Source organism: Thiosulfatihalobacter marinus (assembly GCF_016019955.1).
Lineage (GTDB): Bacteria > Pseudomonadota > Alphaproteobacteria > Rhodobacterales > Rhodobacteraceae > Shimia > Shimia marinus_A.
Map to the genome: position 1 here is coordinate 55,611 of NZ_JAECRZ010000005.1, position 109,602 is coordinate 165,212.

116 protein-coding genes, 2 tRNA genes and 1 other RNA gene (2 of these 119 running past the window's edge) are annotated in these 109,602 nt (G+C 63.0%); 64 read left to right on the top strand and 55 right to left on the bottom strand.

Annotated elements, in window-relative coordinates:
* The 5 genes from I3253_RS09275 to I3253_RS09295 form a co-directional block, all read left to right on the top strand.
* On the top strand, nucleotides 1-651 hold the 3' portion of the coding sequence (locus I3253_RS09275) for an ABC transporter substrate-binding protein (RefSeq protein ID WP_197917379.1). The gene continues 627 nt to the left of window position 1, outside the view; the window shows 651 of its 1,278 coding nt (coding positions 628-1,278); its start codon lies off the left edge, out of view; it ends in the stop codon at nucleotides 649-651.
* Between the two features lie 84 nt (nucleotides 652-735).
* Complete coding sequence (locus I3253_RS09280) at nucleotides 736-1,662, top strand: carbohydrate ABC transporter permease (protein ID WP_232237040.1); 927 nt, start codon at nucleotides 736-738, stop codon at nucleotides 1,660-1,662.
* Nucleotides 1,655-2,563 carry a carbohydrate ABC transporter permease gene (locus I3253_RS09285; RefSeq protein ID WP_197917380.1) on the top strand — a complete coding sequence of 303 codons (909 nt, stop codon included), beginning with the start codon at nucleotides 1,655-1,657 and terminating at the stop codon, nucleotides 2,561-2,563. The genes I3253_RS09280 and I3253_RS09285 overlap by 8 nt, the downstream gene beginning before the upstream one ends.
* A 12-nt stretch (nucleotides 2,564-2,575) precedes the next feature.
* Nucleotides 2,576-3,673, top strand: coding sequence for an ABC transporter ATP-binding protein (locus tag I3253_RS09290; protein WP_197917381.1), 1,098 nt, complete (start codon nucleotides 2,576-2,578; stop codon nucleotides 3,671-3,673).
* 86 nt (nucleotides 3,674-3,759) lie between these two features.
* Complete coding sequence (locus I3253_RS09295) at nucleotides 3,760-5,541, top strand: IlvD/Edd family dehydratase (RefSeq protein ID WP_197917382.1); 1,782 nt, start codon at nucleotides 3,760-3,762, stop codon at nucleotides 5,539-5,541.
* 25 nt (nucleotides 5,542-5,566) lie between these two features.
* On the opposite strand, the gene I3253_RS09300 is transcribed toward I3253_RS09295, so the two are convergent.
* A complete protein-coding gene (locus tag I3253_RS09300; RefSeq protein WP_197917383.1) occupies nucleotides 5,567-6,439 on the bottom strand; it encodes a MurR/RpiR family transcriptional regulator in 873 nt (290 codons plus the stop codon).
* A gap of 125 nt (nucleotides 6,440-6,564) precedes the next feature.
* Between I3253_RS09300 and I3253_RS09305 the strand changes: the two genes are divergently transcribed.
* From I3253_RS09305 to I3253_RS09335, 7 genes are all read left to right on the top strand, one after another.
* Nucleotides 6,565-7,326 carry an N-formylglutamate amidohydrolase gene (locus tag I3253_RS09305; RefSeq protein ID WP_197917384.1) on the top strand — a complete coding sequence of 254 codons (762 nt, stop codon included), beginning with the start codon at nucleotides 6,565-6,567 and terminating at the stop codon, nucleotides 7,324-7,326.
* On the top strand, nucleotides 7,326-7,832 hold the full coding sequence (locus I3253_RS09310) for a TRAP transporter small permease subunit (RefSeq protein WP_197917385.1): 507 nt from the start codon (nucleotides 7,326-7,328) through the stop codon (nucleotides 7,830-7,832). Before I3253_RS09305 ends, I3253_RS09310 begins: the two co-directional genes overlap by 1 nt.
* A complete protein-coding gene (locus I3253_RS09315) occupies nucleotides 7,832-9,154 on the top strand; it encodes a TRAP transporter large permease (RefSeq protein WP_197917386.1) in 1,323 nt (440 codons plus the stop codon). Before I3253_RS09310 ends, I3253_RS09315 begins: the two co-directional genes overlap by 1 nt.
* 47 nt (nucleotides 9,155-9,201) lie before the next feature.
* Nucleotides 9,202-10,236 carry a TRAP transporter substrate-binding protein gene (locus I3253_RS09320; protein WP_197917387.1) on the top strand — a complete coding sequence of 345 codons (1,035 nt, stop codon included), beginning with the start codon at nucleotides 9,202-9,204 and terminating at the stop codon, nucleotides 10,234-10,236.
* 102 nt (nucleotides 10,237-10,338) lie between these two features.
* Nucleotides 10,339-11,700 (top strand): glutamine synthetase family protein, encoded by a 1,362-nt coding sequence (locus I3253_RS09325; RefSeq protein WP_197917388.1) that lies wholly within the window; start codon nucleotides 10,339-10,341, stop codon nucleotides 11,698-11,700.
* Nucleotides 11,701-11,790: 90 nt separating this feature from the next.
* Entirely contained in the window at nucleotides 11,791-13,173 is a 1,383-nt protein-coding gene (locus tag I3253_RS09330) for an aldehyde dehydrogenase family protein (protein ID WP_197917389.1), read from the top strand.
* Nucleotides 13,170-14,315, top strand: coding sequence for an iron-containing alcohol dehydrogenase (locus I3253_RS09335; protein ID WP_197917390.1), 1,146 nt, complete (start codon nucleotides 13,170-13,172; stop codon nucleotides 14,313-14,315). The genes I3253_RS09330 and I3253_RS09335 overlap by 4 nt, the downstream gene beginning before the upstream one ends.
* 99 nt (nucleotides 14,316-14,414) lie before the next feature.
* Here the strand turns inward: I3253_RS09335 and I3253_RS09340 are convergent, their stop codons facing one another.
* The 3 genes from I3253_RS09340 to I3253_RS09345 form a co-directional block, all read right to left on the bottom strand.
* Nucleotides 14,415-15,920 carry an aldehyde dehydrogenase (NADP(+)) gene (locus tag I3253_RS09340; protein WP_197917391.1) on the bottom strand — a complete coding sequence of 502 codons (1,506 nt, stop codon included), beginning with the start codon at nucleotides 15,918-15,920 and terminating at the stop codon, nucleotides 14,415-14,417.
* A 2,202-nt stretch (nucleotides 15,921-18,122) separates the two neighbouring features.
* Nucleotides 18,123-18,251, bottom strand: a complete 129-nt coding sequence (locus tag I3253_RS20615; RefSeq protein WP_269648498.1) for a hypothetical protein — start codon at nucleotides 18,249-18,251, stop codon at nucleotides 18,123-18,125.
* The gene (locus I3253_RS09345) at nucleotides 18,251-19,486 is read right to left on the bottom strand and encodes an AIPR family protein (RefSeq protein ID WP_197917392.1); all 1,236 of its coding nucleotides are present in this window, start codon (nucleotides 19,484-19,486) and stop codon (nucleotides 18,251-18,253) included. The genes I3253_RS20615 and I3253_RS09345 overlap by 1 nt, the downstream gene beginning before the upstream one ends.
* A gap of 220 nt (nucleotides 19,487-19,706) precedes the next feature.
* Between I3253_RS09345 and I3253_RS09350 the strand changes: the two genes are divergently transcribed.
* The 5 genes from I3253_RS09350 (at nucleotide 19,707) to I3253_RS09370 (ending at nucleotide 24,346) form a co-directional block, all read left to right on the top strand.
* Nucleotides 19,707-20,645, top strand: coding sequence for a hypothetical protein (locus I3253_RS09350; protein ID WP_197917393.1), 939 nt, complete (start codon nucleotides 19,707-19,709; stop codon nucleotides 20,643-20,645).
* 55 nt (nucleotides 20,646-20,700) lie between these two features.
* Nucleotides 20,701-21,075 carry a hypothetical protein gene (locus tag I3253_RS09355; protein WP_197917394.1) on the top strand — a complete coding sequence of 125 codons (375 nt, stop codon included), beginning with the start codon at nucleotides 20,701-20,703 and terminating at the stop codon, nucleotides 21,073-21,075.
* 2 nt (nucleotides 21,076-21,077) lie between these two features.
* Nucleotides 21,078-22,646, top strand: coding sequence for a phage major capsid protein (locus tag I3253_RS09360; RefSeq protein WP_197917395.1), 1,569 nt, complete (start codon nucleotides 21,078-21,080; stop codon nucleotides 22,644-22,646).
* A complete protein-coding gene (locus I3253_RS20620) occupies nucleotides 22,643-22,945 on the top strand; it encodes a phage major capsid family protein (RefSeq protein WP_197917396.1) in 303 nt (100 codons plus the stop codon). Before I3253_RS09360 ends, I3253_RS20620 begins: the two co-directional genes overlap by 4 nt.
* A 336-nt stretch (nucleotides 22,946-23,281) precedes the next feature.
* A complete protein-coding gene (locus I3253_RS09370) occupies nucleotides 23,282-24,346 on the top strand; it encodes a tyrosine-type recombinase/integrase (RefSeq protein WP_197917397.1) in 1,065 nt (354 codons plus the stop codon).
* Between the two features lie 90 nt (nucleotides 24,347-24,436).
* Here I3253_RS09370 and I3253_RS09375 read toward each other — a convergent pair.
* The 7 genes from I3253_RS09375 to I3253_RS09405 all read right to left on the bottom strand — a co-directional run bounded on the left by I3253_RS09375 (nucleotide 24,437) and on the right by I3253_RS09405 (nucleotide 29,782).
* Nucleotides 24,437-24,511 (bottom strand) — tRNA-Glu (locus I3253_RS09375).
* A 50-nt stretch (nucleotides 24,512-24,561) separates the two neighbouring features.
* A tRNA-Glu gene (locus I3253_RS09380) sits at nucleotides 24,562-24,636 on the bottom strand.
* A gap of 151 nt (nucleotides 24,637-24,787) precedes the next feature.
* The gene (gene recJ / locus I3253_RS09385) at nucleotides 24,788-26,530 is read right to left on the bottom strand and encodes a single-stranded-DNA-specific exonuclease RecJ (RefSeq protein ID WP_197917398.1); all 1,743 of its coding nucleotides are present in this window, start codon (nucleotides 26,528-26,530) and stop codon (nucleotides 24,788-24,790) included.
* Nucleotides 26,527-27,090, bottom strand: a complete 564-nt coding sequence (locus I3253_RS09390) for a cysteine hydrolase family protein (protein ID WP_197917399.1) — start codon at nucleotides 27,088-27,090, stop codon at nucleotides 26,527-26,529. Before I3253_RS09390 ends, recJ begins: the two co-directional genes overlap by 4 nt.
* A complete protein-coding gene (gene glpX / locus I3253_RS09395) occupies nucleotides 27,091-28,059 on the bottom strand; it encodes a class II fructose-bisphosphatase (protein WP_197917400.1) in 969 nt (322 codons plus the stop codon).
* A gap of 110 nt (nucleotides 28,060-28,169) precedes the next feature.
* Entirely contained in the window at nucleotides 28,170-29,456 is a 1,287-nt protein-coding gene (locus tag I3253_RS09400; RefSeq protein WP_197917401.1) for a homoserine dehydrogenase, read from the bottom strand.
* Between the two features lie 86 nt (nucleotides 29,457-29,542).
* Nucleotides 29,543-29,782: a hypothetical protein gene (locus tag I3253_RS09405; protein ID WP_197917402.1), complete on the bottom strand. Its 240-nt coding sequence runs from the start codon at nucleotides 29,780-29,782 to the stop codon at nucleotides 29,543-29,545.
* Between the two features lie 98 nt (nucleotides 29,783-29,880).
* Here I3253_RS09405 and I3253_RS09410 point away from each other — a divergent pair, with 98 nt between their 5' ends.
* The gene (locus I3253_RS09410; protein ID WP_197917403.1) at nucleotides 29,881-30,468 is read left to right on the top strand and encodes a TetR/AcrR family transcriptional regulator; all 588 of its coding nucleotides are present in this window, start codon (nucleotides 29,881-29,883) and stop codon (nucleotides 30,466-30,468) included.
* A gap of 17 nt (nucleotides 30,469-30,485) precedes the next feature.
* On the opposite strand, the gene I3253_RS09415 is transcribed toward I3253_RS09410, so the two are convergent.
* The 4 genes from I3253_RS09415 to I3253_RS09430 form a co-directional block, all read right to left on the bottom strand.
* Nucleotides 30,486-31,562: a 5-(carboxyamino)imidazole ribonucleotide synthase gene (locus I3253_RS09415; RefSeq protein ID WP_197917404.1), complete on the bottom strand. Its 1,077-nt coding sequence runs from the start codon at nucleotides 31,560-31,562 to the stop codon at nucleotides 30,486-30,488.
* The gene (locus tag I3253_RS09420; protein WP_197917405.1) at nucleotides 31,559-32,314 is read right to left on the bottom strand and encodes an NAD(P)-binding domain-containing protein; all 756 of its coding nucleotides are present in this window, start codon (nucleotides 32,312-32,314) and stop codon (nucleotides 31,559-31,561) included. The genes I3253_RS09415 and I3253_RS09420 overlap by 4 nt, the downstream gene beginning before the upstream one ends.
* Complete coding sequence (purE, locus tag I3253_RS09425) at nucleotides 32,311-32,799, bottom strand: 5-(carboxyamino)imidazole ribonucleotide mutase (RefSeq protein WP_197917406.1); 489 nt, start codon at nucleotides 32,797-32,799, stop codon at nucleotides 32,311-32,313. Before purE ends, I3253_RS09420 begins: the two co-directional genes overlap by 4 nt.
* 154 nt (nucleotides 32,800-32,953) lie before the next feature.
* Nucleotides 32,954-33,178, bottom strand: coding sequence for a YdcH family protein (locus I3253_RS09430; protein ID WP_197917407.1), 225 nt, complete (start codon nucleotides 33,176-33,178; stop codon nucleotides 32,954-32,956).
* Nucleotides 33,179-33,379: 201 nt separating this feature from the next.
* Between I3253_RS09430 and I3253_RS09435 the strand changes: the two genes are divergently transcribed.
* Both I3253_RS09435 and I3253_RS09440 read left to right on the top strand, forming a co-directional pair.
* A complete protein-coding gene (locus I3253_RS09435) occupies nucleotides 33,380-33,793 on the top strand; it encodes an Hsp20 family protein (RefSeq protein WP_197917408.1) in 414 nt (137 codons plus the stop codon).
* Between the two features lie 3 nt (nucleotides 33,794-33,796).
* Nucleotides 33,797-34,024 carry a DUF1150 family protein gene (locus I3253_RS09440; protein WP_197917409.1) on the top strand — a complete coding sequence of 76 codons (228 nt, stop codon included), beginning with the start codon at nucleotides 33,797-33,799 and terminating at the stop codon, nucleotides 34,022-34,024.
* Here I3253_RS09440 and I3253_RS09445 read toward each other — a convergent pair.
* The 5 genes from I3253_RS09445 to trxB all read right to left on the bottom strand — a co-directional run bounded on the left by I3253_RS09445 (nucleotide 34,021) and on the right by trxB (nucleotide 39,422).
* On the bottom strand, nucleotides 34,021-34,368 hold the full coding sequence (locus I3253_RS09445) for a hypothetical protein (RefSeq protein ID WP_197917410.1): 348 nt from the start codon (nucleotides 34,366-34,368) through the stop codon (nucleotides 34,021-34,023). The genes I3253_RS09440 and I3253_RS09445 overlap by 4 nt on opposite strands.
* Nucleotides 34,369-34,495: 127 nt before the next feature.
* Nucleotides 34,496-36,571: a bifunctional sulfate adenylyltransferase/adenylylsulfate kinase gene (locus I3253_RS09450; protein WP_197917411.1), complete on the bottom strand. Its 2,076-nt coding sequence runs from the start codon at nucleotides 36,569-36,571 to the stop codon at nucleotides 34,496-34,498.
* A gap of 131 nt (nucleotides 36,572-36,702) precedes the next feature.
* Complete coding sequence (locus tag I3253_RS09455) at nucleotides 36,703-38,172, bottom strand: adenylate/guanylate cyclase domain-containing protein (protein ID WP_332262127.1); 1,470 nt, start codon at nucleotides 38,170-38,172, stop codon at nucleotides 36,703-36,705.
* A complete protein-coding gene (locus I3253_RS20700) occupies nucleotides 38,163-38,426 on the bottom strand; it encodes a hypothetical protein (RefSeq protein WP_332262128.1) in 264 nt (87 codons plus the stop codon). Before I3253_RS20700 ends, I3253_RS09455 begins: the two co-directional genes overlap by 10 nt.
* A gap of 54 nt (nucleotides 38,427-38,480) precedes the next feature.
* Nucleotides 38,481-39,422, bottom strand: a complete 942-nt coding sequence (gene trxB / locus I3253_RS09460) for a thioredoxin-disulfide reductase (protein WP_197917412.1) — start codon at nucleotides 39,420-39,422, stop codon at nucleotides 38,481-38,483.
* Between the two features lie 214 nt (nucleotides 39,423-39,636).
* Here trxB and I3253_RS09465 point away from each other — a divergent pair, with 214 nt between their 5' ends.
* Nucleotides 39,637-40,137, top strand: coding sequence for an Lrp/AsnC family transcriptional regulator (locus I3253_RS09465; protein WP_197917413.1), 501 nt, complete (start codon nucleotides 39,637-39,639; stop codon nucleotides 40,135-40,137).
* Nucleotides 40,138-40,218: 81 nt separating this feature from the next.
* Here I3253_RS09465 and I3253_RS09470 read toward each other — a convergent pair whose 3' ends face one another.
* The 4 genes from I3253_RS09470 to lgt all read right to left on the bottom strand — a co-directional run bounded on the left by I3253_RS09470 (nucleotide 40,219) and on the right by lgt (nucleotide 43,204).
* A complete protein-coding gene (locus I3253_RS09470; RefSeq protein WP_197917414.1) occupies nucleotides 40,219-40,359 on the bottom strand; it encodes a hypothetical protein in 141 nt (46 codons plus the stop codon).
* 153 nt (nucleotides 40,360-40,512) lie between these two features.
* Complete coding sequence (pgeF, locus tag I3253_RS09475) at nucleotides 40,513-41,271, bottom strand: peptidoglycan editing factor PgeF (protein ID WP_197917415.1); 759 nt, start codon at nucleotides 41,269-41,271, stop codon at nucleotides 40,513-40,515.
* A complete protein-coding gene (locus I3253_RS09480; protein WP_197917416.1) occupies nucleotides 41,268-42,329 on the bottom strand; it encodes a class I SAM-dependent methyltransferase in 1,062 nt (353 codons plus the stop codon). Before I3253_RS09480 ends, pgeF begins: the two co-directional genes overlap by 4 nt.
* Nucleotides 42,326-43,204: a prolipoprotein diacylglyceryl transferase gene (gene lgt / locus I3253_RS09485; RefSeq protein ID WP_197917417.1), complete on the bottom strand. Its 879-nt coding sequence runs from the start codon at nucleotides 43,202-43,204 to the stop codon at nucleotides 42,326-42,328. Before lgt ends, I3253_RS09480 begins: the two co-directional genes overlap by 4 nt.
* A 97-nt stretch (nucleotides 43,205-43,301) precedes the next feature.
* On the opposite strand from lgt, the gene I3253_RS09490 reads away from it, so the two are divergent.
* From I3253_RS09490 to I3253_RS09555, 14 genes are all read left to right on the top strand, one after another.
* Nucleotides 43,302-43,541: an accessory factor UbiK family protein gene (locus I3253_RS09490; RefSeq protein WP_197917418.1), complete on the top strand. Its 240-nt coding sequence runs from the start codon at nucleotides 43,302-43,304 to the stop codon at nucleotides 43,539-43,541.
* Between the two features lie 210 nt (nucleotides 43,542-43,751).
* Nucleotides 43,752-44,480 (top strand): ABC transporter ATP-binding protein, encoded by a 729-nt coding sequence (locus I3253_RS09495; RefSeq protein ID WP_197917419.1) that lies wholly within the window; start codon nucleotides 43,752-43,754, stop codon nucleotides 44,478-44,480.
* Between the two features lie 4 nt (nucleotides 44,481-44,484).
* Nucleotides 44,485-46,848 carry an ABC transporter permease gene (locus tag I3253_RS09500; protein WP_197917420.1) on the top strand — a complete coding sequence of 788 codons (2,364 nt, stop codon included), beginning with the start codon at nucleotides 44,485-44,487 and terminating at the stop codon, nucleotides 46,846-46,848.
* Nucleotides 46,849-46,853: 5 nt separating this feature from the next.
* On the top strand, nucleotides 46,854-48,086 hold the full coding sequence (locus tag I3253_RS09505) for an efflux RND transporter periplasmic adaptor subunit (RefSeq protein ID WP_197917598.1): 1,233 nt from the start codon (nucleotides 46,854-46,856) through the stop codon (nucleotides 48,084-48,086).
* A 245-nt stretch (nucleotides 48,087-48,331) separates the two neighbouring features.
* Complete coding sequence (locus tag I3253_RS09510; RefSeq protein ID WP_197917421.1) at nucleotides 48,332-48,832, top strand: type III secretion system chaperone family protein; 501 nt, start codon at nucleotides 48,332-48,334, stop codon at nucleotides 48,830-48,832.
* Nucleotides 48,833-48,863: 31 nt separating this feature from the next.
* A complete protein-coding gene (proC, locus tag I3253_RS09515) occupies nucleotides 48,864-49,679 on the top strand; it encodes a pyrroline-5-carboxylate reductase (protein ID WP_197917422.1) in 816 nt (271 codons plus the stop codon).
* A complete protein-coding gene (locus I3253_RS09520) occupies nucleotides 49,672-50,010 on the top strand; it encodes a tRNA-binding protein (RefSeq protein ID WP_197917423.1) in 339 nt (112 codons plus the stop codon). The genes proC and I3253_RS09520 overlap by 8 nt, the downstream gene beginning before the upstream one ends.
* On the top strand, nucleotides 50,007-50,960 hold the full coding sequence (locus I3253_RS09525) for a 2-hydroxyacid dehydrogenase (RefSeq protein WP_197917424.1): 954 nt from the start codon (nucleotides 50,007-50,009) through the stop codon (nucleotides 50,958-50,960). Before I3253_RS09520 ends, I3253_RS09525 begins: the two co-directional genes overlap by 4 nt.
* 60 nt (nucleotides 50,961-51,020) lie before the next feature.
* Entirely contained in the window at nucleotides 51,021-51,815 is a 795-nt protein-coding gene (locus tag I3253_RS09530; protein ID WP_197917425.1) for a uracil-DNA glycosylase, read from the top strand.
* Entirely contained in the window at nucleotides 51,812-52,426 is a 615-nt protein-coding gene (locus I3253_RS09535; RefSeq protein WP_197917426.1) for a metallophosphoesterase family protein, read from the top strand. Before I3253_RS09530 ends, I3253_RS09535 begins: the two co-directional genes overlap by 4 nt.
* A complete protein-coding gene (moaB, locus tag I3253_RS09540; RefSeq protein ID WP_197917427.1) occupies nucleotides 52,423-52,965 on the top strand; it encodes a molybdenum cofactor biosynthesis protein B in 543 nt (180 codons plus the stop codon). Before I3253_RS09535 ends, moaB begins: the two co-directional genes overlap by 4 nt.
* 158 nt (nucleotides 52,966-53,123) lie before the next feature.
* Nucleotides 53,124-54,584 carry an efflux RND transporter periplasmic adaptor subunit gene (locus I3253_RS09545; RefSeq protein ID WP_197917428.1) on the top strand — a complete coding sequence of 487 codons (1,461 nt, stop codon included), beginning with the start codon at nucleotides 53,124-53,126 and terminating at the stop codon, nucleotides 54,582-54,584.
* 4 nt (nucleotides 54,585-54,588) lie between these two features.
* Nucleotides 54,589-57,999: an efflux RND transporter permease subunit gene (locus I3253_RS09550; protein ID WP_197917429.1), complete on the top strand. Its 3,411-nt coding sequence runs from the start codon at nucleotides 54,589-54,591 to the stop codon at nucleotides 57,997-57,999.
* Nucleotides 58,000-58,103: 104 nt separating this feature from the next.
* Nucleotides 58,104-58,658 carry a YqgE/AlgH family protein gene (locus I3253_RS09555; RefSeq protein ID WP_197917599.1) on the top strand — a complete coding sequence of 185 codons (555 nt, stop codon included), beginning with the start codon at nucleotides 58,104-58,106 and terminating at the stop codon, nucleotides 58,656-58,658.
* A gap of 75 nt (nucleotides 58,659-58,733) precedes the next feature.
* On the opposite strand, the gene I3253_RS09560 is transcribed toward I3253_RS09555, so the two are convergent.
* Nucleotides 58,734-59,678 carry an L-threonylcarbamoyladenylate synthase gene (locus I3253_RS09560; protein WP_197917430.1) on the bottom strand — a complete coding sequence of 315 codons (945 nt, stop codon included), beginning with the start codon at nucleotides 59,676-59,678 and terminating at the stop codon, nucleotides 58,734-58,736.
* Between the two features lie 116 nt (nucleotides 59,679-59,794).
* Here I3253_RS09560 and I3253_RS09565 point away from each other — a divergent pair, with 116 nt between their 5' ends.
* The 5 genes from I3253_RS09565 (at nucleotide 59,795) to I3253_RS09585 (ending at nucleotide 63,898) form a co-directional block, all read left to right on the top strand.
* Nucleotides 59,795-61,516 carry an acyl-CoA dehydrogenase gene (locus I3253_RS09565; RefSeq protein ID WP_197917431.1) on the top strand — a complete coding sequence of 574 codons (1,722 nt, stop codon included), beginning with the start codon at nucleotides 59,795-59,797 and terminating at the stop codon, nucleotides 61,514-61,516.
* Complete coding sequence (locus tag I3253_RS09570) at nucleotides 61,516-62,559, top strand: MBL fold metallo-hydrolase (RefSeq protein WP_197917432.1); 1,044 nt, start codon at nucleotides 61,516-61,518, stop codon at nucleotides 62,557-62,559. Before I3253_RS09565 ends, I3253_RS09570 begins: the two co-directional genes overlap by 1 nt.
* Before the next feature lie 9 nt (nucleotides 62,560-62,568).
* A complete protein-coding gene (locus I3253_RS09575; protein ID WP_197917433.1) occupies nucleotides 62,569-63,018 on the top strand; it encodes a DUF6173 family protein in 450 nt (149 codons plus the stop codon).
* Between the two features lie 81 nt (nucleotides 63,019-63,099).
* On the top strand, nucleotides 63,100-63,234 hold the full coding sequence (locus I3253_RS09580; protein WP_197917434.1) for an aa3-type cytochrome c oxidase subunit IV: 135 nt from the start codon (nucleotides 63,100-63,102) through the stop codon (nucleotides 63,232-63,234).
* A 22-nt stretch (nucleotides 63,235-63,256) separates the two neighbouring features.
* A complete protein-coding gene (locus tag I3253_RS09585) occupies nucleotides 63,257-63,898 on the top strand; it encodes a hypothetical protein (protein ID WP_197917435.1) in 642 nt (213 codons plus the stop codon).
* 8 nt (nucleotides 63,899-63,906) lie between these two features.
* Here I3253_RS09585 and I3253_RS09590 read toward each other — a convergent pair whose 3' ends face one another.
* Nucleotides 63,907-64,233, bottom strand: coding sequence for an AzlD domain-containing protein (locus I3253_RS09590; RefSeq protein WP_197917436.1), 327 nt, complete (start codon nucleotides 64,231-64,233; stop codon nucleotides 63,907-63,909).
* On the bottom strand, nucleotides 64,230-64,943 hold the full coding sequence (locus I3253_RS09595) for an AzlC family ABC transporter permease (protein WP_197917437.1): 714 nt from the start codon (nucleotides 64,941-64,943) through the stop codon (nucleotides 64,230-64,232). The genes I3253_RS09590 and I3253_RS09595 overlap by 4 nt, the downstream gene beginning before the upstream one ends.
* A 185-nt stretch (nucleotides 64,944-65,128) precedes the next feature.
* On the opposite strand from I3253_RS09595, the gene I3253_RS09600 reads away from it, so the two are divergent.
* The 5 genes from I3253_RS09600 (at nucleotide 65,129) to I3253_RS09620 (ending at nucleotide 69,752) form a co-directional block, all read left to right on the top strand.
* Nucleotides 65,129-65,995 carry a formate dehydrogenase accessory sulfurtransferase FdhD gene (locus I3253_RS09600; RefSeq protein ID WP_232237054.1) on the top strand — a complete coding sequence of 289 codons (867 nt, stop codon included), beginning with the start codon at nucleotides 65,129-65,131 and terminating at the stop codon, nucleotides 65,993-65,995.
* The gene (mobA, locus tag I3253_RS09605) at nucleotides 65,992-66,636 is read left to right on the top strand and encodes a molybdenum cofactor guanylyltransferase MobA (protein ID WP_197917439.1); all 645 of its coding nucleotides are present in this window, start codon (nucleotides 65,992-65,994) and stop codon (nucleotides 66,634-66,636) included. The genes I3253_RS09600 and mobA overlap by 4 nt, the downstream gene beginning before the upstream one ends.
* A 4-nt stretch (nucleotides 66,637-66,640) precedes the next feature.
* Nucleotides 66,641-67,141, top strand: a complete 501-nt coding sequence (gene mobB, locus I3253_RS09610) for a molybdopterin-guanine dinucleotide biosynthesis protein B (protein ID WP_197917440.1) — start codon at nucleotides 66,641-66,643, stop codon at nucleotides 67,139-67,141.
* Complete coding sequence (locus I3253_RS09615) at nucleotides 67,134-68,399, top strand: molybdenum cofactor synthesis domain-containing protein (protein ID WP_197917441.1); 1,266 nt, start codon at nucleotides 67,134-67,136, stop codon at nucleotides 68,397-68,399. The genes mobB and I3253_RS09615 overlap by 8 nt, the downstream gene beginning before the upstream one ends.
* A gap of 135 nt (nucleotides 68,400-68,534) precedes the next feature.
* Nucleotides 68,535-69,752: an MFS transporter gene (locus I3253_RS09620; protein WP_197917442.1), complete on the top strand. Its 1,218-nt coding sequence runs from the start codon at nucleotides 68,535-68,537 to the stop codon at nucleotides 69,750-69,752.
* 33 nt (nucleotides 69,753-69,785) lie between these two features.
* Here I3253_RS09620 and I3253_RS09625 read toward each other — a convergent pair whose 3' ends face one another.
* From I3253_RS09625 to rplS, 3 genes are all read right to left on the bottom strand, one after another.
* The gene (locus tag I3253_RS09625) at nucleotides 69,786-71,525 is read right to left on the bottom strand and encodes an adenylate/guanylate cyclase domain-containing protein (RefSeq protein WP_197917443.1); all 1,740 of its coding nucleotides are present in this window, start codon (nucleotides 71,523-71,525) and stop codon (nucleotides 69,786-69,788) included.
* 136 nt (nucleotides 71,526-71,661) lie between these two features.
* On the bottom strand, nucleotides 71,662-71,883 hold the full coding sequence (gene rpmE / locus I3253_RS09630; protein ID WP_197917444.1) for a 50S ribosomal protein L31: 222 nt from the start codon (nucleotides 71,881-71,883) through the stop codon (nucleotides 71,662-71,664).
* Between the two features lie 11 nt (nucleotides 71,884-71,894).
* Nucleotides 71,895-72,269 carry a 50S ribosomal protein L19 gene (gene rplS, locus I3253_RS09635; protein WP_197917445.1) on the bottom strand — a complete coding sequence of 125 codons (375 nt, stop codon included), beginning with the start codon at nucleotides 72,267-72,269 and terminating at the stop codon, nucleotides 71,895-71,897.
* A gap of 489 nt (nucleotides 72,270-72,758) precedes the next feature.
* Between rplS and I3253_RS09640 the strand changes: the two genes are divergently transcribed.
* Nucleotides 72,759-74,057, top strand: a complete 1,299-nt coding sequence (locus tag I3253_RS09640; RefSeq protein WP_197917446.1) for an FAD-dependent oxidoreductase — start codon at nucleotides 72,759-72,761, stop codon at nucleotides 74,055-74,057.
* A gap of 3 nt (nucleotides 74,058-74,060) precedes the next feature.
* On the opposite strand, the gene trmD is transcribed toward I3253_RS09640, so the two are convergent.
* The 11 genes from trmD to I3253_RS09695 all read right to left on the bottom strand — a co-directional run bounded on the left by trmD (nucleotide 74,061) and on the right by I3253_RS09695 (nucleotide 82,675).
* Nucleotides 74,061-74,858, bottom strand: coding sequence for a tRNA (guanosine(37)-N1)-methyltransferase TrmD (gene trmD, locus I3253_RS09645; RefSeq protein ID WP_197917447.1), 798 nt, complete (start codon nucleotides 74,856-74,858; stop codon nucleotides 74,061-74,063).
* Nucleotides 74,851-75,663 carry a sulfotransferase gene (locus tag I3253_RS09650; RefSeq protein WP_197917448.1) on the bottom strand — a complete coding sequence of 271 codons (813 nt, stop codon included), beginning with the start codon at nucleotides 75,661-75,663 and terminating at the stop codon, nucleotides 74,851-74,853. The genes trmD and I3253_RS09650 overlap by 8 nt, the downstream gene beginning before the upstream one ends.
* A 1-nt stretch (nucleotide 75,664) precedes the next feature.
* Nucleotides 75,665-76,468 carry a hypothetical protein gene (locus I3253_RS09655; protein ID WP_197917449.1) on the bottom strand — a complete coding sequence of 268 codons (804 nt, stop codon included), beginning with the start codon at nucleotides 76,466-76,468 and terminating at the stop codon, nucleotides 75,665-75,667.
* A 94-nt stretch (nucleotides 76,469-76,562) separates the two neighbouring features.
* Nucleotides 76,563-77,066, bottom strand: a complete 504-nt coding sequence (gene rimM, locus I3253_RS09660; RefSeq protein WP_197917450.1) for a ribosome maturation factor RimM — start codon at nucleotides 77,064-77,066, stop codon at nucleotides 76,563-76,565.
* 101 nt (nucleotides 77,067-77,167) lie between these two features.
* Complete coding sequence (gene bluB, locus I3253_RS09665) at nucleotides 77,168-77,797, bottom strand: 5,6-dimethylbenzimidazole synthase (protein WP_197917451.1); 630 nt, start codon at nucleotides 77,795-77,797, stop codon at nucleotides 77,168-77,170.
* Between the two features lie 17 nt (nucleotides 77,798-77,814).
* A complete protein-coding gene (rpsP, locus tag I3253_RS09670) occupies nucleotides 77,815-78,183 on the bottom strand; it encodes a 30S ribosomal protein S16 (protein ID WP_197917452.1) in 369 nt (122 codons plus the stop codon).
* 52 nt (nucleotides 78,184-78,235) lie between these two features.
* Entirely contained in the window at nucleotides 78,236-78,532 is a 297-nt protein-coding gene (locus I3253_RS09675) for a chorismate mutase (RefSeq protein WP_197917453.1), read from the bottom strand.
* Complete coding sequence (locus I3253_RS09680; protein ID WP_197917454.1) at nucleotides 78,525-79,130, bottom strand: GNAT family N-acetyltransferase; 606 nt, start codon at nucleotides 79,128-79,130, stop codon at nucleotides 78,525-78,527. The genes I3253_RS09675 and I3253_RS09680 overlap by 8 nt, the downstream gene beginning before the upstream one ends.
* Nucleotides 79,130-79,681 (bottom strand): GNAT family N-acetyltransferase, encoded by a 552-nt coding sequence (locus I3253_RS09685; RefSeq protein WP_197917455.1) that lies wholly within the window; start codon nucleotides 79,679-79,681, stop codon nucleotides 79,130-79,132. The genes I3253_RS09680 and I3253_RS09685 overlap by 1 nt, the downstream gene beginning before the upstream one ends.
* Nucleotides 79,682-79,687: 6 nt before the next feature.
* The gene (gene ffh, locus I3253_RS09690; protein ID WP_197917456.1) at nucleotides 79,688-81,208 is read right to left on the bottom strand and encodes a signal recognition particle protein; all 1,521 of its coding nucleotides are present in this window, start codon (nucleotides 81,206-81,208) and stop codon (nucleotides 79,688-79,690) included.
* Between the two features lie 183 nt (nucleotides 81,209-81,391).
* Complete coding sequence (locus I3253_RS09695) at nucleotides 81,392-82,675, bottom strand: NADH:flavin oxidoreductase/NADH oxidase family protein (RefSeq protein ID WP_197917457.1); 1,284 nt, start codon at nucleotides 82,673-82,675, stop codon at nucleotides 81,392-81,394.
* A 135-nt stretch (nucleotides 82,676-82,810) separates the two neighbouring features.
* Here I3253_RS09695 and I3253_RS09700 point away from each other — a divergent pair, with 135 nt between their 5' ends.
* The gene (locus I3253_RS09700; protein WP_197917458.1) at nucleotides 82,811-83,344 is read left to right on the top strand and encodes a prolyl-tRNA synthetase associated domain-containing protein; all 534 of its coding nucleotides are present in this window, start codon (nucleotides 82,811-82,813) and stop codon (nucleotides 83,342-83,344) included.
* A gap of 109 nt (nucleotides 83,345-83,453) precedes the next feature.
* On the opposite strand, the gene I3253_RS09705 is transcribed toward I3253_RS09700, so the two are convergent.
* Together I3253_RS09705 and I3253_RS09710 are read right to left on the bottom strand one after the other, a co-directional pair.
* A complete protein-coding gene (locus I3253_RS09705; protein ID WP_197917459.1) occupies nucleotides 83,454-83,804 on the bottom strand; it encodes a DoxX family protein in 351 nt (116 codons plus the stop codon).
* Nucleotides 83,805-83,821: 17 nt separating this feature from the next.
* Entirely contained in the window at nucleotides 83,822-84,361 is a 540-nt protein-coding gene (locus I3253_RS09710; protein ID WP_197917460.1) for an FMN-dependent NADH-azoreductase, read from the bottom strand.
* Nucleotides 84,362-84,472: 111 nt separating this feature from the next.
* On the opposite strand from I3253_RS09710, the gene I3253_RS09715 reads away from it, so the two are divergent.
* Both I3253_RS09715 and I3253_RS09720 read left to right on the top strand, forming a co-directional pair.
* Nucleotides 84,473-85,354, top strand: a complete 882-nt coding sequence (locus tag I3253_RS09715; protein ID WP_197917461.1) for a LysR family transcriptional regulator — start codon at nucleotides 84,473-84,475, stop codon at nucleotides 85,352-85,354.
* A complete protein-coding gene (locus I3253_RS09720) occupies nucleotides 85,351-86,232 on the top strand; it encodes a DMT family transporter (RefSeq protein ID WP_197917600.1) in 882 nt (293 codons plus the stop codon). The genes I3253_RS09715 and I3253_RS09720 overlap by 4 nt, the downstream gene beginning before the upstream one ends.
* Nucleotides 86,233-86,302: 70 nt before the next feature.
* Here I3253_RS09720 and I3253_RS09725 read toward each other — a convergent pair whose 3' ends face one another.
* The 4 genes from I3253_RS09725 to I3253_RS20625 form a co-directional block, all read right to left on the bottom strand.
* On the bottom strand, nucleotides 86,303-86,644 hold the full coding sequence (locus tag I3253_RS09725) for an ArsR/SmtB family transcription factor (protein ID WP_197917462.1): 342 nt from the start codon (nucleotides 86,642-86,644) through the stop codon (nucleotides 86,303-86,305).
* Between the two features lie 74 nt (nucleotides 86,645-86,718).
* On the bottom strand, nucleotides 86,719-87,591 hold the full coding sequence (locus I3253_RS09730) for a hypothetical protein (protein WP_197917463.1): 873 nt from the start codon (nucleotides 87,589-87,591) through the stop codon (nucleotides 86,719-86,721).
* Nucleotides 87,592-87,729: 138 nt separating this feature from the next.
* Nucleotides 87,730-88,647 carry a metal-dependent hydrolase family protein gene (locus I3253_RS09735; RefSeq protein WP_269648534.1) on the bottom strand — a complete coding sequence of 306 codons (918 nt, stop codon included), beginning with the start codon at nucleotides 88,645-88,647 and terminating at the stop codon, nucleotides 87,730-87,732.
* Nucleotides 88,644-89,081 (bottom strand): amidohydrolase family protein, encoded by a 438-nt coding sequence (locus I3253_RS20625; protein WP_269648536.1) that lies wholly within the window; start codon nucleotides 89,079-89,081, stop codon nucleotides 88,644-88,646. Before I3253_RS20625 ends, I3253_RS09735 begins: the two co-directional genes overlap by 4 nt.
* A gap of 483 nt (nucleotides 89,082-89,564) precedes the next feature.
* Between I3253_RS20625 and I3253_RS09740 the strand changes: the two genes are divergently transcribed.
* The 6 genes from I3253_RS09740 (at nucleotide 89,565) to I3253_RS09765 (ending at nucleotide 92,653) form a co-directional block, all read left to right on the top strand.
* On the top strand, nucleotides 89,565-89,894 hold the full coding sequence (locus I3253_RS09740; protein ID WP_197917464.1) for an AtpZ/AtpI family protein: 330 nt from the start codon (nucleotides 89,565-89,567) through the stop codon (nucleotides 89,892-89,894).
* 38 nt (nucleotides 89,895-89,932) lie between these two features.
* Entirely contained in the window at nucleotides 89,933-90,640 is a 708-nt protein-coding gene (locus I3253_RS09745) for a F0F1 ATP synthase subunit A (RefSeq protein ID WP_197917601.1), read from the top strand.
* A gap of 86 nt (nucleotides 90,641-90,726) precedes the next feature.
* Nucleotides 90,727-90,951 (top strand): F0F1 ATP synthase subunit C, encoded by a 225-nt coding sequence (locus I3253_RS09750; RefSeq protein WP_022572950.1) that lies wholly within the window; start codon nucleotides 90,727-90,729, stop codon nucleotides 90,949-90,951.
* Between the two features lie 84 nt (nucleotides 90,952-91,035).
* Complete coding sequence (locus I3253_RS09755) at nucleotides 91,036-91,581, top strand: F0F1 ATP synthase subunit B' (protein ID WP_197917465.1); 546 nt, start codon at nucleotides 91,036-91,038, stop codon at nucleotides 91,579-91,581.
* A 4-nt stretch (nucleotides 91,582-91,585) separates the two neighbouring features.
* Entirely contained in the window at nucleotides 91,586-92,146 is a 561-nt protein-coding gene (locus I3253_RS09760; RefSeq protein ID WP_197917466.1) for a F0F1 ATP synthase subunit B, read from the top strand.
* A gap of 144 nt (nucleotides 92,147-92,290) precedes the next feature.
* Nucleotides 92,291-92,653: a hypothetical protein gene (locus I3253_RS09765; protein ID WP_197917467.1), complete on the top strand. Its 363-nt coding sequence runs from the start codon at nucleotides 92,291-92,293 to the stop codon at nucleotides 92,651-92,653.
* A 191-nt stretch (nucleotides 92,654-92,844) separates the two neighbouring features.
* Here I3253_RS09765 and I3253_RS09770 read toward each other — a convergent pair whose 3' ends face one another.
* Nucleotides 92,845-93,486, bottom strand: a complete 642-nt coding sequence (locus tag I3253_RS09770; protein WP_197917468.1) for a ribonuclease T2 family protein — start codon at nucleotides 93,484-93,486, stop codon at nucleotides 92,845-92,847.
* Nucleotides 93,487-93,618: 132 nt separating this feature from the next.
* Here I3253_RS09770 and I3253_RS09775 point away from each other — a divergent pair, with 132 nt between their 5' ends.
* Nucleotides 93,619-94,383, top strand: coding sequence for a DUF1013 domain-containing protein (locus tag I3253_RS09775; RefSeq protein ID WP_197917469.1), 765 nt, complete (start codon nucleotides 93,619-93,621; stop codon nucleotides 94,381-94,383).
* Nucleotides 94,384-94,539: 156 nt separating this feature from the next.
* Here the strand turns inward: I3253_RS09775 and recR are convergent, their stop codons facing one another.
* From recR to I3253_RS09795, 4 genes are all read right to left on the bottom strand, one after another.
* On the bottom strand, nucleotides 94,540-95,130 hold the full coding sequence (gene recR / locus I3253_RS09780) for a recombination mediator RecR (RefSeq protein WP_197917470.1): 591 nt from the start codon (nucleotides 95,128-95,130) through the stop codon (nucleotides 94,540-94,542).
* Between the two features lie 85 nt (nucleotides 95,131-95,215).
* A complete protein-coding gene (locus tag I3253_RS09785; RefSeq protein WP_197917471.1) occupies nucleotides 95,216-95,560 on the bottom strand; it encodes a YbaB/EbfC family nucleoid-associated protein in 345 nt (114 codons plus the stop codon).
* A gap of 69 nt (nucleotides 95,561-95,629) precedes the next feature.
* On the bottom strand, nucleotides 95,630-96,109 hold the full coding sequence (locus tag I3253_RS09790; protein WP_197917472.1) for a hypothetical protein: 480 nt from the start codon (nucleotides 96,107-96,109) through the stop codon (nucleotides 95,630-95,632).
* Between the two features lie 28 nt (nucleotides 96,110-96,137).
* Nucleotides 96,138-97,886, bottom strand: coding sequence for a DNA polymerase III subunit gamma/tau (locus tag I3253_RS09795; RefSeq protein WP_197917473.1), 1,749 nt, complete (start codon nucleotides 97,884-97,886; stop codon nucleotides 96,138-96,140).
* Nucleotides 97,887-98,132: 246 nt separating this feature from the next.
* On the opposite strand from I3253_RS09795, the gene I3253_RS09800 reads away from it, so the two are divergent.
* Complete coding sequence (locus tag I3253_RS09800; protein WP_197917474.1) at nucleotides 98,133-98,642, top strand: protein-tyrosine phosphatase family protein; 510 nt, start codon at nucleotides 98,133-98,135, stop codon at nucleotides 98,640-98,642.
* A 253-nt stretch (nucleotides 98,643-98,895) separates the two neighbouring features.
* Here the strand turns inward: I3253_RS09800 and I3253_RS09805 are convergent, their stop codons facing one another.
* Nucleotides 98,896-99,426, bottom strand: a complete 531-nt coding sequence (locus tag I3253_RS09805) for a c-type cytochrome (protein ID WP_197917475.1) — start codon at nucleotides 99,424-99,426, stop codon at nucleotides 98,896-98,898.
* A 118-nt stretch (nucleotides 99,427-99,544) separates the two neighbouring features.
* Between I3253_RS09805 and I3253_RS09810 the strand changes: the two genes are divergently transcribed.
* Nucleotides 99,545-100,381 (top strand): prephenate dehydratase, encoded by an 837-nt coding sequence (locus I3253_RS09810; protein WP_197917602.1) that lies wholly within the window; start codon nucleotides 99,545-99,547, stop codon nucleotides 100,379-100,381.
* 15 nt (nucleotides 100,382-100,396) lie between these two features.
* On the opposite strand, the gene I3253_RS09815 is transcribed toward I3253_RS09810, so the two are convergent.
* Together I3253_RS09815 and nudC are read right to left on the bottom strand one after the other, a co-directional pair.
* Nucleotides 100,397-100,864, bottom strand: coding sequence for an SRPBCC family protein (locus I3253_RS09815; RefSeq protein WP_197917476.1), 468 nt, complete (start codon nucleotides 100,862-100,864; stop codon nucleotides 100,397-100,399).
* Between the two features lie 90 nt (nucleotides 100,865-100,954).
* A complete protein-coding gene (gene nudC, locus I3253_RS09820) occupies nucleotides 100,955-101,923 on the bottom strand; it encodes an NAD(+) diphosphatase (protein WP_197917477.1) in 969 nt (322 codons plus the stop codon).
* 219 nt (nucleotides 101,924-102,142) lie between these two features.
* On the opposite strand from nudC, the gene I3253_RS09825 reads away from it, so the two are divergent.
* From I3253_RS09825 to I3253_RS09850, 6 genes are all read left to right on the top strand, one after another.
* Nucleotides 102,143-104,032 carry a 5'-nucleotidase C-terminal domain-containing protein gene (locus tag I3253_RS09825; protein WP_197917478.1) on the top strand — a complete coding sequence of 630 codons (1,890 nt, stop codon included), beginning with the start codon at nucleotides 102,143-102,145 and terminating at the stop codon, nucleotides 104,030-104,032.
* Nucleotides 104,030-104,128, top strand: an RNA gene (gene ffs / locus I3253_RS09830) — signal recognition particle sRNA small type. Before I3253_RS09825 ends, ffs begins: the two co-directional genes overlap by 3 nt.
* Before the next feature lie 286 nt (nucleotides 104,129-104,414).
* The gene (locus I3253_RS09835; protein ID WP_232237059.1) at nucleotides 104,415-106,259 is read left to right on the top strand and encodes an extracellular solute-binding protein; all 1,845 of its coding nucleotides are present in this window, start codon (nucleotides 104,415-104,417) and stop codon (nucleotides 106,257-106,259) included.
* Nucleotides 106,260-106,266: 7 nt separating this feature from the next.
* Entirely contained in the window at nucleotides 106,267-107,370 is a 1,104-nt protein-coding gene (locus I3253_RS09840; RefSeq protein WP_197917480.1) for a microcin C ABC transporter permease YejB, read from the top strand.
* A gap of 4 nt (nucleotides 107,371-107,374) precedes the next feature.
* Complete coding sequence (locus tag I3253_RS09845; protein ID WP_197917481.1) at nucleotides 107,375-108,481, top strand: ABC transporter permease; 1,107 nt, start codon at nucleotides 107,375-107,377, stop codon at nucleotides 108,479-108,481.
* Nucleotides 108,478-109,602: the 5' portion of an ABC transporter ATP-binding protein gene (locus I3253_RS09850; protein ID WP_197917482.1), read on the top strand. Its footprint extends 471 nt past the window's final position; the window shows 1,125 of its 1,596 coding nt (coding positions 1-1,125); it begins with the start codon at nucleotides 108,478-108,480; its stop codon lies off the right edge, out of view. The genes I3253_RS09845 and I3253_RS09850 overlap by 4 nt, the downstream gene beginning before the upstream one ends.

A 109,602-nucleotide genomic window follows, 5' to 3' on the forward strand; every position in this document is an offset into this window, starting at 1 on the left:
TATCGCAAGGCCTTTCAGGAGGCCGATCTGGACGCATTGCGCAGCGATGGCATGGTCAAGGCGTTTGCCCAACTGCGCAAGATGGTCGGCTATATGGATGACGGCATCAACGGGCGCTCGTGGGAGCAGTCGATGACCATGACCATGACCGGAGAAGCGGCATTTTTCCTGATGGGTGACTGGACGGTGGCCTCGGCCAACCTGGCCGGGTTCAAGGAAGACATGGATTATGTCTGTACCCAGGCACCGGTGGACTGGGGCGGGACGGGCTTTATCCTGAACGCGGATTCGGTGGTGTTCTTTAAGCAGAAGGATCCCGACTATATCGAAGGGCAGAAACTTTTGGCCAAGACGATCATGTCGCCCGAGTTCCAGGTGACGTTCAACGTGGCCAAGGGATCGATCCCGGCGCGGACCGATGTGGACCTGTCGACCGGCGGTTTCACAAACTGTCAGCAGAAAAGCCTGGCGGACCTGAAAGTGTCGGTGGACACCGGTACGCTGGTCCGGTCGATGGCGCACAACATGACGGTGCTGCAAAAGTATCGTGGCGCGATGATGGAAGTGATCACGGAATTCGTGGCCGATGACAGCATCTCGCCCCAGGAGGCCGCCAATCAGCTGGCCGACGCGGTCGAGTTGCAGATGTAAGCTCTCCCACGTTGCTCCGGTCCGCCCCCGATTGGCGGGCCGGGGTGATGAATTTGCCGCCCGTCACCACGAGGAGACCCCGCGATGCAGTCCCCACCGGACGTTCGCCACCCGCCGAAAGCCACCCGCCGCTGGGCGGATATGGTGCCGCAGTTGGTGCTGGCCCCCACGCTGATCGCCGCCCTTGTCTGGGTCATCGGATTTTCATTGTGGACGCTTTGGATCTCGGTATCCCAATCGACGCTTTTGCCGGACATGGCCTATCAGGGCTTTGAACATTACGCCAAGCTATGGGGCAGCAAACGCTGGACCGTGGCATATCAGAACCTGTTCATCTTTGGCTCGCTTTATGTTGTCGGCACGCTGATTGTTGGCACGCTTCTGGCGGTTCTGATCGACCAGCGGGTTCGGTTCGAAGGCATCTGGCGGACAATCTACCTGTATCCGCTGGCAATCTCTTTCATCGTGACCGGCACTGTCTGGCGCTGGATATTTCATCCCAATACGGGTGTGGAACTGGCCCTGAAAGATATGGGCTGGGTCGCCGCCCGGTTCGACTGGATCACCGATCGGGACCTGGCGCTGTATGTCGTGGTGATCACCGGTATCTGGCACGCCTCGGGTTTTGCCATGGCGCTGATCCTTGCAGGGCTGCGTTCGGTGGACGGAGATCTGGTGAAGGCGGCGCAGATCGACGGAGCGTCGATGCCGCGTATCTATCGCAGGGTGGTGCTGCCGACGATCTGGCCGATCTTTGTCGCGGTGGCTGTGGTGCTGCTGCAATTCGCCATCAAGACCTATGACCTTGTTGTCGCCCTGACGCAGGGCGGGCCGGGGGTGTCGACAACGGTGCCCGCAATCGTTGTTTACGACCTGATGTTTCAGCGTGGCCAGATCGCGCAGGGGGCCGCCGCGGCGGTGATGATCCTTGTCGCGCTGGCGCTTGTGCTGATCCCCTATGCCGTCTGGACCGGCTGGCAGAAACGCAAGGAGGGCACCCGCCATGGCTGATGCCACGACACATCAGGAATTCGATCCGCTGGCCACCGGCGGCATGCGCCGCAGGCTGGTTTCCAAGGCCATCGTCTATGGCGCGCTGGGCCTGTTTGCCCTGGTGTACCTGACGCCGCTATTGATCATTTCACTGAATACCCTGCGCCCGCTGGAGGACATCGTGCGGACCGGCTTCATCGCACTCCCCGAGGCCGAAACGATGACGCTCAGGTACTGGGGCGAGGCGTGGGGTAGCTTTTGCATTGGCGGCACCTGTGAGGGCGTTTCGCGGTTCTACAAGAACTCGCTGATGATGACGATCCCGGCCACGGTGCTGTCGACGCTGTTCGGATTGCTGAACGGTTACGTCCTGTCCAAGTGGCGGTTCCGATATGACGGGCTGGTGTTCGGTCTGATCACGCTGGGCGTGTTCATGCCGCAACAGATGACCCTGCTGCCCTGGGCCTTCGTGCTGGGCAAGCTGGGTCTGTCCAACACGATCGGCGGGCTGGTCTTTGTGCATACGGTCCAGGGAATTTCCTTTACCACGTTGTTCTGCCGCAACTATTTCGTGTCGATCCCCGACGACCTGATCAAGGCCGCGCGGATCGACGGGGCCGGGTTCTGGCGGATTTTCCGCCGGATCATCCTGCCGCTGTCGCCGCCCATCGTGATCGTGACGGTGATCTGGCAGTTCACCGGCATCTGGAACGAGTTCCTGTTCGGGACCGTTTTCACCTCTGGCGCCAACCAACCCATCACCTCGGCCATCGTTGCCTTTTCGGGCAGCGGCACCGGCGAGCGGCACTACAATGTCGAGGCCGCCGCCGTGATCATGGCCGCGATCCCGCCGCTTTTGATCTATGTCGTCGGGGGCAAATATTTCGTGCGCGGTCTCACTCAGGGCGCCGTCAAATAGGAAGCGAAAATCATGTCGTCACTTACCATCAGGGATCTGCGCAAGAGCTATGGCAATGTCGAGGTCCTGACTGACATCAACCTGGAGGCCGAAAGCGGCGAGTTCGTCGCGCTGGTTGGCCCGTCGGGCTGTGGGAAATCCACCCTGCTGAGTATCATCGCCGGGCTGGAAAGCGTGACCTCGGGCGAGGTGCGGATCGAGGATCGGGTGGTCAATAATGACGCGCCCAAGGACCGCGACATCGCCATGGTGTTCCAGTCTTACGCGCTTTATCCCACCATGACCGTGCGCGAGAACATGACCTTTGGCATGGAATGCCGGAACGTGCCCAGGGCTGAGCAGAAAGAGACCGTCGAAAAGGTTGCGGACCTGCTCCAGATCGGGCCGCTGCTGAATCGCAAGCCCAGCCAGCTTTCGGGCGGGCAGCGTCAGCGGGTTGCCATGGGCCGCGCGCTGGTGCGTGATCCCAAGCTGTTCCTGTTCGACGAACCGTTGTCGAACCTGGACGCCAAGCTGCGCATCGAGATGCGCTCGGAGATCAAGAAGCTGCACCAGAGGGTGGGCAAGACCACCGTCTACGTGACCCATGATCAGGTGGAGGCGATGACCCTGGCAAGCCGTATCGCGGTGATGTACAAGGGCGTTCTTCAGCAATACGACACGCCCAAGGAAATCTATGAACGCCCGCGCAACAAGTTTGTTGCGGGATTCATGGGATCGCCGACGATGAATTTCCTTGATGCCAAGGTGGTCGCGCATGGGGATGGTCTGGGGCTGACAGTGGACGGGGGCGATGGTGCGGTGATGCCGGTGACATCGGAAAAATCGGCCGGGCTGACGCAGGGCCAGCCGGTGGTGTTTGGTGTGCGCCCGGAACATTTCAACCCGGTCCACGCCCATCGCGGCGATCCGATCGCGACGCTGAAAGTGCTGGTGGACATGGTGGAACCCACCGGATCGGAAACCATCCTGATGAGCCGCGTCGCCGGGCAGAACGTGGTTGCCAGCGTGGAACCGGACGATGCCCCGAACGAGGGCGAGACCGTCGAGCTGGCCATCAACATGGGCAAGATCTGTTTGTTCGACCCGGCAACCGAGTTGCGGCTGTAGCCCGCGACGGGCCGGGCCATTGGTCCGGTTGCCGCCGCACATTTTTCCGGCCCGAAACCGGGCAGATAATCGACAGGTTTTCGAAGATGAAACTCAGATCGCGCGCATGGTTCGACAATCCCGACAACGCGGACATGACCGCGATCTATGTCGGGCATTACCTAAATTACGGCCTGACGCTGGAAGAGCTGCAATCGGGCAAGCCGATCATCGGCATTGCCCAGACCGGCAGCGACCTGTCGCCTTGCAACCGTCATCACATCGAACTGGCCAAGCGGGTGCGGTCGGGGATCGAGGCGGCGGGGGGCTTGTGTTTTGAATTCCCGGTCCATCCGATCCAGGAGAACGGCAAACGCCCGACGGCGGCGCTGGATCGGAACCTGACCTATCTTGGCCTTGTGGAATGCCTGCACGGCTATCCGCTTGACGGGGTGGTTTTGACCATCGGTTGCGACAAGACCACGCCGGCGCTTTTGATGGGTGCGGCCACGGTGAACATTCCGGCGATTGCGTTTTCGGTGGGGCCGATGCTGAACGGCTGGCACAATGGCAAGAGGGCGGGCACCGGCACCACGATCTGGGCGGCGCGCCAGAAGATGGCCACAGGCGAGATCGGCTATGATGCGTTCATGGACGTGGCGACCGCCTCGATCCCGTCTGTCGGGTTTTGCAACACGATGGGCACGGCCACCACGATGAATTCGCTGGCCGAGGCGCTGGGGATGCAATTGCCCGGAGCGGCGGCGATCCCGGCGCCTTATCGCGCGCGCGGGCAGATGGCCTATCGGACCGGGCAGAGGATCGTCGATCTGGTGCGGGAGGATATAAAGCCTTCGGATATCATGACGCGGGGGGCGTTTGAAAACGCGATTGTCGTCAACTCGGCGCTGGGCGGCAGCACCAACGCGCCGATCCATCTGAACGCGGTGGCACGGCACATGGGGGTGGCGCTGAGCAATGATGATTGGCAGGATCTGGGCCACGACATTCCGCTTCTGACAAACCTGCAACCGGCGGGGGACTATCTGGGTGAGGATTTCTTTCACGCCGGCGGGGTGCCGGCGGTGGTGTCCGAGCTGATCCGGGCGGGCAGGCTGCCTACGCCGGAGGCGCTGACCGTTTCGGGCGCGACAATCGCGGAAAACTGCGCAGCCGAGACTATCCGTGACACGGATGTGATCCGCCCGTTCGAGACCCCGCTGAAGCCGGCGGCCGGATTCTGCAATCTCAGCGGAAACCTGTTTGACAGCGCGATCCTGAAAACCTCGGTGATTTCGGAAACCTTTCGCCAGCGCTATCTTTCCAATGCCGAACACCCCGGCGTTGTCGACCTGCGCGCGATCGTGTTTGACGGGCCCGAAGATTATCACGCCCGGATCGAAGACCCGGCGCTGAAGATCGATCAGAACTGTCTTCTGGTGATCCGCGGGGCCGGGCCGCTGGGCCATCCCGGCGGTGCCGAGGTGGTCAACATGCAGCCCCCCGCCTACCTGATCCGCCAGGGGATCACCGAATTGCCGACGCTGGGGGATGGGCGACAGTCCGGCACTTCGGGCAGCCCGTCGATCCTGAACGCCAGCCCCGAGGCCGCCGCCGGGGGCAATCTTGCCCTGTTGCGCACCAATGATCTGGTGCAGATCGACCTGCCCAACCGCAAGGTGAACATGCTGGTGGGCGACGATGAGATCGCCGCGCGCCGTGCCGAGCTTGAAGCTGCGGGCGGGTACCGCTATCCGGCCAGCCAGACGCCCTGGCAGATGCTGCAACGGCGCATCGTCGGGCAGTTCGACGGCGGCATGGTGATCGAGGAGGCGACAGGGTTTCAGCGTGTGGCGCAGACCATGGGGTTGCCGCGCGACAATCATTAGGCGCGGTTTTCCGTAGGTAGGTGCCCTAGACGAATTTTCGGAAAATGCGGGTGCTGTCGAACATTTCTTCCAGTTCGCCCATGCGCGTCTTGGTTTCGCTCCAGTTCTTTTCCTGCACCGCTGCAATGATGGTTTCGGTCAGCAGCATCATGGCGATGGTGGAATCCCAGGCAGATGGCGCCTCGATCCGGCAATTCAGTGTGATCGAGGCGTGGGTTGCCACCGGCGATTGCCACTGGTCGGTGATCAGGATGATCTCGGCGCCCCGGCTGGCGGCGATTTCGGCCAGGCGCAGAACCGAGTTTTCGTAGCGGCGTATGTCATAAATGACGACCACGTCGCCCTTTGCCATATCCAGAAGCGCGTGCGGCCAGGCGTTGGACGTGCCGCGCACATGGCGCACGTCGCGCCGGATGACCTGCATGTGCAGGTGAAAATATTCGGACAGCGTATGGGTGATGCGCCCGCCCGTCACAAAGATACGGCGGTTCGTGTCGGCCAGAATGTCGGTGACGCGGTCAAACGTGGCCACGTCCAGCCCGGCCAGCGTTTGCCGGATATTCGACAGGACGGAATCGGCAAACCGGTTCAGGATATGGGCATCGGGCGCGTCGCGGGACCAGGTGTCATGTTTGGCGATCGGGTCGGACATGGCCGCCGCCACCTCGGCCCGCAGCGCCTCCTGAAATCCGGGAAAGCCGCTGTAGCCCAGCTTTTGCACCAGCCGCGCCACTGTGGGTGTGGAAACTCCGGCATTCTCCGCCAGCCGCGTGATCGATCCCATACCCGAGGAGGGGTAGTTCTCCAGGATGACCCCGACAAGCTGACGCTCGGCGCGGGTGAGTTGATCATAGACCTGACGGATCAGTTCCTGGGCTGTGTTGTCCACGGTGCACATCCTTCTGCGCTTTGGTCTGTTTGTAAGCATAATTACAAAAGGAATGAAAACGAAGAAAAGTTTTCAGAAAAGATGTTGACAGGTGAGGCGGGGGTGAAGAAACCTGTTCGTCAACAGGAGGCCGCATGACGGATATGCGCAGGATGAGTCAGGCAGTACATGTTGAGGGGGCGCAGGGCGTATCCCCGGTGTTGTTTCTTTGCGAGCATGCCTCGAACCATTTTCCCGGGGAATTCGGCGATTTGGGATTGTCCGGTGACGTACGCCAAAGCCATGTGGCCTGGGACCCGCACGCATTGACCATTGCCAGGAGGCTGGCAGGCGGATTCAATGCACCGCTGGTGTCGGGCGGCGCGTCGCGCCTGATATATGATTGTAACCGCCCGCCCGAAGCGCCCGATGCCGTGCCCGAGCAAAGCGAGATCTATGCCATTCCCGGCAATCAGGCGCTGAGTGAAGCGGCACGCGAGGCACGGGTAGAGGGGATATATCACCCGTTCTGCCAGGCGGTGGACGACACGATCGCGGCAAGCGCGCCGCAGGTCATCGTGACGATCCACACCTTTACGCCGGTTTATTTCAACAGGCCGCGCAGCGTGGAGATCGGCATTCTGCATGACAGCGACAGCCGCCTTGCCGATGCCATGCTGGCCCGCGGCGTTGGTGGCTATGACACGCGCCGAAACGATCCCTATGGGCCGGAACACGGCGTGACCCATTCGCTCAGGCTGCACGCGATTGCGCGCGGTTTGCTCAATGTGATGATCGAGGTCAGGAACGACCTGACGCCGGATGAGGACCGGATGACCAGACTTTGCCGCGCCCTGTCACTCAGCCTGTCCGGGGCGCTTGCCGATATGGGCATCACGACGCGGGGGGCGGCCTGATGCCACGGTTTCTGCTTGGTTATGTTCGAGTTGTGGACGGGTTCAACCGCCGGGTGGGGCGGTTCGCGATGTATGGCATCTTTGTGATGATGGGCATTCTGCTTTGGTCCTCGATTTCGAAGACCTTTTTTCTCCCGTCGCTGTGGACGCTGGAAATGGCGCAGTTCGCCATGGTCGGATATTACATCCTTGGCGGCGCCTATTCGCTGCAACTGGGTTCGAATGTGCGCATGGACCTGTTTTATGGCGGCTGGAGCGACCGGCAGAAAGCCTGGGTGGATGCCTTTACGGTCTTCTTCCTGATCTTCTACCTCGTGATCCTGCTGATGGGTGGCTACGAATCAACAAGCTATTCCTTCCAGTACAATGAACGCAGCCCGACCGCGTGGCGCCCCTACCTGTGGCCGGTCAAGGTGACGATGATGATCGGCATCCTGATGATGTTGCTGCAAGCCATTTCCGAATTCCTCAAAGACGTCGCCAAACTGCGCGGGGTGGAGATCTGATGTCCTATGAAATGATCGCCATCCTGATGTTCTCGACCATGATGCTGATGCTCATGACCGGGCAGCGTGTGTTTGGCGCGATAGGCTTTGTCGGGGTCTTGTCGGCGGTGCTTTTGTGGGGGCCGGGCGGGTCGGATATCGGGTTTTCGGCGGCGATGAAGCTGATGAAATGGTATCCGCTCCTGACCCTGCCGATGTTCATCTTCATGGGCTATGTTCTGTCGGAATCCAAGATCGCCGACGATCTGTACAAGATGTTCCATGTCTGGATGGGGCCGGTGCGCGGTGGTCTGGCGATTGGTACGATTTTGTTGATGGTGCTGGTTTCGGCAATGAACGGGCTGTCGGTGGCCGGCATGGCGATTGGCGCGACGATAGCCTTGCCGGAACTGTTGAAACGCAACTATGACAAGCGGATGGTGACGGGGGTGATCCAGGCCGGATCCAGCCTGGGCATCCTGGTGCCGCCCTCTGTTGTGCTGGTGCTGTATGCGATGATCGCGCGCCAGCCGGTGGGACAGCTGTGGCTGGCGGGCGTGTTTCCTGGCCTGATGATGGCGGCGCTGTTCATTCTTTACGTGGTGATCCGCTGTCGTCTGCAACCCGAGCTTGGCCCGGCCCTGCCCGAGGCAGACCGCGATATGTCCCGCGCCGAGAAGATGAAGCTGTTGCGCGCGGGGCTGTTGCCGCTGTTTATCTTTGCGGTGATGATGGTGCCCTTCGTGAATGGCTGGACCTCGTTGGTGGAAAGCTCGGCCGTGGGGGCGCTGACCGCGTTCCTGGCGGCGGTGGTCAAGGGGCGCATGACGCGCGAGGTTTTTGAAAACTCAGTGCGCAACACGCTAGGCATATCCTGTATGTTCATGTGGATCATCCTGGCCGCGCTTGGGTTTGGCGCGGTGTTCGACGGGTTGGGCGCGGTGCGCGCCATTGACAATCTGTTCACCGAGCAGCTGGGCCTTGATCCGTGGATGATCCTGATCCTGATGCAGCTTTCGTTCCTGTTGATGGGCACGTTCCTGGACGACACCGCGATGCTGGTCATTGTCGCCCCGCTTTATGTGCCGCTGGTCAAGGCGCTGGGGTTCGATCTGATCTGGTATGGTGTGCTATACACGATCACCACCCAGATCGCCTATATGACGCCGCCGTTTGGATATAATCTGTTTCTGATGCGCGCCATGGCCCCGCCCGAGATCGGCCTGCGCGATATCTATGCCTCGATCGTGCCTTTCGTGATGGTCATGGTGCTGGCGCTGACGCTGGTGATGGCCTTCCCCGAGATCGCTCTGTGGCTGCCCGATTACGTTTACGGAAAATAACCGACAGACCCCCGGCAAGGGGGCGTAACACACAAGGAGAGAAGACGATGACCACAAGACGCAAGTTCCTTGCCACCGCCGGTGCCGGCGCGATGGCCGCGCCGCTGGCCACCCCGGCCATTGCGCAATCCACGATCAAGTGGCGTATGCAGACCTATGCCGGACCGGCGCTGGCCGAACATGTGGTGAAGCCCGCGATCGACATGTTCAACAAGATCGCCGGCGACCGGATGCAGATCGAGCTGTTCTTTGCCGATCAGCTGGTTCCCACCGGAGAGCTGTTCCGCGCCATGCAGCGCGGCACAATCGATGCGGTCCAGTCGGACGACGATTCGATGGCCTCGCCCACCGAAGTCACCGTGTTCGGCGGCTATTTCCCCTTTGCCAGCCGCTATTCGCTGGATGTGCCGGTTCTGTTCAACCAGTACGGGCTGAACGAGATCTGGGACGCGGAATATTCCAAGGTTGGCGTGAAGCATATCAGCGCCGGGGCGTGGGATCCCTGCCATTTCGCCACCAAGGACCCGATCCGCAGCCTGGACGATCTGAAGGGCAAGCGGGTGTTTACCTTCCCGACCGCCGGGCGGTTCCTGGCGCAGTTCGGCGTGGTGCCGGTGACGCTGCCATGGGAAGACATCGAGGTTGCGGTGCAGACCGGCGAGCTGGACGGCATTGCCTGGTCGGGCATTACCGAAGACTATACCGTTGGCTGGGCGGACGTGACCAACTACTTCCTGACCAACAACATTTCCGGCGCCTGGGCGGGATCGTTCTTTGCCAATATGGACCGTTGGAACGAGTTGCCCGAGGACCTGCAAACCCTGTTCCGGGTATGCACCGATCAGTCGCATTATTATCGCCAGTGGTGGTATTGGGGCGGCGAGGCCTCGCTGCGTGTCAACGGCACCAAGATGCAACTGACCTCGATCCCGGATGCCGAATGGCAGAAGGTCGAGGACGCGGCGCTGGTGTTCTGGGACGAAATCGCCGCCGAGTCGCCGACCAAGGCCAAGGTTGTCGAGATCTTCAAGAAGTACAATTCGGATATGCAGAAAGCCGGGCGGCCCTACCGCTATAGCTGATGCTGCCATTGATCGCCCCGGCCAGCTGGCCGGGACGGTCCCAAATCAAAACGGGCCTCGGGGTTTCATGCTCCGGGGCGCAAGTGCAAAAGGGATCAGAAAATGGGCCAGGTTCTCGGCTTTGAGGCTTTGAAGCAGCAGGTGTCGGATGGCACGGTGGACACGGTGCTGGTTTGCGCCGTCGACATGCAGGGCCGGTTGATGGGCAAACGGTTTCATGCCGGGCATTTCATTGCCGGGGCATGGGAGGAAACCCATTGTTGCAATTACCTGTTTGCCACCGATCTGGAGATGGCGACGCCGGATGGCTATGCGTCGACAAGCTGGGAAAAGGGGTATGGCGATTATGTCATGAAGCCGGATCCGGACACGCTGCGTCCGGTGCCGTGGCTGGAGGGTACGGTGCTGGTGCTGTGTGACATCCTGGATCATCACACCCATGCCGAAATCCCCCATACGCCGCGCGCGATGCTGAAAAAGCAGGTCGGGCGGCTGGCGGCGCTGGGCTATGACGCGATGATGGCGACCGAGCTTGAGTTTTTCCTGTTCGCACGGAGCTTTGACGAGATCAGCGCCGGTGGGTTTCGCGACCTGACCCCGATTTCGGCCTATAACGAGGATTACCACATCTTCCAGACCACCAAGGAAGAACATGTGATGCGTCCGATCCGCAATCATTTGTGGAATGCCGGGATTCCGGTCGAGAACACCAAGGGCGAGGCCGAGGCCGGGCAGGAAGAGCTGAACATCAAATACGCGGCGGCGATGGATACCGCCGATTACCATTCGATCGCCAAACACGCGGTCAAGGAGATTGCGCATCAGCACGGCCATGCCGCCAGTTTCATGGCGAAGTGGAGCCATGAGCGGGTGGGTTCGTCCAGCCATGTGCACCAGTCGCTTTGGCAGGGCGGCAAACCCTCGTTTTACGATGCCGGGGACGATCTGGGCATGTCGGGGCTGATGAAATCCTATGTTGCCGGCCTGTTGAAATACGCCCCTGACTACACCTATTTCCTGGCGCCTTATATCAACAGCTACAAGCGGTTCATGAAGGGTACTTTTGCGCCCACGCGTACGGTTTGGTCCATCGACAACCGCACGGCCGCGTTCCGCCTGTGCGGCGACGGCACCAGGGCGGTGCGGATCGAATGCCGGATCGGCGGGTCGGATATTAATCCCTACCTTGCCATGGCTGCCATGCTGGCAGCCGGGATCGCCGGAATCGAGGAAGGGCTGGAGCTGGCGCCGCCGATGCGGGGCGATGCCTATGCCGGCGAGGGCGGATCAATTCCCGGCAGTCTGATCGCGGCGCGTGATGCTTTGAAGGGTTCGGACATGCTGCGTCAGGCGATGGGCGACGAGGTGATCGACCATTACGCGCGCGCGGCGGAAGTGGAGATCGAGGATTTCGAACGTGTCGTCACCGATTACGAGGTGGCGCGCAATTTCGAGAAGGCGTAAACGCCGCTGCGCGACGTGCCTGCGGCGCGAGTATTTTTGGCAAAATGAAGCTGGGATCGAATTGCCGACCGGCGCTGAACGAGGTGGATCATGGGGTCTTTGTTGAAATGTATCTCGCCGGTTGACGGGTCGGTTTATGCCGAGCGCCCGGTGTTGTCGCCCGACGCGGCGCGGCGGGTTGCGGCGCGCGCGCGTGCGGCGCAGGGCGACTGGGCGGCGCGGCCGCTGCGCGAGCGCATCGATCTGGTAATGGCGGGCGTGGCTGCCGTGGGCGCGATGAATGAGGCGATTGTTCCGGAGCTGGCCCATATGATGGGGCGGCCCGTGCGCTATGGCGGCGAGTTCGGCGGATTCAACGAGCGTGCCAGTCACATGGCGGCGATTGCCGAGGCGGCGCTGGCCGATATCAATGTGGGCGAGGACGCCACGTTCAGGCGGTATATCAGGCGCGTGCCCCATGGTGTGGTGTTTGTCGTGGCGCCTTGGAACTATCCCTATATGACGGCGATCAACACCGTGGCGCCGGCGCTGATTGCGGGCAACACGGTGGTTCTGAAACATGCCACGCAGACGCTTTTGGTGGGCGAGCGCATGGCGGCGGCGTTCCATTCGGCGGGGGTGCCGGAAGACGTGTTCCAGAACGTGTTTCTGGATCACGACACCACGAAGGCGCTGATTTCCGGGCGGGCGTTTGATTTCGTGAATTTCACCGGCTCGGTGGGCGGTGGCAGGGCGATGGAACGCGCGGCGGCGGGCACCTTTACCGGGCTGGGGCTGGAGCTGGGCGGCAAGGATCCGGGCTATGTCATGGAAGATGCCGATCTGGACGCGGCGGTGGATACGCTGATTGACGGTGCGATGTTCAATTCGGGCCAGTGTTGTTGCGGGATCGAGCGGATCTATGTGCATGAAAGCCTGTTTGATGCCTTTGTCGACAAGGCGGTGGGTATTGTGAAGGGCTACAAGCTGGGCAATCCGCTGGATGAGGCCACGACGCTTGGTCCGATGGCGCATCGCCGCTTTGCCGACGAGGTGCGCGCGCAGATTGACGAGGCGGTGGCGGCGGGGGCGGTGGCCCATATACCGACCATGCCAGAGGATGACGGCGGCGCCTATCTGAGCCCGCAGATCCTGACCGATGTCACCCACGAGATGCGGGTAATGCGCGACGAGAGCTTTGGCCCGGTGGTGGGCATCATGCCGGTCACGTCGGACGAAGAGGCGATCGCGCTGATGAATGACAGCCAGTTCGGGCTGACCGCGTCGCTGTGGACACAGGACGTGGCGCGTGCCGCGCGGATCGGCGATGCGCTGGAAACCGGCACCGTGTTCATGAACCGCGCCGATTACCTTGATCCGGGCCTGTGCTGGACCGGTTGCAAGGATACCGGCCGTGGCGGGGGCCTGTCCGTCATCGGCTATCACAACCTCACGCGACCCAAGTCGTTCCATCTGAAGAAAGTCACCAAATGAGCCTTGTTGGAAACTGGTCCTATCCGACCGCGATCAAATTCGGCGCGGGGCGGATTTCCGAACTGCCCGGCGCCTGTGCCGACGCCGGGATCACGCGGCCCCTGCTGGTTACGGACCGGGGGCTGGCCGATCTGCCGATCACCGCGTCGACGCTTGGCATCATGCGCGCTGCCGGGCTGGGGGCCGCGATCTTTGCCGATGTCGATCCGAACCCGAACGAGAAGAACCTTGCCGCCGGGGTGACGGCCTATAACGCGGGGGGCCATGACGGGGTGATCGCCTTTGGCGGCGGCTCGGGGCTGGACCTGGGCAAGATGGTGGCCTTCATGGCCGGGCAAACCCGACCTGTCTGGGATTTCGAGGATATCGGCGACTGGTGGACCCGCGCCGATGCCAATGCCATCGCGCCGATCATCGCGGTGCCGACCACCGCCGGGACCGGCTCGGAAGTGGGGCGCGCTAGCGTGATCACCAATTCCGAGACCCATGTGAAGAAGATCATCTTTCATCCCAAGGTCCTGCCCACCGCCGTGATCTGTGACCCGGAACTGACGGTCGGGATGCCGAAATTCATCACGGCGGGTACGGGGCTGGATGCCTTTGCCCATTGCGTCGAGGCGTTTTCCTCGCCCCATTATCATCCGATGTCCCAGGGTATCGCGCTGGAGGGGATGCGGCTTGTGAAAGAGTATCTGCCGCGCGCCTATGCCGACGGTACCGATATCGAAGCGCGCGCCAACATGATGAGCGCGGCTGCGATGGGGGCGACCGCGTTCCAGAAGGGGCTGGGGGCGATTCATGCGCTGAGCCACCCGGTTGGCGCGGTGTACAATACGCATCACGGCACCACCAATGCGGTGTGTATGCTGGCAGTTCTGGAGCTGAACGCGCCCGAGATCGCCGCGCGGTTCGACATGGCGGCGGCCTATCTGGGCATTGACGGCGGTTTTGACGGGTTTCGCGCCTTTGTGCAGGCGTTCAACGATTCGCTGGGCATTCCGCGCAAGCTGTCGGACATGGGCGTGGGTGCGGACCGGATCAGCGAATTGACGGCAATGGCGCTGGAGGATCCCAGCTGTGGCGGCAATCCGGTGACGTTGACGGCGGAAAATGTCTCGGCCCTGTTCCGCGCGGTGATCTGACTTCAATTCGCGACACGACCGTCAAACGAAAAAGAGCGCCCGGACCGGGCGCTCTTTGGTCTTTTTTGGGCGCGCGTCTGTCGCCGGTCACGTGGGGTGTCAGCCCAGATCGGCGGGCAGCAGGCTGACGGGCAGGTTCTGGTAGCAGACCGGGCGCAGCCAGCGGCGGATGGACAGCGTGCCCACAGATGTTGCGCCAAAATTGGTTGATGCCGGATAGGGGCCGCCATGCACCATGGTGTCACATACCTCGACCCCGGTCGGGAAGCCGTTGGCGAGAACCCGCCCCGCCATACGTTCGAGAATGGGCAGGAGGCGCTGGCCAAGGGCGGCATCGCCATCGTCCAGTTGCAGGGTCGCGGTAAGCTGCCCCTTAAAGCTTTGGGCGATGCTGACCATTTCATCCGCATCGCGCGCCACGATGATCAGGCCCAGCGGGCCAAAGACCTCTTCGGCCAGAGTTTCGTTGCCAAGCCAGTCTTCGGCCTTGACGCGGAACAGGAAGGGCCGGGCTTCGCGGGTGCCGCATTCTGAACGGATCAGCGTTTCGACACCGGGCTGGTCGGCCACGCTGGCTGCGCCGCCGGTATAGGCCTGGGCGATGCCATCGGTCAGCATGGCCTGTGCCGGAGCCTGGGCCAGCGCGTCGCGCGCGGCTTGGGCAAAGGCAAGGCTGTCGTCGCCCTCCAGCACCACTGCGATACCGGGGTTGGTGCAGAACTGGCCCGCGCCCATGGTCAGCGATCCGGCCCAGCCGGTGCCGATTTCGGCAGCGCGCGCGGTGGCTGCCCCGGGCAGCAGGAACATCGGGTTCACCGAGCCAAGTTCGCCAAAGAAGGGGATCGGTTCGGGACGGGCGGCGCACAGATCGAACAGGGCGCGGCCCCCGCCCAGAGAGCCGGTAAAACCGACGGCCCGGATCAGCGGATGCTGCACGACGGCCTGGCCGACATCGCGTTTGCCCCCCTGGATCAGCGAGAACACACCGGGGTGCAGATCACAGGCGATGCGGGCGGCGTCGATGGCCTGGGCGACAATTTCGCTGGTTCCGGGGTGGGCCGAGTGGCCCTTGACGACAACCGGGCAACCCGCGGCCAGCGCGCTGGCGGTATCTCCGCCCGCGACCGAAAATGCCAGCGGAAAGTTCGACGCGCCAAAGACCGCCACCGGGCCGATCGGGCGCTGCATCATGTACAGTTCCGGGCGCGGCAGGGGCTGACGGTCGGGCAGGGCCACGTCATGGCGGCGATCCAGGAAATCGCCAGCCTCGATATGGTCGGCGAAGAGGCGAAGCTGACCGGTGGTGCGGCCGCGTTCGCCTTCGAGCCGCGCCGTGGGCAGGCCGGATTCCCGGCTGCCAATATCGGTAATCGCATCGCCGCGCGCGTCGATTTCCTCGGCGATCCTGCGCAGGAACGCGGCACGATCCGCGCGGCTTGTGGCGCCGAAACTTGCAAAGGCGTCTTCGGCGGCTTCGCAGGCGGCGTTTACGTCCGACACACGCCCGACGGCAAAGCTGTTCACGGGTCCGCTGGTTGGGGTGTTCTCGAACGTCGCATCGCCTGCAATCCATTGGCCCGCGATAAGGTGGTTTCCAGTCAACAAGGTGTATTCTCCGATTATTTTGTCCCAGGTTATTTCAGGCGTGGATGCCACGAGCGATCCTGGGAAAATGGGTGGGGGGCAGCGCCAGGACGCCTGCCAGATGGTCGGCCTTCATCAAGATGCCTGACCGGTCAGTTGCAGGGGTTCGAGATGTGCTGCTGACAGGTGGATTCCCGCCGGTGAAGGGGGGCACCGGGCCCTTTCCCGGGAGCATGGCCATGGGGGCATCCGGCTGCGCATGGCCGAAGTCGAACATGTCGAGAACTGGGATGTGGTTTGGGATCATGATCACGATTTCGGATGTCATCCAGGCGAAAAGGGCGCGACACAGCAATAACAGGTTCGCGACAAGAAGAAAGGTGAACTTGGGGGCGAGGGCGCCAATCTGTCTGGGTGCCGAAAAAGCGGGCGATGGGAGGCTGGGCAAACCGGGATTGGCGCCCTGAAAGAACGAGATGAAGCCGGTTCTGGCACGCGGTGGCTAGGATGACAGGCGGCGCGGATCGTAAAGGGGAGCGAACCAATCCGCATTCCGTGCAGGCGTGGCAGCCCGTAGGGGGCTGCCGCTTCTGTTTGGAATCAGGCGGTTAGCGAAAAGTGGGACACTTAGTTTTCCCATATGAACACAAGGTTTTTCGGCTTTATTGTCCCACCAAACTGCCCCTTGCAGCACGGGGGACGGGTCACGTCAGACCAGCCTGAGGGGCGCGGGGGAACGGTTGTTCTTCATGTCCAGCAGGAGGCGGACGCCCTGGCGGATGGACCACGGCCGATAGCCCTGCACCTGGCGGACGTCGCGGCGGAGTTCGACATAGACGGTCCCGGCTGACACGCCGTCCCGCGCCAGGCGGATCGCGCGAGGCTGAGCGCCTAATCCGACAACAGGCGCTCTCGCTCCAAACATGCGTTATAAATACTAGTTACAAACTCCCCTGCGATGGTTGCTTCCCGCTCGCATTTTCCAGGGCTTCGATTTGACCCTGCCACCACACAAAACCCCAGAAGGAGAAGAAACCCAAATCCGACGAATAGCCCAATTTTGTTGGCCGCCTCTTCTTGCTGAATAGCTCGTTTTACAGCAACCGGTTTCATAGGCTCTCCGCACTTCGGGCAAGCGTTGGAATTGACTGATATCTTTTTTTTGCAAGCGGGACATGGGATAAGTTTGATCTTTGCCATCGGTGCCTAGTTTTTCGCCCAAGTCATTGGAAAATAGCTGGCAAAGCCAGCTTCAACTCTTTAAATCACAACTCGATCTGGCGCAAGATTTGCCTTTTTGCAAGGTCCCTAGACCGCCCTCACGCTGCTCCGTTCAGGCTTCCCCGCGCCCCCGCAAACTCTCCCTAGACCGGGGACCCTGGGGGGTGGAGGAAGGTTTACGCGGCCAGGCCGCAAGCGGCCTGACAGAGAATAGTGGGGAGGACGGGCCGGTTTTGGGGAGACTTGGGGAGGGTTTCGGGGAGACCTTGAGGCCCGTTTTCCGGTCTTGGGCGCGGGGAGTATATATAGAAAACAATATCTTATTTATCTATCAGGGAGTATAGGGAGGTTAGGGAGGGGCCTATAGGCTCCACGAGTCCGTGTGTCGTAAACGGCAATTCTCTAAATGGTAGCGGGCACGCCTCCCCGGTGTCCCTAACTCCCTGACGGCCGGGGAAGGATCGCCCGATCTGAAATCGCGGGTCCTTCCTGCGGTCCGCAACGTGGGTTCATTCGCGCCCCGTTACTTTGGCCAGTTTCGAGTTTCGGCAAGGTGGGTTTTTGGGTTGTGGTTGTTGTCGTCAAAACCCCTCCCCAAACTCCCTATCCTCCCCAGGTCCCAGAGGTTGCCCGGCGGGCCTTGCAGTTTCCGGCCTGGGGCTTCGATCCTGGCGTGCGCGGGTGGCGGGGAGGTTCGGCCTGGCACGATCCGGCGGGGTCCGGGGGATGGGGGGCCACCTGGCGCTTTGCATGGCCGCCTGGCCCCAGGAGAAGGATGCACCTCGAGCCGGGCACGGGAACCGTCGCCCAGGTCGCCAACGTCCTTCCCCGCCTCTATCCTGACGAGGCGCGCCAATGTAGCCCTTATGGCGAGGCGTGGTCCTGCGCGGGTCAGCCTGACGGGCGCGGGGAAACTGGCGCGCCGGTGAGGTCGGGGAGATTCTGCCTTGCCGATACCGGCGGGGTCCGGGGAGGCGTTGACCGCCTCCGCCGATTTCTTCGTTACAGAAACGCCGCGAAAGCCATAACGCAAAACACCGCGAAAACGATCACGATAGCAAGGCGACCAGTAGCGTTGGCCTCGAAACTTTCTCCGATACGGATGAGCAATTTTTCCTTGTCGTCCTGCATCATGCACCCCCTGCGGTCAGCCGCTCGATTTCAGACCGCAGGAAGTGGTTTTCGACGGTGCGATACAGGTTGGCCCAGTGATTGCGGTTCTTGCCCAGGACGTCCGGTGCGTTGCCGATGGACTTGACCGCCTCTCGCGTTTCGAGAACAAGGTCTTTTCCAATCTCACCCCACACCGCCTTCACGTTGTCGAACCCGCCAACCCATTCAGCCTGGCCGCTATCCTGGTTGATCCGAACGTAGTTTCGGAACGATCCCAGAATGGGGTATGCAGCGCCCTTGGTCAGTCGCCTTTCGTGCGGTTCCAGCCCGGCAAACCGGAATTGGAAAACACCAGACTTCTTAGGCGCATCCTCCACAATCTTTAGCTTAGCAGCCTGATTGCTGACCTCCTTCGTGTAGATGCGCAGGAAGTCACGGCGGATAATGTCGTAGAGTTCCAGGACCTGCGGCAGCAAGGGTTCGAGTTTCGCGTATTTCCGGCCGCCGGGTTCATCGCGGTTCTCCTTGAAATCGTCACCATACTTTTTCAGCGGGGTTGACCACTTTTCATAGGCCGCGATGGGATGCTTCCCGCTCCGGTTCGGGAAATCAATTACGTTGATGATCTCGAGCGCCGAAATCAGTTCACGAATGTCGATTTCGTTGCTGTCGCTTTCCTTGTAGGCGATATCGTCCGACCACTCGAACGGGGCGACCACGTCTTTGATACCTTGGAACGCTCCGTCCAGTTCAAAGATGGACTGCGGCTTTACGGCGATGCCAGTGTTCTGCCCGCGCGCGATATCCACCCGCATGGTATGTTCGTTCGGACCTTCAACGCCGGTGATGATCTTCACCTCTACGTGTTGACCCTCAGCGATGGTGTCGTCGTCCTGGCATTCCCAAATCAGGTTTGCCGTATGGCCCCCGTTAGCGATCCCATAGTCGTCGTCTATCAGGACCTCAAACACGCGCTTGTCGAGGGCTTTGACGTCCTCTCCAATGATCGTGATCCCGAGATTGAGCAAGTCGAAAGAACCAGGCAAAGCCTCGTTGCCGCGCAGGCTTTCCCGAACGTCTTTATAGACGTTGCGATTCATACCGGTTGCCTCGCGCAGATTCGCTTTCTGCGGGATGGATTTAGGCAATCTCGCGGCGGGAACTAGGAAGATGTGTTTTTGAATGTTGGGGAAGTGAGGGTGCTTGAAGCTGCGCGCTTCCGCGACCTCGAACCGAAACGGTCGAATAGCCATTGAATGGCTCCTTTTTACAGTGCCGACGATGCGGCCTATGTCCTGCGGGCGCGATGGCCCTTCACAGGGGACACGATGGTCCAATTCCGAAAATAGCATAGGTCGATGGTTGGCACAACATCTTGTGCATACGGCGGGCGCACCCCCCATTTAGACCTCGTTAACTACCCCTACGTCCGTTGGTTCCTAATTCGCAGCGCCAAAGAAATGGAAACCCAGCATGGACACCCCCACCACCCGAACGATGTATCCCCTTTCCGCCGCGCTGGACGTCGCGGGCGTGAAGCCCGGCAAGTTCCACCGCCACTTCTACGGCGGTGTCTTGGGCAAGGCCCTGGAACGCGATGGGGAGTTTGCGGCCCAGATATCGGACCCCATGCGGGGCGCGGGGGTTGGGCGCGGTGGCGGCCGGTTCATCACCCTGGACGGCGCGATCTGCCTGGCGGTATTCTTCCGCCTCCTGTCCGGCGGGGTCCCTTCCGCGCGCGCCTTGCAGATGGCGCGGACGTTCGTGTTCCTGGGCGAAACCGGCAGCGTCCTTCGCGCCTTCACCGCCGACACGCCGCGTCCGGCCGGTGGGGTGTTCCCTGGATCGCAAGACACCTTCCTGGCGGCAATCGCGGGCGAACCTGGCACGGATCGCGGGGACACCGATGGTTTCGCCTTCGTGCCTGGTCAGGACCTGACCGCGCCCCGGATCATGGAATGGCTGGACCTGCAAAGCGAGGACAGCGCCCCGGTTTGCCTGGTCAACCTGTCCGAGGTGGTCCGGGAAATGCGCGACGGCCTCAAGCGCAACCCAGGCTCCACGATCCAATGCCCGGCCCAGGTGGGTTTCCAGGGCGGCGCGGAGTCGGACGCGGCCTGCAATCCCGTTGCGGCCTTCCTGGCGGAATTCACGGTCCGCGATCCGGCCGCCCGCACCTCCACGCGGGAATTCTCTCGCGCGTTCGGGGCCTGGTTCTCTGACTGGCGCGAAGGTGCGCGCCCGCACGGCCTGGGCGACGATGAAAGCGCGGGCCAGGCCCTTGTCGATGCTCTCGCGGCGCTTGGCGTCCGCAAGGTGAAATCCAACGGCATCATGATGTTCGCCGGGGTCCGGTGGCGTGAAACTCCGGCCGCGCTTGCCTTCCTGGCGGGCGCGCTGGCCCTCCAGTGATCCGCCGCCGTTCCCCTTTCCCGCCCATGCCCAGACCCGAAAGGACACCGGCCCCATGACAACCGAAACGAAATCCGCCGCCGATCCCGCCCAGCTTGGCCGGGCGCATGTGGTGGCCGCCTGCCTGGCGATCCTGACCCGCGAATTCCATAGCGCGGGCCTGGACACCCAGGACGCGCTGGACCTTCTGCGGGACGCTCCCGACAAGATTGACGCCGCGTTGACGCGCGGCCCCCGCGCTCTGGTGGTCTATCGCCTGGACCGCGCGGGCGCGCGCGGCCTGGTCAGCGAAAGCGACTCGCGCCTGTCCCATTTCACGGCGGTTGCCGAGCAAGACGGCGCGCCGCTTTTCGGCTTCTGCCCGGCCGCGATAGCCGACCTGGCCGCCCATATCGACGCGGGATGCGCGTCCCTGAGAAAGGACGCCTGACCATGCGACGCGAACGATTTTCCGAAATGGACAAACCGGGTTTCGGCCCCAAGGTGGCGGCCGAGGCCAAGATGGAGGACGGGGACCGTCTGGTCCGCCTGTCCTTCTCGAGTGAGCTTCCGGTTCTGCGCGACTATTCGACAGGACCGGCCTTTGAGGTCCTGGGACACGATCCGGGCGAGGTTGACCTGTCACGGCTCAACAGCGGATCGGCCCCTGTCCTCAAAGATCACCGGCGCGACGTGGACTCGATGGTTGGGACGGTGGTTTCCGCCCAGATCGAGGGACGCCGGGGCCGCGCGATTGTGCGGCTGGCAGACACGGCAGAAGGCAGATCAATGCTTGCCCGCATCGAGGCGGGGGAAGTGCAATCGGTATCGGTGGGTTACGCCGTCCATGATCTGAATCCGGCGGGGGAACGGGACGGATATCCCGTGTTCCGCGCCACGAAATGGGAAGCGGTTGAAATCTCCCTGGTCGCGGTTCCGGCAGACCCCACGGTGGGCGTGGGCCGGTCCCTAGCAGGCGGTTCCGCTGCATCCCTTCCCCTCAATTCGAAAGGTTCGAAAATGACGACTCCCACCACGGCTGAAAATCAGCCGACCCCGGCCACCGGCTCCGTGAACGCCGAGCGCAAGCGCGCGGCCGATATCACCACCCTGGGCCGCCAGTTCAACATGCCCGCCGAGGACGTGGCCGCCGCGATTGCGGACGGGACGTCCGTGGACACGTTCCAGCGGTCGATCCTGGACAGCATGGGCGGCGGCGCGCAACAGCCCGCAACCCGTAGCCGTATGGGCGCGCCCGCAATCGCGGCCGCCGAGCGGTCCTATTCGCTGACCCGCGTTGCCCAGGCCGCCGTCACCTCTGACTGGTCCCAGGCGGGTTTCGAGCGCGAAGTGTCCCAGGAATTGCAACGCCAGATCGGCCGTAGCGCCTCCGGCACCTACGTTCCCACCGCCGCCCTGGCGGGCCGCGCCCTGGTCACGACCGGGACCGCGCCGTCCCTGATCGGCACCCAGCAGATGCACGACGCCTTTATCGAGGTCCTGAAACCCCAGGTGCGCGTGATGGAGTTGGGCGCGACGGTCCTTCCCGGCCTGGTCGAAAACGTGTCCATTCCGCGCCAGACGGCCGGGTGTTCGGCCGAGTGGATCGCGGAAGATGGCGAAGCGACCGAGTCGACGCCGGGTTTCGACGCGGTGACTCTGACCATGCACCAGCTTTCGGCAAACACGCGGATTTCCCGTCGCCAACTGAAACAGAGCCTCCCGGCTGTGGACCAGATTCTCACCAATGATCTGCGCGCCCAGATCGCGGTGGCCCTGGACAAGGCCGCGATTGCCGGGACCGGGGTTTCGCCCCAGCCCACCGGTATCTTGAACGTCGCCGGTATCGGGGACGTGGAGATGGGGACCAATGGCGATTACGTCACCTGGGCCGCGCTCATGGACCTTGTGAGCGCCGTGGAGGCGGCCAATGTCGATCCCGCGTCCCTGGGCTTCCTGTCCAATCTCAAGGTAAAGGGGCATTTCATGTCCACTCCGCGGTGGGCGGGACCGATACCATGATGCTGGACCCGGACGCGGCCGCCACGGCCGACGATCTGCGCCTGGCCGGTTACAAGGCCCGGTTCTCCGGCAACGTGCCGTCCAACCTGACCAAGGGGACAGGGACCGACCTTTCGGCTGTGATCTTCGGGGCCTGGGCTGATCTTCTGATCGGCCAGTGGGGCGGAATCGACCTGATCGTGGACGATGTGACGGAAGCCGCAAAGGGCAACGTCCGCCTGGTGGCTCATTCCGAATGGGACATTGCGGTCCGCCACGCGGAGTCTTTCGCCGCGATCCAGGATGCGCGGACGGAGTAAGTCCGCGTCCAGAACCTCACGCCCGCCCCTTCAACGCCTTGCCGGGGGCGGGCATCCCCACCCGCCAGAATCGCCTGAGGTCCCATGCTGCAAGCCTCTTCAAAATCAGCGACCTATGCGCTTCCCCTGCCGACTCGGCGGGGCCTCTCGAGGGTGGAGGCGGCGGAATACATCGGGGTTGGGGCGTCCAAGTTCGACGCGATGGTGTCGGACGGGCGAATGCCAAAGCCCAAAAAGATTGACGGACGGCGCGTCTGGGACGTTCGGTCCCTGGACCGTTCATTTGATGCTTTACCAGGTGGTGACGACTCGGACTACAATCCTTGGGATGAGTAGATGAACGAGGAGTCCATGAAATTCAGATTGAAATATGTGGTGGAGGACACCGACAGGCACGGCAATGTCCGCCTGTATTACCGGCGACACGGCCGGAAGGTCAGGCTACGCGGCCCGGCCGGATCGCCCGAGTTCCTGGCGGACTACAAGAAAGCCGCCGCCGCGCCGTCAGACGCCCAGCCTAGGAAGGAGCGGGCCGGGCGCGTTTCGAAAGACTCGTTCGCGTGGCTTTGCGCGCAGTATTACAAGTCCGCGATGTGGGCTTCGCTTGATCCCAAGACCCAAAAGACCAGGCGCGCAATTCTCGAGCGTTTTGCGCTGCACAAGGGCAATGGTGAAAAGCCTTATCGGATGATGCTGGCGAGGCATATTCGAAAGCGGCGGGACGAAATGATCGCCACCCCAGAAGCGGCCAACAGCATGGTCAAGGTGCTGCGCCAACTCTTTCGCTTCGCCGTCACCTATGACCTGGCGGACACAAACCCGGCGAAGGACGTGGAGCTTCTGAAATCGAACCCAGAGGGCTACCATTCATGGACCTTGGCTGAGATTGAGCAATTCGAACGAACGCATCCGGTGGGCAGCACGGCGCGCCTGGCGCTGGCCTTGGCGCTTTACACTGGTCAGCGCCGTTCGGACCTGGTGTTGTTCGGTCGGCAGCATGTTCAAGACGGCTGGCTGGTGTTCACGCAACAGAAGGGGAAGGGTCGCAATCCGGTCCGCCTCGAGATTCCGCTTGTGCCAGAGTTGCAGCGGATCATTGAGGCAAGCGAGACCGGGGACCTGACGTTCCTGGTCAATGCCTACGGACGGCCGTTCACCAATGCAGGTTTCGGCAATCGTTTCCGCAAGTGGTGCGATGAGGCGGGGCTAGGGAATTGCTCCGTCCACGGGCTACGCAAGGCCGCCGCTGCGCGCCCGGCAGAGCTTGGATGCACGGAGTTCGAAATCATGGCGATCACCGGGCATCAGACGTCCAAAGAGGTCACGCGATACACGAAAGCGGCCAGCCAAAAGGTGCGCGCCCAGGCCGCTTCGCAGAAGATGCGCGCGGCACAGAGCTAGAACAAAAGTGTCCCACTTTTGACCCCCGTTGCAGACGGTGGGACAAAACAGGGTCCTAACGCTCTGATTTTCCAAGAAGAAAATTTGAAGTGGCAGCCCGTAGGGGAATCGAACCCCTCTTTCCAGGTTGAAAACCTGGCGTCCTAACCGATAGACGAACGGGCCACTGGAACAATGGTCAGGAACGTGATCCATGTTCGGAAGGGCACTTCGACTGGCAGCCCGTAGGGGAATCGAACCCCTCTTTCCAGGTTGAAAACCTGGCGTCCTAACCGATAGACGAACGGGCCGTGCCGAAGCGTGAGGGGTAATTAGTCAAAGCCCGCCAGCGGCGCAAGCAGAAATGTGGGCGCATCCGGTATTTTTTGGCAGCAGGGGCGCTGCCCCTCTTGGCCGCAAAGCGGCCAATTCACCCTGGAGTATTTCCAGCAAAATGAAGACTTATGCAGGGGCGGCATCTTCGAGGCGGAGCTGGACCGTCTGGCGCCCACCCCAGTGGTTGATATCAAGCCGTCCGGCCAGGTGGAAGCGGGCGCCGCCGTGAGATTGCAGTGCCGGGCCGAGGGGCGTGTCGAAGGCGCCGAAGGCAATGGCATCGAGCCGTGCGCCGAGCCCATCGCCGAAGGTGATTTTCAGGTGGCTGTCGCCCACCTGTTTCGCAAAGCGGATTTCACATTCCGGGAAGGCAAAACGTGGGCCCGGTGCGCCGGCGCCGTAGGGGCCTGCCTTGTCGATGTCCTGCACCAGTTCCACGGTGGCCGCGCCGGGCATCAACAAGGCATCCAGGCGCAGGTCGGCGGGGCCGCCCATGCCCGAGCCCTGTTTGCCGAGCAGCTCGGAGAGGCGTTCCATGGCGGCTTCGAGCTGGTCGCGGGCGACTGTCAGGCCCGCGGCCATCCTGTGCCCGCCGCCTTTGATCAGCAGCCCCTCGGCGGCGAGTTTCTGGATCGAGGCGCCCAGATCGACGCCGGAGATGGAGCGGCCCGAGCCTTTGCCCTCGTCCCCATCGAGTCCGATCACGATGGCCGGGCGGTTGGTGGCCTCTTTCAGGCGGCTGGCGACGATGCCGACCACACCGGGGTGCCAGCCTTCGCCTGCGGCCCAGACAAGCGGCGCGTCCAGCCCGCGGTCCTCGGCCTGTGCCATTGCGGCCGCACGCACCGCCGATTCGATGTCGCGGCGTTCGGTATTGAGCTGGTCGAGCCGGTTGGCCAGGGCGCTGGCCTCGGCCGGATCGGCGGTGGCAAGCAGGCGCGCGCCCAGGTCGGCCTGGCCGATCCGTCCGCCGGCGTTGACGCGCGGCCCGAGCAGGAAGCCGAGGTGGTAGGGCGAGGGCGCGGTGTCCATGCGGGACACGTCAGACAGGGCCACGAGGCCGGCCCGTTCGCGCCGGGCCATGACCTTGAGCCCCTGGCGGACCAATGCGCGGTTGACGCCAATCAGCGGGGCGACATCGGCCACGGTGGCCAGGGCGACAAGATCGAGCAGGGCCATGAGATCGGGGCCGGTGGCACCGTCGGCGCGCATCTGGCGGTTGGTCTCGACCAGCATCAGGAACACCACGGCAGCGGCGCAAAGATGGGCCAGTTCGCCGGATTCGTCCTGGCGGTTGGGATTTACCACGGCGAGGCAGTCTGGCAGGGTCTCGCCGCCCAGGTGGTGATCCAGCACGATCACGTCGGCGCCTTTTGCGGCGGCGATCGGGCCGTGGCTGAGCGTGCCGCAGTCGACGCAGATGATCAGATCATGCGCGGTGGCAAGTGTGGCCATGGCCGCGTCGTTGGGGCCGTAGCCTTCGTCGATACGGTCGGGCACATAGAGTGTTGGGCTCAGCCCCATGTCGCGCAGCCAGGAGATCAGCAGCGCGGCGGAACTGCCGCCATCGACATCGTAATCGGCGAAGATCGCGATCCGCTGGCGTGCCCGGGCTGCGGCAAGTAAACGCGCGGCGGCGGTTTCCATGTCGCGGAGTGTGCGGGGATCGGGGAGCAGATCGGCCAGTTTCGGGTCGAGAAAACCGGGCACCTGGGGTGTTGTCACGCCACGCCGAGCCAGAACGGCGCAAAGTGCCGGGGGCAGGGCTGTGTCCTGGGCCAGTTGTTCGGCGGCGCGGGTGATCTCGACTGAGGGACCCAGCCAGCGGCGCCCGGTCAGGGAGTGCGATACGCCGAGGAAATCGCTCATACCATGTCCCTGAGGATGTCATCGGTGGCGCGGGCCGCGCCGAATTCGCCGTGCAGCATGGAAATTTCCGCGTTGTGGATCTGTTCCGCGCTGAGGTCAGGAAGACCGGCGCGCCAATCGCTGCGGGCATGGGATTGGAAGGCGGCGCAGGCATCATGGGCAAGCCAGACATCAAAGCCGAGATTGGCGGCCATACGCATGGAGGTTGAGATACATTGCGGTGTGGACAGCCCGGCAATGACGAGGCCTGTTGCGCCCAGCCTGCGTAGGCGGGTTTCCAGATCCGTGCCGATGAAGGCGGAATTGGTGGATTTCTCGAGCACGGGTTCATCGCCGCGCGGCGCCACAATCGGTTTCATCGCGGTGCCGCCCTGTGTCGGGTGCAGTGGGCTGTCGGGACGGGTGGACATGTGGCGCACATGGATGACCGGGTGCCCACAGCCGCGAAAGCCCGCCAGAAGGCGGGCCGCGTTGGTTTCGGCTTCGGGGTTGTTGCGCGCGCCCCAAAGCGGGCTGTCCATGCCCGTCTGGATGTCGATCAGGAGCAGTGCCCGGATCATTCAGCCCTCGACCGGGGCGCGGTAGGTCATGCGCCGTACCGAGCCGGATTTCGAGCGCATCAGCAGGGTCGTTGTTTCAACCCAGCCGGGGCTGCGTTTGATGCGGGGAAGGAGCGAGCCGCCGGTGACACCTGTGGCGGCAAAGATCACATCTCTGGTGACCATTTCATCGCGCGCGTAGATGCGATCGAGATCGGTGATCCCGGCCTTGGCCGCGCGACCGCGCTCTTCGTCGTTACGGAACAGAAGGCGGCCCCACATCTGGCCACCCATGCATTTCAGCGCGGCGGCGGCGAGAACGCCTTCGGGGGCGCCGCCCTGACCCATATACATGTCGATCCCGGTTTCCGCGGCTTCGGCGCAGTGCATGACACCGGCAACATCGCCATCGGTGATCAGGCGGATTGACGCACCGGTGGCGCGAACTTCGGCGATCATGTCCTCGTGGCGGGGGCGTTCCAGGATGCAGACGGTAATGTCGGAGGTGTGGCAGCCCTTGGCGCTGGCCAATGCCTCGACCCGTTCACGCGGCGACATCTCGAGCGAAACAACATCCTTGGCGTAGCCCGGCCCGATCGCCAGCTTGTCCATGTAGGTGTCGGGGGCGTGCAGCATCGAGCCGCGCGGCCCCATGGCGATCACGGTCAGCGCGTTGGGCATGTCCTTGGCGGTGAGGGTGGTGCCTTCGAGCGGGTCCAGCGCGATATCCACGCCGGGGCCGTTGCCGGTGCCGACCTCTTCGCCGATATAAAGCATCGGCGCCTCGTCGCGTTCGCCTTCGCCGATCACCACCACGCCGGCAATGTCCAGAAGGTTGAGTTGTTCGCGCATGGCGTTCACCGCGGCCTGGTCGGCGGCTTTCTCGTCGCCATTGCCGATCAGCGCAGCAGATGCGATGGCGGCCTGCTCGGCTACGCGGGCCAGGCCAAGAGACAGCATACGGTCGTGAAATTCCGGCTTGTGGGTCATGGAAATATCCTTGTGACGAGAGTTGTGTTCGCAATAACGCAGGGGCGGCGCTGCTACAAGGGCGTCAAGGGAACGCGGCGGTGGGCTGTCCCAGGCAATCGGAGCGACGATCAGACCATTTCGATGCGCAATGCGACCGGATCGGCGGCCATGACACCCGAGGCCCGCATAGCCTGGATCGCGGCGTCCAGATCGGCGCGCTGGGTTTTGTGGGTGACGATCAGCACCGGCGCGTCGGTGGTGTCATGCTTTGTCTGGCGCATCCGGTCTATGCTGATGCCGTGTTCGCCAAGCGCGGTGGCGATCTTGGCCAGAGCGCCGGGGCGGTCCTGAAGCGTGAGGTGCAGGTAATAGGGGGCCGGTGAATTGGATTGTGCGGTTCTGGCCGTTGTCAGCGACTTGGCCGGAATGCCAAAAGTGGACAGGCGGATGCCGCGCGCAATGTCGCAAATATCGCCCATCACTGCGCTGGCGGTCGGGCCTTCGCCTGCACCGGGTCCGCGCAGCACGATCTGTTCGACGGCATCGCCCTCGATCACAACCATGTTGGTGCCGCCCTTTAGTTGACCCAGCGGGCTGTTCTTGGGGACAAGGCAGGGCGACATGCGCTGTTCCAGCCCGCGCCCTGTCATCTGGGCGACGCCCAGCAGCTTGATGCGATAGCCCAGATCATTGGCCTGGCGGATATCCTCGATCGAAATGCGCTGAATGCCCTCCAGTTCCACGGCGTCGAAATCGACCCGCGTGCCAAAGGCGATGGACGCCAGCAGAGCCAACTTGTGCCCGGCGTCGATGCCGCCAACATCAAGATTTGGATCGGCTTCGAGATAGCCCAGATCGGCGGCCTCGGCAAAAACTTCGTCATAGCTGAGCCGGGCGTCCAGCATCCGGGTCAGGATATAGTTGCAGGTGCCGTTCATCACGCCCATGACGCGGGTGATGTCATTGCCCGCCAGCCCCTCGGTCAGAGCCTTGATGACGGGGATGCCACCGGCCACGGCGGCCTCGAAACGGATCACGCGACCGGCGGATTCGGCCTGTTCGGCCAGGGTCTGGCCGTGATGGGCCAGAAGCGCCTTGTTGGCTGTCACCACGTCTTTGCCGGCTGCGATGGCAGCCTCGATCGACGCCTTGGCGGGGCCGTTTTCGCCGCCCATCAGTTCGACGAAGACGTCCACGTCATCCCGCGTGGCCAGCGCCACCGGGTCGTCTTCCCAGGCATAGCCGGACAGGGTGACGCCGCGATCCTTGTCGCGCGACCGGGCGCTGACGGCGGTGATGACCACGGGGCGTCCGGTACGGGCGGCCAGAAGATTGGCCTTCTGGCGAACGATCTTGACGACGCCGACACCGACGGTGCCAAGCCCGGCGATCCCAAGACGCAGGGGGGTGGTCATCTGGCGGTCTCCTTGCTGAGGAAAATGTGGTTGGAAAACCCTGTAAACCGTTCCGGGGACCTGTGCAACGCCGCGGGCGGGCGGTGCTATTCCGCTGGTTTGGACGATAGGGCCTGTGCCCGATTCCTGAGCCGCCGAGCACGCGCGGCAAGCTCGTCCTCGCTGTTTTCGGACAGGCGGGGCGTGTCGAGCACCAATGTGTCACGGACCGGCAGCAGCTTTGGATAGGGCGCTTGCGCGGCCGCCGCGTCGTCAAGATCCGCGTCATAGACTTCGCGGCTACAGGCGGCAGCAATGAGGAGAGCAAGAAAGGCGAGCTTGTGCATGGGTCCGGGCCTTGGAGCGGTTGGTTCTTTGTGCCGCAGCCCGGGCGGCAGGGCAAGCGGGGCTTTTAAAAGAACAAACGTTCAGATAATCTGCCTGCATGGCAAGAACCGCAGGATCCCATTCCGACATCACCGGACCGCGCGTGCGCGCGGCGGCGTTGCAGCTTTTTGCGCGGCATGGCTATGCCGCCGTGTCGATGCGCCAGATCGCGCGCGAGGTCGGGGTGCAGGCCGGGGCGTTGTATAATTATACACCGGACAAGCAATCGCTGCTGTTCGATCTGATGCGCACGCATCTGGAGGAACTGCTGGCCGAGCACGCCGCGATGCCCGGCGCGCCAGATCCGGTGGCCGCGCTGGAACGGTTCACGCGGTTTCACATCCGGTTTCACGCCCGGCGGCCGGACGAGGTGTTCATCGCCTATATGGAGTTGCGCAACCTGAGCCCGGAGAATTTCGCCGAGATCGAGTTGTTGCGCCGTCGCTACGAGGACGAGCTGGAAAACATCCTGCGCGCGGGACTTGCGGCGGGGGTGTTCGCGGTGGCCGATACCAAGGTGGCTACCATGGCGGTGATTGCCATGCTGACAGGAGTCAACACCTGGTTCCGCGAGGGCGGGCGGCTGTCGCTGAACGAGGTCGAGCGCATCTATTGGGACATGGTGCGCAAGGCGGTCGGGCTGTAGCGCCGATCGTTGACCGATCAGCTGCTTATCGGGCGAATGCGGTTGACGTGGCCCATCTTGCGCCCCGGCTTGGTTTCCGCCTTGCCGTAAAGATGCAATGCGGTATCGGGTTGGCGCATCAGGGCGGGCACCTTGTCCATATCATTGCCGATCAGGTTTTGCATGACGACATCGGCATGGCGCCGACCGTCACCCAGCGGGTGGCCGGTGATGGCGCGGATATGCTGTTCGAACTGGTCCACGGCACAGCCGTTCTGAGTCCAGTGGCCGGAATTATGCACGCGTGGGGCGATTTCATTCACGATCAACCCGCTGTCGGTCACGAACAGTTCCACGCCCATGACGCCGACGTAATCCAGCGCATTCAGGATTTGCGAGGCCAGCAAAACAGCGCCGATGCGTTGCGAGGCGGTCAGGGTGGCGGGCACCGTGGTGGTGCGCAGGATACCTTCGTGATGTTCGTTTTCGCCGGGATCGAAGCAGGCCACGTCACCTTGCAGACCGCGCGCGGCGATCACCGAAACTTCGCGGCTGAAATCGACAAACCCTTCGAGGATCGCGGGCGCGTCGGCCATGTCCCGGTATGCGGCGTCTGCGGATTGGGGCGAATCGATCCGGGCCTGCCCCTTGCCGTCATAGCCAAAGCGGCGGGTTTTCAGGATTGCGGGCGTGCCGGTGGATTGCAACGCGGCGGAGAGTTCGTCCCGGGACGCGACCGGGGCGAACGGGGCCGTGGCCAGGCCAAGATCGCGCAGGAAAGTTTTTTCCACGAGCCGGTCCTGGCTGACCCGGAGCGCCTCGCGGCCCGGGCGGATGGGGCAGTGGGTTTCGAGCAGGTCGAGAGCCGCTGTGGGGATGTTTTCGAATTCGTAGGTGATGATATCGACCTGATCGGCAAAGGCGGTCAGCGCGGCGGTGTCATCATAGGCGGCGGTGGTGACACGATCAGCCACGTGCGCGGCGGGCGGGTTGGCGCCGGGTTCGAAGATGTGGGTGCGATAGCCCAGGCGGGACGCGGCCACAGAAAGCATCCGACCAAGCTGACCGCCACCGAGAATGCCGATAGTGCTGTCGAGGGGAAGGGGATCCGTCATGATTTTTCCAACCGTTTGCCGATGGCATCGAGCGCGCTGCGCAATGCGCTGTGTGCCCCATGCGTTTCAAGGGTTTGCGTCATTTGCCGGCTGAGTGAGCCTTCGACCGCCAGCGCATCACGTTCCCGCGTCAGCGCGCCGGGGTCCTTGCGCATGGCGGCCAGAAAACCGGAAACAAGCTGGGCGGTGAAAAATTCGGCGCCGGTTACGTCGTTGGTTTTCTGGCCGAGCCAGCCGGCGCCCGTGGCCATGATGTCGAGCAGGCCGGGCACCATGGCGCAAAGCGCAAAATGTGCGTTCAGCGCGGCCTCTGAGGCAACAGGCACCACGGGGTTCTCCGGTTCGAACAGCGCCGCCAGCATGTCGGTGTCGCCATAGGCGGCGAGCGGGCAGCCGCCGGTTTCAAGAAAGCCCATCGGGATGGTGCGCACGTAAGACCGGGCGGGGGCGCAGAGCGCGGCCAGGTCATGCGCCGAGACACCGGCCATGACCGACACGATCTGGTGGTGGGATTGAAATTCCAGCGGTTCAAGGACGTCGTGGGCCTTCTGCGGCCTTAGGCAGAGAATGATAATGTCGCTGTTGTCGAGCACGTCCCGGGGCGCGCCGACGCGTGCACCGTGGTTGGCGGCAAGCGCGGCGGAGACCGCTTCGGAACGGCGGGTGACGCAAATGTCGTGTCCCCTGACCGCCAGAAAGCGGACCATGGGCGCGGCGATGTGGCCGGTGCCGATAAAGCCGATCCGGCTCATCCTTCCGGCGCGTCGGGAATAGAGGCAGACAACGCATCGCGCCAGACATCGAGGCGGGTTGCGAGCGCGGGGTCTTGCAGGGCGAGGATCCCGGCCGCCATCAGCCCGGCATTGGCGGCGCCGGCGGCACCGATGGCCATGGTGCCAACGGGAAAGCCCTTGGGCATTTGCACGATGGAATAGAGGCTGTCGACACCCGACAGGGCGCGGGTCTGCACCGGGACACCGATCACTGGAATGCGGGTTTTCGAGGCCATCATCCCAGGCAGGTGGGCGGCGCCTCCAGCCCCGGCGATGATCACCTGAAGCCCCCGGCCCGCCGCCTCTTTTCCATAGGACCAGAGCCTGTCGGGGGTGCGGTGCGCCGATACGATCCGGGCCTCGTAAGAAATATCGAGTTCGTCGAGAATTTCGGCCGCGAGTTTCATCGTGGGCCAGTCTGACTGGCTGCCCATGATGATGCCAACCTGTGGAGTATCCGTCATTTTTGCCTCTGTCAGATCGTGAAGCCCGGTTTATAGAGGTTTTGGCGGTTTGCGCAATGCGGCGCCGTGGTGCGCGCGGCGCGTGACGGGGGTGTTTTCCTGCAAGGAAAACAGGGCGGAATTTTTGGAAAAATTCCGGGCGCGCGGTGGCTGGTCAGGCGATGATATCGGGGGTCAGGCGGTCTTCGATCAGGGCGATCATGTCCTTGAGGCGCAGTTTCTGCTTTTTCAGCCGCTGGATGGTGAGCTGATCGCCGGTTCCGCGTTCGACAAGCGCGTGAATCGCCTCGTCCAGATCGCGATGTTCCTGACGAAACACTTCCAATTCGACCATGAGAACGTCGTCGGTTTTCATCGCCAGGTCGCTGGGGGCGTTCATGCGTGGAATTTCCCATGTGTTTGCAGAGCAATAGAATAGCGATTCGGCTCGCGGGTGCAAAGGTTTTGGCGGCCAGTACGGTGGTTTTTGATGCCAACTGCGCCTCTTGCCATTGCCGCCTTGCCTGCCCATATTTGTCGGGACCGGGCTGCCGAAACGGGGCCCGGACGTGGACTGTCGCTTGAGATTAAGGACGTGTCGATGACAAAACTTACACTGGGGTCATATCCCCACATGCTGGGCTTTGAACAGCTGGAGCGCCTTCTGGAACGCACCGCCAAGACGGGCAACGAAGGTTATCCCCCTTTCAACATAGAACAGACTTCGGATTATTCCTACCGCATCACACTTGCTGTGGCCGGGTTTCGCGAAGAGGATCTGAGCATCACGGTAGAGGATCGCCAGCTGGTGATCCGGGGCCGCCAGCGTGACGATTCCGAGGATCGGGTGTTTTTGCATCGCGGCATTGCGGCGCGCCAGTTCCAGCGGTCATTCGTGCTGGCCGATGGCGTGGATGTGGGTGATGCGGCCATGGAAAACGGGTTGCTGCATGTCGACTTGAGCCGCGCCAAGCCGGAAAGCGTGGTGCAAACCATTCAGATCAGGAAGGGGTGATAGATGTATAGCAAATACGATTTCGGACAGGATCAGGACGATCGGATCGTCTATGTACGCCAGGTGGCCGTGGACGAATTGCCCGAGGAATTGCGGGCGCAGATGCCCGGCATCGACACTCTTTATGCCGTACACAAAGCCGATGGCGAGCGGCTTGCCCTGGTCAAGGATCGCAAACTGGCCTTTGTGCTGGCGCGCCAGAATGACCTGGCGCCGGTTACGGTGCACTAACGTAATTCGAGGGCGAATACATCCCGCGACCACCCGTCGATATTGCATCGGGCGCGGATCAGCACTGTTGCGATGCCATCAGCAAGTGCAACCGGCGACAGGGACCGGGTGAAAGGCTGTTCGTCGACATGCGGGTGAACCAATTCGCGCGTGCCAAGGACACTGCCGCCTTCTGTTTCGGCACGCCAGCCATCTGCGTAGTGATCCCAGCCGGTATCGGGGTGAGTCAGGGTGACGTCAAAGCGCCAGCCATCTGCGATGCGGGTGGCAGAGGCGGATTCGATGATCGGGGCGTCGGCCAGGGCAGGAGCGGCCAGCAGGAACAGCGGGATCAGGTGTTTCATCCTTCCTGCATAACATCCCGTGCAACGCGCCGCGCTTCACCTCTGTGTGAACCCCATCGCAACAAGAGAACGCGAGGCGCCGGGCGCCCCGCGTTTCAGGGTTCTTCGGAATTCGATCAGCTGGATATCACGCTTTGATCAGGCCCATGCTTTCCAGCTTGAGAATGACCTGATGCGCGCAGTTGTCCACGTCGGTGCCTTCGGTTTCAACGCGCAGCTCGGGGTTTTCCGGCACGTCGTAAGGGTCTGAAATACCGGTGAATTCCTTGATCTTGCCTTCGCGGGCCAGCTTGTAGAGGCCCTTGCGGTCGCGGCGTTCACATTCCTCGATACTGGTCGCGACGTGCACTTCGACAAAGGCGCCGAACGCCTCGACATCCTCGCGCACGGCGCGGCGCGTCGTGGCATAGGGCGCGATTGGCGCACAGATGGCGATGCCGCCGTTCTTGGTGATTTCGGACGCGACATAGCCGATCCGGCGGATGTTCAGGTCACGGTGTTCCTTGGAAAAGCCCAGCTCCGAGCTGAGGTTCTTGCGCACCAGGTCGCCATCCAGCAGCGTCACAGGGCGGCCGCCCATTTCCATCAGCTTGACCATCAGAGCGTTGGCGATGGTGGATTTGCCAGAGCCAGAAAAGCCGGTGAAGAATACCGTGAAGCCCTGTTTGGAGCGCGGCGGACGGGTGCGGCGCAACTCCTGGACCACTTCCGGGAACGAGAACCATTCGGGGATTTCCAGACCCTCGGCCAGACGGCGCCGCAGTTCGGTGCCCGATATGTTGAGGATGGTGACGTTGTCACGGTCCGCAATCTCGTCATTGGGTTCGTACTGGGCGCGTTCCTGCACATAGACCATGTGTTTGAAATCGACCATTTCGATCCCGATCTCGTCCTGATGTTCGCGAAACAGATCCTGGGCATCATAGGGTCCGTAGAAATCTTCACCTGCCGAGTTCTTGCCGGGGCCGGCGTGATCGCGGCCGACGATGAAGTGGGTGCAGCCGTGATTTTTGCGGATCAGGCCGTGCCACACAGCTTCGCGCGGGCCGGCCATGCGCATGGCCAGGTTCAGCAGCGACATGGACGTGGTCGAGGCCGGGTACTTGTCCAGAACCGCCTCATAGCAGCGCACGCGTGTGAAGTGATCGACATCGCCCGGTTTGGTCAGGCCGACGACGGGGTGGATCAGCAGGTTGGCCTGGGCTTCCTTGGCGGCGCGGAAGGTCAGTTCCTGGTGCGCGCGGTGCAGCGGGTTGCGTGTCTGGAAGGCCACGACCTTGCGCCAACCCAGCTTGCGGAAATAGGCGCGCAGCTCGTTGGGCGTGTCGCGACGGCCACGGAAATCATAATGCACAGGCTGCTGAATGCCGGTGATCGGACCGCCAAGATAGATCTTGCCGGCAGTGTTGTGCAGGTAGTTGACGGCCGGGTGGGCATCGTCATCCGCGCCGAACACTTTTTCGGCTTCGCGGGACTTGTTAGGCTCCCAGCGGTCGGTCACGGTCATGGTGGCGAGAATCACACCTTCCTGATCGCGCAGGGCGATGTCCTGGCCCAGTTCGAGCGACTCGGCAAATGTGTCCGACACGTCAAGCGTGATTGGCATCGGCCACAGCGCGCCGTCCGCCAGGCGCATGTTTTCGACGACGCCGTTATAGTCGTCTTCCCCCAGAAAGCCCTTGAGCGGGCTGAAGCCGCCATTCATCAGCAGTTCCAGATCGCAGATCTGGCGTGGGGTCAGATCCCAGCTTGTCAGGTCGGCGGCTTCGACCTTGAGCTTTTGCGCGCTCTCGTAGGAGACATAAAGCTCGGGGATTGGAGACAGGTTGTTCTGCATCGGATGAGTCCTGTGTTTGAGAGGAGGAAGACCGCTGGCCGTTCCAGTGAGTTCAGCGTGAAGCGCGTTGTATTCCGCCAGTTTCCGGGCGAGGAATTGATCGGTGAGCCGCATCTTTTCCGCCGCCCCGCGGGATGTGAGCGAGTAGGCGAATCTTTGGCGTTTGTCGGGGCCCGGGCGTTGGGTGATGGTGATCAACCCGGCATCCGCCGCAGCGCGCAATTGCGCATTCAGGCGGCCAAGGGAAATTCCCAATGCCAATGCGGTGGCCCGTTGAGACGCATCCGGCGCGGCATCGAGCTGACGCAGGAGGCGAAAGAGCAAATCTTCCTCGGAGGAGTTGGATCTGGCCAATACGGACGACATAAATAAACGACTCAAATTGTGTTCACGCGTGAACGCTTCTCATGAAAAAGGTTTTGGGGGAAGTCTTTTTTGCAGGTTTTGGCAAATATGCGCCGCAATGCCGCAATGCAGCGCGCGCATGGGTGCGGCGGTCAGGCCCCTGATGCGGATGCGGGCCTGTTATCGGCGCCTTGTGTGGTCCCTGCGTCGCCGGACAGAAGGGCGGGCAGGGTTGCGGCCTTTTCCACGGCCAGTGCGGAAATGGGATGTGCGACGCCGCGCAGTTGAAGCTCGACCAGATCCAGCGACGTGATATCCTTGCCGGCCGCCTCGAGCAGGGCGCGCGATATCAGCGCCTCGACACCCAGTTCCTTGGTCTTTGCCTCCAGCCGGGACGTGGCGTTGACCGTGTCGCCGATGATCGTGCGTGGCGCGTTGTCCGCCGCGCCGATTTCGCCCAGCACGAGATCGCCCAGATGCAGCCCCATGCCGATTGCCACCGGCCTGGCTTTTTCCGCAATCAGGGTCTGATTGAAAATGTGCAACGCCGAGCCGATCCCGGCGGCGGCGTCCAGCGCGGCGAGGGCAGAGGCGCGTTCGTCGCCCAGTTCGAACACGGCGAGCAGCCCGTCGCCCAGATATTTGTCGATCGTGCCGCCGGCGCCGGTGATCGAGGGTACAATGGCGTCAAAGAACCGGTTGAGCAGGAACACGACATCATAGGGCAGTTGCCCGGTGGTGCGGGCGGTAAAGCCGCGCATGTCCAGGAACAGGATGGCCAGACGCCGTTCCTTGCCCAGGCTTTCATGCGCCCGCGCCCGCCGTCCGTCCGTGCGAAATACCCGAAGCACGGTGATCGGTTCGGTTGGGCGCAGCTGGCAGGCGAGGCGGGCGTTGGGCGGCGCATTCACCGCGCGAAGGCTGGCGGTTTCCTGTGGCGAGGGTTGGGGCACATTGTCGGCCCCGTCCTCGATGACGACGCGGCAGGTGGTGCAACGCCCGCGCCCGCCGCACAGCGCCATGTGCGGCACCCCGGTGACGCGCGACATTTCCAAAAGAGTCATGCCGCGCCGGCCCTGGATCTCCGGCCCGTCCACGTAGCGAATGCGCAGCGATTTGCGCGTGCCAAGGTATTTGCGGCCCAGAAAAATGGCCAATGTCAGACCGAGCAATGCGGTGAAGATCGCAATGCCTTGTGTGGTCAGTTCGATCAGCGTCTGGAACTCGGGCAGCGATGGCATGTTGTAGCGGGCAACGAGGCCGGGGCCTTCGTCGGGGCTGAACAGGCGGGCATATTGAATCCGGCCCTGCACCAGAAACCCCGCCAGGGCGAAGGCGGGGATCAGTGTGGCAAGCGAGACCATCACCGGTTGCGCGCGCCGCCAGGCAGGCAGGACCCGCAGCCACATATGCAGCCCGATACAGGCATGAACCCAGACCACTAGCAGCAGAATTGCCTGGTTCCACCCGCTTGTGCTGTTCCAGATCAGGCCAGCGATATAACCCATCCGGTCATTCACGTCATAGGCTGACGCCGCCACCCGCGTGTGAACAAAATGCGCCATCAGGAAGAACGGGATCGTCAGGCCAAGCGCGATCTGCAACATCTCGGTCATCGGCATCCGAAGCGTGCGGCGGCGGGCAAGCCGATACAGGGCCAGTCCCAGATGGGTAAGCAGAGCGCCATATAGCAAACGGTGCCAACCATGCTGCGCGACACCACTCTGCGCCAATCGCTGGCGCGTTCCATCAATTCCAGCGAGAACAGGCCCAGCCCGATATTGAGATAGTGCAGCAGGACATAGGTGAACAGCACGAGGCCGGATATGATCCGTGCCCGGGTTCTCCAGTTGCCCTGCCAAAGTGCGCTGGCCATGAATGTCTCCGTTCGCCGCGCCCCAGCGTGGAGCGCGGTGAACGATGGGTCAAGTCACTCGTGTTCCGACAGGAACCGTTCGGCATCCAGCGCGGCCATGCACCCCATTCCCGCCGAGGTCACAGCCTGACGGTATTGGTGATCCGTCAGATCGCCAGCGGCAAAAACGCCGGGAACAGAGGTTTCCGTAGTGCCGGGTTTGGTTGTGACAAAGCCGCCCATGTGCAATTCCAGCGTATCCTTAACCAGTTCGTTGGCGGGGGAATGTCCGATGGCGACAAACACTCCCTTGCAGGGGATTTCGGTGATCTCGTCGGTTTTGACGTTGCGCACGCGCACCGCTTCGACGCCCAGCGGGGTGTCGGTGCCGATCACCTCTTCAAGCGTGTGGAACCAGAGCGTTTCGATCTTGTCGTTCTTGAAAAGCCGGTCCTGAAGGATCTTTTCGGCGCGCAGTTCGTCGCGGCGGTGGATCAGCGTGACCTTGGAGGCAAATTTGGTCAGGAAGAGCGCCTCTTCGACGGCGGTGTTGCCACCGCCGATCACGACGATTTCCTCTCCGCGATAGAAGAATCCGTCACATGTGGCGCAGGCCGAAACGCCAAATCCCTTGAACCTTTCTTCCGACGGCAGGCCCAGCCATTTGGCGCGCGCGCCAGTGGCGAGAATAACGGCATCGGCGGTGTAGATGGTGCCGCTGTCGCCCGTGGCGGTGAAGGGGCGCTGCGCCAGGTCGAGTTCGGTGATGATGTCGCCGATGATCTCGCAGCCCATCGCTTTGGCGTGGGCCTCCATGCGCACCATCAGGTCGGGGCCCTGAACCTCCGTGTCTCCGGGCCAGTTTTCCACCTCGGTGGTGGTGGTCAGTTGCCCACCCGGTTCGATCCCCTGCACGAGGATCGGCTCCAGCATGGCGCGGCTGGCATAGACGCCCGCGGTATAGCCGGCAGGGCCGGAGCCGATGATCAGAACCTTGGTGTGCTTGGTGTCGGCCATCTGGGAAATTTCCTCGTTGCAACGAAAAGTCAGGTAGGGGATATAACCCTCCCCGTGGCGAGGGAAAACCCCGTGAACGCGGCAAATGCCATTGCCGCGAAATCGGGCGGCAAATGAAATTGTCGCAAAATGATCTTGCGCAAACGTGAAACAATATTGCGCATGTATCGGGCGGTGGTATAAGAACCGCAAATTCCAAAGGGAAAGACTCACAATGCCGGGTGCCCGTCTTGATCCGATTGACCGTAAAATTCTGGCCGAGTTGCAGGCTGACGGACGCATGACCAATGTCGAGTTGGCCAAGCGGGTGGGTATTTCCGCACCGCCCTGTCTGCGCCGGGTCCGCACGCTTGAAGAGGCCGGTTTCATCAAGGGATACCACGCCGATGTTGACGCGCGCGAACTTGGTTTTGAGGTGCAGGTCTTTGCCATGGTCGGATTGCAAAGCCAGGCCGAGGCGGATCTGAGCGTGTTCGAGGAACGGTGCCGCAATTGGCCCCTGGTCCGCGAGTGCCACATGCTGAATGGCGAGGTGGATTTCATCCTGAAATGCGTCGCGCCCGATCTGTCGACGTTTCAGAGCTTCCTGACCGAGGGTTTGCTGAGGGCGGAAAACGTGGCCAGTGTAAAGACATCGCTTGTAATCCGGGGCGCCAAGGACGAACCGGGCGTTCCTTTTGAGATTCTGGAAGAGCGGCTGACCCGCGACGCTTGAACCGGGCGGGGTTGAAGACAAACGGGCCGTGCAGGGATTTTCCCGCGCGGCCCGTTTGTCTGCGATCGGCTGTATTGTGGATCAGGCGGCGTTTTTCAGAACGATACCATTGCGCTTGGCGATAAAGGCCGCGCGGCGGGCGCCTCGGGCCCAAGGCAATTGCGGGGCGTCAGCCTGCGAGGCGGCGACAACGGAATTGATGAAACGGGTCTGGCTTTTCATGGTCTTTCTCCTTTGACCGCGGGTCTCTGGCTGGAAACCCATTGTTTCTGACTTGAAACCAGTCTGTTCCCGAATTGGGGCGGAGATGCGGCGTGATTGGTTTGATTTGACGAAAATACGCGACAGTTTTTGCGGCAGATTTCGCGGGCAGAGTCAGAGCCGGATGACCGAGATCAGGCGGCCATAATCGGCCTCGCCCGCATGGGTGCTGCGACGGTAAGAGTAGAAGCGATCCGGGTCGCAATAGGTGCAGTGGCGAATCCATTCGGCCTCGCCCACCCCGGCGCGGCGCAGACGGTGCAAACCATAGGATGGTAGGTCGAACTGCATTCTGTCACCCTGCCCGCCGGCAAAGAAGCGGGCGTTTTCAGGATCTTCCATCATGAAGTCGTCAAAGAACTCCGGACCGACCTCGTAGGCGCGTTGCGAGATCGACGGGCCGATGGCGGCGCGAACGTTGCCGCGTTTTGCCCCCAGCCCCTCCATGGCGTCGAGCGTGGCTTCCAGCACCCCGTCCAGCGCGCCGCGCCACCCGGCATGGGCCGCGCCGACCACCCCCGCAGACTTGTCGGCGAAAAGCACAGGCTGGCAATCTGCGGTGAGAATCGCCAGCGCCAGGCCGGGGGTGTTTGTCACCATCGCGTCGGCCCTGGGCCTGTCACCCCGGATAGGCGCCTTTACCACCTCTACATCGGGGGTGTGGGCCTGAAACACCGTGACAAGCCGGTCCCTGGGCACGTCCATCGCTTCGGCCACGCGGTTGCGGTTGATTTCGACAATTTCCGTCTGGTCGGAACTGCCCGTGCCGCAGTTGAGCCCGGAGAATACGCCCGAAGAGGCGCCGCCGCGCCGGGTGAAGAAACCGTGGCGAACCGGGCCAAGGATGTCTGCGGTCAGAATTTCAAGCGTCATGGGTCACATCCGGGTGGGGGTGGTGCGCCCTTGGGGAAAAGCGCGAGAACCTTGAACAGGTTTCCCATTTCATCAGGGTGCGTCAAGCGCCGATGTGCTGCGACATGCTGCTCCAGCGCCGCGCCAGAAAGCCGGGCGGCAAGCGCGCCGGCGCGGGCGGTGATCCCGAGCCGCTCCAGGAACACGCCCTGCGGCGTCAGCCCCGAATGCGCGCAGGTGGCGGCCTTGGCGAGGACCTCGAAATCGACATGCGCCGTCAGGTCGGACCGGCCGGGATCCGCCAGCGGATCGATCGGCGCATGGTCCCTGAGCGCCTGAAGCGTGTCGCCGTTGGAGCGCCAGCCGCCATAGTCAAAGATCAGCGCCGCGCCACCATGCGCCGCGATGCGATCGGAGATCGAAGCCACGACCGCGGGCGCGGCGGGGCAGGTTTCAACGATATTACCAGGCTTGGTGTCCGCCAGGCGGTGGTCCAGTTCGGCGCGGGGCTGTTCGGGGCCAAGGCCGATAGTAAGCGCATCGTCACGTTGGCCGATCAACCGCTCTTGCCAGCCGGTTGAGCCGCGCAGGAACTGGCGAATGGGCAGAGCGTCGAAAAACTCGTTGGCGACGAGAAACAGGGGCTGGTTGTCGGGCAGTTCCTCCAATTCGTAGAACCAGGTGACGGCATCTCCCAGCAGGACGCGCTGGCGCGCGCGCAATTCCGGCGAGGCTTCGACAAGGTGCAAATGCATGGCTGCGTGAAATCCGGGAACGGCGCGGGTGGCGCGCAGGATATCGGCCATGAGCGTGCCACGGCCCGGACCCGGCTCGGCAAGTGTGAAGGCACTGGGGCTGCCCTGATCCTGCCAGGCCTGTGCAATGGCCAGCCCCACCAACTCGCCAAACATCTGGCTGATTTCCGGCGCGGTGGTGAAGTCCCCCCCGGCGCCAAGCGGGTCGCGCGTGGTGTAATAACCCAGCCTCGGATGCAGTAGCGCCTCGGTCATGTATTCGGCCACTGTCATCGGTCCGCCTGCCCGGATGCGGGTCATGAGATGTTCTATCATCGCCGTCATGGGCGCGCCCTCGCCAATAGCCAGAGCCCCAACAGGATCATCGGCAGGGACAGGATCTGGCCCATGGTCACACCGTAGCCTGAAAATTGAAGAGCGAGGCCCAGTGGATTGCCTTCGGTCACGAACTGCGCGTCAGGCTGGCGGACGAACTCGACCAGGAATCGTGCTAGCCCATAACCGATAAAGAAGGTGCCGGTGATGCGGCCCGGGAATCTCAGTGCCCCACGCCGCCAGGCCATCCACAAGAGCAGACCGCCAAGAAGCAGGCCCTCAAGCAGCGCCTCATAAAGCTGCGAGGGGTGGCGGGCACACAGGGCGGTCAGCGGCCCGCAATCCTGCGCGGCCTGACCGGGAAAAACGACACCCCAGGGCAGATCGGTGGGGCGGCCCCAAAGCTCGGCATTGATGAAATTGGCAATTCGTCCCAATAACAGCCCCGGCGCCACGCCAAGCGCCATGGCATCGGCCACTTGCACCCTGATCAGCCCGTGCTTGCGGCAATACAGCCATCCAGCGACCACCACCCCCAGCATTCCGCCGTGAAAGGACATGCCGCCGGTCCAGATTTGCAGGATCTCGCCGGGGTTTTGCAGGTAATAGGCGGGCCGATAGAACAAGACATAGCCAATCCGCCCCCCGAGGATCACGCCGAGAATCACCCAGGTCAGAAGATCTTCGACCTGGGATGGCGTGATAGGCGCCGTGTTGCCAGGCCAGAGCCGGGCGTTTCGCACGGACCGGACGACTATGCGCCAGCCAATCAGGATACCCACGATATAGGCGAGCGCGTACCAGCGCAGGGCAAATTCCATACCGAACAGAGTTAACGAGAACAGTTCGGGTGAAATATCGGGAAAAGGGATCTGTGCACGCATTGTGCTGCATCTTTGGCCACGCGGCGGAGCCAGTGTCAACCTTGCGTCCGGTGCCGCCGCGCCCCATATAGGCGGCAAGGCAATCGCGGAGAGATCAATGCAGACCCGGAACAAATTCGTGGATGACATGTCGCAACTGATGACCAACGCCATGGGCGTGGCTCAGGGCGCGCGGGACGAGGCAGAAAACGCCATGAAATCGCTCATGGACCGTTGGCTCGCGGACCGTGATTTCGTAACCCGCGAGGAGTTCGACGCGGTGCGCGCCATGGCGCAAAAGGCGCGCGAGGAAAACGAGGCGCTCAAGGCGCGGATTGCGGCGCTGGAATCAAAATAGCGCGGCGACACCGATTACGGTGGCGTCTTGCATCGAGTATTTTTGGAACATTGAAAGGCGGGTGGTCTTTCGGCTTTCATTGTTCGGGAAATACTCCGGGGGAACCGCCGCAGGCGGTGGGGGCAGCGCCCCCTTTGGCATGGCGTGAATGTGTGCCGCATGGACATTGGCCTTTCCAGCCGCTTAGGCTGCACGGGAAAGCGGGGTGTCATGGCAAGAGAAAACGTGCCAGACGGGCAAACCACATTTGCAACGCGCGGGTTGACCAAGGTCTATGGGTCCGGCCCGGCGGCGGTCCACGCGCTGCGCGGGGTCGATCTGGAAATTCCCAAGGGTGAAATCGTGGTGTTGCTGGGGCCTTCGGGGTCCGGAAAATCGACATTGCTCAATATCATCGGCGGGCTTGACCGGGCCACGGAGGGGGAGGCCTTTTTCGAGGATCGGAATCTTTCGCAGATGAATGATCGTGAACTGACACTGTATCGGCGCGATCATGTCGGGTTTGTCTTTCAGTTCTACAATCTCATGCCGTCGCTGACCGCGCGCGAAAATGTCGAACTTGTCACGGAGATTGCCGAAAATCCGATGGACGTGGAACGGGCGTTACGGCTGGTGGGGCTGGGCGAGCGGATGGATCATTTCCCGGCGCAGATGTCGGGGGGGGAGCAGCAGCGGGTGGCGATCGCGCGGGCGGTTGCCAAAAATCCCACGGTGTTGTTTTGCGATGAACCCACGGGCGCGCTGGACAGCCAGACAGGCCGGGCCGTGCTGCATGTGATCAATGACGTGAATCGCGAATTGGGCGCGACGGTGATGATCGTGACACACGCCGCGGCGACGGCGCAGATGGCGCATCGGGTGATCCATTTTGCCGATGGCGCGATCCGAGCGGTCGTGGAGAACGAAACCCGCGTCAGCCCGGACGAGATAGCCTGGTAGAGACATGAGCGCCCTGGACCACAAGCTGCTGCGAGACCTCTGGCGGATCAAGGGCCAGGCGGGGGCGATTGCGCTGGTGGTTGCGGTGGGTGTGCTGTTGCTGGTGATGATGAGCGGCATGATTTCGTCGCTCGAGGAAACCCGGCGTACCTATTACGAGCGCTACCGGCTGGCGGATGTCTTCGCACCTGTGGTGCGGGCACCTCAAAAGGTGCTGGATCGGATCGCCGAGATTCCCGGTGTGGACGCGGTGGAGGGGCGCATTCAGGGCAAGGCGCTTGTCGAGGTCGCAGGACAGGCCATACCGGTGCGGGCGCAGGTTGTATCGTTGCCCCCATGGCGCGAGGCGCGCTTGAACGGTGTGTATCTGGCCAACGGGCGGATGCCGCAGCCGGGGCGCACAGAGGAAGTGCTTTTGCTGAAGAGCTTTGTGCAAGCCCATGGTTTGACATTGGGCGACCGCCTGTCGGCGACCATGCACGGCGCGCGTCGGCAGTTTCGCATTGTCGGAATCGCGCAGGCCCCGGAATTCCTGTTCACGATCGCGCCGGGCGAGGTGGTGCCTGACAATGCGCGCTTTGCGGTTTTGTGGATGAATCAGGACGCGCTGGAAGCGGCATTCGACCTCAAGGGCGCGTTCAACGAGGTGCTGTTGTCGCTGGAACGGGGTGCGCGGCCCGAGCCGGTTCTGGCGGCGGTGGATTCGGTTTTGGATCGATTTGGCGGGCTGGGGGCCTACGCGCTGGCGGATCAGTTCTCCAATCGGTTCCTGTCCGAGGAAATCCGAGGCCTGCGCACCACCAGCGCGGCGGTTCCGCCGATCTTCATGGCGGTTGCGGCCTTTCTTTTGTACATCGTGGTCAGCCGCATGGTGCAGGCAGAGCGCGAGCAGATCGGGCTGATCAAGGCATTCGGCTATACCGATTGGGAAGTGTCGCTGCATTATTTCAAGCTGGTCGTGTCGATTGCCCTGTTTGGTGCCGCGCTGGGCAGTGCGGGCGGGGTCTGGGCCGGGCGGGCGCTGGCCGGTGTCTATCAATCGATCTACCACTTTCCCTTTCTTGTGTTCCGGGTGGAACCGTCGTCATTTGTGTCAGGGGTTTCGGTGAGCGTTCTGGCGGCGGTGGCTGGTGGGCTTCTGGTGTTGCGCAAGGTTTTCGCGTTGACCCCGGCCGTGGCGATGCGCCCCCCCGCCCCGGCGGATTTTTCCCGCTCGGGGGCGTTGAATGCGCGGCTGAAACGCTGGCTGGACCAGCCCAGCCGCATGGTGTTGCGCCGGGTGTTGCGCAATCCCGGGCGGATTGTGGGCGCGGTGATCGGAATCAGTGCGGGGATGGGGCTGAGTTCGGCGCAGATGTCGGTGATGAGTGGGTTCAACGACGCGCTGGACCAGACATTTGCGGTGATCGACCGGTCGGATGTTTCGGTGACGTTTTTTGAGCAGATGCCCGAAAAGACCGTCTTTGCGCTGCGGCAACTGCCCGGTGTGATCGAGGTCGAGCCGACCCGCGCGGTGGGCGCCGTGTTGCGTCACGCAACCCAAAGCTATCGCGGGGGTGTGACCGGGCTGGTGCCGGGGGCACGGCTGAGCCGGGCCGTGGATGCGGACCAGGCGGATATTTCGATGCCGGACAGCGGTATCGTGTTGGCCCGGGCGCTGGCGGATATCCTGAAGGTCGGACCGGGTGACAGCGTGACGGTCGAGGTACTGGAGGGGCGGCGCCCGGTGCTGGAGGTGCCGGTGGCGCGGATCGCCGACACTTTGCTGGGCGCGCCGGCTTTCATGAAGTTGGATGTTCTGAACAAGGCGATGAACGAGCCGGGGCGTATTTCCGGTGCGTATCTGCGGGTGGATTCGGAACAGTATCCCGCGCTGTTCGCCGCACTGCGCGATGTGCCCAGCGTGGCCGGTGTGACCCGCAAGAGCGATGCGCGCGCGGCCCTGAAGAAGCTGATGGATACCGGGGCCGGAACGATGCGGTTCATTATGGCGGCGATTGCCGGGGTGATCACCTTCGGCATCGTCTACAATTCCGCCCGGATCAGTTTCGGCGAACAGGCCCGCGATCTGGCGAGCCTGCGGGTGATGGGTTTCACGCGCGGCGAGGCGGCCTTTATCCTGCTGGGTGAGTTGGCCATCGTGGTGATTCTGGCCGTTCCGTTGGGCGTGGCGATTGGCTATGGGTTGTCGTTCCTGGTGGCGGCTGGGTTCAGTACCGATCTGTACCAGATTCCGACAACCTTCCGCCCCACCGCCTATGGCTGGGCCGGGGTGGCGGTCGTGGTGGCGACGGTCTTGTCGGGCTGGCTGGTGAAACGCGAAATCAACAAAGTCGATCTGGTGGCGACCCTGAAGACAAGAGAGTGAGCGAGATGGCAAAACGGCAATCACGACGGATTTTGACCGGGGCGGCGGCTGTGTTGGTGGCCGTGGGGCTGGCGGCGGCGTTCTGGCCACAGCCGATGTTGGTGGACACGGGCGAGGTACGGCTTGGCGCGATGGTACAAACTGTCGAGGAAGAGGCCCGTACGCAGGTGCGCGACCCTTACGTGGTGTCTACGCCGATCGCCGGACGGCTTATGCGGGTGGAACTGGAGCCGGGTGATTTTGTCGAAGCGGGCAGGACGGTAGTGGCGCGCATGTTGCCAACCAATCCGGCCGCGCTGGATATCCGAACGCGCGAACAGGCCCGCGCCGCGATTGCCGCAGCAGAGGCGGCGCTGCGCGTGGGTCAGGCCGATTTGAACAAGGTTCTGGCGGATCGTGACCTGGCGGAAGAAGACGTGAAGCGCGCGCGCACGCTGGTCGAGCAGGAGGCGATTTCGCAGGCGGCGCTGGATCGTGCGGAAAGCAAGTGGCGCACAGTGCAGGCAACGGTGGACACGGCTCGTGCCGCGATCTCGATGCGGATTGCCGATCTCAACAATGCGCGTGCCCGGCTGATCAGCTTTGACGATCAGGGCCTTTACGATGCGGCGACCGGGGCGAATGAAACACCCATCGACCTGCCGTCGCCGATCACCGGCCGGGTGCTGAGGGTCATTCAGCGAAGCGAGACAACGCTGCCCGCCGGTGCGCCCATTCTGGAGGTGGGAGACACGTCCAGCGATCTGGAGGTCATCGTGGAATTGCTGTCCACGGATGCGGTGCAGGTGCGGGTTGGGGATCGGGCGATCATTACCAACTGGGGCGGTGCGGGCGATTTGACGGGCGTGGTGGAACGGATCGATCCGTGGGGCTTTACCAAGTATTCCGCGTTGGGGGTCGAGGAACAGCGGGTGAATGCGGTGATCCGTTTTACCGGGCCGCCGGAGAAGCGTGCTTCGTTGGGGCACGGATTCCGGGTCGAGGTGCGGATTGTGGTCTGGGGAGCCGAGGAAACGCTGATCGTGCCATCCAGCGCGCTGTTCAGGCAAAATGGCGGCTGGGCCGTGTTTGTGGTGAATGGCGACGGCCGCGCCGCGATGCGCCCGGTGGAGCCGGGCCGCAACAACGGCATTGACGCGCAGATCCTGTCCGGGCTGAAACCGGGCGAAACCGTGGTTCTGTACCCGTCTGCCGGGCTGACGGACAACGCGAAAATCGCGCGCCGCAGCGCCCCTTAGCCGGGGCCTGCCGGGCCTTGGCGCGGCAGTTTGAGCGGGGCGCATAATTGTGTCTGTCTCTTGTGCCCGGATGCACTTAATCCACAACTTATTGCGTTATCCACAGATATTTTGCTTTACAGAGCGCCCCCGGCACCGCACCATATCTGGTAAGAAATGTGGAAGCCTCCACAGTTTCTAGAGCAGGCACCAAGCGCTGGGGCGCTGCCGATCCCCGGGCGCAACAGCAAAAAAGAGGTGGCGCCATGGCATTATCAGAGCAGTTTCTGGAAGACGACCTTCACCCGATCGACATTGTCGAGCATATCGCCGAGCACCACGACTGGAGCTTTGATCGCATTGCCGATGACCAGATTGCCATGGCCGTGGAAGGGCAGTGGAAGACCTATTCGATCACCTTGGCCTGGTCGGCCTATGACGAAACGCTGCGGATGGTGTGTTCTTTCGAGATGGAGCCGCCCGACGACAAGCTGCCGCAACTGCATGAGGCGCTGAATGCAGTAAACGATCAGTGTTGGGCCGGTGCGTTCACTTACTGGAAGCAACAGAAACTGATGATTTACCGCTATGGGCTGGTGCTGGCCGGCGGACAGGTGGCCAGCCCCGATCAGATCGACACGTTGATCAGCGCCGCGATCGTGAATGCCGAACGGTTTTATCCGGCATTCCAGTTGGTGGTCTGGGGGGATCGCAAGGTGGAAGACGCCATGCAGGTTGCCATTGCAGAGGCGTACGGGCGGGCGTAACACTTGCCCCCGAAATAGAGAGGGGGCGTTCATGAATATGGAAGGTGTGGCCGAAAAGGGCCTTGTGCTGCTGGGATGCGGCAAGATGGGTTCGGCCATGTTGCAGGGTTGGCTGGCCGATGGGCTGCCGGCAGGTTCCGTTTGGGTGCAGGATCCGTATCCGAGCGACTGGGTGAACGGCACCGGCGTGCATGTGAACGCAGATCTGCCCGCCGCGCCCGCGATTGTCCTGATCGCGGTCAAGCCCCAGATGATGGCCAAGGCGCTGCCCGCGTTGCAGGCGATGGGTAATGGCGACACGCTGTTTGTTTCGGTCGCAGCGGGGATTTCGATCGCAACCTATGAGGGGATGCTGGGCGCGCAAACGCCGATTGTGCGCGCGATGCCCAACACCCCGGCCGCCGTTGGCAAGGGGATAACGGCGGTGATTGGTAATGACCATGCCGGAGAGGATGGTGTTGCGCTGGCGGAAACGTTGTTGCGCGCGGTCGGGCAGGTGGTTCGGCTGGAGCGCGAGTCGCAATTGGATGCGGTGACCGGGGTCAGCGGCTCGGGGCCGGCCTATGTGTTTCATCTGATCGAAACGCTGGCCGCCGCCGGAGAGGCGCAGGGACTGCCGGCGGATCTGTCGATGGTGCTGGCCAAGGCGACGGTGGCGGGCGCCGGGGCACTGGCCGAGTTTGCCGAGGAAAGCCCGGAGCAACTGCGCAAGAACGTGACTAGCCCGAACGGCACGACGCAGGCCGGGCTGGAGGTGCTGATGGACCCGGCCAGGGGCCTGCCACCGCTGATGATCCGCACCGTGGGCGCGGCGGCAGACCGATCGCGGGAACTGGCCGATGGCTGAGATCGGGTTTGACGATTTTTTGAAGGTGGATATCCGGGTGGGCACGGTCATGCGGGCCGAGCCCTATCCGGAGGCACGCAAACCGGCGATCAAGCTATGGGTGGATTTCGGTGACGAGATCGGGATGCGCAAAAGCTCGGCCCAGATCACACGGCATTATGAACCCGAGGCGCTGATCGGCCAGCAGGTGATGGCGGTGGTGAATTTCCCGCCGCGCCAGATTGGAACATTCATGTCGGAAATACTGGTGCTGGGATTGCCTGATGCCGAGGGCGAGATCGTGCTGATCGGCCCGGACGGGCCGGTACCGAACGGAGGAAGACTGCATTGAAGACCGTGTTGATCACCCGCCCCATGCCCGAACCGGTACTGGAACGCGCACGCAAGAGCTTTGACGTGACCCTGCGCCAAAGCAACGCGCCGCTGTCGTCCAACGACCTGCGCCATGCGCTGCGGGAATACGATCTGGTGATGCCGACACTGGGCGACATGTTCGACGCGCATGTGTTCGAAGACGTGCCCCGGCCGCGCTGCAAACTGTTGGCGAATTTCGGGGTGGGGTACAATCATATCGACGTGGCGGCAGCGGCGCGTGTGGGGGTGGCCGTATCCAATACCCCCGGTGCCGTGACGGACGCCACTGCGGACACGGCGCTGACGCTGATGCTGATGAGCGCGCGGCGCGCGGGCGAGGGCGAACGGATGGTGCGCTCGGGTCAGTGGGAAGGCTGGCACCCGACCCAGATGCTGGGGCTGCATATGTCGGGCAAGACTGTCGGGATCGTGGGCATGGGCCGGATCGGGCAGGCGATTGCGCAGCGGTGTTTCTTTGGGTTTGGCATGGCGGTAAAGTATTTCAACCGCTCGCCCAAACCGATGGAGTTCGAGGCCGAACGGTGCGAAAGCCTCACCGAAATGGCCGCGCAGGTGGATTTCCTTGTGGTGGCCATTCCCGGGGGCGGAGAGACACGCCACCTGATCGATGCCGGGGTGTTCGCGGCGATGCCGTCGCATGCGCGGTTCATCAATATCGCGCGCGGCGATGTGGTGGATGAACGCGCCCTGATCGATGCCTTGCGGGAGGGGCTGATCGGGGGCGCCGGGCTGGATGTGTACGAGCACGAGCCGAAGGTGCCCGAGGCCCTGCGCAAGCTGGACAATACGGTTTTGCTGCCGCATCTGGGCACCGCCGCGCTGGAAGTGCGCATGTCGATGGGGATGATGGCGGTGGCCAATCTGGAGGCGATGGATCGCGGCGCGGCGTTGCCGAACGCGGTATAGCGGCGGGCCGGCGCGCTGCTTGCGGTTTCAACAGCTGTGGCGCCGGGATAGACTGCAAGGATGGAATCGGCATTGGAATATCACAGCGCGCTGGCCTTGCTGGAATGGCAGGTGGAACTTGGCGTGACCGAGGCGATTCTGGATGCGCCGGTGAACCGCTACGAGATGCCCGAGGCGGCGCCCAGGCTTGCCGCGCCGGCGCCCGACGCCTCCGTCGAGCCACCGCGCCGTGCCGCGCAGGTCACGGTTGATCCGGTTGCAGAAGCGAAAAAGGCGGCGGCGGGCGCCAGGGATCTGAGCGGGTTGCAGACGGCGCTGGCGGCGTTTGGGCATTGCGAGCTGAAGCGGGGTGCCCGCAACCTGGTGTTTGCCGATGGCAACCCTGCCGGACGCGTGATGATCATCGGCGAGGCCCCCGGGCGCGAGGAAGACCGCGCCGGCAAGCCGTTTGTCGGCCAGGCCGGGCAATTGCTGGACCGGATGCTGGGCGCGATCGGGATGGGGCGGGATGCGCCGCTGTCCGCGAATGCGGTCTATATCACCAATGTCCTGCCATGGCGTCCACCGCAAAACCGTGATCCCCGACCCGAGGAAATCGCCATGCTGCGCCCGTTCCTGGAGCGCCACATCGAGATCGTGGCACCGGAAATCGTGGTTCTGATGGGCAATATCAGCTGCGACGCGGTTTTGGGGCGGCGTCAGATCACGCGGTTGCGCGGCCAGTGGCAAGAGGCTTTCGGCAAACCGGTTCTGCCGATGTTTCACCCGGCCTACCTGTTGCGCCAGCCCGAGGCCAAGCGCGAAGCGTGGGCCGACCTGCTCGCGCTGAGGGCTCGGCTGGAGGCTGGCGGATGAGGGTTCTGGCGTTTTCCGACCTGCATCATTCGGCGCGCGCGGCGCGCACCATTGTCGCGGCAAGCCGGTCGGCGGACCTGGTGATCGGGGCCGGCGATTTCTGCAATCGGCGGCAGGCGTTGACCGGCGCACTGGAGCTTCTCCGGGGCATTTCCGCGCCTCTGGTGCTGGTGCCGGGCAACAATGAAGGCGAGAGCGAGCTGCGCGCGGCGGCCCCGGCGGGCGCGACGGTGCTGCATGGCCAGGCGAGCGAGATCGGGGGGGTGCGGATATTCGGTTTGGGCTATGCCGTGCCGGTGACACCGTTCACCGATTGGTCATGTGATCTGGAGGAAGACGCCGCCGCCGCGCTGCTGGCGCGGTGCGACAGCGCGGATATTCTGATCAGCCATTCGCCACCCAAGGGGATAGCGGACCGAGATTCAGACGGTGTGTCGCTTGGATCAACGGCCGTACGGGCGGCGATCACGCGAATTGCGCCAAAGCTTGTCCTGTGCGGGCATATTCACGATTGTTGGGGGCAAAGCACCAAGTTGGGCAGCACCCGGATCGTAAACCTGGGACCAACTGCGAACTGGTTCGAGTTTGACAGGAACGGAGCGATGGCATGAACCGGATCGACGAGGGCAAGGCATTCATACCGGTGCGCATCGCGGTTCTGACGGTGAGCGACACCCGCAGGCCCGACGAGGACCGGTCCGGCGATGTGCTGGTCGCGCGTTTGCAGGAGGCGGGCCATGTTCTGGCCGACCGCAAGATTTTGCGCGACGAGCGCGCCGAGATCGCGGGGCAACTGCGGGCCTGGTGTGCGGATGACGGAGTGGATGTGATCCTCTCGACCGGTGGAACGGGGCTGACCGGGCGGGACGTAACCGTAGAGGCGCACCGGGACGTGTATGAAAAGGAAATCGAGGCGTTCGCCACGGTGTTCACCATGGTGTCGATGCAAAAGATCGGGACCAGCGCGGTGCAGAGCCGGGCCACCGGCGGCGTGGCGCAGGGCACCTATCTGTTTGCCCTGCCCGGTAGCCCGGGCGCCTGCAAGGATGCCTGGGACGAAATCCTGAAATGGCAGCTGGATTACCGGCATCGCCCCTGCAATTTCGTGGAGATCATGCCACGGCTGGATGAACATATGCGGCGCAAATGATGCCAAGTGATTGATCGTCAAATTCACTTTTTCTTCAGCGAGCGATTTTTTGTGACGGAAAAGGTGATGCCAGCCGTATAAGTCACAAGTTCGATTGGCGTTTTCGCCACGTCGGGCATAGAATTGTCCGGTAGTCTGCGCGAGGGAAAGGCCGACACATGCGGTTTTTGCGACAAAGCCTGACGGGGTTGTTCCTGCTGGCGGCCACGCTGGCAATTCTGGTTTATGCGGGGCAATTGGTTCGCGAGTCCGTCGAAGACCGGCTGGCGCAAGCCAATACGGCCCCCCCGACGCGCGAGCGGGTATTCACGGTGAGCGTTGTCACGGCTGAACCGGGGCGTGAATCGCCGGAACTTGTTGCGTTCGGACAGATCCAGAGCCGTCGCAACCTTGAAATCCGCGCGGCGTCCGAGGGGACGATTGTTGAGCTGTCGGAGAATTTTGAAGAAGGCGCAGAAGTACGGGCCGGAGAAGTGCTTGTTCGGGTGGATCCGACCAAGGCGCGCTACGTTGTGGAGCGAATCTCCAGTGATTTGCTGGATGCGCAAGCTGAACAAAGGGATGCCATCCGCACTCTTGAACTGGCCAAGGATGAATTGGTGGCCGCGCAATCCCAGCTGGAGCTGCGCCAGCGCGCTCATGCCCGGCAACTGGATTTGCAGGCACGGGGCGTGGGAACGTCGTCGTCGGTAGAGACAGCCGAACTGGCCATGGCAGGGGCGCGGCAATCCGTCCTGTCGAACCGTCGTGCGCTGGCACAGGCCGAGGCGCGTGTAGATCAGGCGGAAACCCGGCTGGAACGGACGAGGATCGCGTTGGCCGAAGCCGAAACCGACCTGCGCGATACGGTAATTACCGCTGATTTCACCGGAACATTGTCAGAAGTGGCTGTGGTAAAAGGGGGGTTGGTATCACGCAACGAACGGCTGGCCCGCCTGATTGATGCCGATGCTCTGGAGGTCGTCTTCCGGGTTTCGACACCGCAATATGCACGGCTGCTGGAAGAGAATGGCGACCTGTATCAGGCCCAGGTGACGGTATCGCTGGACGTGATGGGATCCGATCTGCCCACCAAAGGCGAAATCACGCGCGACGCCGCGGCGGTCGGGGACGGGCAGACCGGTCGCGTGTTGTATGCGCGGCTGGAGCAGGCGCGAGGCTTGAAGCCCGGCGACTTCGTGACAGTGCGTGTGCGTGAACCGGCGTTGGACAACGTCGTGCGCCTGCCCGCAATGGCACTGGATGCGGCAAACCAGGTGTTGCTGGTAGACCAGGAGAACCGCCTGGAAAGCTTGCAGGTAGAACTGTTGCGTCGGCAGGGCGATGACGTTCTGGTGCGCGGCGCCGGTTTGGCCGGGCGGCAGGTGGTTGCCCGCCGTACCCCGCTACTGGGTGAGGGAATAGCCGTGAAGCCAGTGCCGCGCGCCGGAAGCGATGCGGTGCCCAAGCCACCGGAGATGGTGGCGCTGAGTACGGAAGAACGCGCACGGCTGGTTGCATTTGTCGAGGGCAACCAGCGGATGCCGGCAGATGTGAAGCAACGCCTCCTGACGGCGCTGAACCGGCCCGAAGTGCCGGCACAGATGATCGAGCGACTGCAAAATCGGATGGGGGGCTGATCCGGTGCGTGAACTGAGCGATCGCGCGGGCGGCATCCTGTCCTACTTCACCCGCCATGCAACGGCGGCCAACTTGCTTCTGGTGGTTTTGATCCTTGCAGGCGTGGTGTCTTTTCCCCGGATGCGGGCACAGTTCTTTCCCGATGTCATTGTGGACAATGTCACCGTCAGCGTGGACTGGGAGGGCGCGGGGGCCGAAGATGTAGACGCCGCCATTGTGCAGGTTCTGGAACCGGCGATGCTGTCCGTGGAAGGCGTGAAGCAGACAAATTCACGCTCGGTCGAAGGCCGCGCGCGGATCACGCTGGACTTCGAGCCGGGCTGGGACATGGGGCGGGCCGCGGAAGACGTGCAGGCGGCTGTGGATGCTGTCACCACGATGCCCGAGGATGCCGAAGACGCGGTTGTACAGCGTGGGCGCTGGCGCGACAGAGTCACGGATGTTGTGATCACAGGGCCTGTGGGCATCGACCAGATCGCCCGCTTTGCCGACGAGTTCGTTGCCCGGCTTTATACCGAAGGGGTCACACGGACAACGATCCGGGGCCTGGCAGAGCGGGAAACCGTGGTCGAAGTGTCTTCGGTTGACCTGATCACCCACGATATCTCCATCGCGCAGATCGCGGACGTGATCAAGGAAGAGGTAAATGCCGATCCGGCGGGAGACGTGACCGGCGCCTCGGCCCGGGTGCGTACGGGGGTGGAAAAACGCGCGCCCGACCAGATCGAGGGCATCGTGCTGCGGTCGAACCCGGATGGGACCAAGCTGACTATCGGCGACGTGGCGCGGGTGCGCGTCGAAGGCGTAAGCCGCAACCGTTCCTATTTCGTTGGTGAGAACCAGGCGATCTCGATCCGGGTGGACAGGTCCGACAAGGGCGATGCGATCGGCATCCAGGAAACCGTAGAGGACGTTGCGGCGCGGATGCAGGGAACCCTGCCGGAAGGTGTTGAAGTTCAGCTGATCCGCACGCGGGCCGAGGCAATCACTGGACGTTTGAATATCCTTCTGGACAATGGCGCAACCGGGCTGGTTCTGGTGGTCGGGCTTCTGTTCCTGTTCCTGAATGCACGCACGGCCATTTGGGTGGCGGCAGGTATTCCCACGGCGATGCTGGCGGCGATAGCGCTGATGTATGTGGCTGGGCTGACGATCAACATGATGTCGCTGTTTGCATTGATCATAACCCTGGGCATCGTGGTGGATGATGCAATCGTGGTTGGCGAACATGCCGATGCGCGGGCGCGACGGCTGAACGAGCCGCCTTTGGTGGCGGCGGAAAACGCCGCCCGGCGGATGGCGATGCCTGTGTTCAGTTCGACACTGACGACGATCATCGCGTTTTTCGGCCTGACTGTAATTGGGGGACATTTTGGCAGTCTGATCGCTGACATACCCTTTACCGTGATCGTGGTTCTGGCCGCGTCGTTGGTGGAATGCTTCCTCATCCTGCCCAACCACATGGCCCATGCGTTGAAACACACCGCCAAGGAACATTGGTATGATATCCCAAGCCGGGTTGTGAACCGTGGATTCCGCTGGTTCCGCGAGGTGATTTTCCGGCGCTTGGTGAAGCTGGTCATCATGGCGCGGTATCCGGTGATTGCCGGAGTCATCCTTGTGTTGGCAAGTCAGGCGGTGTTGTTCATCGGGGGCGACGTGAAATGGCGGTTCTTCAATGCGCCCGAACGAGGATCGGTGACGGGCAATTTCGCCATGCTACCCAGTGCCACGCGGGCCGATACCCTGGAAATGATGCGCGAAATGCAACGTGCGACCGAGGAACTGGGCAGGGAATACGAAGAACGCTTTGGCCGCAATCCGCTGGATTACGTGATCGCCGAGATCGGGGGCAATTCCGGGCGGCCCATTCCGGGATCGGACACGATGGACGCCGACCTGCTGGGCGGCATCGCCATCGAACTGATTGATGCGGATCTGCGGCCATATTCGAGCTTTGCCTTTGTGGGGGAATTACAGGATCGTGTGGCGCGTCATCCGCTGGTGGAAACCGTGAGTTTTCGCGGCTGGCGGTCCGGACCGGGGGGCGATGCGCTGGATGTGCAGTTCTACGGGGCGGACAGCGACACGCTCAAGGCGGCCAGCGAGGCGCTCAAGACGGCGCTGGCGGAATTTCCTGAAGTGTCGGCGGTTGAGGACAGTCTGAATTATGACAAGGAAGAGCTGATCCTGGAGTTGACGCCGCAGGGGCGGGCGCTGGGCTTCAGTATTGATGCGCTGGGACGAGTGCTGCGGCATCGCCTGAACGGGCTGGAGGCCGCAACCTATCCGGACGGCCCCCGTAGCGCGCGAATTCGGGTGGAATTGCCCGAAGGCGAGTTGACGGCGGATTTCCTGGAAAGCAGCCTGATGCGCGCGCCACAGGGCAGCTATGTGCCTCTGGCCGATCTGGTGACGGTACAAAGCCGTACCGGCTTCAGCACCGTGCGACGCGAAAACGGGGTCCGCCAGATCAAGGTGACCGGAGATATTTCCGAAGATGATCCAGCGCGCGCGGAATTCATCATGACGCAGTTGCAGGAAGACATCTTGCCGCGGATAGCCAGCGAGCAGCAGGTGGAGTGGCAACTGGCAGGGCTGGCCGAGCAGGAAGACAGTTTCCTGAGTGATGCACGCACGGGATTGATCCTGGTTTTGACGGGCATCTACCTGGTATTGGCCTGGGTTTTTTCGAGTTGGACACGGCCTGTCGTGGTCATGGCGATCATTCCCTTCGGGCTGGTGGGGACAATCTTTGGCCACTGGTACCACGAGGTACCGTTAAGCATGTTCACGGTGATCGGTTTGATCGGCATGACGGGGATTATAATCAACGATTCGATCGTTCTGGTGACAACAATTGATGATTATGCCCGCGACCGGGGCTTGATTCCGTCGATCATAGACGGTGCAGCCGACCGTTTGCGCCCCGTTTTCCTGACGACGGCGACAACGGTTCTGGGACTGGCTCCGCTGTTGTTCGAACGGTCGCAGCAGGCGCAGTTTCTGAAGCCGACAGTGATCACGCTGGTCTATGGGCTGGGTTTCGGGATGGTGCTGGTGTTGATCGTGGTGCCGGCGCTGATCGCGATCCAGTCCGATGTGGCGCGCCAGGTGGCGGCATTGCGGCGCGCGGCAAGGGCGACACGCGCCAGTGGTTTGCGCGCGGTGGTGGCCGGGGCGTTTTTGGCCATGGCGGGCTGGTTGGTGGTGACGGTGGGCTGGATGGTATGGCAGGGGCAACTGCACCCTGCGCTGATCGAAGCTTTGCCGGTGGTGTCGCAGGTCACGGGTATGGCCATGACTGTCGGCCTGTTCATCGCAGGGGCGCTGGCTATCACGGTTTTTTCTTTTCTGGTGGGCGCGATCGGGCTTCTTCTTGTGCGGCGTCGCAAGACCCGACAGGTGGCGTGATCCGAAACATGCCGCGAGCCCTTGCGTCGGCGCAAATGGGGGCACATGTTTAGGGGCAGAACCATAATCAAGGGCCGGGCGTGATCGACGCATCAGAAACTGAGATGAACCTGACCGGTCGTATGCTGATCGCGATGCCGGGAATGGGTGATCCGCGCTTTGCCCATTCGGTGGTGTTTCTGTGTGCCCATTCGGAAGAGGGCGCGATGGGGTTGATCGTGAACAGGGCGGTTGACCGGATGCGCGTTTCGGACCTGCTCAGGCAATTGTCGATCCGGCTGGAGCGTCCCGAATATGACGGTAATCTCTATTTTGGCGGTCCGGTCGAGGGTGGGCGGGGGTTCGTGTTGCATTCGCCCGACTATCGTTCGGACCTGTCGACCTTGCAGGTCAGCCAGGATTTCTTCATGACCGCCACGCTGGATGTGCTGGAGACCATGGCACAAGGGCGCGGGCCGGAGCGGAGCCTGCTGGCGCTGGGGTATAGTGGCTGGGGGCCGGGGCAGCTTGAAGCCGAGATTGCCGGGAATGGCTGGCTGGTATGCGATGCAACAGCGGAACTGGTGTTCGACATGCCCAATGGTGAAAAATGGCGCGAGGCGTTGAAAAGTATTGGGGTGGATCCGCTGAGCCTGTCGGCGACGGCGGGACACGCCTGAGGCTGGTTCACGGGGCGTTGCCCCTCTGGGCGCGATGCGCCCATTCACCCCAGGATATTTCGGGCCAAAAGAAGATCAGGGGCGGGGTGCGGCGGCGCGGGCGAGGCGGTCATTGATGGCGCGGCCCAGCCCGTGATCAGGGATCGGGGATACGGCGATCGTTTCCGGATTGGAGGCGTCCAGCTCGTGCAGGCAGCGGAACAGGTTGGCGGCGGCTTCGGTGAGATCACCCGCGCGCGAAAGGTTGAGCGTGGCGCCTTTTGCAGCGCCAAAGCCCAGCAGGATTTCACCGGGGCGCGTCGCGTCGGCGTTCAGGCGCATCCTTGCGGCGGGTGCGTAATGGGACGCCATCTGGCCTGGTGCGATAAGGGCATCGTCCGGCTGGTGCTGTTCCAGGGGCGCCGCGAGAGCCGCTTCAAGGGCTTCCTGCGGGAGACCGCCCTGGCGCAAAAGGATGGGAGAGTTTTTCAGGCCGACAATCGTGGATTCGACGCCCACGCCACAGGCGCCGCCGTCCAGAATCGCCTCGATCCGGCCGGACAGCCCGGCCCGCACGTGATCCGCAGTCGTGGGGCTGATGCGGCCTGATGGGTTGGCGGACGGGGCGGCGACCGGGCCATCGAAGGTTTCGAGCAGGTCACGCGCCAGTGGATGGGCTGGAACGCGCACGGCCAGTGTCGGCAGGCCGGCGGTGACGAGCCGCGACAGTCCCGATCCCGGGCGCAGCGGCAGCACCAGTGTCAGCGGTCCGGGCCAGAAGGCGGCGGCCAGGCGGTCCGCCGTATCGGTCCATTCCACGAATGTGCGTGCGGTTTCCGCATCTTGCACATGCACGATCAGTGGATTGAATTGCGGGCGGCGTTTGGCATCGAAAATGCGGGCGACCGCCATATCGTTACGGGCGTCTGCGCCAAGGCCATAGACGGTCTCGGTTGGAAAGGCGACAAGCCCGCCGGCGCCGAGAATCGCGCTGGCCGCGTCAAGGCCGGATCGGTTCGGGCTAAGCGTTCGGGTCTGCACCGGGTGGCTCCTGTGACGCTGCGTTTCTCTTTTGCGGGTGGGGTCTGGCCCTTACCCTTGGGCAAAAAGCTGCATACAAGCGCCCAGACCCAAAGCCAAGCCCGTTGGAGAGAGCCATGCCCTTTCGCGCCCCGGTTACTGAATTCCGGTTCCTGTTCGATCATGTCGTAGATTTTGCCACTGTCACCGCGACGCCGCGGTTCGCGGATGCGGACAAGGACGTGACCGACGCGATCCTCACCGAGGCCGGGCGGATGTGTGAAGAGGTGATGTTCCCGGTGCAGCGCAATGGCGATTTGCAGGGGGCAGTGCTGGAAAACGGCGTGGTGCGCACCTCGCCCGGATTTGCCGAGGCTTATGCACAGATTGCCGAGGGCGGCTGGATTTCGACCAGCGCCTCGCCGGAATATGGTGGTATGGGGCTGCCGCATTCGATCACCACGGCGGTGAACGAGATGATGAGCGCGTCCTGTCTGTCGTTGCAGTTGAACCCGCTGATGACGCAGGGCCAGATCGAGGCGCTGGAGCATCACGCCAGTGACGAGATCAAGGCGATTTACCTGCCCAGGCTGATCACCGGCGAATGGGCCGGAACCATGAACCTGACGGAACCGGCGGCCGGGTCGGATGTGGGGGCGCTGCGCTCGAAGGCCGAGCCGAACGGCGACGGCAGCTATGCGGTGTCGGGCCAGAAGATCTTTATCAGTTGGGGCGACAATGACTTCACGAAGAATGTCTGTCACCTGGTTCTGGCCCGCCTGCCCGACGGGGCGCCGGGGACCAAGGGGATCAGCCTGTTCATCGTGCCCAAGTATTTGCCGGATGAAAACGGCGACCCCGGCGTGGCCAACAGTCTCAAGGTGGTGAGCCTGGAGCACAAGCTGGGCCTGCACGGATCGCCCACGGCGGTGATGGAATTTGACGGGGCGACTGGCTGGCTGATCGGGGAAGAACATGACGGGATGCGCGCCATGTTCACCATGATGAACAACGCGCGCCTGGGTGTGGGTGGCCAGGGCGTGGGCGCGGCGGAGGGCGCCTTTCAGCATGCACTGGCCTATGCGCTGGAGCGCAGGCAGGGCCGCACACCGGTGGAAGGGGGCGCCGGAACGATTGCGGATCACGCCGATGTGCGCCGGATGCTGGCGACGATGAAGGCCGATATTTTTGCCGCGCGCGCGATCGAGCTGGCCTGTGCGGTGGCGATCGACATGGGGAACGCCACCGGCGACAGGGACTGGAAGGCGCGGGCCGCGTTCCTGACGCCGATTGCCAAGGCGTTTGGCACCGACACCGGGATCGCCGTTGCCGAAATGGGCGTACAGGTGCATGGCGGCATGGGCTTCATCGAGGAAACCGGGGCTGCGCAATTTGCGCGCGACGTGCGCGTGACCGCGATATACGAGGGCACCAACGGCATTCAGTCGATGGACCTTGTCGGGCGCAAGCTGATGGATGGGGGCGAGGCGGCCTATGCGCTGCTGGACGAGATCGAGGACCGGGCCGAAGCGGCGCGGGGTGATTTCCCGGAACTGGCGGAACCTGTCTGGCAGGCCACGGAAACTCTGCGAGAGGCGACGGAATGGATGGTGGCGCAGGGCAACATGACCGACCGCTTTGCCGGGTCGGTGCCGTTCCTCAGGGGGTTTGCACGGGTTTTGGGCGGCTATTACCACCTGCGCGCAGCTGTTGCCGAAGGTGGGCAGGGCGCGCGCAGCAAGCTGGCGCAGTTCTACATCAAGAGGTTGTTGCCGGAACATGCCGGACTGTTGGTTCACGCCATGCAGGGGGGCGATGATCTTTATGCCCTGAGCATCAACGACCTGGGCGCGGCGTGATGGCGGACGGTACAGCGGGCATTCGCTATCCCTGGGAGACACCCCCGCAAGAGGGGGAGGCCATCGAAGTGGCAGAGGGGGTTCTTTGGATGCGCCTGCCCCTGCCCATGGCGCTGGACCACGTCAATATCTATGCGCTGGACGAAGGCGACAGCTGGACAATCATCGATACCGGATTTGACAGCAAACGTAGCCGGGCGATCTGGCAGGGGCTGATGGATGGGCCGATGGGCGGCAAGCCGGTTTCGCGCCTGATCGTAACCCATCACCACCCCGATCATGTGGGGCTGGCCGGGTGGTTTCAGGAAGAGTACGGCGCAGAGCTGTGGACAACGCGGACCGCGTGGTTGTTTGCCCGCATGTTGCAACTGGATGAGCAGGCCGTGCCGCGTCAGGAAACGCTGGAGTTCTATCGCCGCTGCGGCATGGACGAAGAGATCTACAACGAGCGCAAGAGCGAGCGGCCATTCAACTTTGCCGATGTGGTGGCGCCGATGCCGCTGGGATTCCGGCGTATCAAGCAGGATGACGTGATCCGCATGGGCGGGCGGAACTGGGATGTGCATATCGGCAACGGCCATGCCCCGGAACACGCGACCTTCTGGAGCCGGGACGACAACCTTGTTCTGTCCGGCGATCAGATATTGCCGTCGATCAGCTCCAATATCGGGGTCTATGCAACGGAACCCGAGGCCGATCCGGTGGCGGACTGGCTGGAAAGCTGCGAGCGGCTCAAGGCGTTTGCGCGGGCCGATCAGTTGGTGCTTGGCGGGCACAAGCTGCCCTTTACCGGGGCGCCCACGCGGATGCGGCAATTGATCGACAACCACCATGGTGCACTTGACCGCCTGGTCCGGCATCTAGATGAACCAAAAACCGCCAGCGCGTGTTTTCCGCCGCTGTTCAAGCGCACGATCGACAAGGGCGCCTATGGGTTGGCGCTTGTCGAGGCTCTTGCTCATCTCAACCATCTCTACCACATTGGAACCGTCAGCCGCACCATGCGTGAAGACGGCGCCTGGCTGTGGCATCGGATCGGTTGAGAGGACGCCATGACCAACGAGATCAAGACCACCGCCGAGGCGGTCGAGGCGGCGGCCATGCCGCGCCGGCACGAGGTGCATTCCGATCCCGAGGTTCAGCCCTGCGCCGTGCCCGACTCGGTAGCGAATGAATCCGTGGAAGAAAAGAGCCCGGCCCAGTGGGTCTATGAACGGCTGATCCTGTATATTCAGAATTTCGAATCGCAGCTGGATAACGAGCACGAAGTGGCGATGGGATTCACCGGCGGAGATGCGGGTGTGCTGCGGATCGAGGGCATGGGCTATTTCGACCCGGACATCGTGACATTTTACGGGACCGACTCCAACGGGATCAAGACCCAGATGGTTCAGCATGTCAGTCAGCTGAGCGTGATGCTGCGCGCGCTGCCGCAACAGGTGGAGAACGGCGTGCCCAAGCGGATCGGGTTTCGCCTGGCGCAGGATTTGAACAACAGTTGATCACCTGTGCGTCATTGACGTGGTGACAGGTAGATATGAATCCGGTATCTAGCGGAAAACGCGAATGAAGGAATTGCAATCATGGCAGACCACAAGCATGGATCGATGAACATCGAGGTGCAGGAAAAGACTTTTGCGGGCTTTATCAAGGCTTCGGCCTGGGTTGCAGGTGTCTCCGTCGGCATCCTGATTTTCATGGCGCTGGTAAACAGCTGATCATAACGGGCGGGTTGCAAAGATGAGAATTCTGTTTCGCCTGAGCGCGGTTGTTTTGGCGCTCGTGGCATTGTCCGCATGTACGATCCGCAACCCGGTAAAAACCAATTCTCCGGATATCGAAGTGGCCCAGGCCCGGTATGTGCATTCCGGGCCAACGCGCCTGACCATGTATACAATGGTGTCGAACCGAACCGGTCAGGGCGCGCATACCTCGCTGCTGATCAATGCCAGCGAGCGAGTGGCGTTTGACCCCGCCGGATCGTTCCGCACCGGTGGCGTTGTGGCCAAGAACGACGTTGTCTACGGCATGACGCCCGCAGTGACGGATTACTACACCCGCTACCATGCCCGTGAGACGTTCCATGTTGTGGTCCAGTCGATCGACGTAAGCCCGGAAGTGGCGGAAATGGCACTGCGCAAGGCAAAGACGCTGGGGCCGGTGCTAGAGGGTAAATGTGCGTACTCGACAGCGGAATTGCTGCGCAGCCTGCCCGGTTTTGAGGACGCGCCGAGGACATATTTTCCGGTCAAGCTGTCGGAATATTTCGGCGAAAAGGGCGCGACCTATGAACGGCTGTATGAATATGACAGCGATGACAACAAGAAGATCCTGAGCGACTTTGACCCGGAGTACGAACAGACGACGCGGGTTACAAACTGACAAGTATGTCAACCGAAAGCGAACAGGCCCGCGTATAGCGTGATTGCGCCGCATGTGATGGCCAGAAGCACGTTTCTGGTCCAGATTCCCACCGCCAGTGTCACAACGGCCGCCGCCATGCGCGCGGGCTCCGGTGTGCCATCGGTGGCTTGCGGCCACACCACCAGCGGGGCGACCAGGGCAGGCAGAATGGCCACCGCGGTATAGCGCAGATGACGCAGCACCCAGGGCGGCAGCGCGCGGTCGCCGACAAGCCCGAGAAACAGAAAGCGAAGCCCGAAGCTGCCGATGGCCATGGCAATGATCACGATCCAAAGAGTGGTGGTCTGACTCATGACACGCCTTGCTTTTCCATCCAGAGTTCAACCCGGGCGCCCGTCATCATGCCCGCGATCCCTGCAAGGATCAGGCCCAGGTTATAAGGCACGAAGGCAAAGATCAGCGCACAGGCAACAGCCACCAGCGCGGCCGCCACATGTGCCCCCGTGCGCAGCATCGGTCCCAGCATCGCCAGAAAGGTGATGGGCACCGCAAAATCCAGCGCCAGTTCCGGCGGGATGGACTTACCGATCCAGGCGCCGATCAATGTCCACAGGTACCAGTTCGGCGCGACAGGTGTGACCGCCCCCATGAAATACGCAAATTTCTGGCCCGTGGTCATGTCCGGCTGGCGGTCGAACCGGGCGCTGGCCAGCGCATAGTTCTGATCGACAAGGAAATAGGCGGCAAGCGCGCGTCGCCACAAGGGAAGGGCACCAAGATGCGGGGTCAGCGATGCGGAATACATGGCCAGCCGCAGATTGACGGCCAGCGCCGAGGCGATCACCACAAATGTGGGGGCGTTTTCCGACATCAGTTGCAGCGCGGTGAACTGCGCGGCCCCGGCAACGACCGTGATCGCAAAGGTCATGGTTTCGAACAGCGACAGCCCGGCCTCGGTGGCGACCACGCCGAAGAGAAGTGCGAATGGCCCGACGACAAGGACGAACGGTAGGCCGTCGCGCACACCGCGCCAATAGCTGGATCTGTCGAAATCTGTTGTCATGTCCCCTCGCGCGCATGTTGCCGGATCGCCCTAGCGGGATGTGTGCGGGGATGCAATCCACCCCGGTTTCAGGGGCAGTGTCAAAATGGTTGCGGCATGCGGCGTTTCTGCGGTGGCCTAAGCGGAAAATCGCCCTTAGTCTTCGGGACCGAAGTGGAGGGATACGGGTGACACAGCTGGATTTCATGTCGGATTACCTTATCGCGCCTGACCCGGCGGCGCCCCGTCTGACGCGGGTGGTGGCCGGGCACGATCAATCCGGCCAGCCGGTCGAGCTTTCCGTGGTCGAGGAACGTGCGCTGACGATCTATCTCAACAGTCGCGAGATCGTGACGGCGATGACGATCGGGGACTATCCGGAATACCTGGCGCTGGGATTTCTGCGCAATCAGGGCATGTTGGGTGACAGCGACGTGGTGACAGGGGTCGATTACGACGCGGAACTGGAGGTGGTGGTCGTGCGCACGGCACAGGAAACCAGCCACGAGGAAAAGCTCCAGAAAAAAACCCGCACATCGGGTTGCGCGGTGGGCACCGTGTTTGGCGATATGATGGAGGGGCTGGACAAGGTCCGGCTGCCCGAAACGCGGGTCCGCAGCTCTGATCTTTATGCGCTGGCGCACAAGATCAACCGCACGCCGTCGCTGTATCTGGAGGCCGGAGCGATCCATGGCACGGTGCTGTGCCGTGGGGACAAGCCGTTGGTTTACATGGAGGATGTCGGGCGCCACAACGCGGTGGACAAGATCGCGGGCTGGATGCTGGACACCGGAACCGGCGCGGCGGAAAAGACGTTGTACACAACCGGGCGGTTGACTTCGGAAATGGTGATCAAGACGGCGCTGATGGGGATTCCCGTGCTGGTCTCGCGATCTGGGTTCACGGCCTGGGGGGTGGAGATCGCGCGTCAGGTCGGGCTGACGGTGATAGGACGGATGCGTGGCCAGCGGTTTGTGTGTCTGAGCGGTGAAGAGCGTTTGCTGCGCGACGCCGACCCGGCGCGGGTGGCCGAGGAAGAGGGCAAGCATGGCCGGAAAGGGGCGCGCGGGTGAAACAGCCTTTTGGAGTTATTCTGGCGGGCGGTCAGGCCACGCGTATGGGCGGTGGCGACAAGGGGTTGCTGGACCTGGGCGAAAGCACGATCCTTGGCCACGTGATCGACCGGCTGGCGCCGCAAGTGGCGCGGGTGGCGCTGAATGCGAACGGCGATCCGGCACGGTTTGGCCAGCTGGGCCTTCCGGTTCTGCCCGACAGTATCGAAGGTCATCCGGGGCCGCTGGCCGGGGTGCTGGCGGGGCTGGACTGGGCCGCCGGGCAGGGTGCGGACACCATCGTGACAGTGGCCGCCGATACGCCGTTCTTTCCTTGCGATCTGGTGCCTCGCCTTTTGCTTGCAGCGGACGGGATGGCGCAGCCGCTGGCGATGGCGGCCACCCCGCGGGGCGAGGGGGAACAGACAAAATCCATGTCCCGGACGGGTTTGATCCGGCATCCCACCTTTGGATTGTGGCCGGTCAGCCTGCGCGACGACCTGCGCGCCGCGCTGGAAGGCGGCCTGCGCAAGGTTGTGTTGTGGACCGACCCGCATGGCGGGAAGCTGGCAGAGTTCCCGGTGGCAGGGGGCGATCCGTTTTTCAACGTGAACACACCGGATGACCTGGCCAAGGCGCGGGCGCTGGTGAAAGGGGTCTGAGAACATGCGCATCTACGGAGTGGTTGGGTGGAAGAACGCGGGCAAGACCGGGCTGATGGAGCGGTTGGTGGCCGAAATCGCCGGACGTGGGTTCTGCGTTTCGACGGTGAAACATGCCCATCACAGCTTTGACGTGGACCAGCCCGGCAAGGACAGCCATCGCCACCGCGAGGCGGGTGCTTGCGAGGTGGTGCTGGCGTCGGGCAGCCGCTGGGCTCTGATGCACGAGTTGCGCGGCGCGGCAGAGCCACCGCTGGAGGCGTTGCTGGCCAGGTTGACGCCGGTCGATCTGGTGCTGGTGGAAGGCTATAAGCGCGATGCGCATCCCAAGGTCGAGGCGCACCGGGCCGAGACCGGCAACCCGTTGATCGCGCCCGAGGATTCCTCTGTGCGGGCGGTTGCGGCGGATGTTCCGCTGGCGCTGGACCGACCGGTATTCGATCTGAACGACACGCGAGCGATCGCGGATTTCATTCTGCGAGAGGTGGGGCTGGCCGATGGGTGACAAGTTGCAACCACCGCCGCTGACGGATGATTGTTTTGCCTTGCCTGCCGGCACGGAATGGACGCCTGTCGACAGCGCGCTGGCGGAAATCAGGCGGCGTTTGCGGCCCGTGGTCAGCATCGAAACGGTCCCGTTGGATCAGGCCCTGTGCCGGGTTTTGGCAAGCGATGTCAAGGCGTTGCGCGCGAATCCACCCTTGCCGAACTCGGCTGTTGACGGCTATGGGATGCGCCATGACGACATTGTGGACGGCCCGCAAACCCTGCCCTTGGTGGCGGGGCGGGCGGCGGCGGGGGCGCCGTTTGAGGGCGCCTTGACGGCGGGACATGCCGTTCGGGTTTTGACCGGCGCGGCGTTGCCGGACGGGGTGGATACGGTGATCCTGCAAGAGGATGTCACCACCGATGGCCGCGCGATTGCGTTTCACGGCCCGCTCAAGCCCGGCGCGAATACCCGCAAGGCGGGCGAGGACGTTGACAAGGGCGCGGTAATCCTGCCGCGCGCGCGGCGGGTGACGGTGGCGGATCTGGCGCTGGCCGCAGCGACCGGGCACAAGGAACTGACAGTTTATCAAAGGCTTAGGGTAGGTGTTCTGTCCACCGGGGACGAGCTGGCCGAGGCGGGGGACATGGCTAGACCCGACCAGATCTATGATGCCAACCGGCCAATGGTTTTGGGAGCGATTGCGCGGTTCGGGTTCACCCCGGTTGATCTGGGGCGGGCGCCGGATAACCGGCAGAAATTGCGGGATTTTCTGGATCGGGCGGCGGACCGGTGCGATTTGATTCTCACGTCTGGCGGTGCCTCGGCGGGGGATGAGGATCATCTTTCGGCCCTGTTGAACGAGACCGGGGCCATGGCGCTGTGGCGCATTGCGATCAAGCCGGGACGGCCTTTGGCGCTGGGCGTCTGGCGGGGCACACCATTGTTCGGACTGCCGGGAAATCCGGTTGCCGCACTGGTCTGCACCCTTATTTTTGCAAGGCCCGCCATGGGGTTACTGGCCGGAGAGGGATGGCGCGCGCCGCAAGCGCTGCACGTGCCGGCGGCGTTTACCAAGACCAAGAAACCGGGGCGGCGCGAATATTTGCGGGCGCGGTTGCGGGATGGCAAGGCCGAGGTTTTCCGCTCGGAAGGATCAGGACGGATCAGCGGGCTCAGCTGGGCGGAGGGACTGGTGGAGCTGCCGGACGGGGCGCTGGATATCGCGCCGGGCACACCAGTGACCTATTATCCCTATAGCGCGTTCGGTCTGTAGAGACCGCGCGCAACAGGGCGCGTCTAAGTGGCTGAAAAAGCGGAAAATTCCGTATCGGCATTGCGTCGGTATTACGTCGGTATTGCGACGGTTAATTTTGTTGCGCGGGCGGTGCGCGCGCCCTAGCGTGGCTGGATGAGCGAACCGGATATTCTTGACAGCCGATACAGCTGGTTGCGGCTGGGTATTACCCTGGCGATTGCGCTGGTGGGCAATGTCGGCATGTGGGCGGTCGTGGTTGTGATGCCGGCCGTTCAATCCGAGTTCGGGATCGACCGGGCCGACGCCGCGTTGCCCTATACGCTGACCATGGTGGGCTTTGCGCTGGGCAATTTCGCGATTGGCCGCGCCGTGGACCGCTGGGGGATCAGTGTGGCGCTGAGCGCGGCGGCGGTTCTGATCGCGGCCAGCTTTGGACTTGCGGCGGCCAGTCCGACGGTGCTGATGCTGTCGCTGGCGCATTTCTTCCTGGGATTTGGCACGGCGGCGAGTTTCGGGCCGTTGATCGCGGATATTTCGCTGTGGTTCCAGCGCCGCCGGGGCATTGCCGTGGCGGTGGCGGCAAGCGGGAATTACCTGTCGGGCGCGGTGTGGCCGGTGCTGTTGAGCGGGGTGCTGGCCGGGTATGGGTGGCGCGCGGTGTTCGGGGTGCTGGCGGGGCTGACGCTGGTTGTGATGATCCCGCTGGCCCGCGCGCTGCGCCGCCCTGTGCCGCTGGCCTCGGTCGAGGCGCAGGCGGCGGCGCAGCTGGCGCGCCGTGGTCCGGCACCGTTCCGGCCGGTCACGCTGCAACGGTTGCTGGGGCTGGCCGGGATCGGATGCTGTGTGGCGATGTCGATGCCGCAGGTGCATATCGTGTCGCTGAGCGTGGATCTGGGTTATGGCCAGGCCGCCGGGGCCAGGATGTTGTCGCTGATGCTGATGGGCGGCGTGGTCTCGCGGCTGGTATCGGGGTTCCTGGCGGATCGGCTGGGCGGGGTCGTGACATTGCTGATCGGGGCGGTGCTGCAATGCGCGGCGCTGTTCCTGTTCCTGCCGTTCGACGGGCTGGTGCCGCTTTATGTGATCAGCCTGATCTTTGGGCTGAGTCAGGGCGGTATCGTGCCCGCCTATGCGATCGTGGTGCGCGAATACATGCCCGCGCGCGAGGCCGGGGCGCGAGTGGGCTTTGTGATGATGGCAACCATTCTGGGCATGGCGCTGGGCGGATGGATGACCGGCTGGATCTATGACATGACCGGCAGCTATCAGTGGGCGTTCCTGAACGGGATTGCCTGGAACGTGATGAATATCGGCATCATCACGATCATCCTGATGCGGGGGCGGTCGCGCGCTCAACCCGTGGCAGCATGAGCGCCGCGCCGCATCAGACAACGGCCGGGCGGGTTATTGGGGCATTCCGGCGCGGCGCAGGCCGTCCAGCCAGTGTTCGTGATCGTCCGGGTAGCGGATCGGGACGATGTCGCGCACCATCGTGAGGGTCAGGCCGGGCATGAGAGCCAGCAGCCGTTTCATCGTGTCCTGCGCATCCTCAAGCTGGCCCTTCATGGCCTGCGCCGCCGCCAGCTGGCGCAGGGCAGAGGCGTAGTTGGGGTATTCGGCCAGCACTTCGGAACAGATTTCGATGCAGCGGTCATAGTTGCGGTCCAGATAGGCGGCGATGCCGTGGCCGCCGTACCAGAAGGCGCGGTACGGGTCGCGGGGACTGAGGGTTGTGGCGTGGATGGCGCTGGTGCGCGCGGCATCGTAATCGCGGCTGAGGCCATGATACGCGGCCAGCACACCATGGGCATTGGACAGGTTCGGATTGAGGCGCAGGGCGTTGCGGAGGTGCAGGGGGGCTTTTTCAAAGTCGCGCCCGAACAGGTAGGCCATGCCAAGGACGCTGTGGGCGGTTGCGTCGGATTCGTCGGTGCGCACGGCGTCCTGGCCGTGGGCGACGGCTTCGGCAATGGCGGCTTTGGTGTCCGGGCGCCAGATATGCAGCATGGCGTGCAGCTTGGCCAGGGCAAGGATGGAATGCGCGTCCGACAGGCCGGGATCAAGCGCGATGGCGTCGCGGGCATAGATTTGGGCCTTGGCGATGCTGTCTTCGTTCATGCGCCCGATATGCCAGCGGCCGAGAAGCATTTTCTCCCAGGCGTTGGTTTCGGTTTCCGCCTTGTTGCGCGACCGGTGGGTTTCGGCGTTCATGGCCTCGGGGGCGACGGCGGCGACGATGGATTGGGTGATTTCGTCCTGTACGGCGAAGATGTCGTCAAGATCGCGGTCGAACCGCCCGGCCCAGATATGCGCGCCGGTTGCGCCCTCGATCAGCTGGGCGGTGACGCGCACCCGGTTGCCGGATTTGCGCACCGAGCCTTCGAGCAGGTAGCGCACGCCCAGGTCGGCGCAGACGTCCTGGGTGCGGACGGGGGTGCCCTTGTAGGTGAAGCTGGTGTTGCGGGCGATGACGAAGAATTCGCGGAAATGCGACAGTTCGGTGATGATGTCTTCGGAGATGCCGTCGGAGAAGAACTCCTGATCGGGGTCGCCGGACATGTTGTCGAAGGCCAGCACCACGATGGACGCCTTTTTGAACCGTTCGGTCCGGGGTTCGCCCGGTGGGGCGGTGGCAGGCGCGGGGGACCATGTGAGGACGCTTACCGGTGTGGCGATGTTCTTGAGCGTTTGCGGGCCGATATCGGTGAATTCTTTGGCCAGTTGCGGGGTCAGGTTGGCATGAGCGGTGGCCGAGATCGCGATTCCGCCCGCGGGGGCCATGGATTCCAGCCGGGCGGCGATATTCACGCCGTCCCCGAAGATGTCGCCGCCCTGGCGGATGATGTCGCCGACATTGAGGCCGATCCGGAATGTGAGCGGTTCGTCCAGCGCGTCGACCGGCGTGGGCGCGTGGGATTGCAGCGCCAGCGCGCATTGCGTGGCGTCCTGGATGCTGGAGAATTCAACCAGCGCACCGTCGCCCATCAGCTTGACCACGCGCCCGCGATACGCCTTGACGGCGGGTTTGAAAACCGAGGTGAGATTTCGGGTGAGCGCGGACAGGGTGGCCTGTTCATCGCGCGACATCAGGCGCGAATAGCCGACGACATCGATGGCCAGTATGGCTGCGAGTTTGCGCTGCAATGTGATCCCTCTGAAATGCGGAGTCGCGACCAGGCCACATTGGCATGGCGGTGGCCAAACACCAAGCCCGTTGCCCGAAACGAAAAACGCCGCTCCGGGTGGGAGCGGCGTTTTCGAAATCGAAACGGACAGGTGCTTAGAAGCCCAGGCCTTCGTATTTCTTCTTGAACTTGGATACGCGGCCACCGGCATCCATCAGGCGCGAGGTGCCGCCGGTCCATGCGGGGTGCACTGTCGGATCGACGTCCAGCGCCAGCGTGTCGCCTTCGCTGCCCCAGGTGGAGCGCATCTGGATGATGGTGCCATCGGTCATTTTGACATCGATGAAGTGGTAGTCGGGATGGATCTCTTTTTTCATGATACCACTCCTTACGCTTGCTTGGGCTTGTAGGTGCTGTCTTCGGCGATACGGGCCGATTTACCGCGGCGCGACCGCAGGTAGTACAGCTTGGCGCGGCGCACGCGGCCACGGCGCACGACGGTGATCGATTCGATATTGGTCGAGAACAGCGGGAACACGCGTTCCACACCTTCGCCAAAGGAAATCTTGCGGACGGTGAACGACCCGGCGATGCCCGAACCGTTCTTGCGGCTGATGCAGACGCCTTCGTAGTTCTGCACACGGGTGCGCGAGCCTTCGGTCACCTTGTAGCCGACGCGGATGGTATCGCCGGCCTTGAAATCGGGGATGTCTTTCCCCAGGGCGGCAATCTGTTCCGCCTCGATCTGTGCGATCAGATTCATCTGACCATCTCCTATTCTGCTCGTGGTTTGGTCCACGAAGTTTGCTGCGCCTCAGAGCTCTTGGTCTTCTTCCGGGTCCGCGTGACCGCGCCCGCCAGAGATCAGGTCGTCGTTTCTTGTGGCATTGGCCGGCTGCGCCAGATGGGTCGGACGAAGAAGCCCGGGATTGGCAGGATGCAACAGGTCAAACGCCCGGAGCCGCGAAAGCGATTCCGAACAGGGGTCGTTTACGCAGGATTGGGCGGGGTCGCAAGGGGTTTTGGCGATGCGCGCCGGGAATCGGCATCGGCGCAGGGGAAATCCGCCGGTTACGGGGGGGCTGGAATTGCTTCTGGCCGGGTTTGCGGCTGGGATCGGGGCAGGCTTGCGGCGGAGCGGGCTGAATTCGGGTGCGGAATTGAGTATTTTGGGAACAATGAAAGGGGCAGGGATCTGATTGGCGGAGGTTGTGAGCCTGTGTCCGGCAGGAGGTTCCCAGGGGGTGAGCGGATGGAGAACAGTGTCTGGCAGGACGATGTGCTGGTGATCGGTGGTGGCACGGCGGGGTTTGGCGCGGCGGTCGCGGCCGGGCGGCTGGGGCTGGATGTGTGTCTGATCGAGGCCACGGGCAAGGTGGGCGGTGTGATGGCGTTTTGTCCGGGGATGCCCTGGGGCGCGGCCTTTCCTGATGACCGGATTATCGGAGGCATCCTGGAGGAACTGGCCGGACGGCTGTTTGCCATGGTGCCCCCGGCGGCGGAGAAGCGGCCTTGTGCGCTGGAGAATTTCGGGCCGGAAATCCTGTATGACCATGATCTGGCGACGCTGGTCATGTTCGAGATGCTGGAAGAGGCCGGGGTGCGGGTGCATCTTCATACCATGGCGCTGGCGCCGCATATGGAGGGGCGCCGGGTGGCGGCGGTTGATCTGTGCGACCGGCATGGGGTGCGTCGGATCGCGGCCCGGATGGTGATCGATTGTTCGGGGGACGGTGACATCGCGGCCCGCGCCGGGGTGCCCTATACGCTGGGGGATGAGGCGGGCAGGCTGATGGGGGTGACGCTGAGTTTCCATATGCTGGGTGCGGATTGGGCGCGGGTTTTTGCCGGGGGGGATCCCTATTTCACCCGCCATGCCGCACGCGGCATTGCCCAGGGGCGTCTGCATCCCGATCTGGCGCAGCTTTATCTGATGAAGGGGTTTCATCGCGACACGGTGTTTTGCAACTCGGTGGTGATCCGCGATGTCGATGGCACCGATGCGGCGGCGGTCGCGGCGGCAACGCAGGAGGGGCGGCGGCGTTGCCGGCAACTCGCCGGGTTCCTGCGCAGCGATGTGCCGGGGTTCGAAGCCGCGCGGATGGCCTTTCTGGGGCCAAGCGTGGGGGTGCGCGAAACCCGCAAGCTGGAGGGGATGTACCGGGTGACGGGCGCCGATCTGGCGGCGGCGACCAAGTTCGAGGACGGGATCGTGTGTTGTGACAATCCGATTGACGATGTGATGCGCGGCGCGGCGATGACCCATGCGGCGATGGTCGGGCAGGGGGAGTATTACACGATCCCGTTCCGGTCGCTGGTGCCGCGCGGGATCGGGAACCTGATGTTTGCCGGGCGGCTGATCTGTGCCGATCCGGTGGCCTTTGCCAGCGTGCGCGGGATGCCGCAATGCATGGCGATGGGGCAGGCCGTGGGCACGGCGGCGGCGCTGGCGTTGCGGCGCGGTGTTGCGGTGCAGGATGTGGACCGGGGGGTGTTGGTGGCGGCGTTGCAGGAGCAGGGTGTGCGTGGCCTTGGCGGTGTGCCCTTGTAGCGGTCAGTCCTTGCGGCGTGCGGTATAGGCGGACCACATGTCGGGGCGGCGGTCGCGGGTGAGTGCCTTGGCCATGTCGTGGCGCCATTTTTCCACGTTGCCGTGATGGCCCGACATCAGCACATCGGGGATGGCGCGGCCTTTCCATTCGGCGGGGCGGGTGTATTGCGGGTGTTCCAGAAGACCACCCGAGTGGCTTTCATCCTCGATGCTTTCGGCATTGCCCAGCACCGAGGGCAGCAGGCGCACGGTGGCGTCAATCATGGCCTGGGCGGCGATCTCGCCGCCGGTGAGGACAAAATCGCCAAGCGACACTTCGATGATGTTGTAGTGATCCAGCACGCGCTGATCGACGCCTTCAAAGCGGCCACACAGCAGGGTGACGCCGTCGGCCTGGCTCCAGGCGCGGGCCATGTGTTGATCAAAGCGGCGGCCACGGGGCGACAGGTAAACCAGCGGCCAGGTGCCGCGCGTGCCCTGCATCGTGTGGTCGATCGCGTTGCCCAGCACGTCCGGGCGCAGCACCATGCCGGCGCCGCCCCCGGCGGGGGTGTCATCGACATTGCGGTGTTTGCCCACGCCAAAATCGCGCAGGTTGGTGGTTTCCAGTTGCCACTTGCCGTCCTTGAGCGCCTTGCCGGTCAGGCTTTCGCCCAGCACGCCGGGGAAAGCATCGGGGAAAAGGGTGATGATCCGCGCCGTCCAGACCCCGGCAAGCCGGGGCGACCGGGTGATCAGCTCGCGCGGTTTGAGCGAGGTGGCGATGGATTTGCGTCCGTGCGATCTGGGCGTGTCACTCACTGGGTGCGTCCGTTTCGTATCTGGCGATCAGGGCCTGTTTGGCCTGTTTGCGGGCTTCCCTGTCGCCGATATTGCGGTTGAGGTCCAGCAATTCCTGTAACAGCGCGTCGGGCAGGCGGGTGTTGACCGGGGGGATCGGCGCGAGTGTTTGGAGGGTGTCATCGGGCACGCCCTGAAGGCGCAGGACGGGTTCCGCCAGGCCCAGCGGCGTGTTGGCCCAGTCTTCGAGCGGGATGCGGTGCAGGGGGATGGGCGCGATTTTCGCGGCCAGGTCATCCAGCAGCGCATCGAACCGGGCGGCGGGGGCGAAGCGGGTGGTGAATTCGTCCTGCGACAGCGTCATGGACGAGGATTTCACGTGTTCCCAATAGGCGCTGGTAAGCCAGGATTGCGCCGAACGCGTGGTAAAGACGACATGCAGATCGGGCGCCCGGTAGCGGCGGTGAAAGGCGGCGACGAGTTCGGGCAGCAGGATCAGCGCGGCGGAATAGTCGCAGATCGCGTCGCGGCCCGGCATGTGGCCCGCCAGTTCCTCGGCCGAGAGGATCAGCCCGCGGTGGCGATAGGCGGGTTGTTCCGCCAGAAACGTATCGGCGCGGTGCACCATCTTGGCGCGTGTCAGCGGATCGCGCCACGTGGAATAGCCGCGCGTGGCGTGCAGAATATCCTTGAGGCGGGGTTTCAGCAGCAGGTTGCAGTGGCGTTTGAGCGCCGTTCGGTTGGCCTTGAGAGTTTGTTGCAGGCTGGAGGTGCCCGTCTTGTGAAATCCGGCATGGATCACGAGCGGGCGGGTGGAAAACGCCATGTCAGTCCCCGGTCTTTCCGGTCAGCCAGATCCGGCGCGCCTGGATCTTGGCCTGCGCGGCGGTGTCGTCATCCAGCGTGGAACGGTTGGTTTCGAGATAGGCCGCCAGCAATTCCTGCGGGGGCGAAATATTGGCGGGCGGCAGCGGTTCGATCCGGCGGCGGACGCGGCGGGGTGTTTCCAGCACGTCGAGCAGCGCCGCAAGGGGGCCAAGCGGGCGGTCCCCGAGGGATTCAAGCGGCGTGGCGTGCAGTTTGTGCGGCGCGACGGCGAGGCGGGTGCGCGCGACGATATTGGCCAGATCGGCCGAGGCGGCGTGGCTGGCGCGATAGCTGTCGAAATCCTGTGTCAGGCGGATGGCGCGCAAATGCTGGGCGTAACAGGAGCGCAACCAGGGTTCGGGGTTGCGGGTGGTGAACAGGAAGGTCAGCTCTATCGGTGCGTCATAGGCCTGTGTGGCGGTATGGCAGATGGCCTTCATCAGCAAGGGGGCGGCGGCGTATGTGTCCAGCCCGTAGCGCCCCGGCATATGGCCCGAGAGGTCTTCGGAACTGAGCAGGGCGGGGCGGGGATCGCCGGCGTCGATCCGAGAGAAGAGGTCGGCCATTTCGGCGGAGAAGATCAGCAGATCGGCAGGTGTGCGCGAGATCGAATAGGCGCGGGCGGCTTCGCAGGGGCCAGGCATGTTGCGACGGGTGAAGATCTGGTAGTGGCGGCGCAGCGTCTTGCGGTTGTGGATCAGGGTTTTCTGGACGCTGGTGGTGCCAGTCTTGTGAAACCCGGCATGGATCAGGACCTGTTTCATGGCGCTGCCTTGGGGGTATGGTGCCGGAGCGGGGGCTGTCCGGCATGGCGCGGCCGGGCGATCAGCGCGGGACCGGGCGGCGCGGGGCACATGGTCAGAACAGGCCCTCGGGCGGGTCGACAATGATGCGGCCCGTGGCAATGTCGACCGTGGGCACGGCGGCATGAGTGAAGGGCAGGAGCACGGTGGTTTTCAGCCCCGGCCCGTGGATTTCCAGCAGGTCGGTGGCGCCGTGGTTCTGTACCGATTTCACCTGCCCCAGAACGGTGCCGCCGGTGTCGCGCACCTCCAGCCCGATCAGATCGGCGTGGTAATACTCGTCTTCGTCGGGGTCGGGCAGGCGGTCACGCGGGACGAACAGGCGCAGGCCCTTGAGCGCGTCGGCCTCTTCCTTGGTGGCGATGCCCGACAGGCGCGCGGCCAGTCCGTTCTTGATGGCGCGGGTGATGCTGAGGTCGAACTGGCGGTTGCCGTCTTCGGTTTGCAGCGGCGCGTAGGCGGCGATGGCTTCGGCCTGGGCGGTGAAGCTTTTGAGGCGCACTTCGCCCCGTACGCCGTAAGAGCCGGCAATGGCGCCGACGCAGACCAGTTCGCTCATCGGGTATCTCCAGCTTTGTGCCTGTGCCTTTTGTCCTTGATCCGCGACGCGGGTGCAAGGGGTGGGCGGTGCGATTGAGTATTTGGGGAACAATGAAAGGGCTAGCGGGTGGTGATCGGCAGGGTGGTGCGGCGCTGTTCCCAGCCGATCCTGGCGAGTTCGGGGGTTGGCGAGGTTTCCCCGGGCCAGCCGACGCAAAGATAGGCCACGAGCGACCAGCCTGCCGGGGCGGCGAGATCGCGGGTGAGCCGGTCGGGGTCGAGGATCGAGACCCAGCCGACGCCCAGCCCGTGGGCGCGCGCGGCGAGCCAGAAATGCGTGATCGCGCCCACCACCGAATAGCGGCGGGTTTCGGGCATGGTGGCCGCGCCCAGCCCGGCGCCCTTGGGGGTGGTATCGTCGCAAAAGACGGCAAGCTGGATCGGGGCCTCGGCCATGCCGGAGAGTTTCAGCCCGGCATAGGTGGTGGCGCGGTCGCCGTCATAGCCGGCAAGGGCGCGGGCGTTGGCCGTCTGGTAGTTGTCCAGGGCCGCGGCGCGGGCCGTGTCGCTCTCGACGCGGATCACGCGCCAGGGTTCGGACAGGCCCACGGACGGGGCCAGCACAAAGGCGTCGAGGCACTTCGCCAGAAGTGCCTCGTTCACCGGGTCGGTGCGAAAGCGCCGCACATCGCGGCGCCATGCCATGAGCCGTGTCAGATCGTCCCGGAAGGCGTGCGAAAATTCGGTCATTCCGGGACGGGGCCTGATTATTCTTCGGCCGGGGCTTCTTCGGCGGCTTCGGCGGCCTTGGCCGCTTTCTCTTCGGCGCGGGCCTTGGCTTTCTGGCCGGGCTCTGCCTTTTTGGGGTTGTTGCGCTCTGACTTGGTCAGGGCCCCGGAGGCTTCGAGGAAGCGGGCGACACGATCGGTGGGCTGGGCGCCCTGGCCGAGCCAGTATTGCACGCGTTCCATGTCCAGCTTGATGCGGTCTTCGCTGTCCTTGGGCAGGAGCGGGTTGTAGGTGCCCAGCTTCTCGATGAAGCGGCCATCGCGCGGCATACGGCTGTCCGCCGCGACGACGCGATAGAAGGGACGTTTTTTCGAGCCGCCGCGGGCGAGACGAATTTTCATGGCCATTGGTGTGTTCTCCTTTGAATGGCGTGTGTTTGGCGCGCGCTGGGCGCACGCCCTATGCTTGGTGTTTCTTGTGGTGCTGAATGACTTCGGCGATGATGAAGTTGAGGAACTTCTTGGCAAATTCGGGATCCAGATCGGCCCGTTTTGCCAGATCTTCAAGCCGCGCGATCTGGGCCGCTTCGCGGTTGGGATCGGACGGGGGAAGGTCGTGTTCGGCTTTCAGTTTCCCGACAGCCTGGGTGTGTTTGAACCGCTCGCCCAGCGTGTAGACGAGGATGGCATCGAGCCGGTCGATGCTTTCACGATGTTCCTTGAGCACCTCGGCGGCGCGGGTCACGGCGTCAGTCAAGGGCGTAACCTTTCGGTTTGAACATCGGGTTGGAATAGTGGCTGATCTCCATCTCGATGGCGTCGCCGATCTGGCTGGAGCGCAGTTTCTGCGGGCTGGGGTGGCGGTAGACCACGTCGTTGCCGTCGACCGATGCGGCCTCGGGATCCTTGACCGCGCCAAGGCGTTCGGCCAGGCGGATCGAATCGAGGTTCTTCGGATCGAGATAGGAAACCGCACCTTCCCAGCCCAGTCGGTTATAGAAATACTTGCGCGCGGCGTGCGTGGCTTCGAGCGCGTAGCCATTGCCGGCAGCGACGGGCCAGATGATCCAGGCAAGTTCGGCCTCGGGCCATTGCGCGGGTTTCCAGCCGCCTGCCATGCCGTAGGTTTCGTCGGTTTCCTTGTCGTGAATCATCCACATGCCATAGCCGCGAATGTTCCAGTGGCCGATTTCAGCGGCGTAGAGCATCCAGGTTTCGTAAGGGTTCAGCGGCCCGCCCATGAAACGCGAGCGGTAGGAGGCAAAGGTCGCCTTGAAGGCGGAATAGTCCTCGGCCTCGGGGCCGCGCAGGACCAGGCGTTGGGTTTCGAGAATGGGGATGTTGCTTGTTGCCATTACGCGTATGCCTCCATGCCGCCGTTGACCAAGGCGTCCGGGCCGAGGTGGCGCCAGATCTCGATCGTGCCGAATTCCGGGTCTTCGTAGTGTTTTTCGAACGTGGCGCCGAGCCGCCGGGCGACGGCCTTGGAGCCTTCGTTTTCTGGCGCGATCTGGGAAATCGCCGTGGTCCAGCCAAGCACATCATAGGCGTGTGCGCGTGACGCGATGGCGGCCTCTGTCGCAAAGCCTTTGCCCCATGCGTGGGGCATCAGTGTCCAGCCGATCTCGCGTTCCAGCCAGCCGTCAGGATACCAGAGCCCGACGCGGCCCAAGTATTGCCCGGTTTTCTTCTCTTCCAGCGCCCAGAAGCCAAAGCCGCGCAAGGCCCAGTGCCCGATGACCATCGCAATCGAGCGCCACGCGCGATGCGGCGGCATCGGGCCGCCGACAAACCGGGCGTCATCGCTGGCCAGAAACGCCTTTTCGAAGGCGATATCGCCCTCGCAAAGTGCGCGCAGGATCAGCCGTTCGGTTTCCAGCGTGGGTATGGAGAAGGTGGTGGACATGAAGTCTTACTTTTTCTTTCCAAAGCCGGAGAGACCGGGGGGCAAGCCGCCCATGCCGCCGCCAAGACCGGGCAGGCCACCGGGCAGACCGCCCTTGCCGCCAAGGGCCTTGGCCGCGGCTTCCATCTGTTTGGGGTCCATGCCCGCGGCCATTTCCTCGGGGCTGGGGCCGCCCTTGCCGAACATGCCGCCAAGCGCCTCCTTGAGCATCTTGCCTTTGCCCATCTTGCCCATCTTTTTCATCATGTCCGACATCTGGCGCTGCATTTTCAGCAGCTTGTTGAGGTCGGACACCTCCATGCCAGAGCCTTTGGCGATGCGCTTTTTGCGGCTGGCCTGAAGGATCTGGGGATTGGCGCGTTCAAGCTTGGTCATGGACTGGATCATGGCGATCTGGCGCACGATCATCTTGTCGTCGAACCCTGCGTCCTGCACGTTCCTGGCCATTTTCGCCATGCCGGGCATCATGCCCATCACGCCTTCCATGCCGCCCATTTTCTGCATCTGTTCAAGCTGCATCTTCATGTCATTCATGTTGAAGCGGCCCTTCTGGAACCGCTTCATCATGCGCTCGGCCTGTTCGGCCTCGATGGTTTCCTGCGCCTTTTCCACAAGGGCGACGATGTCGCCCATGCCCAGGATGCGGCCGGCGATGCGGTCCGGCTCGAAGGTTTCGAGCGCGTCCATCTTTTCGCCCAGGCCGACAAACTTGATCGGCTTGCCGGTCACGGCGCGCATGGAAAGCGCCGCGCCGCCGCGCCCGTCACCGTCCATCCGTGTCAGGACCACACCGGAGATGCCGATCTTGCCGTCAAATTCCTCGGCCACTTCGACGGCGACCTGACCGGTAAGGCCGTCCACGACGAGCAGCGTTTCGCGCGGATTGACCGCGTCGCGCACGTCTTCGACCTCTTGCATGAGGGTTTCGTCGATCTGAAGGCGACCGGCGGTATCCAGCATGTAAACGTCATAGCCGCCCAGCGTGGCCTGTTGCCTGGCGCGTTTGGCGATCTGAACGGCGTTTTCACCCGGCACGATGGGCAGGGTGTCAACGCCGATCTGCGCGCCCAGAACCTGCAACTGCTGCATGGCGGCGGGGCGGTAGATGTCAAGGCTGGCCATCAGCACGCGCTTGCCGGCCTTTTCGGTCAGACGTTTGGCAAGCTTGCCGGTGGTGGTGGTTTTACCCGAGCCTTGCAGACCCACCATCAGGATCGGGGCGGGCGGATTGTCGATCTTGAGCTCGCCGGGTTCCTCGTTGTTGCCGGCAAGCACATGCCTGAGTTCGTCATGCACGATCTTGACGACCTGCTGGCCCGGCGTGACCGATTTGGTGACAGATTGTCCGGTGGCCTTTTCCTGGACCGCTTTGACAAAGTCGCGGGCGACAGGCAGCGATACGTCGGCCTCCAGCAGGGCGACGCGCACCTCGCGCAGGGCGGTTTTCACGTCGTCTTCGGACAGCGCACCCTGTTTGGTGAGGCGGTCGAAGACTCCGGACAGGCGTTCGCTTAGATTTTCAAACATCGCTCACCGGCTCCTTCTCACCGTTTCAATCTGGCCCGAACTTAAGCACGAACCGCTCAAACGCCAATGTCCCCCGTGGGCGCGACGCGCTGACGGGGGGCGATCCCGGCCACAAGGCCATGGGACCGGAAGCTTGACAGACTCCCGGAGTTGCGGGGCGGATAGTGGGTTGTGCGGATGGAGTCAAGTGGCGCGGCGGCGCGCGCGCGGCTTTCGGCGCAGGGCGCGGACCGTGCTTTTGCCCAGATAGCCCAGCATGAGCACAAGCGCATTTCGCGACGCGCGCGGCGCGGGTTCCTGTCCGGCGGCCATCCGATCCATCTGCCAGACATAATATTCGACACGGGCCACCGTGTTGACCAGGTTGATCAGCCAGTTTTGCGCGTTGATCCCCCAGGATCCGCGGCCAAGGGTCAGGCCGTCTTCGCTGATGCCGATCCGCTCGGCCTGGCCCGAGATCAGCGCGGCGGCGCCATCGGGGTGGACGCAGATCGGGCGGGCAAGGCCGATCATGTCGATACCGTCTTCGGTCAGGGCCTGTTCCATCGCGGCGCGGCTGCGAAATCCGCCTGTGACCATCAGCGGAATGTCGACCTCGGCCCGGATCTCGCGTGCGTAGTCGAGGAAAAAGGCCTCGCGCGTGCGGGTGCTGTCGCGCTGGGGCGTGGCGGTTGCAAAGCTCATTTCCTCGTAGGTGCCGCCGGAGATTTCCAGCAGGTCGATGCCGTCCTTCTGTAGCCAGCGCGCCACCTGTTTGCATTCGTCCAGCGTGAAGCCGCCTTTCTGGAAATCCGCCGAGTTGAGCTTGACCCCGATCGGGCAATCCGCGCCGACGGCGGTGCGGGTGGCGGCCACTACGGCGCGCAGGAAGCGGGCGCGGTTTTCCAGTGTGCCGCCCCATTCGTCGGTGCGCCGGTTGGTGATCGGCGACAGGAACTGGCTGATGAGATAGCCATGGGCGCCGTGGATCTGTACGCCGTCAAATCCGGCCTTGCGCAGGATGCGGGCGGTTTCGCCATAGCGGCGGATGGCGTCGTGGATATCGTCCGGTGTCATTTCGCGCGGTTTGCCGAACAGGCCGAGCATCCGCAGCTTTTCCGCCGAGGGCGAGAGCGGATGGGCATTGACCACCATTGGGCATTGGCGGCCCGGGTGGCTGATCTGGACCCAGGCCCGTGCGCTGCCGGAGCGGGCGGCATCGGCCCAGGCGGTCAGCCCGGCCAGGTCGCGTTCGTCTTCGACCACGACATTGCCCGGGCGTTCGAGATAGCGCCGGTCCACCATGACATTGCCGGTCACTTGCAGCCCCAGCCCGCCGGCGGCCCAGCGGCGATAGAGCGTGATGTGGCGCTGTGTCGGGTTGTCGGATTTGTCGGCCATCGCTTCGGTCATGGCGCTTTTGCCCAGCCGGTTGGGCAGGGTGGTGCCGTTGGGCAGGGTGAGCGGCTGGCGCAGGGGTGTGGTCATGCTGGGCTTTCGGTGATTTGCTGAGAGGTTCGGGCGACCTTAGCATGGCGATTGACGGCGTGCGCGCAAAGAGTTGGGGCTTGTTGTCGGGTGCACGGACAGGCAGAAACCGGAGTATGGGAAAAGGAGGCGACCATGGACGCTTCAAGTGCGTTTCAGGAGAATTTGCCGATCAGTTCGGACGCCTTGTTGCGCAGGCTGCGCGACTGGGGGTTGGGGTATGAGTTGCACGAGCATGTGCCGTTGCGCACGGTGCAGGAGGCCAAGGCTGTCGAGGCGGCGACGATCGTGCCGGGCGAAAGGGCGCTGCGCATCAAGAACCTGTATCTGCGGGACAAGAAGAAGCGCAACTATCTGGTCACGCTGGAACAGGACCGCGCGGTTGACCTGAAGGGGCTGGGCGCGCGTTTGGGCGTGGGCACGCTGAGTTTCGGCTCGCCGGAACGGTTGATGCAGGTGTTGGGGGTGCGGCCCGGCGCGGTGACGCCTTTGGCAATGATCACCGGTGCGGGAAACGGTGTAAGGTTTTTTCTGGATGGCGCGGCCCGGGACGCGGAGCGGATTTATATGCATCCGCTTGTCAATGACCGTACGGTGGCGATGAGCCGGGCGGATGTGATGACGTTTTTCGAACGGATCGGGGTGACGCCTGAGTGGCTGTTGATTTGAGGGGGGCCAGCCCCCCACATGGAAAATCATGAGATTTTCCATGTTCCCCCCGGGATATTTGGGGCCAAAAGAAGGAAGGGGCGCCCGGACGAGCGGGTGCCCCTTTTGTTCAGGCGCGCAGCGGGGATTGGGCGCGATAGGCATACAGCACATAGGCGGCCAGCAGCCCCAGGACGATGGCGGGCACCGCGGAGGGACCGAGGATCAGGAGATGGGCCAGCACGGCGCCTGTCATGGTGATGACCATAAGCCCGGCGCCGATGAACTGGCGGCCCGGAACCCACAGCAGCACGACGCTGCCCAGTTCGATCAGGGCGGCCGCGTAGCGAAACCACTGGCCGATGCCGATGGTATCGAAGGCGGCGACCATCATGTCGTTGCCGGTCAGCTTGAAGAGGCTTGCCGCGCCGAAGGCGAGAGTCAGCAGGATCCTGGCGGCGAGAAGTGTGTATTTCTGCATTGATCTGTCCTTTCGGGTCAGGCGGCGAGAGCGGTGACGGCGTTGCCGTCCTTGTCGAGGATGGTCACGTCGGTGATACCGACAAAGCCAAGGATGAAGCGCAGATAGGACGAGGCGAAATCGAAATCCGAACCTAGCGGGGTGCCGCCGGTGGCGATGGTGATGATCGCCTTCTTGCCGTTCAGGAGGCCCTGGGGACCGGTTTCGGTGTAGTGAAAGGTCACGCCGGCGCGGCCGATCTGATCGATCCATGCCTTGAGGGAGGCGGGCAGCGCGAAATTGTACATCGCGGTGCCGATCACGATCGTGTCGGCGGCCTGAAGCTCGGCGACGAGCGTGTCGGACAGGGCCAGGGCCGCGTTTTGGGCCGCTGTGCGGTTTTCCGGCGGTGTGAAGGTGGCGGAGGTGAACGTTTCGTCCAGAAAGGGCAGGCCGTCGGCGAGATCGCGGCGGATCACGGTGTCGGCGCCCTGTTCGGCGACGATGGCGGCGGAGGCCTTGCGCGAGGTTGAATCCGCGAAGCGGGCCGAAGCGTCGATATGCAGTAGGGTGGTCATGACGGAAAATCCTGTTTGTGTGGCGTTGTCGTCATGGATGTGGGGCATTGCAAATTCACACACAATGCGAAAAACTGCGCATATAGTGTTGGAATTTGCACAGAGAGAGACATGGAGAACTGGGACGAGGTCCGGACGGCCTATCAGGTGGCGCGATTGGGAACGGTCAGCGGCGCGGCGGATGTGCTGGGGGTGCACCATGCCACGGTGATCCGTCATATCGATGCGCTGGAGGCGCAGCTGGGGGTCAAGCTGTTTCAGCGCCACGCACGTGGCTATACCGCCACCGAGGCCGGGCAGGATCTGATGCGCGTGGCGCAGGCGACGGACGATCAGTTCGGCCAGCTGGAAGGGCGGATCAAGGGGCGCGGCGCCGAAGTATCGGGGGAGCTGGTGATCACGTCTCTGGGAGGATTCGCCGATCTGATCACGCCGATCCTGGCCGATTTTCAGGTGGCGCATCCCGATCTGTTGGTGCGGTTTCTGACCGATGACCGTGTGTTCCGGCTTGAATATGGCGAGGCGCATGTGGCGATCCGTGCGGGCAACCACCCGGAGATGCAGGACAACGTGGCGCAGGAGCTGGTCGATCTGAAGATGGGTCTGTTCGCGAGCAAGGAGTATGTCGAACGCCACGGGGCGCCGGAAACCGAGCAGGATCTGGTGCATCACCGGTTTGTCGGGCATGACAACGAAAACAGCCGAGCGCCGTTCTACGTGTGGCTCAAGGACAGGGTTCCGCGCGAAAACGTGGTGTTTCGCACTACGTCGGATCGGGCGGTGGTGGCCGCGATCCGGGGGGGAGTCGGGCTTGGGTTTACGGCGCTGAATGCCGCCGGTGCCTTTCCCGAGTTGCAGATGGTGCTGCCGCCGCGCCCGGAGTGGTCTTCGCGCATCCGGCTGGTGACGCATGTGGATCTGCACCGCACGGCCAAGGTGCAGGCGTTTTTGAAGTTCCTGAAGGAACGCGCACGGGAATGGCCGGGAACATGAGCGGGGTGGCGCGCGGCCATCTGGCGATGCTGACCTTTTCGGCTCTGGTGGCGGGATCGTTCTCGCTGGGATCGCTGGCGGCCAACGAGATCGCACCGACCGCGCTGAATGCGGTGCGTTTTCTGATCGCGTCGGTTGTCATCGGCTGTGCGGCCTGGGCGTCGCGGCGCATGGCGCGCAGCGCGTTTCAGGCGCCGTGGCGCTATCTGGTGCTGGGCGGGTTGTTCGCGGCCTATTTCGTGCTGATGTTCGAGGGGTTGAAGACGGCGGCGCCGGTGAGCACGGCTGCGGTGTTCACGCTGACGCCGCTGATGTCGGCCGGGTTCGGCTGGATCCTGTTGCGACAGGTCACGACGAAACGCATGGCGGTGGCACTGACCATCGGCGCGGCGGGGGCGGTCTGGGTGATTTTTCGCGCCGATCTTGCGGCGCTGGTGCGGTTTCGCGTGGGGCAGGGGGAGATCTATTATTTCTTCGGCTGCATCGCCCATGCCGCCTATACGCCGATGGTGCGCAAGCTGAACCGGGGCGAGGCGCCGGTGGTGTTCACCTTTGGCATGTTGCTGGCGGGGCTGTTCCTGTTGACGGTCTACGGTTGGGGCGACATACGCGCAACCGATTGGGCCGGATTGCCGACGATCGTGTGGATCACGGTGGTCTATCTGTCGATCTTTGCCAGCGCCGCGACCTTTGTGTTGTTACAGTTCGCCACGCTGCAACTGCCCAGTGCCAAAGTGATGGCCTATACCTATCTGGTGCCAAGCTGGGTGGCGTTGTGGGAGATTGGGCTTGGCCATGGCGCGCCGAATGTCCTGGTGTTGGCGGGGGTGGCGCTGACGGTGGTGGCGTTGTTGCTGTTGTTGCGCAACGAGCATTAGCGGTGCTCTGTCGGGTGCCGCCGCCCCGGGGCACGCGCCCGCCCACCCACCCCGCGTGCCCCGGGGCGGCTCAGGATTCGGGGGGATCGCGCAGTTCCGTTTCCAGAAACCGCTCGAACGCGTCGAGATTGACCGGTTCGAACTGACCGAACCCCTGCATCCACACGCTGGCGGCGCGCAGCGCGTCCGGTTCGAGCTTGCACCATTTAACCCGGCCGCGCTTTTCCTGGGAGATCAGCCCGGCGCGGGAGAGGATCGCGAGATGCTTGGAGATCGCGGCGAGCGAGATGTCGAAAGGGTCTGCCACATCTGTCACCGCCATGTCGTCTTCGAGCAGCATGGTCAGGATCGCGCGGCGTGTGGGATCGGCCAGCGCGGCAAAGACAGTATCAAGGGCAGATGTATCGGTCACAGTTTCGCCTAAGCGAAAAGGGGCGGCGCGGTCAAGTCGCCGCGCCCAACCCCGGTATCACAAGACAGGTATCTTCAGAAGTTCAGCACCTTGTAGCCGACCTGAACCGACCAGTCCGCCGGAGCATCGCCGCCAAACAGGACACCTGGTTTGATGAAAACCTGTCCGTCGCCACCAAATGCCCGGCCAGTCAGCATGCCAAATGTGACCTGAAGGCTGCCAAAGGTGTCGTTGTTTTCCCAGTCATGAATGATGGCTGGGTCAAACGTCATGTAATATTTGGAATTGGCCAGCTTGGGGACATAGTAGAAATCGACTGTGGTGGTGTTGACATCTACGCCGCTGCTGTTGCCGCCTTCCAGGCCGAATGTCTGAACCCAGGCCGGTGCAAAGATCGACCCGTTGTCGAGGAACCACGCGTAAAACAGCGTCGTTTCCATTGCGTATTGGCCGTACCCGGACGTGGCCGTTTCCGCGGTGTCTAGGAACAACTCTGCGGTGAACGCCGCGCCGTTCCTTTCCGTCAGGTGAAACACGTCGATATAGGTCAGGCTGATGTCGCCCAGGCGCATTTCGTCTCCGCCGAGCCCTGTTGCGCTGTTGGCACCGGAGGGGCCGCCGAAATTGGGGGCGCGGTTGAAGGGGCTGTCGGACACGGGCAGCGTAAAGCGAAAAGCCTTGCTGCCGTCGCCAATGGGCTTGGTGTAGAACAGCTCCAAAAGGCCGGTATTCAGCGTCGAATTGATCTGGTTGTATTGATACTGCATCCCCATTTGCGTGGTGAGCAGGGTCGGGTTGGTCCCGTTGTTGATCTCTTCCACGGCCTCCTGAACCTGGTTCAGGTTAGAGCCGTCCTGGGCGTTGGCTGTGGGGACAATCGCCATGTAAACCGACAAGGCGACGGCAAGGTTGGTCAGGGTCGCCAAGAGTGACGGAAGCTTTTTCACTTTGGTCTCCAGAGATGGAAATGCACCTTGGGAACTGGCCAAGGGCGCGAAATGGCTGAAGGCGTGCGCCGTGGCGTGCGGGAACGTACCGTACGCAATATCGCGCCGCAACCATGGTGGCCGCGCCGCGATCAGGATTTAGTCAAGCGCGGTCTTGTAGATCACGCCGTCCTTCATGATCAGGTCGAAATTGCCATGCGGATCCGCGAGCAGATTGATATTTTCCAGCGGATTGCCGTTTACGAGGATCAGATCGGCATAGGCGCCTTCCGCGATCACGCCCAGCGGGCCCTGTTGATACGGGTGGCGCGGGCCGGAGAGGGCCAGCAATTCGGCGTTGGTCGAGGTGGCCATCTTCAGGATCTCGAATGGCGTATACCAGCGTTGCAGCTTGGCGAGGAAGGCTCCCTGTCGTTCAGCCAGCCTGGGGTCGAACAGGATGTCGGTGCCAAAAGCGACTTTCACGCCGATCTCCTTGGCCAGCGTATAGGTCTGGTCCGTTCCATTGGTGACATCGATCCATTTCTGCTGGCTGGTTGGATCGTCAAAGGAAAAACCGTCTTCGTCATCCAAAAGCGGCTGTACCGACAGCCAGACATCGAATTCCTTCATCATTTCCATTGTTTCGCGACTCATCAGGAAGCCGTGTTCGACAGACTTGATGCCGGCCTTGATCGCTGTCTGCACGGCGGCATCGGAAAACAGGTGCGAGGCGACATAGGTGTTGTAAGTCTCGGCCACTTCGACAAAGGCCTTCAGTTCCTCAAACGTGTATTGGCTGACATCCAGCGGGTCATAGACAGAGGACACGCCGCCGCCACCGGAGATCTTGAGCTGGGTGGCGCCCATGCGCATGACCTCGCGGGATCGCTTGATCACATCTGGTACGCCGTCGGCCATTGCCATGAGACCGGTTGCGTACCAGTACCACTGGCTGTCGCCCGGGTTGGTGGGCACGGATTGATAGGGACGATAGTCGAAATGGCCACCGGTCTGGCCAATGGGTGGACCCGAGGGCAGGATTCGCGGGCCGATCAGTTCGCCGGCGTCGATCATTTTTTTCGTGGCAAAGGGTTGCCGCCCACGTCGCGCACCGAGGTAAAGCCCCGCATCAAGGTGGCCTCGGCCCCTTTGGCACCACGGATGGCGACTTCCAGAATGTCACCCGTCACCACGGTGCTTTGGGCGGTGCAGCAATACGAGACATGCCAGTGTACATCGATCAGACCGGGTATCATCGTGCGCCCGCCACCATCGATCACGGTGGCGCCCGCGACGGCCAGCGGCTCTGTCGAGATGGCGCTGATAAGGTTGCCTGTGACCACGACATTCGCATTCTCGATCATGGTTTCGTTCACGCCGTCGAATACGTTGACGTTGGTGAACAGCGTCGGCAGATCCTCGGCGGCGTGGGCGCCCGACGCAAATAGCGCGGCCGCGGCAATTCCGGCGCTGGCGGTTCTTCCGAGAGAATGGAAAAGCGAAGACATGAATTGGCTCCTTGTCGTGATCTTGTCGCGTCCGGCATGAACCGGCAATGAATGTCTGGTCAACAGCTGGCCGGGAAAGGCCGGGCGGTTTGCGAAAGTTCGTTTCCCTTACCGAACATCCGAACCTGTGCATCCGAACCCGTGCGGGTTCTGGTTTGCATCAAGGGCGGTGTCCCGGACGGCTTGGGAACGCGTTAATTGCGTGACAGTGCCAAATGGCGTTCAGCGACGCAACCGTTGCCAGCGTGACAACAAGGCTGGCGTGGCGTCACGCGAACAAGATTCAACCGGATCGTTGAATATGGGAAATCAGCGCAAATCGGCCCCGGGCACCCTGCGACGGAATCTCCCCTGCGGTGGATGGGCGCTTTTTTATGAATTTTTTCAGAAGGTTGGCGCGCCGTATGTGGCTCTGTCTTGCGCATTGACTCGGGGCTTTGCGCACCGTAGCAATGCGCCAACGTCAGCAGGGGGCAATCGCGCGTGACCGACCCGGACCAGAAAGATCGCATGAAGCGTCTGGAGGACCGGATCGAGGCGGCCCGCAAGGCCCAGGCCCCGACGCCCCGCGTTGACGAGCACTATTCGGCGGCCAATCTGGCCTGGCGCATGGTGATTGAACTGGTGGCCGGTCTTGGGATCGGTTTTGGCATCGGATACGGGCTGGACCTGCTGTTTGGCACCCTGCCCATCCTGATGGTGCTGTTTACAATGCTGGGTCTGGCCGCGGGTATCAAGACGATGCTGCGCAGCGCCAAGGAGATCCAGGACGCACAAGCGGCCGAGGCGGCCGGGAAAAATGAGAGGGATTGAACGTGGCAGTCGATAAAAGCGGTCTGGTTTTCAAGCCGATGGATCAGTTCGTCGTGAAGCCCCTTTTTGGTGGTGATCATGTTGGCTTGTTCACCGTCACCAACGTGACATTCTGGATGGCGCTGGCCGTGGTTGCCGTTGTCGCCATGATGGTGCTGGGCACCCGGCGCCGCGCGATCGTGCCAAGCCGTGGTCAGTCCGTCGCGGAACTGGCCTATGGCTTTATCTACAAGATGGTCGAGGACGTGGCCGGCAAGGATGCGGTCAAGTTCTTTCCCTACGTGATGACGCTGTTCATGTTCATCGTCATGGCCAACTTCCTTGGCCTGTTGCCGATGTCGTTCACGACCACGTCGCAATTCGCGGTGACGGTGGTTCTGGCGCTGATGGTGTTCGTGACGGTGACAGTCGTTGGGTTCGTCAAGAACGGCACCGCGTTCCTGGGTCTGTTCTGGGTGACGAGCGCGCCGCTGGCGCTGCGTCCGGTCCTGGCGATCATCGAACTGATTTCCTATTTTGTCCGCCCGGTCAGCCATTCCATTCGTCTTGCGGGCAACCTGATGGCGGGCCATGCGGTGGTCAAGGTGTTCGCGGGCTTTGCCGCGATTGCCGCTGTCAGCCCGATTTCGGTGGTGGCTATCACCGCGATGCTTGGGCTGGAGACCCTGGTGGCCTTTATCCAGGCCTACGTGTTCACGATCCTGACCTGTGTTTATCTGAAGGACGCATTGCATCCGTCGCACTAAGGGCGGTGCGTGACATCACGCACCCTACCGCAGGTCGCAACCTCATCACTTTGAATTCCAACTTCCAATCGTAAGGAGATACCCCAATGGAAGGTCAACTCGCACATATCGGCGCAGGTCTCGCAGCAATCGGTTCGGGCGCAGCCGCAATCGGTGTGGGCAACGTGGCAGGCAACTACCTGGCCGGCGCCCTGCGCAACCCCTCGGCAGCTGCTTCGCAGACCGCCACCCTGTTCATCGGTATCGCATTCGCGGAAGCACTGGGCATCTTCTCGTTCCTGGTCGCACTTCTGCTGATGTTCGCTGTATAAGCCTTACTGAACTTGTATCCTTACGGCCGGGTGGTGGTGTAATCCCCCACCCGGTGTAACCGGAAGTTCACGAAGGAGGGCGCCATGGCGACCGACATCACAAAGGTTTCAAGCCACAACGCTGAAGCCGCCGCCTCTGCACCGGGCATGCCGCAGCTCGATTTCTCGAACTGGGGCAACCAGATTTTCTGGCTTCTGATCACGCTGGTCGTGATCTACCTTGTCCTGTCGCGCATTGCGCTGCCGCGCATCGCCGCCGTTCTGGCCGAGCGCCAGGGGACCATCACGAATGATATTGCCGCAGCCGAAGAGCTGAAGGCGAAGGCTGTCGAAGCTGAAGACGCCTATAACAAGGCTCTGGCCGAGGCGCGCGCCGAGGCGCAGCGGATCGTGGCCGAGGCCAAGGCCGAGATCCAGGCTGATCTGGATGCGGCGACCGAAAAGGCCGACGCAGAGATTTCCGCCAAAGCCGCCGAATCGGAGAAGGCAATTTCGGAAATCCGTGCCGGTGCGCTGGAAAGCATCAAGGACGTGGCCAACGACACGGCCGTTGCTCTTGTGGCTGCTCTGGGAACCCAGGCGAAAGAAGCCGACGTGACCAAAGCCGTCGCCACACGGATGAAAGGGTAAGCCAATGCGCAAACTGACGACAGTCGCCGCCCTGCTGGCCGCCAGCCCGGCCTTTGCCGCGCCCGGCACGCCGTTCTTTTCGCTGAAGAACACCGATTTCATCGTGGTGCTGGCGTTCCTGCTGTTCATCGCGGTGCTGGTCTATTTCAAGGTCCCCAGCTTGCTGGCCGGAATGCTGGACAAGCGTGCGGAAGGCATTCAGTCGGACCTGGACGAGGCGCGCGCGCTGCGTGAGGAGGCCCAGACCGTTCTGGCGTCCTATGAGCGCAAGCAAAAGGAAGTGCAGGAACAGGCCGATCGCATCGTTGAACATGCCAAGGCCGAAGCCGCCACCGCTGCCGAACTGGCCAAGGCGGACCTGGCCAAGTCCATCGCGCGCCGTCTGGCCGCGGCGGAAGACCAGATCGCTTCTGCCCAGGCCGCCGCGGTCAAGGAAGTACGCGATCAGGCTATCGTGGTTGCCATCGGTGCGGCCCGGGATGTGATCGCCAAGCAGATGACGGCAGCCGATGCCAACAAGCTGATCGAGGCGGGCATTTCCGAAGCCGACGCCAAACTGCACTGAGCCGTGTCGCAATCGCACGCAAAAACCCGGCCAATTGGCCGGGTTTTTTTGTGCTGTGCCCAGTTCCTGCCAAAATTTCGTGATGTCTTGCGGGCCGATCGCAGCGCCGGGGAGGATCACATGCGCAGGATGGTGATATCTGGAATGGCAGGATTGGCAGGTCTGGCCGGGTGTGCGGGCACCACTTTGGTCACGACGCAACCCGCCGAGGCAACGCCACGCGAATTGTTTTGGGCCAAGAATACACTTGCCGAGCAAACTCTGGATCCGGGCGCGGCCCGATTTCGCGACCTGTATGTGGCGGACCTTGGCAATGGTGATCGGGTGTATTGCGGTGAGATGAACGCAGGAAACGGCGTTGGCGGGTTCCAGGGGTTTCAGCCGTTCTATATGCGTCAGGGAAAGGGCGTGGTGAAGGCGTTGAACCAGGGCGCGGAGCGCGCCGCGTTTTCGGCGGAGAAATGTGCCGAGGCGAAATCGGGCGCACTGCGGATCAACGAGGGTTGACCCGCCTGCGGGAAGCAGGGCCGAATCGCCGGGGCCGCGACAATGCCAGGAAATGCTGACCTACTGCATTGAAAGGTTTTGCCGTGGTGGACGCATGGATGCGATACCGGCCGTCGTTGTTGCGGGGCAGATTATCTGAAAGCGGACGTGCCCGGCGGCGCAGGGCGGGGGATCTTGGCAACGTCGCGCGGTCAGCGGACCGGTTCAAACCGGGCATTTCCAAGCGAGCAATCCTTGATCACATCGCGCCCGCAGGCGACCGGATCGAGGTTTTTTGACAGGCAGACGCGCGCTTCCTGGATGTATCCGTCCCGGCAGGTGATGGTCAGCATGTCCTTGTCCAGTTGGGGGTTGGCCTTGAGAAACGCCTCTTCCACGATTGCGGCGGGCAGGCGCACGGGCTTGTCGAGCCGCCGAAAGACCTCTGGCCGGTTGATGCTGTCATAGGCGGTGCGGGACAGGGTGAAATAGTCTTCTGCCGGCAGGCCCGTGCAACGGCCATGTTTCTTCCACTGATACCAAGCCAGGCCGGCGGTGCCCATGATATCGGTCATCCCCTCGGTCACGCCGCGCGGCGGGTTGCGTTGGGTCGTGCGGCAAAAGGCGGGCCAGCCGCGATCGTATTGCGGCCACAGCCCGTGCAGTACCCAGCCCCGGTCCTGACGCGGATCGCATTGCGGTGATTGGCGCGCATCGCCCTCCAATGCGCACCAGTTGGGCGACCAGCTTAGGGCCAGCACGTAATAATCGAACGCGCCGGCCGGATCGCCGTCGGCCCGGGCAGGGGAGGTGCCCATGATCAGGGCCAGCAGCATGGTGCCAAGGATGCGCATTCACTCTTTCCTTATCGGTTTGGGAACACTATATAGGCGCCAAGTTCCCCGACAACGGAAACTCGCATCTGGTTCCAGATGCCGCCTGCAAGGTCAGGCAGCGGGGAAGATTTGGGTTAAGGAGAGAAGCATATGTCAAAATTGCTGCACCCCAAGGCCACCGCTGTCTGGCTGGTGGACAACACGACGATCAGCTTCAAGCAGATCGCGGATTTCGTGGGCATGCACGAGCTGGAGGTTCAGGGGATTGCCGATGGCGACGTGGCCACCGGGGTCAAGGGGTTTGACCCGGTTGCCAACAGCCAGCTAACCCAGGAAGAGATCGATCAGGCCGAGAAGAATCCGCTCTACAAGATGAAGCTCAAGTTCAATGCGGCCGCGCAGGGCGAGGAAAAACGCCGTGGTCCGCGCTATACGCCATTGTCCAAGCGGCAGGATCGTCCGGCGTCGATCCTGTGGCTGGTGAAGTTTCACCCGGAACTGAGCGACGGCCAGATCAGCAAGCTGGTGGGCACCACCAAGCCGACGATCCAGGCGATCCGCGAGCGGACCCATTGGAACATCGCCAATATCCAGCCGATCGACCCGGTGGCGCTGGGTCTGTGCAAACAGTCCGAGCTGGACGCGGTCGTGCAGAAAGCCGCCGCCAAGAAGGCCGCCGAGGGCGAGGTCATGAATGACGACGAGCGCCGCAAGCTGGTCTCGACCGAGCAGTCGCTGGAGATGGACGCCGAACCCCGGATCCCGACCGCCATCGAAGGGCTGGAAACCTTCAGCCTGAGCGATGACAGGGATGACGAGGAAGACAAGCGTTCCGACCAAGATTACCGCGACGCGGACAGCTTCTTCAACCTGCCCGGTGGCGATGACGAGGAAGAAGACGAACAGCCGCGCTGACGACGCGCGATGCAAATGAAGTTGGCCGCCCCGTTTCGGGCGGCCTTTTTCGTTTCGGCATAGGCCCCGGGTGTGATCGCAGGCTCAGCTTGCTGAGCCGGGCCCAACGCTTTGTCGGGCAGCTTTGCTGCCTGTCAAAGGGGCGGGAGCCGTTCGTTACAGGGGTTTGCGCGCCTTCAGGGCGGCGCTGATCGTGCCTTCGTCGAGATAGTCCAGCTCGCCACCCACCGGGACGCCCTGGGCCAGGGAGGTCAGCCGCACGCGATCTTCCAGCTGGTCGACGATGTAATGGGCCGTGGTTTGCCCGTCCACGGTGGCGTTCAGCGCCAGGATCACTTCGGTGATGTTCTCGCTGGTGACCCTGTCAAGCAGCCGGGGGATGGAGAGGTCTTCGGGGCCGACCCCTTCGAGCGCGGACAACGTTCCGCCCAGTACGTGGTACCGCCCTTTGAAGACGCCGGCACGCTCCATCGCCCAAAGATCCGAGACATCCTCGACCACACAGATTTCGCCCGTGGCGCGTTTGTCGGACTGGCAGATGTCACAGATTTCGCGGGTGCCGACATTGCCGCAGTTCAGGCATTCGCGCGCCGTCAGCGCGACCTGTTGCATCGCCTCTGCCAGCGGCGTCAGCAAGAGGGCGCGTTTGCGGATCAGGTGCAGCACCGCGCGCCGCGCCGAGCGCGGCCCCAGACCGGGAAGCCGGGCCATCATCTCGATCAGAGTGTCAATTTCCGACTGGCTCATGTGATGCCCCATGCCCTGCGGCGCGCCGGTGGGACGCGCCGGATTTTGAGTATTTTCAGCAAGATGAAGGGCAGGATGCGCAAACCTAGAAGGGCAGCTTGATGTCCTTGGGCAGGCCAAGGCTTTCGGCAATGCCGTTCAGTTCCTGCTGTGCGCGTTCGGCGGCCTTGGTCTGGGCGTCCTTGATGGCGGCGAGGATCAGGTCTTCGACCACTTCCTTGTCATCGCCGTTGAAGATCGACGGGTCGATATCCAGCCCCTTGAGTTCGCCCTTGGCCGAGGCGGTCGCCTTGACAAGTCCGGCGCCGCTTTGGCCTGTGACCATGATAGTGTGCAGTTCGTCCTGCATTTCGGACATCTTGGCCTGCATTTCCTGGGCCTGTTTCATCATCTTGGCCATGTCGCCAAGATTGCCGAGTCCCTTGAGCATGTCGGTTCTCCTGAATGTGGTTTCGAGGTTTAGATACGGGGGCGGGGGCGTGGGAACAAGGGGGCACGCTCAACTGGCGGCAAGCAGAACGGCGGCGACGGAAACGGCGGTTGATACCACGATGATGATCCAGTGTCCGGTTGCAATGGAATACCAATAGGTGTCACGCCCTTTCTTGCCTTCGCGGAATACGTTGAAGTGATCGATGGTTATGTCGCGGAAATCTCCGCCAACGCGGTGGCGGATTTCGGCCACGGTGCGGCGGTGGCTGAAGAGTTCCTGCTGGAAACCGGAAAGGAGGTACAGCCCGACACCGCCGATCAGCAGGGGCACCGCGAAGAAATAGATTTCGAATTCGACCTCCCGGAGGGCCACGAAGCCGACGACGAGGGCCTGAAGGGTGACGATCCAGCGGCAGAGATCGAAAATCGAGCGTTTCCGGTCCCAGATTGCGGTCACAAAATCCCAGTAGAGCAGCTCGAACTGTTTTTCGCGACTGAGTGGCGGGTCGGTTTCGGGTGTCGCGGGGGCAGGGGGAATGGTTGACATTGCGCGCCTCGGGTTGCGGTGAAAGACCTCAGTCTTCTTCGAAGGGATCCCATTCGTCTTCGACTTCGGGCAGTGCCTCGGCCATGGCTTCGGCGGCGATGTCCTTTTGGGTGCGGATCTCGGCGATCTCGGCCTTTGGGAAAACCGACAGCACGGCCTGTACCATGGGGTGGGCGCGGGCTGCGTCCTTGCGGGCGTGGTGTTCGGCGTTGCGGATTTCGTCGATGGTTTTGCCACCGCCTTCGTTCACGACGATCACCGCCCAGCGGTTGCCGGTCCAGCGTTGCAGGGCGGTGCCCAGCCTTTGCGAGAAATCGCGGGGTGCGTCTTGGGTGGGTTCAAATTCGATCCGGCCGGGCGCATAGGACACCAGGCGGATGTATTTTTCGACTTCGACACCGAGCACGCCGTCGCGGTTGCGGCGGATGAGTTCGATCACGTGCTCGAAGGTGGCATAGCGGGCGAGTGCGTTTTCGGCATCCGTGGCCAGCGCGGTGGCCGCGCCGCCGCTGCCGCCCGACGTTGCCCCCCCGCCGGACTGCGCCGACAGGCCCTGGCCGCCGTTTCCAGGCGCCGCGCCGCCGCCGCCATCTGGTGTTGTCGGTGGGCGAGGCGTGTCCTGGAGTTTGCGCACCAGGTCTTCGGGGCTGGGAAGGTCGGCCACATGGGTCAGGCGGATGATAGCCATCTCGGCGGCCATCATGGCGTTGGGCGCGCTGGCGACTTCGTCCAATGACTTGAGCAGCATCTGCCACATGCGGGTAAGTACGCGCATGGGCAGGGTGTTGGCCATGGTCTGGCCGCGGACACGCTCGTCGGGCGACACGGTGGGATCGTCGGCGGCGACCGGCGTGACCTTGACCACCGAGACCCAGTGGGTGATTTCGGCCAGATCGCGCAGCACGGCCATGGGATCGGCGCCGTCGGCATATTGCGCGGACAATTCGCCCAGCGCGCCGCTGGCATCGCCGCGCAGGATCATGTCGAACAGGTCAAGCACCCGGCCCCGATCGGCCAGCCCCAGCATGGCGCGGACCTGTTGGGCGGTGGTTTCCCCAGCGCCGTGGCTGATCGCCTGATCCAGCAACGAGGTGGCGTCGCGGGCCGAGCCTTCGGCGGCGCGGGTGATCATGGCCAGCGCGTCATCAGCGATTTCAGCGCCTTCCGCGGCGGCGATGCGGCGCAGCATGGCGATCATGTCTTCGGGTTCGATGCGACGCAGGTCGAAACGCTGGCAGCGCGACAGCACCGTGACCGGCACCTTGCGGATTTCGGTGGTCGCGAAGATGAACTTCACATGCGCGGGCGGTTCCTCCAGCGTCTTGAGCAGCGCGTTGAAAGCGTTGTTCGAGAGCATGTGCACTTCGTCGATGATATAGATCTTGTATCGCGCCGAGGCGGCACGATAATGAACGGAATCAATGATTTCGCGGATGTCGCCCACGCCGGTGCGCGAGGCGGCGTCCATCTCCATCACGTCGACATGGCGGCCTTCCATGATCGCGACGCAGTGTTCGCACTGGCCGCAGGGATCGGTGGTGGGGCCGCCGGTTCCATCGGGGCCGACACAGTTCATGCCTTTGGCGATGATCCGTGCGGTGGTGGTTTTGCCGGTGCCCCGGATGCCCGTCATGATAAAGGCCTGGGCGATCCGGTCGGCGGCAAAGGCGTTTTTCAGGGTGCGCACCATGGCATCCTGCCCGACCAGATCAGCAAAGGTTTCGGGGCGGTACTTGCGCGCGAGAACCTGGTAGGCGGGGGAAGGGGTGTCGCTCATTTTGGGCCTTTGTGCGGGATTCGGACGGTCTGTGAGACAGTAGGGGGCGGGGCGGGGCAGGTCCAGCCCGGAGCGGGCCGGGGATTGCGCGGACGGAGACTGGCAAAACACGGAAGGCGCGCGCGCGGGCGGTGATGTTGATGGGGGCGTGCTTGGCATTTTCGCGCGGCCTGTCACAGTGGTACATGGCAGAGGGTGCGGCGCGGGGTTTCCGAGGCAAGCAGGAGCGCCTTGGGGAGACAAGAAATGGCGTTTGAGATCAGTGATTTGAAGGTAGGCTCTGGGCGGCTGGGCCTGGGCCCGCTGCCCGGCGCGGATGGTGATTTCGCCCAGGATTTCGCACGGCTTACGGGATGGGCGCCGGGGCTGGTGATCAGCATGACGGAGACTGAAGAGATGCACCGGGCCGGCGCGGCGGGGCTGGGCGCGGCGCTGGCGGGGGCCGGCATTGACTGGGTGCACCTGCCGATCCGCGATTTTGGCGCCCCGGATGCGGGGACCGGGGCGCGCTGGCCGGAGATATCGCCACGGGTGCACGCCCTGCTGGACAGGGGCGGGCGGGGGCTGGTGCATTGCAGGGGCGGGTGCGGGCGGTCGGGGATGATCGTGCTGCGGCTGATGGTGGAGCGCGGCGAAGATCCCGAAGCGGCGCTGGCGCGGCTGCGCGCGGTGCGGCCCTGTGCGGTAGAGACCGACGCGCAGCGGAACTGGGCGATTTCGCACCGGTCGGGCGCGCGCGGCGATTCGACAGGTTAACGGCGTTGTTGTGCAGGGATCTGCGTGTTGGTATCACGTCGGTATTGCGTTGGTATCGCGTCGGTTGGCGCGTCTGGGAAGGCGAAGATTAAGCCACCGTGCGCAAGGGGGTGTCAGGAAAGATTAACAGTTGGTTTCGAAAGCCGCGCGCTTTGGCAAGCGGCGACGCGCGGTCCGTCGCGGGGCAGGGTGCGGGCACAAGAAAGGCCGCTGCGGCGCGCAGCGGCCTTTCGGGAATCGGTGCCAATGGGGATCAGTCGTCGAGGCTGTCCAGATAGGCGATCAGGTTGGCGCGGTCGGTTGCCTTTTTCAGGCCCGAGAACGTCATCTTGGTGCCGGGCGCAAATCCTTTGGGGTTGGCCAGGAACCCGTCCAGGTTTTCGGGGGTCCAGGTATCGGCCACGGCCACAAGGTTGCCGGAATAGCCATAACCTTCCACCGAACCGACGGCCCGGCCGACGACGCCGTAAAGATACGGGCCGGTGGCGTTTTCGCCAGCGTTGACCTTGTGGCACGCCTTGCACTTGCTGTAGACCTTGGCGCCTTTTTCGATGTCGGCCGCAGCCAGCAACTCTTCCAGGCTGGGGCCGTCCTCGACTTCGGCCTCGGCGGAGGAGTCATTGCCCTCTACCTCGATCGTATAGGCCTGCTTGGCATAGCCTTCGCCTTTGCCCTTGGGACCGGTGTGGTAAAGCGATTCGGCGGCCCAAGCGCCCAACAGGTAAATCAGCAGGGCACCACAGAAAGCGCCCAGGACTTTTGTCAGTGTCATCGTGTCGAACATGCTACGTTTCCATCTCGTGGCGTTTGCGGGGTATCTATCCGCTTCCCCTAAGTGATGGCAAGGTATAGTTACCGCGACCAAACGCCCAAGCGGCGAGAAAAAGGCGGAAATGACCGAAATGACCAAACGCATCGCCTTTCAGGGCGAACCCGGCGCCTATTCGCACCAGGCCTGTCTGGAGGCCTATCCCGACCTGGAGGCGCTGCCGTGCCAATCGTTCGAGGACGTGATCGGGGCGGTGCGCCGGGGGGATGCGGAACTGGCCATGTTGCCGATCGAGAATTCGACCTATGGACGGGTCGCCGATATTCACCGCCTGCTGCCCGAAAGCGGGCTGCATATCGTGGATGAGGCCTTTGTGCGGGTGCGGATCTGTCTGATGGGGCTGCCCGGCGTCACGCTGGAAGAGATCGACACGGTGCGCGCGCATCTGGTGCTGTTGCCGCAATCTGCCAATTTCCTGAAGATGCACGGGATTCACGGGGTCGCCGCGGCAGACAGCGCCGGCGCGGCGCGCGAACTGGCCGAAAGCCGGCATCGCAACCAGGGGGTCCTGGCCTCGTCCCTGGCGGCGGAGATCTATGGGCTGAACGTGCTGGCCGCCGATATCGAGGACCACGGGCACAACACGACGCGGTTCGTGATCATGTCGCGCGAACCGGATTACACGCGGCGCGGCGAAATCGAGATGATGACGACCTTCGTGTTCGAGGTGCGCAACATTCCGGCGGCGCTTTACAAGGCGATGGGCGGGTTTGCCACCAACGGGGTGAACATGACCAAGCTGGAAAGCTATATGGTGGACGGATCGTTCACGGCGACACGGTTTTATGCCGATATCGAGGGCCATCCCGAAGATGCCCCGGTGCGCCGCGCGCTGGAAGAGCTGGACTATTTCACCAACTCGCTGAACATCCTGGGGGTTTATCCGGCGGTGCAGGCGCGCCACATGTAGCGCGCGCTCCGCCGGTCAGGCGCGGCGGGCGTAGCGCTCTTCCATGTCGCGGCCCAGCCCGGCAACGCGCTTGTCCAGCCGCTGGGTCAGCGTGCTGCGCGCCAGTTTCAGCGATTGCAGCAGCAGGCGCGCGGACAGGGTGTTGGCCTTGAGCCCGGACCAGATATTGAGCCGGGTGCGGGTGCGCGACAGCGCCACCAGTTCCAGGCGAATCTCTGAATCGATGCCGGCCACGGCGGCGGCCAGGCGGATTTCGTTGGGGCGGTCATATTCAGTGATCGCGATGGTCATTTCGCGCGGCTTGCCACGAAAGCTGAAACTGGCCTGCCAGCGAGCGCCCACGCCGGGGCGGGCCAGATCGTCAAGCCGAGTCACCTCGGCGCCGCGGCGCAGGGCGGCGCGTTCGAATTGTTCGAAATCCGTCAGCATTTCAAAGGCCTGGTCAATCGGAACGTCGATATCGTCGCGTGAGGTGAATTCCATGACTGCCTGCCCTTGTTACGTGTCGCGGGGTTTATTGGTGCTGGTGGCCGCCGGTGCCTGCCGCTGCTGCCTTGCGTGGGTATATTTGCCCTAATCCAGCCGGTCCGCAAGCCAGTTGCGCAGGATGAAATGCGCAATCGCGCCCTTGCGCGGCTGTTTGAACACGGGATGGCCGCCGGCAAAAACCTGCATCATTTCCTCGCGGGTGAGCCAGAGCGCGTCTTCGAGTTCCGCCGGATCAAGGGTGATATCCTCATCAAGCGCGATACCGCGACAGCCGAACATGAGAGAGGAGGGATAGGGCCAGGGCTGGCTGGAGAGATAGTCGACGCGGCCAACGCGGATGCCGGCCTCTTCCAGAACCTCGCGGCGCACGGCGGCCTCGATCGGTTCGCCGGGTTCGACAAAACCGGCCAGCAGGGAATACATGCCATCGGGCCAGCCCGGCGAGCGGCCCATAAGCACCTTGTTGCCATGGGTGATCAGCATGATGACCACCGGATCGGTGCGCGGGAAATGGGAGGTGTTGCAGGCCGGGCAGTTGCGCTGCCAGCCGGACATGGCCATGCGGCTTTCGTTGCCGCAGGCGGCGCAGAACCGGTGCGAGCGATGCCAGCCAAAGATGGCGCGGGCGGTGGCGGCCAGTTCGGCGTCGCGCGGCGAAAGCCGGGCCATGATGCCGCGCAGTTCGGCAAACAGGTGATCGTCGGGCAGGGCCGGGTGGTGTTGAAGGCTGGCGTCAAAGAACTGGCGCAGGCTGTTTTCGTCCAGGGTTTCAGGCGCCCAGGCGCTGACATCGCGGGCAAAGACGGCGCCGGTTTCCTCGCGTCCCAGAAAGATCGGGGGGACACGCAGGCCGGCAAAGAGCGGGTGATCGAGCGGCAGGCGCACAAGGGTGTTCAGATCGGCGCCCGCGCAAAGCGGTTTGCCCCGCCAGAGCGCGATGGCAAGGCTGGCGGGATCGGCGCGCAGGGCATCCATGGCGGTTTTGTCGCCGCGCAACTCGGCGGCGCGATCCAGCGACGATCCGCCAAAGGTGACTGTTTCCGCGTGTTTCATGCCGGTCTCCTGCTTTGGAGGTGGCTTGCCAGTTTGCGGCGCGGGGAGCAATCAAAACCTCGGACAGAGTAACGGGAGTGTTGCGCGGTATCCTCGCTTTATGGTTGAATTGACGCCGGAACGATCATGGCTTGCGCGCGCGGCCTCGCGAGGCGAGCCTGTTGAAAACAGCAGAAGAAGGGCGATGGAAATGCAGGAAAACACGCGGCAGGTACGATTATGAGGCGCGCACGGGTCGGGCTGACGATTCTGGCGACAAGCGATCTTCACGCGGCGATGCTGGCCTATGATTACTTCGCCGACCGGCCGGGCCGGGGCGGCTCTCTGGCCCGGCTGGCCACGATGATCGGCGCGGCGCGACAGGATGCGGGGGCCTGTCTGTTGCTGGACAATGGCGATTTCCTGCTGGGCACGCCGCTGGCGGATGCGCATCTGCCGGCCGGGGCGGGGCGGAAAAACCCGGTCATCGCGGCGATGACGGCGCTGGGCTATGACGCGGCGGCGCTGGGCAATCACGAGTTTGATCTGGAGCGCGACGACTTGCGCGCGATTCTGGGCGAGGCGGATTTCCCGCTGTTATGCGCCAATCTGCGCCCGTTGCCCGGTGGCGGGTATGAGGGCCTGTGGCAGGACGGGGTGGTGATCCCGGTCAGGGCGCGGGACACGGCAGGGCGCGCGGTAACGGTGGGGGTGGGTGTGTTCGGTGTTCTGCCGCCGCAGGTGATGCAGTGGGACGGGCGGCGTGTGACCGGGCGGCTGGAGGCCGAGGACATTGCCAGCGCCGCCGCGCGCGCGGCGCAGGGACTGCGCGCGGCGGGGGCGGACCTGGTGGTGGCGCTGGCCCATAGCGGCATTTCGGCGGCCCCGCATGTGGCAGGCGCGGAGAACGCGGCATCGGCGGTGGCGCGGCTGGACACGGTGGATGCGGTGGTCGCGGGCCATGTGCACAAGGTCTTTCCCGGTCCGTGGGGGCCAGAGGCGCCCGGAATCGATAGTGACCGGGGCATGTTGCACGGCACGCCGACGGTAATGCCGGGCACGTCCGGGTCGCATCTTGGCCGGCTGGACCTGACGCTGGAACGCAAGGGGGCGCGCTGGGCGGTGGCCGGATTTGTCAGCCGGGCCGAGCCGTCACGCGATGTGCCCGAGGATCCCGGCTTGCTGGGGCTTCTGTCGGGGGCGCACCGGCACACGCTGGACATGACGCAAACCGTGCTTGGGCATCTGGACGCGCTGGTGCACAGCTATTTCGCGATGGTTCGCGATGACCGGTCGGTGCGGCTTGTGGCCGAGGCCAAGCTGGCGCATTTGCAGCGCGCGCTGAGCGGCACGCCGTTGCAGGGGCTGCCGCTTCTGGCGTCGGTCGCGCCGATGAAATGCGGCGGGCGGGCCGGGGCCGAGCATTACACGGATATTCCCGCCGGACCTGTGGCGCGCCGGGCAATCGCGGATATGCAGTTCTTTTCCAACGAGTTGAGCGTGCTGAGGTTAACCGGTGCCGAGCTTCTGGAGTGGTTGGAAATGTCCGCCAGCCTGTATAACCGGCTGCTGCCGGGGCGGTATGATCAGCGCCTGTTCGAGCGCGACGTGGCGCCCTATAACCGCGAGTCGGTTTACGGGATGACCTATGAGATCGATCTGTCCCGGCCCGCGCGCTATGACCCGGAGGGGCGGTTGGCCGATCCGGCTGCGCACCGGATCATCGGGGCGCAGCTGGCCGGGCGCGCGCTGGACCCGGACCGGGAGGTGCTGCTGGCCACGAACGCCTATCGCGCCGGGGGCGGAGGACATTTCCCGCATGCAACAGCCGAGCGGGCGGTAACGCTGGAGCCGGTCGGCATCCGTGATCTTCTGACCCGCCATTTGCAGACCGGCCGGGGCCGGACCGATGCGGCGATCCGCAGTTGGCGGTTTGCCGAACTGGCCGACACTTGCGCGGTGTTCGAAACCGGCGCCGGCGCCGTACAGGCGGCGCTGCCACCCGACCGGCGCCTGCATGATCTGGGACCGGTCAGCGAGGGATATCGCCGTTATCTTCTGGATTTGACGCCCGGATTGGCGCAGGGACGGCTTGCACAGCGCCGGATGCGGGGTTATATGCCGTCCTGAGAGGTTGGCGCGGGCAGGCGCCTCGCCAACCCGGTCAGATCCGGAAGGAAGCAGCCGTAACGAGCCCCGCTTGGGTCGTTGTCCAGCCTCTCACCTTAATTCCCCCTTGATACCGGATGACGGGACGCGCGAGTTCGTGCCGGCGGGCGCCGGGTGGGGTGGTGCCGACCCGGACGCATGCGAAACCTTGCTTTCACGGCCTGTTCACGCATTCGGAACTTGAATGTCGCCGGCAAGCACCCTTAGCTAGGGAATAACGAAAAAAAACACTCGACAGTCAGGGGAAAACGCCATGAGCCAGAGCCGCGTTGCGTACAGGACCGCCCAACCTATGGAGATCCTGAACCGATGGTTCATTGCGGGGGCCGCGGCGGTGGCGTTGATGCTGGCCGCCGGGAGCGTGCGCGCCGCAGAGGACGGGATTATCCGCAGTCACGGTTATTCCTATTTCGGCGATCTGACATACCCGGCGGATTACCCCTATTTCGACTATGTGAACCCGGATGCCCCCAAGGGCGGCGAAATCTCGCTTTGGGCGCCGGGCACGTTCGATTCGCTCAACCCCTACAGCCGCAAGGGCCGGGGCGGGCGCTATAGCTGGATCATGTATGAAAGCCTGCTGGGGGATGCGCCCACCGGCGGATCCGCGCCGGCGGATGTGTATGGCGAATCCTACGGGCTGTTGGCCGAACGGCTGGAATATGACGAGGACAAGACCTGGGTGATTTTCTACATGCGGCCCGAGGCGCGGTTTTCGGACGGGACGCCGGTGACGGCGCAGGACGTGGTGTTTTCGCACAACCTGCTGCTGGAGCAGGGGCTTCCGTCCTATGCGCAGGCGGTGAAGAAGTTGGTGCTGAGCGCCGAGGCGCTGGACGATTACAGGGTCAAGTTCACCTTTGCCGAGGGTATTTCGCGCCGCAGCCTGATCGACCAGGTGGGCGGGGTGCCGGTGTGGTCCAAAAAATGGTTCGAGGAGACCGGCGCACGCCTGGACGAGCCACGGCTGGACACATCGCCGGGTTCGGGCCCCTACATGGTGGAAAGCTATGACGTGAACCGGCGCATCGTCTACAAGCGCAACCCGGATTACTGGGGCCGCGATCTGCCGATCAACCGGGGGCGGCACAATTTCGACCGCATCCGCATCGAGTATTTCGCCGATGATTCAGCCGCGTTCGAGGCGTTCAAGGCCGGGGAATACACGTTCCGGGCGGAAGGCAATTCCAAGCAATGGGCCACGGGCTATGATTTCCCCGGCGTCGAGAAGGGATGGGTGAAGAAGGAAGAGCTGCCCGATGGCACGCCGCCAACCCCGAGTGGCATCATCTTCAATCTGGGCAGGGAGGTGCTCAGGGATCGGCGGGTGCGCGAGGCGATTTCGCTGGGCTACAATTTCGAATGGACCAATGAATCCCTGCAATTCGGCCTGTTCAAGCAGCGCAATTCCTTTGTGCAGGGTGCGCCGCACGAAGCCATGGGCCTGCCCGAGGGCAAGGAGCGCGCCTTGCTGGAAAGTCTGGGAGACCTGGTGCCGGAAGAGATCCTGAACGAACCGGCGGTGATGGCGCATACATCCAGCCCCAAGCGCGAGATTGACCGGGGCAACCTGCGCAAGGCGTCTCGATTGCTGGATGCGGCGGGCTGGATCGTGGGCGACGACGGGATGCGGCGCAACGACCGGGGCGAAACCCTGACGCTGGTGTTTCCCTATCCGTCTTCATCGTCGGCCACGCTGGGCGCGTTTATCGAGGTGTTCGTGCAGAACCTGCAACGCATGGGGATCGACGCGGTTCAGGAAAAGGTGGACCCGGCACAATATACGTTGCGCGAGCGGGAGCGCGACTATGATCTGGTCTTTGACAGCTATGTGGCGTTCCTGGACACCGGCACGGGACTATTCCAGCGCTACGGATCCGCCGAGGCCGCGTTTTCGCTGTTCAACCCGGCCGGGCTGGCCAGCCCGCTGGTGGACAAGATCATCGAGGTTTCGCTGCAAACCGAAACCCGCGAGGATCGCGACGTGGCGCTGATGGCGCTGGACCGGGTGCTGCGCTGGGAACGGTTCATGATCCCGGTCTGGTACAATGACAGCTCCTGGGTGGCCTATTACGACCAGTATGAATACCCCGATCCGTTGCCGCGCTATTCCGTGGGCACGCTGGATTTCTGGTGGTTCAACGCCGAGAAGGCCGCGCGCCTGAAGGCCGAAGGCGCGTTGAGGTAATCCCGGCATGGGCGCCTATATATTACGACGGCTGTTGCTGATCATTCCGACGCTGTTGGGGATCATGATCATCAACTTTGCGCTGGTGCAGTTCGTGCCCGGTGGCCCGGTCGAGCAGGTCATCGCCCAGATCCAGGGGCAGGGCGACGTGTTCGAGGGCTTTGCCGGGGGCGGGCAGGATGCCGGAGTCATGGAAACCGACAATTTTGCCGGCAGCGCGGGTGGTAGTAAATATGCCGGGGCGCAGGGGCTGCCGCCGGAATTCATCGCCCAGCTGGAAAAGGAGTTCGGTTTCGACAAGCCGCCGGTTACACGGTTTCTGATGATGTTGTGGAACTATGCGCGGCTGGATTTCGGCGAGAGCTATTTTCGCAAGATCAGCGTGACGGATCTGGTGCTGGAAAAGATGCCGGTCAGCATCACGCTGGGCCTTTGGTCGACGCTGATTGCCTATCTGGTGTCGATCCCGCTGGGCATCCGCAAGGCAGTCAGGGACGGCTCGCCCTTTGATACCTGGACGAGCGGGGCGATTATCGTGGCCTATGCCATTCCCGGTTTCCTGTTCGCGATCATGCTGCTGGTGCTGTTCGCGGGCGGGTCGTACTGGAAGCTGTTTCCGCTGAGGGGGCTGACCTCGGACAATTTTGATGACCTGACGATGATCGGCAAGCTTCTGGACTATCTGTGGCATATCACGCTGCCGGTTCTGGCCTCGACCATCGCGGCCTTTGCCACGCTGACGCTGCTGACCAAGAATTCGTTCCTGGACGAGATCAAGAAACACTATGTGATGACCGCGCGGGCCAAGGGGCTGAGTGAGAAGCGGGTGCTTTACGGGCATGTGTTCCGCAACGCGATGCTGATCGTGATCGCGGGTTTCCCGGCGGTGTTCATCGGGGTGTTCTTTGGCGGTTCGGTGCTGATCGAGACAATCTTTTCGCTGGACGGGCTGGGGCGGCTTGGGTTTGAGGCCGCGGTGGCGCGGGATTATCCGGTGATCTTTGGCACGCTGTTCATTTTCGGGCTGATCGGGCTGGTTGTCGGTATCCTGTCGGACCTGATGTATGTGCTGGTCGATCCGCGCATCGACTTTGAAAAGCGGGAGGGGTGACGCGATGGCATTGTCCCCTCTCAATCAGCGCCGCTGGCGCAACTTCAAACGCAACCGGCGGGCGTTCTGGTCGCTGATCATTTTCGTGATCGCCTTTGGCGTATCGCTGTTCGCCGAGGTGCTGGCCAATGACCGGCCCATCGTGGTGAGCTATCGCGGCGAGATCTACACGCCGGTATTCAGCTTCTATCCCGAAACCGCGTTTGGCGGCGATTTCAAGACCGAGGCCGATTACAAGGATCCGGTGGTGCAATGCCTGATCCGGACCGGCGGCGTGGATCTGTGTTTTGACGCGCCCGAGGAGATCATTCAGGAGGTCGCGGCGGGGACGTTCAGCGAGGACGGGTTCTACAAGGGATGGGCGCTTTGGCCGCTGATCCCCTATGCCTATAACACGCCGGTGGACCGTCCCGGCGCCGCGCCGCTGCCGCCCAGTGCGCAGAACTGGCTGGGCACGGATGACCGCAAGCGCGACGTGGTGGCGCGGGTGCTGTACGGCTTTCGCCTGTCGATCTTCTTTACCCTGATCGTGACCACGCTGGCCAGTGTGGTGGGCATCATCGCGGGCGCGGTGCAGGGCTATTTCGGCGGCTGGCTGGACCTGATCTTTCAGCGGGTGATCGAGATATGGGGGGCGACGCCCAGCCTGTATATCATCATCATCCTGTTTGCCGTGCTGGGGCGCAGTTTCTGGCTGCTTGTCTTTTTGACGGTGCTGTTTGGCTGGACCGCGCTGGTGGGGGTGGTGCGGGCCGAGTTCCTGCGCGCGCGCAATCTGGAATATGTGCGCGCGGCCAAGGCGCTGGGCGTGTCCAACCGCACGATCATGTTCCGCCACATGCTGCCCAACGCGATGGTGGCGACGGTGACGATGTTGCCCTTCATCGTAACGGGGACGATCAGCACGCTGGCCGGGCTGGATTTCCTGGGCTTTGGCCTGCCGTCAACCGCGCCGAGCCTTGGGGAACTGACGCTTCAGGCCAAGCAGAACCTGCAAGCGCCATGGCTGGGGTTCACGGCGTTTTTCACCTTTGCCATCATGCTGTCGCTTCTGGTCTTCATCTTTGAAGGCGTGCGCGACGCGTTTGACCCGAGAAAGACCTTTTCATGAGCATTCTTGAAGTGAAGGACTTGCGGGTCGGGTTCCGGCAGGACGGGCGCGTGGTGGAGGCGGTCAGGGGGGTGTCCTTTTCGCTGGACCGGGGCGAGACCGTCGCGCTGGTGGGCGAGAGTGGATCGGGAAAATCGGTGACGGCGCTGAGCACGGTGTCCTTGCTGCCGGGCAGCGCCGAGGTTTCGGGCAGTGTCACCTATGACGGTCAGGAGATGATCGGCGCGTCGGATGCCCGGCTGCGCGATGTGCGGGGCAATGACATTTCGTTCATCTTCCAGGAGCCGATGACCTCGCTCAATCCGCTGCACACGCTGGAAAAACAGCTGGCCGAAAGTCTGGCGTTGCATCAGGGGATCGTGGGCGAGGCGGCGCGGGCACGCATCGTTGAGCTGATGGAGAAAGTGGGCATTCGCGACGCGCAAAGCCGGCTGGGCGCCTATCCGCACCAGTTGAGCGGCGGGCAGCGGCAACGGGTGATGATCGCCATGGCGCTGGCCAACAAGCCCGATGTGCTGATCGCGGATGAGCCGACGACGGCGCTGGATGTGACCATCCAGGCGCAGATCCTGGAATTGCTGGCCGATCTGAAGGCCCAGGAGGGGATGGGGCTTTTGTTCATCACCCATGATCTGGGCATCGTGCGGCGCATTGCCGACAAGGTCTGCGTGATGAAGGATGGCGAGATTGTCGAGGCCGGGGCGGTGGACGAGATTTTCGCCAATCCGCAGCATCCCTATACGCGGAAATTGTTGAGCGCGCGGGCGGTGGGCGCGCCCGATCCGGTGGCGCCCGAAGCGCCGGTGGTGGCAGAGACAGAAGACCTGAAGGTGTGGTTCCCGATCCAGCGCGGCTTTTTCAAGAAGACCGTGGGCCATGTGAAGGCGGTGAACGAGGCGACGATCCTGGTGCGGGCCGGCGAAACGCTTGGCATTGTCGGGGAAAGCGGATCGGGCAAGACGACGCTGGCGCTGGCGATCATGCGGCTGATCGCCTCGCAAGGCCGGATCGTGTTTGACGGGCAGGACGTGCGCCAATGGTCGACCCGCGAATTGCGCAACCTGCGCAAGCATATGCAGATCGTGTTTCAGGACCCGTTCGGCAGCCTGTCGCCGCGCATG

Bases quoted from the DNA above. Each gene is read 5' to 3' on its own strand.
- I3253_RS09280 (WP_232237040.1), top strand. From the start codon at position 736: ATGCAGTCCCCACCGGACGTTCGCCACCCGCCGAAAGCCACCCGCCGC.
- I3253_RS09285 (WP_197917380.1), top strand. From the start codon at position 1,655: ATGGCTGATGCCACGACACATCAGGAATTCGATCCGCTGGCCACCGGC.
- I3253_RS09290 (WP_197917381.1), top strand. From the start codon at position 2,576: ATGTCGTCACTTACCATCAGGGATCTGCGCAAGAGCTATGGCAATGTC.
- I3253_RS09295 (WP_197917382.1), top strand. From the start codon at position 3,760: ATGAAACTCAGATCGCGCGCATGGTTCGACAATCCCGACAACGCGGAC.
- I3253_RS09300 (WP_197917383.1), bottom strand. From the start codon at position 6,439: ATGTGCACCGTGGACAACACAGCCCAGGAACTGATCCGTCAGGTCTAT.
- I3253_RS09305 (WP_197917384.1), top strand. From the start codon at position 6,565: ATGACGGATATGCGCAGGATGAGTCAGGCAGTACATGTTGAGGGGGCG.
- I3253_RS09310 (WP_197917385.1), top strand. From the start codon at position 7,326: ATGCCACGGTTTCTGCTTGGTTATGTTCGAGTTGTGGACGGGTTCAAC.
- I3253_RS09315 (WP_197917386.1), top strand. From the start codon at position 7,832: ATGTCCTATGAAATGATCGCCATCCTGATGTTCTCGACCATGATGCTG.
- I3253_RS09320 (WP_197917387.1), top strand. From the start codon at position 9,202: ATGACCACAAGACGCAAGTTCCTTGCCACCGCCGGTGCCGGCGCGATG.
- I3253_RS09325 (WP_197917388.1), top strand. From the start codon at position 10,339: ATGGGCCAGGTTCTCGGCTTTGAGGCTTTGAAGCAGCAGGTGTCGGAT.
- I3253_RS09330 (WP_197917389.1), top strand. From the start codon at position 11,791: ATGGGGTCTTTGTTGAAATGTATCTCGCCGGTTGACGGGTCGGTTTAT.
- I3253_RS09335 (WP_197917390.1), top strand. From the start codon at position 13,170: ATGAGCCTTGTTGGAAACTGGTCCTATCCGACCGCGATCAAATTCGGC.
- I3253_RS20615 (WP_269648498.1), bottom strand. From the start codon at position 18,251: ATGCAGGACGACAAGGAAAAATTGCTCATCCGTATCGGAGAAAGTTTC.
- I3253_RS09345 (WP_197917392.1), bottom strand. From the start codon at position 19,486: ATGGCTATTCGACCGTTTCGGTTCGAGGTCGCGGAAGCGCGCAGCTTC.
- I3253_RS09350 (WP_197917393.1), top strand. From the start codon at position 19,707: ATGGACACCCCCACCACCCGAACGATGTATCCCCTTTCCGCCGCGCTG.
- I3253_RS09355 (WP_197917394.1), top strand. From the start codon at position 20,701: ATGACAACCGAAACGAAATCCGCCGCCGATCCCGCCCAGCTTGGCCGG.
- I3253_RS09360 (WP_197917395.1), top strand. From the start codon at position 21,078: ATGCGACGCGAACGATTTTCCGAAATGGACAAACCGGGTTTCGGCCCC.
- I3253_RS20620 (WP_197917396.1), top strand. From the start codon at position 22,643: ATGATGCTGGACCCGGACGCGGCCGCCACGGCCGACGATCTGCGCCTG.
- I3253_RS09370 (WP_197917397.1), top strand. From the start codon at position 23,282: ATGAACGAGGAGTCCATGAAATTCAGATTGAAATATGTGGTGGAGGAC.
- recJ (WP_197917398.1), bottom strand. From the start codon at position 26,530: ATGAGCGATTTCCTCGGCGTATCGCACTCCCTGACCGGGCGCCGCTGG.
- I3253_RS09390 (WP_197917399.1), bottom strand. From the start codon at position 27,090: ATGATCCGGGCACTGCTCCTGATCGACATCCAGACGGGCATGGACAGC.
- glpX (WP_197917400.1), bottom strand. From the start codon at position 28,059: ATGACCCACAAGCCGGAATTTCACGACCGTATGCTGTCTCTTGGCCTG.
- I3253_RS09400 (WP_197917401.1), bottom strand. From the start codon at position 29,456: ATGACCACCCCCCTGCGTCTTGGGATCGCCGGGCTTGGCACCGTCGGT.
- I3253_RS09405 (WP_197917402.1), bottom strand. From the start codon at position 29,782: ATGCACAAGCTCGCCTTTCTTGCTCTCCTCATTGCTGCCGCCTGTAGC.
- I3253_RS09410 (WP_197917403.1), top strand. From the start codon at position 29,881: ATGGCAAGAACCGCAGGATCCCATTCCGACATCACCGGACCGCGCGTG.
- I3253_RS09415 (WP_197917404.1), bottom strand. From the start codon at position 31,562: ATGACGGATCCCCTTCCCCTCGACAGCACTATCGGCATTCTCGGTGGC.
- I3253_RS09420 (WP_197917405.1), bottom strand. From the start codon at position 32,314: ATGAGCCGGATCGGCTTTATCGGCACCGGCCACATCGCCGCGCCCATG.
- purE (WP_197917406.1), bottom strand. From the start codon at position 32,799: ATGACGGATACTCCACAGGTTGGCATCATCATGGGCAGCCAGTCAGAC.
- I3253_RS09430 (WP_197917407.1), bottom strand. From the start codon at position 33,178: ATGAACGCCCCCAGCGACCTGGCGATGAAAACCGACGACGTTCTCATG.
- I3253_RS09435 (WP_197917408.1), top strand. From the start codon at position 33,380: ATGACAAAACTTACACTGGGGTCATATCCCCACATGCTGGGCTTTGAA.
- I3253_RS09440 (WP_197917409.1), top strand. From the start codon at position 33,797: ATGTATAGCAAATACGATTTCGGACAGGATCAGGACGATCGGATCGTC.
- I3253_RS09445 (WP_197917410.1), bottom strand. From the start codon at position 34,368: ATGAAACACCTGATCCCGCTGTTCCTGCTGGCCGCTCCTGCCCTGGCC.
- I3253_RS09450 (WP_197917411.1), bottom strand. From the start codon at position 36,571: ATGTCGTCCGTATTGGCCAGATCCAACTCCTCCGAGGAAGATTTGCTC.
- I3253_RS09455 (WP_332262127.1), bottom strand. From the start codon at position 38,172: ATGCCGATGACCGAGATGTTGCAGATCGCGCTTGGCCTGACGATCCCG.
- I3253_RS20700 (WP_332262128.1), bottom strand. From the start codon at position 38,426: ATGGCCAGCGCACTTTGGCAGGGCAACTGGAGAACCCGGGCACGGATC.
- trxB (WP_197917412.1), bottom strand. From the start codon at position 39,422: ATGGCCGACACCAAGCACACCAAGGTTCTGATCATCGGCTCCGGCCCT.
- I3253_RS09465 (WP_197917413.1), top strand. From the start codon at position 39,637: ATGCCGGGTGCCCGTCTTGATCCGATTGACCGTAAAATTCTGGCCGAG.
- I3253_RS09470 (WP_197917414.1), bottom strand. From the start codon at position 40,359: ATGAAAAGCCAGACCCGTTTCATCAATTCCGTTGTCGCCGCCTCGCAG.
- pgeF (WP_197917415.1), bottom strand. From the start codon at position 41,271: ATGACGCTTGAAATTCTGACCGCAGACATCCTTGGCCCGGTTCGCCAC.
- I3253_RS09480 (WP_197917416.1), bottom strand. From the start codon at position 42,329: ATGACGGCGATGATAGAACATCTCATGACCCGCATCCGGGCAGGCGGA.
- lgt (WP_197917417.1), bottom strand. From the start codon at position 43,204: ATGCGTGCACAGATCCCTTTTCCCGATATTTCACCCGAACTGTTCTCG.
- I3253_RS09490 (WP_197917418.1), top strand. From the start codon at position 43,302: ATGCAGACCCGGAACAAATTCGTGGATGACATGTCGCAACTGATGACC.
- I3253_RS09495 (WP_197917419.1), top strand. From the start codon at position 43,752: ATGGCAAGAGAAAACGTGCCAGACGGGCAAACCACATTTGCAACGCGC.
- I3253_RS09500 (WP_197917420.1), top strand. From the start codon at position 44,485: ATGAGCGCCCTGGACCACAAGCTGCTGCGAGACCTCTGGCGGATCAAG.
- I3253_RS09505 (WP_197917598.1), top strand. From the start codon at position 46,854: ATGGCAAAACGGCAATCACGACGGATTTTGACCGGGGCGGCGGCTGTG.
- I3253_RS09510 (WP_197917421.1), top strand. From the start codon at position 48,332: ATGGCATTATCAGAGCAGTTTCTGGAAGACGACCTTCACCCGATCGAC.
- proC (WP_197917422.1), top strand. From the start codon at position 48,864: ATGAATATGGAAGGTGTGGCCGAAAAGGGCCTTGTGCTGCTGGGATGC.
- I3253_RS09520 (WP_197917423.1), top strand. From the start codon at position 49,672: ATGGCTGAGATCGGGTTTGACGATTTTTTGAAGGTGGATATCCGGGTG.
- I3253_RS09530 (WP_197917425.1), top strand. From the start codon at position 51,021: ATGGAATCGGCATTGGAATATCACAGCGCGCTGGCCTTGCTGGAATGG.
- I3253_RS09535 (WP_197917426.1), top strand. From the start codon at position 51,812: ATGAGGGTTCTGGCGTTTTCCGACCTGCATCATTCGGCGCGCGCGGCG.
- moaB (WP_197917427.1), top strand. From the start codon at position 52,423: ATGAACCGGATCGACGAGGGCAAGGCATTCATACCGGTGCGCATCGCG.
- I3253_RS09545 (WP_197917428.1), top strand. From the start codon at position 53,124: ATGCGGTTTTTGCGACAAAGCCTGACGGGGTTGTTCCTGCTGGCGGCC.
- I3253_RS09555 (WP_197917599.1), top strand. From the start codon at position 58,104: ATGAACCTGACCGGTCGTATGCTGATCGCGATGCCGGGAATGGGTGAT.
- I3253_RS09565 (WP_197917431.1), top strand. From the start codon at position 59,795: ATGCCCTTTCGCGCCCCGGTTACTGAATTCCGGTTCCTGTTCGATCAT.
- I3253_RS09570 (WP_197917432.1), top strand. From the start codon at position 61,516: ATGGCGGACGGTACAGCGGGCATTCGCTATCCCTGGGAGACACCCCCG.
- I3253_RS09575 (WP_197917433.1), top strand. From the start codon at position 62,569: ATGACCAACGAGATCAAGACCACCGCCGAGGCGGTCGAGGCGGCGGCC.
- I3253_RS09580 (WP_197917434.1), top strand. From the start codon at position 63,100: ATGGCAGACCACAAGCATGGATCGATGAACATCGAGGTGCAGGAAAAG.
- I3253_RS09585 (WP_197917435.1), top strand. From the start codon at position 63,257: ATGAGAATTCTGTTTCGCCTGAGCGCGGTTGTTTTGGCGCTCGTGGCA.
- I3253_RS09590 (WP_197917436.1), bottom strand. From the start codon at position 64,233: ATGAGTCAGACCACCACTCTTTGGATCGTGATCATTGCCATGGCCATC.
- I3253_RS09595 (WP_197917437.1), bottom strand. From the start codon at position 64,943: ATGACAACAGATTTCGACAGATCCAGCTATTGGCGCGGTGTGCGCGAC.
- I3253_RS09600 (WP_232237054.1), top strand. From the start codon at position 65,129: ATGTCGGATTACCTTATCGCGCCTGACCCGGCGGCGCCCCGTCTGACG.
- mobB (WP_197917440.1), top strand. From the start codon at position 66,641: ATGCGCATCTACGGAGTGGTTGGGTGGAAGAACGCGGGCAAGACCGGG.
- I3253_RS09615 (WP_197917441.1), top strand. From the start codon at position 67,134: ATGGGTGACAAGTTGCAACCACCGCCGCTGACGGATGATTGTTTTGCC.
- I3253_RS09620 (WP_197917442.1), top strand. From the start codon at position 68,535: ATGAGCGAACCGGATATTCTTGACAGCCGATACAGCTGGTTGCGGCTG.
- rpmE (WP_197917444.1), bottom strand. From the start codon at position 71,883: ATGAAAAAAGAGATCCATCCCGACTACCACTTCATCGATGTCAAAATG.
- rplS (WP_197917445.1), bottom strand. From the start codon at position 72,269: ATGAATCTGATCGCACAGATCGAGGCGGAACAGATTGCCGCCCTGGGG.
- I3253_RS09640 (WP_197917446.1), top strand. From the start codon at position 72,759: ATGGAGAACAGTGTCTGGCAGGACGATGTGCTGGTGATCGGTGGTGGC.
- I3253_RS09650 (WP_197917448.1), bottom strand. From the start codon at position 75,663: ATGGCGTTTTCCACCCGCCCGCTCGTGATCCATGCCGGATTTCACAAG.
- I3253_RS09655 (WP_197917449.1), bottom strand. From the start codon at position 76,468: ATGAAACAGGTCCTGATCCATGCCGGGTTTCACAAGACTGGCACCACC.
- rimM (WP_197917450.1), bottom strand. From the start codon at position 77,066: ATGAGCGAACTGGTCTGCGTCGGCGCCATTGCCGGCTCTTACGGCGTA.
- bluB (WP_197917451.1), bottom strand. From the start codon at position 77,797: ATGACCGAATTTTCGCACGCCTTCCGGGACGATCTGACACGGCTCATG.
- rpsP (WP_197917452.1), bottom strand. From the start codon at position 78,183: ATGGCCATGAAAATTCGTCTCGCCCGCGGCGGCTCGAAAAAACGTCCC.
- I3253_RS09680 (WP_197917454.1), bottom strand. From the start codon at position 79,130: ATGGCAACAAGCAACATCCCCATTCTCGAAACCCAACGCCTGGTCCTG.
- I3253_RS09685 (WP_197917455.1), bottom strand. From the start codon at position 79,681: ATGTCCACCACCTTCTCCATACCCACGCTGGAAACCGAACGGCTGATC.
- ffh (WP_197917456.1), bottom strand. From the start codon at position 81,208: ATGTTTGAAAATCTAAGCGAACGCCTGTCCGGAGTCTTCGACCGCCTC.
- I3253_RS09695 (WP_197917457.1), bottom strand. From the start codon at position 82,675: ATGACCACACCCCTGCGCCAGCCGCTCACCCTGCCCAACGGCACCACC.
- I3253_RS09700 (WP_197917458.1), top strand. From the start codon at position 82,811: ATGGACGCTTCAAGTGCGTTTCAGGAGAATTTGCCGATCAGTTCGGAC.
- I3253_RS09705 (WP_197917459.1), bottom strand. From the start codon at position 83,804: ATGCAGAAATACACACTTCTCGCCGCCAGGATCCTGCTGACTCTCGCC.
- I3253_RS09710 (WP_197917460.1), bottom strand. From the start codon at position 84,361: ATGACCACCCTACTGCATATCGACGCTTCGGCCCGCTTCGCGGATTCA.
- I3253_RS09715 (WP_197917461.1), top strand. From the start codon at position 84,473: ATGGAGAACTGGGACGAGGTCCGGACGGCCTATCAGGTGGCGCGATTG.
- I3253_RS09720 (WP_197917600.1), top strand. From the start codon at position 85,351: ATGAGCGGGGTGGCGCGCGGCCATCTGGCGATGCTGACCTTTTCGGCT.
- I3253_RS09735 (WP_269648534.1), bottom strand. From the start codon at position 88,647: ATGATCGACGCCGGCGAACTGATCGGCCCGCGAATCCTGCCCTCGGGT.
- I3253_RS20625 (WP_269648536.1), bottom strand. From the start codon at position 89,081: ATGTCTTCGCTTTTCCATTCTCTCGGAAGAACCGCCAGCGCCGGAATT.
- I3253_RS09745 (WP_197917601.1), top strand. From the start codon at position 89,933: ATGGATCAGTTCGTCGTGAAGCCCCTTTTTGGTGGTGATCATGTTGGC.
- I3253_RS09750 (WP_022572950.1), top strand. From the start codon at position 90,727: ATGGAAGGTCAACTCGCACATATCGGCGCAGGTCTCGCAGCAATCGGT.
- I3253_RS09755 (WP_197917465.1), top strand. From the start codon at position 91,036: ATGGCGACCGACATCACAAAGGTTTCAAGCCACAACGCTGAAGCCGCC.
- I3253_RS09760 (WP_197917466.1), top strand. From the start codon at position 91,586: ATGCGCAAACTGACGACAGTCGCCGCCCTGCTGGCCGCCAGCCCGGCC.
- I3253_RS09765 (WP_197917467.1), top strand. From the start codon at position 92,291: ATGGCAGGATTGGCAGGTCTGGCCGGGTGTGCGGGCACCACTTTGGTC.
- I3253_RS09770 (WP_197917468.1), bottom strand. From the start codon at position 93,486: ATGCGCATCCTTGGCACCATGCTGCTGGCCCTGATCATGGGCACCTCC.
- I3253_RS09775 (WP_197917469.1), top strand. From the start codon at position 93,619: ATGTCAAAATTGCTGCACCCCAAGGCCACCGCTGTCTGGCTGGTGGAC.
- recR (WP_197917470.1), bottom strand. From the start codon at position 95,130: ATGAGCCAGTCGGAAATTGACACTCTGATCGAGATGATGGCCCGGCTT.
- I3253_RS09785 (WP_197917471.1), bottom strand. From the start codon at position 95,560: ATGCTCAAGGGACTCGGCAATCTTGGCGACATGGCCAAGATGATGAAA.
- I3253_RS09790 (WP_197917472.1), bottom strand. From the start codon at position 96,109: ATGTCAACCATTCCCCCTGCCCCCGCGACACCCGAAACCGACCCGCCA.
- I3253_RS09795 (WP_197917473.1), bottom strand. From the start codon at position 97,886: ATGAGCGACACCCCTTCCCCCGCCTACCAGGTTCTCGCGCGCAAGTAC.
- I3253_RS09800 (WP_197917474.1), top strand. From the start codon at position 98,133: ATGGCGTTTGAGATCAGTGATTTGAAGGTAGGCTCTGGGCGGCTGGGC.
- I3253_RS09805 (WP_197917475.1), bottom strand. From the start codon at position 99,426: ATGTTCGACACGATGACACTGACAAAAGTCCTGGGCGCTTTCTGTGGT.
- I3253_RS09810 (WP_197917602.1), top strand. From the start codon at position 99,545: ATGACCAAACGCATCGCCTTTCAGGGCGAACCCGGCGCCTATTCGCAC.
- I3253_RS09815 (WP_197917476.1), bottom strand. From the start codon at position 100,864: ATGGAATTCACCTCACGCGACGATATCGACGTTCCGATTGACCAGGCC.
- nudC (WP_197917477.1), bottom strand. From the start codon at position 101,923: ATGAAACACGCGGAAACAGTCACCTTTGGCGGATCGTCGCTGGATCGC.
- I3253_RS09825 (WP_197917478.1), top strand. From the start codon at position 102,143: ATGAGGCGCGCACGGGTCGGGCTGACGATTCTGGCGACAAGCGATCTT.
- I3253_RS09835 (WP_232237059.1), top strand. From the start codon at position 104,415: ATGCTGGCCGCCGGGAGCGTGCGCGCCGCAGAGGACGGGATTATCCGC.
- I3253_RS09840 (WP_197917480.1), top strand. From the start codon at position 106,267: ATGGGCGCCTATATATTACGACGGCTGTTGCTGATCATTCCGACGCTG.
- I3253_RS09845 (WP_197917481.1), top strand. From the start codon at position 107,375: ATGGCATTGTCCCCTCTCAATCAGCGCCGCTGGCGCAACTTCAAACGC.